Genomic DNA, 115,343 nt, shown 5'->3' on the forward strand with positions numbered 1-115,343 from the left:
TCAAAAGACCTATCAATTAATAAGCCCGCTAGACGCGGACAGCGCACGTCTAGAGTGCGTAGAAGAACAAAATAAACCTAAGGAATAACAAATGAATACCTACTCAAACCCACTTGCGGTCGAAAACAATTTAGACGTTGAAGGTTTATTTACTCAAGGGTTCGGTCAATTTGATAGCTGGATTGATGAAATGTGTCAGCAGTTCTTAAGCTCAACGGACAGCCGCGACCCGATGAAGGTCAGCGAGCTGAAATCTTTGTTTACAGACACGACAATTCCAGCCCAGCAACAGTCAATGGGAGCCTATTTAGAAGGGTTTCAAAATGATATTTTGCCGCATTGTTCGCACTTGGCATCTCCGACTTATGTCGGGCATATGACGTCGCCTCTGCCGAACTTTGTCAGCCAATTATCAAGGCTGGTGATGATTCTTAATCAAAACATGATGAAAATTGAGTCTTGTCGTGGACTTAATTTCTTGGAAAGGCAAGTACTGGCCATGCTTCACAAAGAAGTGTTCAATTTAAGTGAAGAGTCGTATTTAAAAAGTGTTCAAGATGCGAACGTGAACTTCGGTTGCTTTACCAGTGGTGGCACGGTCGCGAATATTACCGCCATGTGGGTGGCCAGAAATAAGCGTCAACAAGCCGATGGTACAAACACACAACGTGGCGTCATTATTGGCTCAGAGCTTATGCATTACTCATTTGACAAAGCAGCAGATTTGCTAGGGTTAGACTTAATTCGACTTCCTTTTGATGATGAATATCGTTTATCTCTTGCTCACCTTGAAGAGGCGTTGAACAAAGTAAAAGAAAAGAATCAGCCTGTAGTTTCTTTAGTGGCCATCGCAGGGACCACTGATTTTGGTAGCGTGGATCCAATAGCGGAGATGTCTGAACTGGCCAAAGACTGTGGAGCACACCTTCATGTGGATGGTGCTTGGGGAGGTGCGATGGTGCTATGTGAAGAAGGCAGGAAGATCCTCTCAGATATCCATCTTGCAGATTCCGTCACCATTGATGGGCACAAACAATTAATGACGCCAATCGGCTGTGGTCTTCTGTTAACACGTGAAGTGGAAACCTTAGGCCAAATTCGAAAAGAAGCGCCTTATGCGATCCGCAGTTCCTCTTTGGATCAAGGCCGCTTTACGTTAGAGGGCACTCGTCCTGCTATGGCGTTGTATTTGCACGCAGCTTTCCACCTTATCGGTAAATCTGGTTATGGTGAACTTCTGTCACAAAGTTTGTCCAGAGCCAAAGCGATGGCGCAGATACTCAATGACACTCAAGAGTTTGAACTGGTTCATCAGCCAACAATGAACCTGATGGTTTACCGTTATTTACCAGAGGGTTACCGTGATCGACACTTAAATGAACAAGAAAATGGATACGTTAATGCCTTTAATGTGGTGTTACAGAAACGCCAGAGAGCATTAGGCAATACGTTTGTTTCTCGCACCAAGCGCGTGACTAATTTGTACCCAGAACAATCTCTTGTGTTATTCCGAGCGGTGATGCTAAATCCACTGACAACCCGTAATCACCTGCAAACGGTCATTGCCGATCAGCTGGTGATTGCCGAGAACCTAGAAAAAGAAGTACGAGAGCAAGGTCTGGATCTAGAGGGAATCGCATGAGTGAAGAAGCGATTGCCATTGTTGGAATGGCGGGAGTGTTTCCAAAAGCGAAGAGCGTCGATGAACTTTGGCAGCGGTTGCTCCTAAAAGAAGAAACCATAGAGGACATCCCTCATGAGGCTTTGGTGGAAAAAGTGGATTCTTCATGGCTTGATGATCCTCACTATGTGTTGCGGGCTTCGTGCCTGCAAGACCCGAGTTTATTTGATGCCAGCTTTTTCAACATTACGCCCGCAGAAGCCGAGATGATGGACCCACAGCAGCGTTTGTTTTTACAAGTTTGTTGGCAATCTTTAGAAAACGCGGGCTACCCTGAGCCTGAAGCGGTGGGTTTAAAAACGGGCGTCTTTGGTGGTTGTTCTATTGGTACTTACTTTGCGAACAACATTCTTGGTAACCCTAAGTATGCTCACCGCGATCCCGTGAGCATCATGATGGCCAATGATAAGGATTTTCTCTGTACGCGTGTTGCTTATAAATTGAACCTGACAGGACCCGCAATGACAGTGCAAACTGCCTGTTCCACTTCGTTGGTGGCAGTGCATCAAGCTTGTCAGGCGTTATTGGCTGGCGAATGTGATCTTGCTTTGGCTGGTGGTGCTTCGGTGTCGGCTTATGGTCCAACTGGGTATCTCTATTCCCCACAAGGTATACGTTCGAAAGACGGTCGATGCCGCCCGTTTGATCACCAATCGTCTGGCACCTTGTTTGGCGATGGTGTCGGAGCGGTAACCTTAAAGCGTCTTGAAGATGCACACTCTGACAATGATTATATTTATGCGGTGATAAGAGGTTCTGCTGTGAATAACGACGGGGCGAGCAAGGCGGGGTTTACCGCCCCAAGCCTTGCAGGACAGACTGAAGTCATTCAAGAAGCTATGAATGTGGCGGGTATTGATCCTCAAGAGGTTCACTTTGTTGAAGCCCATGGCACGGCGACTGAGCTAGGCGATCCCATGGAGTTGTCTGCACTAAAAGGCGTTTATGGCGAATCTGGCTCGAAACATTGTGCCCTTGGCTCTATTAAATCAAATATTGGCCATTTAGATTGTGCGAGCGGTATTGCCGCTCTAATCAAAGCCGCAAAAACCATCGAACAGCGTGTGTTCCCGGCCACCTTACATTATGAAAAACCTAACCCTCACTTAGGGCTAGAGTCCAGTCCATTTTTTGTTAATTCAGATGCGCTTCCTTTATCGGCGTCAGACGACATTTTTGGGGCGGTCAGTTCATTTGGGTTTGGTGGCACCAATGCCCATGTTGTTTTATCTTCAGATCCCGAAGGGCTAGGGGAGGAGTTCTGTGTTTAGTCAACATCATCACGTTTTACAGTGGTCGACGCCAAGTTATCCTCAATCTTTAGAGACGGTACGTTTGTTTGAACAAGCGCAGCCATTTCAAACCCATGCATTAAGGGATATTGAATGGACTTTGCGACACACGCGAAAAGAATTTGCTCACCGTTGCGCGTGCGTGATTGAACCGAGGCAAGCAGTGTCGAACGCTCTTTCACAACCTATTTTTTCTCAAGCTACTGTTTCTAGAACCATAGTTTCGCAACGTCAATGCGATCAGCTTGTGTACGTCTTTACCGGTCAAGGCAGCCAGTTCTCAGGCATGGCTGCTGGTATTTATCACAGCTACCCCGTTGCACGGGCAGTGATTGATCAAGGTTGTGCGTACATTGAAAGACAATATGGCGTTCAGTTGCTGCCTTTGTTAACAGAGGCCAGTGACGATTTCGATGAAGCCTTGCAGAATACCGCACTGGCACAGCCTGCGTTGTTTATTCTCGCGATGAGCTATGTAGAACTCTTAAAAAGCACCAAGTTGTCACCCGACACCTTGGTAGGCCATAGTCTTGGTGAGTTTGTCGCCGCGTGTTATGCCGGCGTATGGAATTACGAAACGGCTTTAGATTTGGTTTTTCTTCGCGGACGCTTGATGGCGCGTGCTGAAAAAGGATCCATGATCGCTTGTCAGTTGTCCGAGCGTCAGCTGCACGAGGTGCTCGGAGAAGATTGGAATCAAAAAGTAGATTTGGCTGCAATCAACAGTGAAACGCAGTTGGTACTCAGTGTACAAAATGGTGAATTGGCTTGGTTGCTGAAAGTGTTGGCCGACCGTTCAGTGCGACATACTCAGTTAAATACGTCGCAGGCTTACCATAGCCGAGGGATGGAACCCATTTTACAAGAGTTTTTTGCTGTTGTTGAAAAGTCATGCCCTAATTTTCCTCGCCATACTTGGTACAGCAATGTCACCGGAAAGGAAGTGGACCTTCAGCAAGTCACCACCGCACAGTATTGGTGTGAACATTTGCGTAATACAGTGAAATTTGGGGAGGCGATTATCAATATTGATCGTGAATACCCAAATGCCCTTTATTTGGAAATTGGGGCCAAACCTCAACTCAGTCCGCTGATGAGTGAAGTAACGAATACGGTCACCAGTATTGCCAATAAACCTCACCATTCGGGCAAAGGACAGTGGCTGACTACACTCGCAACACTTTGGGTTCATGGTTTTGACATTGAATGGGGGGAGTGGTGCGCTGACGAGGGGCGTCGAGTTCCGCTACCGGGCATTGCTCTTGCGCCTCAACGTTATTGGGCGGAGGTTGAGAAAAAACCATTTTCCGGCCTAAAGGCGATCCAAAGTGAAGCAGTGCAAGAGAACGTTACTTCTAAACGAAGTGACACGGTGAGTATTAAGGCTATTTGGTCGAACATATTGGGCATTAACGCGTCAGAATTAGCCGATGATGACCACTTTTTTGCTTTAGGTGGCAGTTCGGTGGATCTGTTAGATTTGGTTCGACAAGTGTCGTTACAAGGTGGTCAGCTATCAGTTTCCGATGCGTATCAGTGCCTGCACTTAAAAGCGATGGAAGAGAAGGTGAATGGGGAAGGTAGACCGAACACCCAAGATCAGAGTCAACAGAGTGAGGCTATTGAGCCATTCGAATTAAGCACTCTTTCCCAAGAAGAGAAAACCGTCATTATTGAGCAGTGGAAAGCGCGAGGAGAAAATTGTGGATACTTGGAATAATGTTGTTTCGGATGCGTTTCCGTTGACTGCGATGCAATCCGCTATTCTCAATCAGTCATTGCGGTCAAATGATGGGCTCTATATTGAGCAACTGGCAGTTGAAATCACGGGCAGCTACGATGTTGAGCTTAATAAGCAGGCTTGGGAAGCCGTCACACGTGCTCACCCTGCTTTACGTACCCGTATCTATTTTTCAGGGTTGAAACAGCCACATCAAGTTGTGTTTAAGCCTTCTCACAGTGATGTCCCTTGGTCTTTTTCTGATCTGAATGACGATACCTTCAACATTCATGACTATGCGGAAAAAGAGAAGAACAAAGGCTTTGATTTAGAAAACGAAACCTTATTTCGTGTAAACATGCTGCGGGTGTCTGATAATAAGTGGTATATGTTATTGACGGTGCACCACGTGATCATTGATGGTTGGTCTTTTGGGGTTTTAGCCAAAGAACTTGGTGACGCTTATATTAGGCTATCGTCTAAAGAGTCGGGTGAGTTGCCACCAGCACCATCCCTTGCGCATCACATTAAACGAGTGTCATTGCTTGAACAACAAAACGCCGTCACCTTTTGGAAAGACAAGCTGCACGGCTATGATGTTGGTAAAGCGCCGGACCCACAAGTGGGGCACTCTGGAAAAGGTCAAGGCAGTGTTGACGTGCTGCGCTCCAAGGCGTGGCGTGATTCGATTCAAGCGGGTTGTCAGGCGTTATCCATTACCGAAAGCAGTTTATTTCAGAGTGCTTGTAGCTTAGTCATGGCTCGCTGGACCCATGAAGACAACACAGTGTTAGGCATGACGACGTTAATGAGGGAGCTGAGCCAGTATGATGAATCTAGGATTGTCGGTCCGCTACTGAACACGATCCCTCAAGCTTGGCGGTTTGATTGGTCACAATCATGCGGTGAGTATCTGACTCAGCGTCATCAAGAGCTGAGTGAAAGTTTTCGTCATAATCAGCTGCCTCTGAGTCACATCATGAAAGCAGCCGAGTGGGAAACGAGCTGTACGCCATTTCAGGTGTTGACGGTTTTTCAATACGAAGAACATACAGCGGAGTCGGATACGGGTTTGCCATTTAGTGTGACCCCCGTGCTTGCCAAAGAATCCGTTGGTTACCCAATGGCGATTTACGCATGGCCGGGGGAGCCGTTTAAGATCCAGGTACGATATGATGCGTCGCGTTGGAGCGAAGCGTTAATGAATGTGTTGGCGAATTCCATATGCGATGTGATGACATCGTTAGTGAATGAGTGTGAAAGGCCACTTAGTGGTTTGGCAACTTACTCGTTGATGGAACCTCAGGTGAATAACCCTATTGAAAACACACCGCCTCTTTTGTCGCAGCGATTACGTGAATTAGTTCAAGATCAACCAGAGTCCACATTCATTGAGGACAAAGTATTGAACGTTACGCTGAATTATTCGCAAGCATGGAAAAAGGTGGTCAACCTTATTACTTTACTGGAAGAGCAGGGAGTAGAAAAAGGTCAGGTTATTGCTTGTTTTAGTCGTAACGAGCATCAATCGATTCTCCATATGCTTGCGGTCATGGAAATGGGGGCTTGTTATTTAGGCATTGACGCACAATACCCAGAGCAGCGTATTACAGATATGTTGGCAGACAGCGGCTCAAAGCACCTTTTGTTTAATGAAAGCATGCCTGTTTGGCTAAATGAGCATTGTGAAGTCAACCACATTCAGCCTGTTGATGGTAACGCTGCACGTTCTGACCATAAAGAGCAGCACTCATACAGTACTACCCAAGGCGATGATGTGGCGTACCTGATTTATACTTCGGGGACAACGGGTACACCTAAAGCGTCTCTCAATACTCATGAAGGGCTAGCAAGTCGGATGGCTTTCTTGTCATCCACTATGGATCAGCCTCATCGTTTACTTCAGTGCTCAGGCATGAGTTTTGATGCCGTGGTACTGGAAGTGTTGATGTTGTTGTCGGGCGGAGGGACACTGGTCTTTGACGATATTGATCGGGTTCGCAATCCTCAAGAGATCACGACAATCATCCAATCACACCAGATTACAATGATTTTTCTTCCACCTGCGCTGCTGACTCATGTAGATGCAAACCACGTTGAGAAACTGTCGTGGGTTGGTGTCGGGGGAGATCGTTGTCCCCCCGCTTTGGCAAAACTATGGTCAGAAAGAGGGCAGTTATATAATTTATATGGCCCGTCAGAAGTAAGCATTTTCTGCGTGGCCAACCCCGTCCATGAAACGCGAAAATACGACAGTATTGGCATGGCGTTATCTGATGTTGATATTGAACTTGTCGACCAGTGTGGACATGCCTTGCCAAATGGGGTGTCTGGTGAACTTTATATCGGCGGCAAAGGCGTTGCAAAAGGGTATCACCAAAGAGACGAACTGACGTCTGAGCGTTTCGTTTCGTGCGGCCTGTCTTCAGTTTATCGAAGTGGCGATCAGTGCCAAAAAGATGATAATGGTTTTGTCTCTATTTTGGGCCGACTGGACACCCAAATTAAGATCCGTGGTGTACGGGTGGAGTTGTCAGAAATCGAGTACGCGTTATCCGAGTTTGCTTCTGTGAAAGAGGCAAGAGTCGTTCCCGCCTACAAGGATGGCCAAGTGGACGCCTTACACGCGTATTATTTAACGGAAGATGCTCGTCCACTCGCGGCCGAAGTGATTCGTCAGCATTTGGTGCGTCAACTTCCTAATTCTGTTATTCCGTCAACGTTCACGTTTTTACGGGCTTGGCCTCTAACGCCTAATAATAAAATTGATATGAAAGCGCTGACTCAGAAAAAAAATGGTCAGGGCAATCAGGGTGTCATTTATTCTGGGGTAGAACTTAAGCTCCTAAACTTACTCAACCAGTTACTCCAAGGCGAAGTGCTGTCTTTAGATCAAAGCTTCTTTGCAATGGGGGGAAGCTCTTTGCAGGTGGCGCAGTGTGTTAGCCAACTCAGAGATACGTTTGATGTTGATATTCCAATGAATGAATTCTATCAACTTCCCTCGATGCAGGTTCTGGCTGATTGGCTGAGTCTTACAAAAGATGGGCATAAAATGCCGCTGAGTCAAATTGTGACGCATTACGATCTTGGAGAAGAAGCGGTTCTCGATCCGGCTTTAGTACCAGAGGAATTGCCAAAAGCGGAGGATGGAGACTGGTTATTAACGGGAGTGACAGGGTTTGTCGGTGCTCATTTATGCGCAAGCATGTTAAGAAACACCAATAGACACGTCGTGTGTTTAGTTCGAGCTGATGATAAGAAAGAGGGATTTTCGCGGGTAAAAAGAAAGCTCACGGAATTGAAGATATGGTGCGATGATTATCAAGAACGAATTTCTATCGTGGTTGGGGATTTATCGCAACCTCAATTAGGTCTTGGTCAAGAACCTTGGCAACGCTTGGCGAAATCCGTCAGTCACATTGTACATTGCGGTGCTTTGGTGAACTTTGCTTATCCATATGGTTTGTTAAAGCAGGCCAACGTTGAGGCAACGCGCACTCTTCTAGAGTTGGCTTCCACATCAACACGTAAATCGTTCGACTTTGTGTCTACCATGAGTTTGATTTCAGCGGCTTCAGAGATTGACCGTATTTCTGAGTCGTCTGTAATGCCGAATTGGCAACACTTAATCGGAGGCTACAATCAAAGTAAATGGGTTGCCGAGCAGCTGTGTCTCCAAGCTCACTCACAAGGGTTGGATGTGGCCATTTATCGACTGGCCAGTATGGCGGGTGACAAACGGTCTGGTATCAACAATGAAAAAGACATCATTTGGCGATCAGTGCAGGCGTGTCATTTGTTAGATGCTTACCCTGAATCTGTGGCATTGGCTGATTTGACTATGACGGATGAAGTTGCCGATGTATTGGTTCGAGCCAAAGTTGATGAGGTTCGACGTCCTGTTTGGCACATGAATAACCCTGAGCCAATGCCTTGGTCAACCCTTTATAAAGAAGCACTGGTTAAAGGTAATACACTCAAACCGTTGTCGGCATCAAAGTGGCGTAAGGCCTTATTAGCTCGGTTGGAACAATACCCAGAGCTGAGTAACCTTGTGCCCTATACGGTTGAAGAAGATGATGTCACAACGCAGTTACCCATTGTGGCCGATAGCACACTCACTCAGACCTACATTGAGTCATTAGGCTTATCTTTGTCTGCGGTTAGCCCTGAGTTATTTGCGTTTTATACGGATGTACTGACGCCTCTTGCCCCTCAAACGTCAATGAAATAGGCATTGAAAACCCATTGAACAACAACGAGCGATACACCATCGCTCGTTTTTTTGCTCATAATGTAATTCAAAACCCTACCTTGAGTGACAAAACCCCTCCCGATTGTGAATGGTAATCATTATCGATTGGCGCGATAATCGCCGCAGAAAATTTATTATCAGCACAACACAATGATTCTCAATACAACAATTTTACTATCAGAAAAATAGGCGAGGGCGCACATCCATGAGTTCGCAATGGAAACTGGATGATCCATTGAATCAATCCAAACTTAATCTCCACTTCCAAAAGTGGGTTCGTTTTATTATCCGTTTTCGCTATTGGGTTATTTTGGCGACCGTGCTACTTGTTGTCGGTCTCTTTACCCGTTTGGAAACCTTAGAGTTTGACAACAGTAATGAGAGCTTCTTACCCGTCAACTCGTCACTTATTTCTGACATGGAGCGCTTTAAAGCGACCTTCGGAAATGAAGACACCTTAGTGTTTGCTATGCCTCTCTCTCAGGCAGATCCTGAGAAGACGATTTCGCAGCTCAACCAATTAACCCACGATTTAGAAACCTCAGTGCCTTATGTTCGGGCGGCGACAGGCATTAATAACCTTGAGAAAATGCGCTCAGTGGGTGAGGGGGCAATCGTTATCGACGCCTACCTGTCTGGTAAGGAGTCCAAAGCGCAGCTGTTAGAAAAAATTACTCAGCTGTCCAATGACGATCTCTATCAAGGTTTGTTTGTTTCAGGCGATGCCCAGTATTTAGGGGTGCTCGTAGAGCTATATGCTTACCCAGAAGGTGAAGTGGACCCACGTAAGCAGATAGCGCCCGCAGTGAATGCTTTGCTAGAAAAAGATACTTATAAAGATCTTGGTATTGTGGCTGTCGGAGACCCAATATTTGATGCCGAGATGGAACAGATCAGTAATGACGAAACCGGCACATTATGGTTAATCGCCTTGGTGCTTCAAATGTTGATCGTTGCCTATTTTACTCGTTCAGTAAGATTGACTTGGGTACCTATTTTAGTGATGGCCTTGGCGAATATTGCGGTCTTTGGTTTGATCAGCTTTATTGGCTGGAAACTGACCTTTTTTGTCACCATCGTACCAAGTCTTATTATGTGTATTGGTATGGCAGATTGTATCCATATCGGTTGTGCTTACCAAGATGAACTTGCGTCTGGCAAGTCGAAAAATGAAGCGCTGGTGTCTGGCAGTGCGAAGGTTGCCTTGCCTTGTTTCTTGACGACACTCACAACCGCCATTGGCTTTTTATCGTTCCAGGGCACTGAGATCATTCCTATTGGCCAGCTTGGGGTGTATTGCGCCATTGGTGTGTTCGTCGCGTTAATCTTTAGCTATTGCTTAGTGCCATCACTGCTTTCATTTGGAAACAAGCCTATTTCGGCCATGAATCGTCATAAAAAAGACTGGATTGATGTGAGCTTAGATAAACTGGCTGAAAGTGTGATTAAGTCTCCGAAAGCATGGGCTGTTGGCTTTTTAGCTTCCTCATTGGCAATGTCTGCTGGCATTTTCTTCGTGAGTTTAGATACCAGCCCGATAGAAAACTTGTCGACAAGAACAGAATTGCGCCAAAAAGCGGATTTCATTGATCAGAACATGGGCGGGGCGATGACACTGGATATCGTCTTAAGCAGCAATAACGATACGCCAATTTTGACCATTGATACGCTAAACCGAGTTGAACAGTTAGTCGCTGAACTGAAAAAGAACGAACATGTGGTGACCGCGCGTTCCATCGTCGACATCGTGAAAGAATCGAATCACGTCCTGATCCCGGAAAACGGAGCGGTTCTGCCTACAGAGCAGGGTACGTTGTCGGATTTTCTCTTTCTTTATGAAATGGGCGGAGGCGAGCTACTTGATCAGTTTGTCAGTTTCGATTCGAAACAAATTCGTATTGCGGTGCGCACACGAGCGGTGTCCACGGAACAAAGCTACGACATTATTAAACAGGTAGAGTTACAGGTTGCCAACACGTTCGATAGCCATATTGAGGCTTCAGTAACAGGCCCTATTGTTCACATTAAAGAAACGTCGGATTACCTTTCTAAGGGCCAGCTTCATAGTTTTGTTTGGGCATTCATTGCTATTTCACTTGTTTTGATAGTGGTGCTTAAATCGTGGTCATTAGGTGTGCTGTCTTTATTACCTAACGTCTTACCTATTTTGGTGTCTGTGGGGCTAATGGGGTGGTTAGATATGCCACTGAGCCAGTCATTAATTATTTTCTCGCCATTAATTCTTGGCGTAGCCGTTGATGACACGATTCATTTTCTGAGTCGATTTAAAGTGGCGTTCAATCAAGAGGGAAATTACGAAGACTCTATTCGTTACGCTGTCACCAAAGCGGGTCGACCTTTAGTCTTTACCACGACAATACTCAGCACCGGGTTCTCTGTTCTTACCTTATCGGTGCTTAATGAAAGCGTGATATTTGGTTATATGTCTGGCATGGCCTTCTCATGGGCGCTGCTGGCTGATCTGATTCTACTTCCGGCTTTACTGCTTATTTTTAAGCCGATGAAAGCAACACAAACGTTACACACTGCCCAAGCGAATAAATAAAGGAAAACACATGCACTTAAAATTGAATGCCTTGCTGCTCACCATGTTTGCACCTTTGGCCGTTGCTGCGCCAAGCGGGGAGGAGGTGATGACTTGGTTAGATACCGCAGAATCAAGCCGTGATGTCACGCAAGATATGGTCATGTTGATCAAACGAGATGAGCAAATGTTAAAACGCGTGCTCAAGAGTGAATCCATTCGAACTGATGAGGGGCGTAAATCCTTTATGGAGTTTACATTACCTGCTGAAGTTCAGGGCACGCGTTACCTAACTTGGTCTTACGATGATCCTAAAGTGGTCGATGACATGTGGCTATATCTGCCAAACGCCAATTTAACGCGAAGAATCTCAGGTTCTGCCAATAAAGGAACCTTCATGAGAAGTGATCTTATTAATGAAGATCTTCAAAGCCGTTCGGTGCAAGATGATAAGCATACTTTACTAAGGCAAGAAGCGTGTGGCGAAGTACAGTGTTATGTGGTGGAAAGCGTGCCATACGACGCGAACAGTTCGTCTTATCAAAAGCGCATTACTTGGGTAAGAGAAGACATTCACTTGGTTCACAAAATGGAGCGCTATTCCAAACAGGGTAACCTTCTGAAAACCACTTGGTATGGCGGGCACAAACAGTTTGGTGACTATTGGATGGCACAAAAAATGGTGACTAAGAGTGCCGTAAGTAACAGCGAAACCCTGATCCAATTCAACAATATTCAAGTCAATGTTGGATTGAATGAAGCTGAATTTTCTCAAAGCAGGTTATAGTGAAAAAGATTTTATTTTTATCTGTAATAAGTACGTTCGTGAACGCGGAAGACCCTTTCGCCAGCTTCGACGATGTGCCTGTTGAGACAAGTGCTTCAAGCATCGGTATGACTGGGTACGCCCAGTCATCCATGCAGTACTTATCACGATCCAGTGAATGGGGCAGCTTGAGGCAACGGTTGTGGTTTGAACCCTTTTACCGCCCAGAAAGTCAGATTTTTGCGATTGAAAGCGCGTTCTCTATCGACTGGGATCCAGCAGTGGGGGCCAGAGAGAGCGCAAAAGAGTGGGATGTCCAAATACGAGAGCTTTATGGTTCAATAACGCAACAAAGCAGGACTATCACAATTGGCAAGCAAATGATGATTTGGGGCTCGGGGAGTGCCTTGTCTCAGGGCAACTATTTCAACCCAACAGATAGTTCCGATCCTCTGGCTTCGGGGCTTGCCGTTAATTACCTTGCAACAACGGCAATACGCTGGAGAGAATTTTCAGGTGATGATGTGTTTGACTTCATTGTTACAGCAGAGCCCAGCATTAATCAGCTTGCTCAGCAAGGCTCAATGTGGGATCGCTCGCCACCAGCACTAAGAGAAGCACTTGACAATGAAAACCTCGATAATCCCATTGAATTAGGGGTTGGTTATCAAATCAACCGACCAGGGTTTGATCTATTTATGGGGGGAGCTTATGTTTACCAAGACGATCCTGCCATTGTTGCAAACGCTCAAGGGATAAACTTGCATCGAAACAGAACCTCCAGCGCCTTTTTACAATACAACGTGAATTATTGGGATGGGGTGGCGCAATTTCAGGCTCGTTACGATCATAACCTAGAGGTAGTGAATGATCGTAAAACAACGGAGGCGGGTGAACAATGGAGCCTTCTTGGGGGCTGGATTGGTTATCTTAAAGAAGTCAGTACAGAAATTGATTTTCTTTTGACCCAACAGACCAATGGAAAAGTGACTCCTCAGCTCAGTCAGAATTACCATTATGAATGGGGACAAGGCCTCTGGGCGGGGGACATTGGTGGCGTTTATAACTTCAACGACGATTCTAGTCTGCTAGAAATTAAACTCAGCTACAAACCATCTGACACCTTGGAATATTCGTTAGGTTACAATGGCTTTTATGGCGATGAGCAAAGTAACTATGGGATGTTTAAGGAAAACACCATGGTGTCGGCCCGTCTCAATGTCTATTTCTAGTCTTCACCTTGAATTTGTGAACAAAGTTACCAATGTAAATTAAATTAGACCAGAGCGCTGTAAATTAAGCGCTACTCGATGATGGATATTAATAAGAGGTATATGTGAATAATAAATGGCTGACGTGTTATAAGCCTAACCCACAGGCTAAAGTAAGATTGATCTGTTTTCCTTATGCGGGAGGAAGCGCATCGGTTTTTCATTCTTGGCTTCAGTGGTTACCTGAGTGGGTAGAACTTCATGCTGTTCAATTGCCGGGCCGAGCAGAAAGAATGGCCGAACCCAATATCAAAAATATGAAGGACTACATTCAAGGGATAAAGAGCGAATTGGTTGCTCTAACAGATAAGCCATACGCCCTGTTTGGCCATAGCATGGGGGCGTTAGCCGCTTTTGAAACGTCAGTCATGTTACATGAAGCGAAATTGCCTCAGCCAGAACACTGCCTATTTTCGGCTGCGCTGTCACCTCATCGTCAAAACCGAATGAAGCCTATTAGCGGTTTACTGCAGCAAGCGTTTGTTGAAGAGCTTAAAAAGCTAAATGGCACGCCAGAGCAAGTGTTTAATACTCCCGGTCTGCTTGATTTTTGCTTGCCTTACATTCGGGCTGATTTTTCGGTGGTGGAACAGTTCACCACCGAGTTTTCCGGGCAGCTGCCGTGTAAGTCGACGGTGATCTATGGCTCAGAAGACAAAATGAATGGTAAGGACATGCAAGAATGGCAGTCGTGCTTTACGCAAGAGATAGACATCAAGGTGTTCACGGGAGACCACTTCTTCATTCACCATAAAGACAACGTAATGAAAGTTATTGAGGAGCTATTGACAAGGTTGAAACATCTACCGAGTTGCTCAACGAAGGAGAATGCTGGTGTTACTTCCGATTGTTTCTTCCCGTAAATTGATGAGTCATCTCATCTTACAAAAAGAGAAACCATTTTCAGGCTTTATTGAATCTTTTCAAAAACATGAGTTTTCTGAGTATCACTCTGGGCTCTCCGTCTACATGTGTGAATACAACACAGAGATGTTCTCGAGTGATATTTATGACAAGCTGACGTTCCAAGAGCCTACCCACATTAGCAAAGCGGTGACAAAGCGCCGAGCCGAGTTTCTGGCGGGAAGAATCACGGCCATGGTGGCGTTAGAGTCTTTGAATGCAAGAGATGTCTCCGTTGCAGTCGGAATGCAAAGAAATCCCATTTGGCCGGAAGGGTACGTAGGATCCATCTCTCATACGAGCAAACGCGCGATCGCAGCTGTTTCTCCAAGTCATGCTGCGACCTTGGTTGGTATTGATTACGAAGAGATTATTCCCATCAACGTGGCAACAAAAATAGCGCCTCAGATACTCACAAGCGATGAATTGCATCTGTATTATCAGCTGAGCATGGGCTTTGCGCAATTCTTCACCATTGTTTTTTCGGCGAAAGAGAGCCTATTTAAAGCCATTTATCCAAAAGTGGAGATGTACATCAACTTTAGTGAGGCAAAGGTAACTGAAATTTGTACGGCAAAGAAAACATTTACCATTGAGCTTTGCTCGACTTTGTTGAGTGACGAGCTCGAAGTAGGGCAGGTGTTTAAAGGACATTTACTGTTGGATGAGACGTCAATAACCACGATGATTTGTACAAGCTAATCCACACATCATATTAACCCTCTCCTAAATGTCCGCGAATTCAACTTATCTATAGTAAACAAAAAATGGGGTAAAAGACCGAATATCCGATCAGAGTCATAACTTATTTATATAGACTGCCGTTTAAATTTTTCAAACGAAATATTTATGTTAGGATCATTTTATTGACTTTTATTGTAAATTAAATTCCTCGGCGTGTTATAAATATGGGCTCTTTTACTTGTTTGAAATTAGGCTTTTTTACCCCATTCATCTTACTCCTTCTTGATTTTATTTTTGGTTTTAATAACCCCTTATATGAGATTTCATTTGAATACCTTATTTCATTTTGGCCTCTCATTTTAGCTTTCGTGATCGTGTGTATTTTTGCGGATCAGAAGAGAAGCGTACTTGTAAAAATAGGATTTATTAAAAACTATGATACTGGCCGAAAAACTGCTGTTTATAAAGAAAAAATGAGAGATTGGGATGAAGTAAAAAGTGAACATGAAGAAAAGACAGCACACTCTTTAGGTATTTGGAATTTGAATACTTTCAATATGTTACTGGTTGGTTATACGTTATATTACTGGCATAGCGTAAACCCTGAAGCGGTCATTTCCTACTTACCTGATCAAATTACTCATTGGTATGTTGCTCTTGGGATAATAATGATATGTGCTTTTTGTGTGTTCAAATTAATTTGTCGCTATGTGTACTATAAAAAGCAGAACGGCACGAGTAATGTTGTTACCCATGGCTTATCAGCACTGATGTTGGCACCTTATTATGTTGCACTAACATGCTTTTTTGCTTCCCTAAGTTATGTATTGATCACACTGTTTCGAGTGGTAGTGGGCTAAATAAGGTTTATTTGTAGCGGCAATCATTGAGGGTTGTCAGAAATTATAAATAAAAAAGCCATCAATATAATAGATTACTTTTTAAGCCGAATTACTTTAATAACTCGGCTTTTTTATTGAAAAGCGCAGGTAATTATTATCTCATTCGGTAATGAACAGATGGCACTGCAAGTGATACAATTCTGCCGCAATAAACCTATCTATAATTAGTTGAGAGGCAACATGACTGAATTCGAAAAAATGCTTGCAGGTAAAGATTTTGATGGCGGCGCAGACTGTATTAACCATATCCGTCAAAATGCTTCGAACTTATTGCAGGCCATTAACCAAAATACAGATGACTCTCAACGCAGTGAGCTGTTTCAACAGTTAATGGGTAATATGCCTGCTTCCAGTATTATTCGATCTCCATTTTATTGCGAGTTCGGCAAGACCATCTCGATTGGTGAAAAGACCTTCATCAACATGAACGTCACCATGTTGGACGGCGCTAAAATTACCATTGGCAATAATGTGCTGATTGGCCCGAACACCCAGCTTTATTGTGCTAGCCACGATTTGAACTACCTAGAGCGCCGTAATTGGGAAACCATTTGTGCGCCGATTAATATTGAAGATGATGTGTGGATCGGCGGCAATGTGGTGATTAACCAAGGTGTGACGATTGGTGCGCGATCGGTGATTGCGGCTAATTCCGTCGTAAATACCGATGTGCCGCCAGATTCATTGTATGGCGGCACACCCGCTAAGTTGATCAGGAAGATTCATGAAAATGAACAGGGGCGTAAGAGCCAATAAGAAGGGAGGGTAGGCCCCTCAGAGTTTTATGCACTGCCCATAGTTACAAAGTAATGTCAGTGTGTCAGGAAAGCTGTTTCTGACACACAGTTGTACGAAGGCGAGTGATGGTAGCTAGCTCTAACAGTCAAAGCTTGGTTAGGTAACTATAACTGTCAGCTTTATTTACAACCAAAATCACCAGACTTTAGTAAATGACTGTTTATATGCGTGGTTTAAGCACGGAATGGTATTTGCTTGCTGAGTTTCAAACTCACAAATCCACGGTGAAAAGTGAATGTGCCGATTACTTGGTCTATTTGTTTTGCCCATCATGCTGTCATGGAGCGCCAGCGCGTCGTTCATTGTCTTTAATGGTTATACCCACGACACCAATACTGACATTGTCAAAGGTCAAGGCCTTGAGTGGCTTCAGTGGGATAGAACTGTGGGGGTATCAGCGAGTGACGCACAAAGCCTCAAAGACAGCATCGAGGGAGGTGGGTGGCGTATTGCCGACAATACTGACATTAGCAACCTGTTCAATGCATTCGGATTAGGGGGGCGCAATGATTGGGATAGTAACCCCCTTACGGGACAAACTGCCACGAACCTCTATAACTCGACCGAATTACTTACCGACCCTGAGTTTGTCTTTACATTGATGTTTGGTACTACCCGTTTTGGGATCTCCACTGATCCTGAGCCATCTCAAGTGTCTGGTGCCCGATTCAATCAGACGTTTAATTTATCTTCCGATACTTGGCTCCACAACATTGCAGACTCCGTTGATGATTACTCTCGAAACATTGGGATCAGTGTGATCGATTTTGACGGCTACTCAAGGATAAGCAGTCATTTTGAGGAGTTTACTGGCGTCGTTGAAAATACGGGCGTCGCGTATGTTCGAGCTATAATAGTCTCCGAGCCAAACTCTATGCTCATTTTCCTCGTCGGACTGGGACTGCTGTGGTCAGTAAGTTGTAGGCGTTTGATGATGCGTATCCCTATAGATGGATACGCCATAACTTCGCTCCTTAGCAAGCCTAAGAAGTATTAGAGTCCAGACGTTGGCAATGTATTGATGGCGAAACTCACTTTGGGTGAAACTGAGTTAATTAGACAACACAGCGATCTCTTTAATACCTGCTAGAGTACGATTTTCGGAGAGAGACCCTGATAACAGCGAGTCGACTTCACTGTTTACAAACTGATGACGACGTTCTTTGATTGCACCTAACAGGTCAGCCTTATCAAGTAAGTAAACTGCCAAACACGATGTTATTGCTACTAAGGCACCTGTCAAGATACCTGAGACGATACCAGAAATCGGTGTAAGAAATGGCAAGGTAGTTACAACCAACTTCTCGATAACTTCTTCAAGAATAATCCCCCCAGTAACAACCACACCTGAAGCTAAAATCTTTGATGCTTCATGCATGGCTTCTTGACGTGAAATATTGTCGGGTGGGAACATGGCGAACTTTAGTGCTTGTAGTAGAGAACGACCACCTTCACGAATGCAGGTAACAACACGCTTCGACGTAGTGAAGAACATGTTAAGTAAAATGGCGACCAATTCAGATAGAAACCCAGATATAGAGCCCACCATAAATGCTTCGGCAACCTTCTGCCAGTTCTGAGCTGATTTAGTCACCAAACGGTTAAGGCGAACTTTTAATTCGGCCATCATTGAATCGGTTTCTTTGCCTTTATGGTAACAATCTTGAATTTCATCGAATAAATCATTTAAGAATTTTGAAAGAAACTCAGCAAAGGCAGCACTAAGTCCCATCTTTAATGAAGCTTTACCCGCCGAAATGGCACTATTTTTAGCGAACTCTTTAGATTTGTAATAAGTGTCATCGACTTTTTTATTGATCGCATCACGGGCATCTTGGTCGAGATTTTTCATTTTCTCAACATCAACCTTTTCCGCTTGCTGGACATAGTTTTCAGCATTCTTTAATTCGTTTTGTTCTTGAATAGAAAGCGATGCTTTTGCTTTAAGTTCACTAATTCGGTCTTTCTTAGAAGAAATTCGACTCGGTAATACATCTAAGTACTCATCCATAGTCATGTCCGATTTCGATTTATTGACGGAGGAATTAATGAATTTTAAGTTCTCTTCAATGTTGGCTAAATCTGCAGTATTTAGGGCAGCTAAATTAGCACCACGATCATTATGTACTTTATGTGAAGAAACTACGTGGTCTAAATTTTTATCGGCTTTACCGCTACTGTTAACAGTGAATACCGAGCCATTAGATTCATCGACTAATGTACCTTTATTGACACGCTGTGAGCCTTCACGTTGCATGTCATTGTATGACGCATTGCCATGGTGATACTCTTTTGAAATGTACTCAGGACGTTCGTCATAACGAATTTTTGCTTCTGGGGTCGCATACACACCTTCACGTGCATTATGTGTGGTATCAACATTACCACCTAACTTATCTTGTTCTGCTAACTTCGAACCTAATCCAAGAGGAACAATAGAATTGATAGTTTGAGTGCGAGCGGTATTTAACAAATTCTGAAGGCTATTTTTGTGGAATTTTTCTTCTAACTCACTCAAAAGTAATTCAGCGTCTGCATAATTCGGAACTAGAATTTCGTGTTCGCTTAACAATGAGCCATCGGAATGGTTAACTTCAACGAACTCTACAGAAGGCATTAAATCAGTGGAACCTTGTAAACGAAGTTGACGACTTTTCTTACGATCTTTAAAACTCATAACCTACGCCTTTTCAATCCATTTTTTGCGAAATGCAACTTGATTTTTCGTTGGGTTACCATGGAATGTAATCATACAATCAATCATTTCCAAACATTCTTCTTCAGTGACATTGCCAGCACTTTTCACTAAAGAAATTGCTTGTTCTAGTGAAGGAGGATTAATAATGAATGACGCCATTTGCTTTTGAACTTCATTCGGGTATGACTCGGAACATAGCCCTCCAACGAACTCTAGGATTTCTCGGACTTGTTCTTTTTCGATACCGCCACCATTACACGTAGCAGCTGATGCCCCAAGAGCAACCAATGCGATGCCTTTGTTGAAGAAAAACTTGTATGAGTCATTCTCTTTCTTCATCTTTCTCATGTTTTCATTCGCAGCGTCCACATCAGCCTTATATTTGGCTTTAGATTCAGCCTCACCACGAGCCTGGCCATTCTTAAATGCTTGAGTATCTTCTTCGTCGTCAAACGCTCCACACATCCATGCTGTGACGCCAGAAATTGCAGAACCTGCGGCTAGGTAACCTAGAATTAGCAATGGTGCAGCCATGTTCCTCTCCAATGAATGATTGTTTAAGACGGAATTTATCAGAACGTCGTACTCTTGTCGATATATAGAAAGTTAAAACGCTTTTTACTTTAGATGAAATACGATACTCAAAGTTACCGCGTCTTAAAAATAAACAACACTATCAGTACATTACGTAAAGTTAACAATCCTATCATGAGACAGTTATGGTGAACTTACTAAAGTAGTTGGGTTCATGTTAACTAAGAGCCTTACTTTGGCGATACCGTATCTATGGCTATGGCAACAAAGAAAATCATAGGTAGTGTTTGAGGAAGCATTGGATTAAAGGTTCTACAATGCAATAGGCAGACAAACTTGTGGCTAGCTAGTCATGTTAATTAAATATTTAAAAAAGGAATTTTTTATGGCATTTCCAACGACAGTAAACGATCAAGTTACCGATTCGGTAACACAGGTTAACGAGAAAGTTCTGGGTGATGCGCCAGCAGTGGCAATGGGTAACCTGTTCCAAGTCACATCACAAGCGCTAGGTAACGCAGCGCATAATGCAACCATGGCGCAGCAACAAGCGGCCATTACCGCTCAAGCAGCGACGACCATGGGCGTGACAACCTTGTACTCCATTGATACCGCGCCCACGGCTATGGCAACGAAGAAATTCATGGGCAGTGCTTAACGAAGCATTGAACTAAAGGTTCTACAGTACAATAGCTGGATAAACTTGTGGCTAGCTAGTCATGTTAATTAAATATTTAAAAAAGGAATTTTTTATGGCATTTCCAACGGCAGTAAACAGTCAAATTACAGATTCAGTTTCACAAGTAAACACAAAAGTTCTGGGTGACGCGCCAGCAGTGGCAACAGGTAACTTTATGTTAGCGACAAGCCAGGCTCTATCGAATGCAGCGCATAATGCAACTACGGGCCAGCAGAACAATGGAATAACGGCACAAGCTGCATTGGTTCAAGGTGTAAACACCATGTTTGCTATGGATGTCGCATCAGCTGCTGTCGGCTCAGAGCGAATCTATCGCTAAGGCGGTTAGTTATGGTGATATTGGCTAATTCTGTTGTGAATACAGATGTGCTACCTGATTCGTAGTGTGGCGGAACTCGCTAAGTTAACTAAGATGATTCATGAGAATGAATAGGTAGGTAAAAGCCAATAAAGGGAGAGGGTAGGCTTCTTTTTCAGAATCTTACCCACTGCCCAAAACCACAAAAGAGGATGGATATGAGTGTGTCAGGAAAGATTTTTTTGACACACTGTTGGACATTGGTGAATGTCGGACTCTCAGATCAATTTTGCTAGGGCATAAATAAAGACCTGACCCCGAGCATTGTTAGCCTTTGTCTCAGTTAATTTTAAGGTCAAAATTTGCTATGATATTATATCAACTTTTGACCATTTGAAGACCATCTATATCTAACATACTGATCAAACTCAGGTTCATCTGCATGTTCTAAAACTATAATCTGTGGTTTAAATCCAATTTTTGGATCTCTTTCAAGTTCATTTAAGAACCGCTCAAAAACCTTGAATATATTTATTACTTGTTTAATATTCTCATCCACTTCATCGTCACCCAATAACTCTTGTTTATTATTAGAAGAAAATCTTCTAGTTACTTTTGGAAAGTATACCTGACTAGGTTGATCTAGAAATAATATTGCTGGTATTACAGAGTTAGAGCTTGAGGTTAGTTTTAAAATTGACAAGAAAACCGCTAGATGACAAGCTAACCAGTTCGCACCACTACCCATTTCTGATAGTAGTATTTCTTGTTTTTTAAAGTAATAAGCGAATGTGAAATCTTCTGTTTTGAATTTCATTTCACCATTTCGTAAATCATCTTCAAAATCTAAGTCTTTTTTAAGCTCATTCATTGTCTCATTGATAAGAGCATTAGCCTCGGAAAATTTATGTTCAATACCATAGCCTCGAATCAGTCCGATACAGGTTTCTAATTCCTCTTTCATAGTTGAAAGGCCGTGGTTAGATTTTTCTAACTTTTGCCCTTCAATAAAGAACTCTAAGGTGTTCTCTATTCTCCCTCGAATATTATTTAGTGAGTCCCTTATATCTAGATTATTTTTAACTCTAAATAATCTCCTTAATTGCCTTATTTCATTCTCTATATTAGCTACGACCTGTTTTTGCTTGTCTCGCTTTAAAAGTAATGAGTTAAGAGACTTAGAGCTGTCCTGTTTGTAATTACCAATTCGGGACAGTTCATCAAGAAGTAACGCTCTAGAGCGCTTAACCTCTTCCACTTTAGAAGCAACACTGGTTACTGGTGTGCTACATAACGGGCAACTAACACTGTTTTTAGATACAGGTTCATCTTGCGATACCTCTGCAAGGCGTGCCATCGAGTTGGAGTAATCTATTGACTCCTCCTCGTTTACCTCAATGAGACTTATCAATTGATTACATTCATATAAAGACGTTAGCTCTTTATCTTTTGCTTTCTCTAAGGCATTTAGCTGCTTATTGAAATCAACATTTTGCTCTGCATTCAATGGTACAGGAGGCAGGTTTCTCGCTAAATATTTCAGCTTTTCTAGTGATGCATCTTCATCCAAAAATTTAAGATTTAAAACTCTATAATACTGCCTAATTGGTATAAGTAATTTTTCTCTTTTTTCTTGAATACCTAGCAGAGCTTTCTTTTCTTCTGTCTCTATCTTCTTTATTTGCTTTTCTAAATCTTCAGATCTTTTCTTCAATCTGTAGTATCTGCTATCAACCCAGCCCATAAATATAGGGAACTGATCAATTACTGTTCTACTTTTAATGAAGTTATCAAACCTATAAAACAAACTATGTTTATTAGCTATTAAATTTTGATGCTGAAAGAATAGTGAAGTAGCATTCCGAATTGAAACTTTCCCTTTCTTAAGTTTATAATCGTTATCATCATTTAATGATGTATCTTCAACCGATAATCCTAAGTGCTCTTCGAAGTCCTTTTGAACCTCTGATCTAGTTCTAGTATTTTTGGACTTAAAATAGTTAGAGTTAATTTCATTATCAACATTGAAATCAGCCGAATATTCAACAGAAAAATAACACTTTGTTGGTTGATTATTTGAGCGTCCAATGATTATCTTTTTATTGTTGTGTTCAAATACACAACAGAATATATCTGTAAAATCAGTAACTTTTCCCACAGGGATTGTAGAGCGCTTTGAAAACAAACAAAAATCTACAATCTCGATTAAAGCACTTTTCCCTGTTTTAGAGTCACCTGTTATTATGTTTAACCCTCGATCAAATCCAAGACGTTTCAAATAACCATCATGACCAATGAGAATTATATTTCTTAAAAAAGCTTTCATATATTTGTGACCCTAGATTTAAGAAGAACATTAACATATCCTTCTTTTGCAAAAATAACACCTAAGTTATAAGATGCCTTTAGAAACTCTTTTTTATAGTCATTTGTTATTGATGTTTTTTCTAAATTATTTCCATTCAAAATGAAAGAATCAATTATAGTTTCACAAATTGAATTGAGGTAGATTACCCCATAATTTGTCACAGACTTTGAGTATTGAACTTTATCATTTATAAAAAACAACCGTTCTTTAATTTCATCATCTTTTAGGAATGCAGTTTGAAATGTACTACTAGCATTAGACCTACTCAGTTTCCTCCTTAAAACATCATCCATAACAAAAGGAATAACAAGATAAATCAACTCAAACTTTGCGCCTCGTTTATCAATTCGTCTAGCTCCTTCAATAAATGAGTATAGAATTTCAGCGACAAAAGAGGGAGAATACTTCAAATCTCTAATAACCTGAGGATTCATTAGTCAACATCCTCTTCATTATATTTCCAAGTATAAGAGGTGTTATTAATAGCCTCGTGTACTTTACCTCTCATGAAGTAAGGTTTCGAACCACTTACCTCAGGCACTTCTAACACCGAACTATTATGAAATTCAAAATATGCTTCACGAGCTGCCTTGTTAGATTTAGATGTACCTAAATCTTCATAACCTATTTCATAAGAATATTGTCTTTTATACCCTGTAGCTTTCTCTACTGCATCTACTAAATAGTTATCAATAATTTCGGGCATAATGTCTGGTTTAAGATCTACAAGGCTCTCTTCACTGTTTTTAGCTTTGAAGTAATCATTGAGAGCAACACCTCTATCCCTGCCTTTCAAACCAATATCTCTATACTCTAATAAAAACAAGTAATTGTCAGCATGCTGCTGCTCCGTGTCATACTCTGTGCGGTCTACAGGAAAAGGAATGCTATCTCCACTCCATCTGTTAACTTGAAACTGAAAAGCATCATCAAAATCATTGATATTAACCTTCCAATGTCGGTGGCCTACGATTGCATTTTTATTAACGTATGAGTATATCCAATGGAAAATGTTTTCTCTGTATGGCTCTAACACGCACTTCAATTTGCGAGCTTCCAATAAGCTCTTCCATTTCTCTTCTACATGTTCTCGAGATTGATCAATTGTAAATCTAGACAATATGCTCAATAGTTCGGCATCCGATGCATCTTCAAAAATTTTTTCATAGAGAGGCTTAATCGAAGATGATGGTACGTGAGACTTTACGATGTTGAATTTTTCATGGGCACTTCGTGTGTTCCAACCATGAAATATTGATCTCTCGGAAATGAAAGATGTCGTGTGTAACACAATTTGCTCAAACATAGAGGAGTCTTCAACCACCAAGTTCTTCAAAGTGTTCCAGAAATCTTTTGAGTTACTAGCTAAGTTATGTTCTTCTAGATGGTGTTTTACCTCTGTGAATGTCTTACCATCATAGATATCCCCAAAGCACTCTATCCAGATAGTCTCATTGGGTTTTGCATCAAAGCACTTCTCAATGGCGATTAAGACTTGGTAAACATAACCTAAATACTTTGGTGTAGCGTTGTTGGCAAAACCTTCTGTCATCCTGTCGATTACTCCTAGATTTACTTCGTGCACTGGGAAAAACTCGCAATCTCGTTATATTCTCGAAACCGATTTCACCACCATACCTGGTCGAAGCAAATAAAATCACGATAATTATCATACGTTTATAAAGGGTTAATTGTGTACAAATACACCATTAATGCAAGTAAAATCTGTTGAATATTGAGCTGTGTAGTTATGAGACTTTGTAAAAAAGTTACTCTTGTACGATTTTCACACAACTGAAGGAAAAGCTATTAAGACTCACGGGGTCAGATCTTGTCTTTTGTCTCTTATTACTTCTTGTATATCAAAGTTGACTGGGCATCAGCATCATTGTGTGATTTGGAGGTGTAACTCATTTTGGGTCAAAACCGAGTTAATTAGCCGACTATGCTTTAAAAACGAGTAGATTACGTGCGACCAATCCACACAAAGGAGGCCACTTATCGTACCTCCTTTATGCCTAACCGATTTATTGCTTAATGTTCACACCTTCGTCGGCTTCGTAATCGTTGAGTTTTGGGTTGTGTTGAATGTCTAACTCAACCAATGGGTTTTCAGTGGCCCACAACTTTCTTAGCTTTGGATTTTGGCTCACGTCCACTTTGGTTAGCTTGTTGTCGGTAATGTACAGCTGTTCAAGTTTTGCATTGTGAGTCACGTCTAGCTGTTCAACTTGGTTATACATCAAACCTAAGCTGTTTAGCTTTGGGTTTTTGGACACATTCACATGAGTAAGTTTATTGCTATTTAAACCAATGTTTCGTAATTCAGGGTTGTGGCTGAAATCTAAGGTGGTGAATGCATTTTCTTTAGCATATAGGTACTTGAGTTTTGGGTTATGGCTCAGATCCAAGGTTTCAAGTTGGTTTCTGGCCACTCCAAGGTTGTTTAGCTCCGTATTTTTCTTTAAATCCAGTGAGGTGAGTTTATTAAAGCTCACATTCAATTGGGTTAGCTTGGTGTTGTTTGATAAATCCAATGCGCTAATTTGGCTTTTAGTGACGGACAGATCTAACAAGTTGGTATTGTGGCTGGTGTCTAGTGATGTCAGTTCAGAGCCTTGTAACCAAAGTTCTTCCAGCGCTGGGAAGTAGCGAATTTCATCAGCATGGCTGACTTTTACTTGGCGACAAGTCAGCTCTTTAATGTCTACTGTTAGCTCAATGTTTTGTGCTAACACACATTGTTTGAAGTTCTCATCTTTAAAGTCAATGTCTGCGACTTTGGTGTATTCGGTTGCTGAACTTGCAGCACTGAACGTTAATGTAAGAAACCCAGCCAGCAGCGTTTTATTAAAATTCATATTTTTCTCAATCTGTTATAAGAAGGTTTGAAGGAAAGAACCATACAGTTGCGTATGCTACCTTGTTTATATTTTTACTGGCAATAGATCTAAGTGAATTATTGAAGCAGTCATCCTTTTCATTTGCTGAACTTATGACAAAGCTCAAAGTTCCATTTTGTGTATGGTTAGTGAAGGTTGATTAAAAACGTAGGTAGAGGGTTTTTAGGTAGCTTAGTTTACTGAAAAGTTCTAGTAGGGGATAACCACTGTCTGTTTGGTAAGCGAGAGTGATTATTTATTTGCTTAGAATAAAAACAGAAAGAAAGGCTCCTTTATTAAGAGACTTAAATGCCATCAAATTAATGTTGTGTAAAGAATGCAGGTTCGGACTTTAGATGTCATAAATGTAAAGTAATTCTTATTTTTTATATTTTGATTGCATTTTGGTTTTTAGACAGACGAAGACGTGTGATTTTACTTGCGCGGCGTAACAGCTTAAGAATACGGTGATAAACAGACTTATGCACCGTTTCTGTGGATAACTTTCTGCTAACTTGTCGATGTTTGTTCAGAACAGGTAGCCGAGCAAGTCAACTGGGCCATTGGGTAAGGTTTTTTGGGCGATGGGTTTGAGCATCATATCGGCTATTTTTTCAGTAGTGACACCGTAGCTTTTGTGTTTTAAAAAATAATTAAGACTATTGCGCAGCTATTTTATGGTCGCCTTAAAGGGGAGATTTAGTGTATTCGAGTCACTTCACTGTTTTGGTGAAATTCATGGTGAGTTATGCACTACGTTGTAGCAAAAAAATTCATCAGATCTTCATGTCAAAATTGAAGTTTATATTTTTACCTTAAAAAACAATTGGATACGTGAGCTTTTTTTGTTTCTTTCCATTGGCACTCTTTTTGTACTGTTACTTAGGTTCACAAAAGGAGTGATAAAATGAACAGCAAACGACTAAAACTTAACTTATTAGCACTTAGTACCGCCGCCGTTTTTTCTACCTCAGCCTTAGCAGAAGACACTATTAAGGTGGGGGTACTGCATTCATTATCGGGCACCATGGCCATCAGTGAAACCACGTTGAAAGACACGGTGTTGATGCTGGTGGATGAACAAAACAAACGGGGTGGTTTGTTAGGCAAAAAGCTTGAAGCGGTGGTGGTGGATCCTGCCTCCGATTGGCCACTTTTTGCTGAAAAAGCCCGTGAATTGATCGAAAAAGAGAAAGTGGATGTGGTGTTTGGGGGCTGGACATCGGTATCACGTAAATCCATGTTGCCCGTATTTGAAGAGTTAAATAGTTTGCTGTTTTACCCGGTTCAATACGAAGGGGAAGAGTCGTCTAAAAATGTCTTCTACACTGGTGCTGCGCCCAATCAACAAGCCATCCCAGCAGTGGATTACTTAATGAATGAAATGGACGTAGAGCGTTGGGTACTGGCCGGCACCGATTACGTTTATCCGCGTACCACCAACAAAATCCTTGAAGCCTATTTAAAAGGCAAGGGGGTTCAAGCCAACGATATCATGATCAGTTATACCCCTTTTGGCCATTCTGATTGGCAGTCCATTGTTTCGGATATCAAACGTTTTGGTGCGGAAGGGAAGAAAACCGCAGTGGTCTCCACCATTAACGGTGATGCCAATGTGCCTTTTTATAAAGAGTTAGGTGCTCAAGGGGTGTCGGCAGAAGACATTCCTGTGGTGGCTTTCTCGGTGGGTGAAGAAGAGCTTTCCGGCATGGATACCTCGCCACTCGTGGGCCACTTGGCGGCGTGGAACTATTTCATGAGCGTCGATACCGAAGCCAACGACGAGTTTGTGGAAAAATGGCAAAAATTCATTAAAAGTGAAAAACGGGTGACGAACGATCCAATGGAGGCCCATTACATTGGGTTTAATATGTGGGTGCAAGCGGTGGCTAACGCGGGAAGCACTGAGCCTGCCAAAGTTCAAGAAGCCATTATCGGTGTCACGGTGCCGAATCTATCCGGTGGCTACTCAACCATGCTGCCAAACCATCACATTACTAAACCAGTGCTGATTGGTGAAATTCAAGATGATGGCCAGTTCGATGTGGTGTGGGAAACCAATGGGTTGGTCATGGGGGATGCGTGGTCAGATTTTTTACCCGGCTCTAAAGATCTGTATTCCAGTTGGTTAAAACCCATGTCGTGCGGCAGCTTTAATGTCACAACCAATAAGTGCTCCGGCACCAACTAATTGTCACTAAGTCATGCTGGGTATTTCGGTGCCCAGCGTCTTACTTTCTGATTTGATGTTTTAGATGGATTTTCAACTATGCAATGTAAAAGGTTGGTGTTTTTTCTACTGCTCATGCTGTCACCAATACTGGGCTGGAGCAGCGCTGCGGTGTCATCTTACCAAGATGCCCAGCACATTTTGCTGCAAAAAAACCATAATGACAAACTGGCAGCGATGGAGTGGATTGCTCAGCAGCCGGATACAGATTTTAGTAAAACGCTTTTATCGGCGTGGCTAGAAGGGGCTTTGTATTATCAAAAAAGTGATCAGCGTTTGTTTGTGATTGATCAGTTGAAAGTGGGATCAATGGCAGTCTCCCTTGCCGAGAAACAAAGCGTGGTGATTGACAATAAGCGCGCGTTTAAAAAGGTACGCATTAATAATAAGCTGCGATCAGAGCTACGATCTCAGCTGGCCAAGATGGATCTGCGATCGAACGAGGTGGCCATTCGTGATCAAGCGGTAAAAAATTTAATCGGTAACACGGATCCGGCCTTAATCACGTTAATGAAACAGCTGGTGGCAAGTGAACCAGATCCAGCCATTCAGAAGAATTTAGCCCTAGCCATTGCTGTATTTGATGCGCTTGGCGATGATCCTGATCTTAAGTTAATTGCGATTCAACAATTAAGTGATTCTAAGCATCCTGTTGTTTTTAAAACGTTAACCAAGTTGAAACAGCAATCAAATGATCCTGACATTCAAAAAGCAGCCGAGAAAGGGTTACTTAAATATGAACAAAGTCAGAAAGTGTATTCTGGGATCAAAACGGCTTTTTTTGGGCTTAGTTTAGGCTCAGTACTGGTGGTGGCGGGGATCGGGCTTGCCATTACATTTGGTGTCATGGGGGTGATTAACATGGCACACGGTGAGCTGATCATGATTGGTGCCTACACAACCTATGTGATCCAGCAGTTGATGCCGAACTACATTGGTGCTTCGTTGATTGTTGCGATCCCTGCCGCGTTTATTATTTCAGGTTTGGTGGGTATTTTGATTGAACGAACGGTGATCCGTCACCTTTATGGGCGACCGCTTGAAACTTTACTTGCCACTTTTGGTTTGAGTTTAATTTTGCAACAGGCGGTGCGTTCGATTTTTTCCCCACTCAACCGTTCGGTGAGTACGCCGGAGTGGATGTCTGGCTCGTTGGAAATCAATCCGATGTTGTCACTGACCTATAGCCGTCTTTATATCATTCTGTTTTGTATCATGGTGTTCATTTCTCTTGTGATGATTTTAAAGAAAACTTCCTTGGGTTTGCAGGTGCGTGCGGTCTCTCAAAACCGTGAGATGGCCAGAGCCATGGGCATTCGCTCTCAACGGGTGGATGCACTGACGTTCGGGCTCGGCTCCGGTGTTGCGGGTGTGGCTGGCGTTGCGCTCTCTCAGCTGACAAATGTGGGGCCAAACATGGGGCAAAGTTACATCATCGATTCGTTCATGGTGGTGGTGTTTGGTGGTGTCGGTAACTTGTGGGGCACTTTGGTCGCGGGTCTGAGTTTGGGGATCTTTAATAAAGTGTTAGAGCCGTGGGCAGGGGCGGTATTGGCCAAAATTCTCGTGCTGGTCTTCATTATTTTGTTTATTCAAAAGCGCCCCCGTGGATTGTTTCCGCAACGGGGCCGTGCAGCAGAGGGGTAAGGTGGCACGATGTTGAAATTATTATTGAAAAATGACAAGGGTGGCCAATGGTTGCTGGGGGGGGGGTTATTGATCACTGTGCTGATCCCCAGCTTGAATCTACTGCTCCCTGAGAGTCACTTTCTGCATGTGGATACTTTTACTATTTCCTTGCTGGGTAAGTATTTAAGTTACGCTTTGCTGGCGTTAGCGGTGGATTTAGTGTGGGGCTACTTGGGTATTTTAAGCTTAGGGCATGGGGCATTTTTTGCGCTTGGTGGCTATGCCATGGGCATGTACTTAATGCGTCAAATTGGTGAGCGGGGTGTGTATGGCCATCCGGTATTACCTGATTTTATGGTGTTTTTAAATTGGCAAGAATTGCCTTGGTTTTGGTATGGCTTTGATCAATTTTGGTATGCCTGTTTGATGGTGGTGTTGGTGCCGGGTGTTCTTGCTTGGGTATTTGGTTATTTGGCGTTTCGCTCCCGTGTTTCAGGGGTGTACTTGTCCATTATGACTCAAGCACTGACGTTTGCGCTGATGCTGGCTTTTTTCCGCAATGAAATGGGCTTTGGTGGTAATAATGGCCTGACCGATTTTAAAGACATTGTCGGCTTTAGTTTGCAACACGACAACACCAAAATTGCGTTGTTTGTGTGTACCTCTTTGGCCCTAGTAGTGTCGTATTTGATCTGCAAAATGGTGCTCGTTAGCAGGCTGGGTAACGTAGCCATCGCCATTCGAGACACCGAATCTCGCACTCGGTTTATGGGTTACGACGTGGACAGCATCAAATTATGGATTTTTGTTTTGTCGGCGGTGATCGCAGGCGTTGCGGGGGCTTTATACGTGCCGCAAGTTGGGATCATCAACCCGGGAGAGTTTGCGCCATTAAACTCCATTGAAATTGTGGTGTGGGTGGCACTGGGGGGCCGAGCGACTTTATTTGGTGCCATTGTGGGGGCGTTACTCATTAACTACGCCAAAAGTTGGTTTACGGTGGAATTTCCTGAGGTGTGGCTGTTTGCACTTGGCGGATTATTTGTTTTATCCACCATGTATTTACCCAAAGGGATCGCAGGTTTTGTCAGTGATCGTCGATGGTTTGTGAAGCGAAAATCAGCTCACGTATCGGAGCAATCGTCTAATAAAGCAGTGGAAGGAGTATCATCATGACGGTCATGAAAGGGTTTCACTTAAAAGAGTTAACCAATCGCCACGAAGTGTTTGAGTTCATGAAACCGCATCATCACCCTCTATTGGACACGTCTCATAATATTTTGCTGTACCTTGAAGGGGTTTCGGTGTCGTTTGATGGTTTTAAAGCCATTGATGATCTGAATTTGTACATTAAAGAGGGGGAATTGCGCTGCATTATTGGTCCTAATGGGGCGGGTAAAACCACCATGATGGACATCATTACGGGCAAAACTCGCCCGGATAGCGGTGAAGTGTGGTTGGGCTCCAATATTAATTTACTGGAAATGAGTGAAGCCGACATTGCCAATGCTGGTGTTGGGCGTAAGTTTCAAAAGCCCACTGTGATTGGGTGTTTAACCGTGTGGCAAAACCTAGAGCTTGCTATGGCTGGGCCAAGAAGCGTGTGGGCAACGTTTCGGGCCAAACTCAATGGTGAGCAAAAAGACAAAATTGAATCGGTATTGGCGTTAACGCAATTGCACAATCATGCCGCTTTGCTTGCGGGGAGCTTGTCTCACGGTCAAAAGCAATGGCTGGAAATTGGCATGTTGTTGATGCAAAGCCCCAAATTGTTATTAGTCGATGAGCCAGTTGCTGGCATGACCCACCAAGAAATGGACAGAACCGCCGAGTTGTTAAATTCACTGGCAGGGCAGCATTCTGTTGTTGTGGTTGAGCACGACATGGATTTTGTGCGCTCTATTGCCAGTCAAGTTACGGTGTTACATCAAGGCCAAGTATTAGCTGAAGGCTCAATGGATGACATACAAGCGCATCCACAAGTTAAACAGGTATACCTAGGAGAATAAGGATGTTGCAGCTTAAACGGATAAATCAGTTCTATGGAGAAAGCCACACCTTGTGGGATTTGGATTTAACGGTTCCGAAAGGGAAATGCACGGTGTTAATGGGTCGAAATGGGGTGGGGAAAACCACCGCGTTGCAATGCATTATGGGGTTATTGAAAGTCAGCGACGGCGACATTTTGTTAAATGGGCAGAGTATTGTTAAAGAAAGTGCCGAGCAAAGGCCACGCCTTGGGGTGGGTTATGTGCCGCAAGGGCGACAGATTTTTTCCATGCTGACGGTATTAGAAAACCTTGAAGTGGGGCTGCCGATTCGGGCGAAAGGAGATCGGGTTATTCCGGCGTTTATTTTTGAGCTTTTTCCTGTACTCAAAGAAATGCTTCACCGGCGTGGCGGCGATCTGTCTGGTGGTCAGCAGCAGCAATTGGCCATTGGCCGCGCTTTGGTAGTCAATCCCAGTTTATTGATTTTGGATGAGCCCACCGAAGGCATACAACCCAATATTGTTCAAGAAATTGGCGACATCATTCAAACTTTAAATAAAGAGTATGGTTTAACCGTGTTACTGGTAGAGCAGAAACTGCCTTTTGCACGAAAAGTGGGCGATCAGTTTTGTATTTTGGATCGGGGCCGATCTGTGGCGACGGGCAATATGGAGCAGTTAAATGACAACTTAATTAAGGAGTATCTTACGGTATGACGGAACAATTATTGTCTCATTTAACTCAGGGCCAGTTTGCTACTCGGTTTAACAGTCAGCATGAGGGCTGGAAGGCGCAATTAACATTGGGGTTTTCCAACCGAGGTGACAAAACCGTTATCAAACAACGCAAGCAACGCGGGCCTCTTGCCATTCAACGACCTTTGTACCCAGAAGGTAAAGTTTGCCACACTTATATTCTGCATCCGCCGGGTGGTGTGGTGGGTGGTGACGAACTCACTATTGAAGCTTGTTGTTATCAAGGGGCACAGGCGTTAGTCACGACGCCGGGGGCCACGAAATTTTATCGCTCTGAGCAAAAAATCGCGAAACAAAAGCAGATCCTGCACGTACAAAGTGGCGCACGGTTGGAGTGGCTACCACAAGAAAATATCTTTTTTCCGGGGGCAGAAGCACGGGTCGATACGGACATTCACCTTGCTGATGATGCCCAGTTCATGGGCTGGGAGCTGCACTGTTTTGGGCGTCCTGCACTAAATGAGGGATTTGACCAAGGGAGAGTTACCGGGAAAACGCAAATCTTTCAATCTGGCGTGCGGTTGCTTACTGAACACATTAATTTGCGTGGTGACGATAAATTAATGTTAAACAAGGGCTTATTGAATTACCCCATGATGGGCTCGCTATTTATTACCAGCCATCAAGAATATGAGCTTAATTTGGTACAAGGCTTGCTCTCTCAACTACAGAGCCAGCATGGTGAGAAAGAGTTGGTGCTTGGTGTTACACACATTGAAGGTTTATTGATTGTTCGGGCACTGAGCTATTGGAGTGAGCGGATACTGAGCACGTTTATTGAAATCTGGCGCGCAATCAGGCAGGAGTGGACGGGTATTTCGCCCTGTAACCCGCGTATCTGGGCGACATAACCTGAACTCGGTGAAAATGAATGAATAAAAACGGGAGACATCAATGGAATTGACTCCACGCGAAAAAGACAAATTATTAATTTTTTGTGCCGGTTTGCTTGCTCAGCAGAGAAAAGACAAAGGGCTGAAGTTAAATTACCCAGAATCCATAGCCTTGATCAGCGCCGCGATTTTAGAAGGGGCTCGCGAAGGAAAAACTGTTTCCGAGCTGATGGATTATGGCCGTACGATCTTAACGGTGGAAGATGTGATGGAGGGGATCCCGTCTATGATCCCAGATGTTCAGGTCGAAGCCACGTTTCCGGACGGCACTAAGCTCGTCACGGTTCATGAGCCGATTGTGTGAGGGTATATGTCAAATTGTTCAACCACAAACCTAACAAGACTGGTTCCCGGACAACTTCAATCGGCACAAGGTGACATTGTGCTCAATGAAGGAAAAAAAACTCAGATCATTCAGGTCGAGAATGTTGGGGATAGGCCCATTCAAATTGGATCTCATTACCATTTTTATGAGGTGAATGAAGCGCTGACTTTTGAGCGAGATAATTGCAAAGGGTATCGGTTAAATATTCCAGCGGGTACGGCAACGCGTTTTGAACCGGGGCAATCGCGTACGGTTGAGCTGGTGGAGTACGCTGGAGATCGGATCATCTATGGCTTTCAAGGCAAGATCATGGGAGCAATAGATCCGGAAGAATCATCACAAGGATAAGCAGATGACGCGCATTTCAAGACAAGCGTATGCCGAGATGTTTGGTCCAACGGTCGGTGATCGTGTGCGACTGGCAGATACTGAGCTGTGGTTGGAAGTGGAAAAAGATCACACCGTCTATGGTGACGAAGTAAAGTTTGGCGGTGGGAAAGTGATCCGAGATGGCATGGGTCAAAGCCAGCGGCCATCGAGCCAAACACCGGATCTGGTGATCACCAATGCAGTGATTTTGGATTACTGGGGCATCGTGAAAGCGGATGTGGCTGTAAAAAATGGTCGGATCACAGGGATTGGCAAAGCGGGCAACCCAGACGTGCAATCAGGCGTGACCATCGTGATTGGCCCCGGAACCGAAATTATCGCTGGGGAAGGCTCAATCTTAACCGCTGGTGGTATTGATTCACACATTCACTTTATTTGCCCGCAGCAGATAGAAGAAGCGCTTGCTTCCGGGATCACCACCATGATTGGCGGAGGCACTGGCCCTGCTACAGGAACCAACGCCACCACCTGTACTCCGGGACCGTGGAATTTGCATCGAATGTTAGAGTCGCTTGATGAGTTTCCCATGAACTTTGGCTTACTTGGCAAAGGTAATGCGAGTTTGCCGCAAGGGTTGTATGAGCAAGTGGCGGCTGGGGCAGTAGGTTTAAAACTCCATGAAGACTGGGGTACTACACCAGCATCCATTGATAACTGTTTAACGGTGGCCGATGAAACCGACGTGCAAGTGGCGATTCATACCGATACCTTGAATGAATCTGGCTTTGTTGAATCAACCCTTGAGGCGATTGGCGATCGCGTTATTCATACTTACCATACTGAAGGGGCGGGTGGCGGTCATGCACCAGACATTATTCGAGCTTGTGGTGAAGCCAATGTGTTGCCTTCGTCCACCAATCCAACACGCCCTTATACGGTGAATACGGTGGATGAGCATTTGGATATGCTGATGGTATGCCATCATTTATCGCCGTCTATTGCCGAAGATGTGGCTTTTGCGGAATCTCGTATTCGCCGTGAAACCATCGCTGCGGAAGACATTCTGCATGATTTAGGGGCATTTTCGATGATCGCCTCTGACTCACAAGCCATGGGACGAGTTGGTGAAGTGATCACACGAACCTGGCAAACGGCCCACAAAATGAAAGTACAGCGTGGTAGCCTGCCGGAAGATTCCAGTTACAGCGATAATTTTCGTTTAAAGCGTTATATAGCGAAATACACCATTAACCCGGCCATTACCCACGGGATGGCACACGAGGTGGGCTCGATTGAAGTGGGGAAATTAGCAGACTTAGTGCTGTGGAAGCCAGCCTTTTTTGGCGTGAAACCAAGTTGCATCATTAAAGGGGGCATGATTGCCATGGCACCAATGGGGGATCCCAATGCCTCTATACCTACTCCTCAGCCTGTTCACTATCGCACGATGTTTGGCAGTTATGGCAAGGCATCACAAAAAACCTCCATATTGTTTGTTTCTCAACAGGCCAAACAGCTCGGTATTGATAGCCAATTAGAGTTAGGCAGTTTGATTGGCGTTGTGAGCAATTGCCGCAATATTCGAAAATCAGACATGAAGCTTAATAGCTGGCAGCCAAACATTGAAGTGGATTCTCAAACTTACCAAGTACGGGCGGATGGGGAGTTATTAATTTGCGAACCCGCGACTGAATTGCCCATGGCGCAGCGCTACTTTTTATTTTAAGAGACAACGTGTTTTGAGCATTGTTGATTAAAGAAGAGTTTTCCAAGATTGAAAAAGGATAATCATGATCGAGTTAGTTGAATTGTCGCACCCTGTCTCTAAGGCAGATGCGTATCTAAGTTTGCCCATAGATAGCCGAATAAAAAGCCGTTTAAAAGTGCGCTTAGATGATGGCCGTGATGCCGGGCTGTTTTTACCTCGTGGCCATATTTTACGAGGTGGCGAGCAGCTTATTAGTACATGCGGTTTGTGCGTCGAGATCAAAGCCGCTCCAGAACAAGTGTCCACAGTGTATTGTAATGATGCTTTATTGCTGACTCGTGTGAGTTATCACCTAGGTAATCGCCATGTGCCTTTACAAGTGGCAGCGGGTTGGGTTCGTTACCAGCATGATCACGTACTGGATGACATGGTAAAAGGCTTGGGGGCCGATGTGGTGGCGGAAGTCGCGCCGTTTGAGCCTGAAGGCGGCGCTTATGGTGGTTCGTCTGGTGGCCATCATCACCATCATTAATTTTTTAAGAATGAATGTTATCAACCATTTTCATTTTTAATGTCAAAAACTAAAAACGATAAGGAAATCTCTATGAACATAATGCGTTTTGTTCCAGCGTTGGCACTATTTGCAAGTACGTCGGCGTTTTCTCACCCAGGGCATGGCGAATACAACTCTGTAATACAGGGGGTATTACACCCCATTACCGGATTGGATCATTTAGTCATGTTGCTTGGGTTTGGCATTTTACTGAGCTTACTGCTAACACGTAGCCTACAAGTTACGGGCAACGTAAAGCAAACAAATACACAGAAAACATGGCTAATGGCCTTTTTAGCACTGGCGAGCTTAGGGGCTGGTTTTATTATTGGCAATTTAGCTGGCGCTCTCGGCGCGGTTGAGATTCTTATTTCTGCTTCTATTGCGTTGGTTGGTATGAGTATTTGGTGTGCTTTTTCAGCGCCCGAGAAGCTGTTATCACTATTGTCTGTGGTTGCTGGCGGTTTGCTGTTTTTCCACGGAATTGCTCATGGTGCCGAAGCGCAAGGAAGTGTCTACGGTTTTGGCAGTGGCATGTTGCTGTCAGCCGCAGCATTGATGGCGTGCGGATATCGTTTGGGCCAGTTCGTTACCAGTAAATGGGTAGGTGTTGGCATTGGTGCTTCTGGCTTTGTCCTCATGTTATCCGCTTAAGGTCTATATGATGGAGAAATCGTTAAGCACCAGTCATGAAGATCAGCTGGCAACATTCAGATTATTTCAGCTGATCAGCCCGTCGTTACCGATCGGAGGCTTTACTTATTCACAAGGGTTAGAGTGGGCGGTGGAATCTGGCTGGGTTGAGGATAAAGACTCAATGCTACAGTGGTTGACGGTTATGCTTAATCACAGTATCACCACGTTAGAGTTACCTGTTATGCAGCGTTATTATCAGGCTATTGAAACTAATGATGTCGATTCAATATCTTACTGGAGTGAATATCTGTATTCATGCCGAGAAACCAGCGAGCTAAGAGCAGAAGAGAAACAAAGAGGGCGAGCACTATTTACGCTGCTAAAACAGCTAGACTTTGATATTAACCCTCAATGGCTTCAAAGCTCACACCCAAATCAGTTACTGGGCTTTTGTTTAGCCGCGAAAGAGTGGCATATCCCTTTGTTTTCTTTACAACAAGGCTACGTATGGAGCTGGGCTGAAAACATCATCATGGCTGGCGTAAAACTAGTACCGCTTGGACAAACCGCAGGGCAAAGTGTCTTATTAGAATTGTCGGCTCTGTTTCCTAAAGCGATTGAAGAGGCGAATCAGATTGAAAACGAAGCGATTGGTAGCTTTACGCCTTCAATGGCCATCGCCAGTAGCCGACATGAAACTCAATACACTCGGTTATTCCGATCATAAATTGTGAGAGAGACAGTATGGAACAATACAAACAACCATTACGAATCGGCATTGGTGGCCCTGTAGGCTCAGGTAAAACCGCATTACTTGAAGTGTTGTGCAAAGCCATTCGAGACAAGTTGAACATTGCAGTGGTGACAAACGATATTTACACGCAAGAAGACGCGAAAATTTTAACGCGTGCTGAAGCGTTAGCCCCAGATCGGATCATAGGGGTGGAAACTGGTGGCTGTCCACATACGGCAATTCGGGAAGACGCGTCAATGAACTTAGCGGCGGTGGAAGAGTTAGCCATTCGCCATAAAAACCTCGATGTGGTGTTTGTTGAAAGTGGTGGGGATAATTTGAGTGCCACATTCAGCCCGGAGCTCGCGGATCTCACTATTTATGTGATTGATGTAGCGGAAGGGGAAAAAATTCCACGTAAAGGCGGGCCAGGGGTCACTCGCTCCGATCTGTTGGTGATCAACAAGATTGATTTAGCGCCATATGTGGGAGCTTCTTTAGAAATCATGGATCAAGATACTGCTCGCATGAGGCCTACAAAACCTTATGTGTTTACCAACTTAAAAGAGAGCCAAGGATTGGATACCATTATTGATTTTATCGTGACAGAAGGAATGTTGACCTTGAGTCCTCAGAATTAGCACCTGTTACAACAATCAATATTGCTGCACTAAAAGGCAAAGCTTCAAACGTATTTGAGCTTTGCTTTTTATCTATTAGATAGGTCATAAAAACCGTTTTAAGAAAAATCAACGATCCGGCGACTTAGGAAAGTATTTTAGTACTATCTCTTCGTAACGCCCCTTTGCTTTTAGTTTTTTTAAACCTCTATCCAGAATTCGAATCAGCTCTTCTGAACGCTTAGGATCAGAGGGAGATATACCCACATACATTGGTTGCGGCTTAGTACAGTAACCCAGTCGAACTTTGTTTTTGACATCGTGATTTAACTCAAAATAAAAATTTGCCAGATCCATTGGTAGTACAATACTGTCGGTACTTTTATTTAATAAAAATTGGAACAGAAGAGAAGGCAAAGATTGAAATTGATTGTCTACCAGTGTGATGGAAAGATTGTTCACAGGATCGTTCAGATGCGCTGTTAATTCTGTTCCTAAATGGCTGCCTTTTAAATAGGTGATTCTAAGATCTTTAAGATCAGTCAAGTTTTGTCGCACTATTTCAGAAGAGTAACGTTGGTAACTGCACCATGATTGGTGTGACAAAGGACTCTCGGGCTGATTGAGCGCTAAAGCTCTAGGATTGGTAGAAGTCAGTAAAATATCGTAATACCCTTTTTGGACAGTGGCCGTTGCTTTGGGCCAATCTTGATAGAAAAAGCGAAAATCGACATTCATTTCTCTTAAAGATTCAGTGATTAACTCTATGTTATAACCTGCTTTATTTGGTATTCCAGGACATTGTTGAGGGCACCAGTTATCCCCCGTAGCTCTGACTTCAAGAATGAAGCTATGTTCATCAGGAGCTGTGGCTGAAAATTGTAGAAGAGTGCTGACTAAACAAACAAGTAGAATACGGAACAAATTGTTATCAAACTAAGAAGTGGGTGTTAAAAGTATAGCTCTTTAGTTATTGTTAAGACGCTATTCAATTTAAAAATTTACCAGCTTAAAAGGGCTAACAAGAAGTGCTATCATTTCAACTCAAGTGAGGAGATATAGGCCTTACCTTATGATGAGTCCGGTGTAGTGGTATAGCACGAAAGCATACCTGCATTTGGAAATCGATGTTCATAGGAGCGGATAATGACAATTGAACAGATTTGGCAAGAATATCAGACGGCCTTAAAAGCGTTTTTACATTCTAAAATTTCCAATCCAGATGATGTTGACGATCTTCTTCAAGATGTTTTAATAAAAACGTTCAATAATCTAAGTACGATTAAAGATACGCAAAGTATTAAGGCTTGGCTGTTTCAAGTTGCAAATAATGGCATTATTGATTTTTACCGTGCTCAAGGTAAACTTCCCACTCAAGAATCAGACTTCAATACGGTTTTTGATGAAAGTGAATCTTCAGTTCAAATAAGTTTGGCTCAATGTATCGAACCATTTATTAATGCGTTGCCAGCTGAGAATGCTGAACTTTTACGAGCGATTGATATCAACGGAAAAGCACAAAAACAATATGCCTTGGATAATGGAATCAGCTACTCAACGTTAAAGTCACGAGTTCAGGTTAGTCGCGGTAAATTAAAAGGGCTATTTGAGGAATGTTGTCATTTTTCATTAGACAAACACGGTAACATTATCGATTTTGACTCCAAAAAAGGGCAATGTAATCACTGTTGATTATAAATAAGTGGATATTATCACTTGAAGATAAAATATAAGGCTGATATGTTAAAAGAATGAAAACTATTTATTCAACTTCATTTCTTACAATTTCTTGGTGGCGCTCTTTCTTATAGAGCGGCACTGAATCTTTTTATTCAAACGCCGCCGGATGGCAGCGATTGAATAACGTAATATGTCTCCGGTGGTCTATTTAGGAGATATATGATGAAAACTTTTCCATTTACTGCATCAGATAAAACCACTGTATCAAAAGAGAAAATCCTAACAGGGGATAGAGCCACAGGGCAGCTTCATCTTGGCCATTATATTGGCTCACTTCAGCAAAGAGTTCATTTACAAGAGAAGCATGATCAGACTATTTTAGTGGCAGACATGCAAGGCTTAACCGATAATGGAAATAATCCGCAGAAGGTCTCTTCTAACATTTTAAATGTGGTGGCCGACTATTTGGCTGTTGGCATCGATCCGATGAAAACGACAATTTGTTTACAATCGGCATTGCCCGCGTTGGCAGAACTTACCATGTTCTATTCTAATATAGTGTCTATTGCTCGGTTAGAAAGAAACCCGACCGTTAAAAATGAAATTCAAAATAAAGCGTTTGGTCGCTCTATTCCTGCGGGTTTTTTAACATACCCAATCAGTCAAGCTGCGGATATAACCGCTTTTAGAGCAACGTTAATCCCCGTTGGTGATGATCAGTTACCCATGTTGGAACAGAGCAATGAAATAGTAAGAAAAATGAATAATATAGCAAAAGAGAATATTTTAGTTGAATGTAAGCCACTATTGAGTCGAGTACCAAGATTACCAAGTACCGACGGTAAAAATAAAATGTCTAAATCCATGGGAAACACTATTCTACTTGATTCCACACCGAAAATAATATCTAAAGCGGTGAAGTCTATGTATACCGATCCTAATCACTTGAATATTGAAGATCCTGGCCAAGTTGAAGGTAACGTCGTGTTTACTTATCTTGATGCATTTCACTCTGATCAAAACTATGTTGAGCAATTAAAACAACAATACCGTGATGGAGGATTAGGAGATGGCACAACGAAGAAAATATTAGAAGAGTGCTTACAAGATTTGTTGGAGCCAATACGTTCAAGGCGCACAGATTATATGTCTGATAAAGCACAGTTAATTGAAATAATAAAGGAAGGCACACTGAAAGCACGAGAAGAAACTGAGCAAGTAGTATCAGATGTTAAAAGCGCATTTGGGCTAGCTATATTTTAAAAATTACTTTCTCATATATAAGTTAGGCATTAAATACGATGCCTTTATATCTCTAGTGCACTATAATTTTATTGCGCTATATTAAATAGACACTCAGTCCAAAAAGTAAATTAAATAATAAAAATAACATTTAAATATGCCAAGATTTATCTAGTAAAAGATCAATAAGGAGATACTTATACATTAAAAATTTCGCTTATTGATTTTGACTTTATTTTTATCAGTTAATAGGGGATGTTTATGAATGATTATTATGACAAGCTAACAAGATTATTACATTGGATTATGGCTGTGATTATTATTTATGCCACCCTTGCAGGCTATATAATGCATTTGGTTATTGAAAGTCACCCTCATCTATTTGATTTTCTGTCCGTATTGAATATGTCACTAGCAACGGTTGGTTTCTTCTTATTTTTTATCAGAATAATATGGAAATTTAATCGACCTGATATACACAAACCAACGCCTGAAAGTACCATTCAGAAAGTCGCTTCAAAAATAGTGCATGTATTCTTGTATGCTTTTATGGCTATCGTGTTCATTAGTGGATTTCTGATGCTTAAAAATGATTACATGCTTTTTTGGCTAATCTCGATACCTAATCCAATTTCCGACCCTGAGATCAATGACATGTTCTTCATAGTACATCGTGTGAGTTGTGCTGGATTAACTCTGCTGGTTTTACTGCATGCCTGTGCAGCTTTACATCATCACTATGTCAGAAAAAATAATGTGTTATACCGAATGATAGGACCTACGTTATATTCCTAACTATTTGAAACTAAGCTTCTTATTGGCATTGTTTCAATAACCACTGCTTAAAATATTCTATTGGATCGGAAGTGCGATGCTGAACTAAAAAATAACTCGCTTCAGAAGAAATAGGATCAAATGGCGATACTAATTTATTTTTTTCAAAATCATCCGCGACGAGAGCATACCTTGCCATGGCGACACCGACTCCAGCTTCCGCTGCTGCCATGGCCATATCAGTTCGATTAAAAAAATGGCCGCGTTGACTATCAGCTTGTATTCCCACTTTTTTAAACCAAAAATGCCATTCAAAATCCTTTTTAACTTCTTGAAAGGGCATTGCATCGTGTAACAGTGTCACGTTATCCCATATGTCATGTTGAGTTTTATTGATCGCAGACTCCCAATCATAAAGTGCTTGATAGGTTGGGCTCATAACTGGAATTAACTTCTCTTGCATTAGCTCATGCGCATTAGGTGTATTTGATGGGCACTTTCCATAATCAATCACGAGATCAAAGCTTGTATCTTGGTGATTAACTAATGCACCTTCAGCAAAAGTCTGGATTGAGATATCAGGGTAGAGCTGATAAAAACTCGGTAGGCGTGGAACTAACCACTTAAAAGCAAAAGAAGGAGTAAGCTTTAGCCTAACTTCACCTGAAACGGAGATATTTTGTTGTAGCTCTTCAATACATTGCTGAATATCTGAAAAACTACGATGAACCACATGAAACAGTTGCTCACCAGATCGGGTGAGTGTAATCCCTCTGGAGTGTCTTTCAAATAATGTTAAGTTTAGTTGTTGTTCTAATAAGCGTATCTGCTGACTCACCGCACCCGTTGTAATGTGCAATTTTTGTGCAGCTTGAGTAAAACTGCCTAAACTTGCTGCCATTTCAAATGCCGTCAAACCAGATACATTTTTACCGCCAATTCGCATTCATCATTCCAGGGTATAGAAAATCTATACGCTTACATTAATAAATATCGATTGTTAATAACATGTAATTAATCCAAGCTTGTGAATACGACAACAAAAATAAACGGAATGTGTAATGAATGTGATTGTTTTAGGCGGTGGAGTCATCGGTTTGACGTCAGCTTGGTATCTACGTCAGCAAGGGCACGATGTCACTGTGATTGATAGGCAAGCCCGGTGCGCAGATGAAACCAGTTATGCAAATGCCGGACAAATTTCTTACGGCTATTCGTCACCTTGGGCCGCTCCCGGTATTCCAAATAAAGCGGTTAAGTGGCTACTGCAGAAACACTCACCATTAAAAATTAAACCATCTGTTTCACCACAGCTATACATGTGGATGTCTCAAATGCTAATGAATTGTAATTTAGAGCGATATAGTATCAATAAAAGTCGCATGCTCCGTATTGCCAATTACAGCCGTGATTGCCTGGCAGAATTAAGAAGTAACTATCACTTATCTTATGAAGGACGCCAGAAAGGAACTTTACAAGTATTTCGCTCTGAACAACAAATTGAAGCGATACAAAAAGATCTCAAATTGTTGTCAGACAGTAATATCAACTTTCAACAAATTAATGCGAGCTCTTGTCTTGAGATCGAACCTGGCCTGAAAGAAGTAAAAGAAAAAATCATCGGTGGATTGCATTTGCCCGACGATGAAACAGGTGATTGCTATCAATTTTGCCAACAGTTGGCTACTTTGGCTGAAAGTGAAGGGGTAAAATTTACATTTAATACGAACATTACCAAACTAAATGTCGTTGATAATAAATTAGAGTCGGTTGAAACCTCTTCTGGGAAATTAAGAGCCGACGCATATGTTGTAGCACTAGGGAGCTTTTCATCTCAATTACTGCGTGAATTAGATCTAAAATCTCCTATCTACCCGGTAAAAGGGTATTCTTTGACTTTACCGATTATAAATTCAGACTTATCTCCGGTATCGACTGTCATGGACGAAACCTATAAAGTGGCAATCACCCGATTTGATGATCGTATTAGGGTTGCTGGTACTGCTGAGCTGGCTGGTTTTAATACTGAACTACCTCAAAAGCGTAAAGAAACCATCGCGATGGTAGTAAAAGATTTATTCCCAAAAGGGGGAGATCTAAATCGAGCAGAATTTTGGACTGGTCTAAGACCAATGACACCCGACGGCACACCTATTATTGGTAAAACCCCCATTACTAATCTTTATACCAACAGTGGTCATGGAACATTGGGTTGGACAATGGCCTGCGGATCAGCCAAGTTATTATCTGATATTGTTTCAAACAAACAAACCGATATAGATCCTGAGGGCCTAAACATCGGGAGATATTACGCAAGTTGAAAATAGCAGCTGCTGTCATATACTAACGATAATCACGGAACATTGCTTAAGTTTTCCTAATCGATGATATGGGGTAGATAAAAGTAGCAACCCAAAAGTACGTTGTTACTTTATCCCATTAGATTATTCATAATACCTGAACTAGGAATATGGCCTCGACCATAGCGGTATGCCGTTTCAGGTTTACTCCAGCGGCCCAAAACCATGATCATTTCCAGACTGACGTTACCCGTATTCCATAAATCCTGAGTAGCACCAACACGAGTAGAGTGAGTACTGAACTTAGGTGTATTTGGAGGAAACATGTTTCCCACCAAAGAAAAAGCTCTATTATAGATATCGGCTAATCGTGAAGAAGAAAGTTTTGTATTGCGACTGTTCAGCTTATTGTGTTTATTAATTGAAGTGAAAAAATAACGCTCTCCATCTTCAAAATAACTTAGGCCAGACATCTCGATATAGCGCTGAAATAGTTTTATTACACTGTCACTTATTTCGGCTATATCTGGATCACCACTGTGATTCGTTTTAGTAAACGGGATAGTCAGCAGATTCGCTTGAAAGTTGATATCATGCAGCTTGATATTTCTCAGTTCTGAGCCGCGTAATAAGCAACAATAGGCCACCGATAAAATACAAGCGTCTCTTATATCCACTAATCTATCGCTATTTGATAACAATTTGACCAATAAATTCAAGTGCTTAATATTAATTGGTGTTGCTTGTTTGATTTTTTCGCCACCAATTACTTTATCTTCAGTTAACCGCTTAAGCACATCATTAATGACGGGGTCATCACAAGGTTTTGGAAATCCTGCCTCAAAATGAATGGTGTTTATCGCCCATAAATCTGCTTTCAATGTATTTCTGTGACACTGTAACGCCCTGAATTTAAGATAACTCGTCACTACTTGGTAGTTTGTAGGCAAGGAGGGAAGGTTATTTTCTTGGCAAAATAGATCAAAAGATCGCCAGTGCGATTGAAGTTTGGTCCAAGAACTATCACGATAGCCACCTTTACGGGCCCAAAACTCATCCAAAAACTGGCGAGCAACAGAAATGATCTGTTCATTATTACTGTCTACGTTTGGATTATCTAAGATCTTTCTAAGATGTTGAGGTCGTAATTTACTTATATCGACGTTTTTTTGCTCTAAATAAGTAATACTTTTTGTCATTCGTTATATTTCCTTCACTTGAAGGGCTAATTTTACAGTAAAACCGCTTATTCTCAACTGTAATTAATGGAAATTCATTACAGTTGAGATCCTATTTAGATCTATACGCTACTCATTGAAGATCTCTGTGTGTTTTGGTGATTGTTTATCAGATCAATATTACCTGGAATGCTTTTTTAGTATCTCATCGTATATGCCGTTTTTCTTTATGGTTTCCAGTGCAGTTCGAAACTTATTGACTACATCATCTGAGGTTTTAGCACCAAAAGCCATATACATCACATCACTGGTTTCATTGATTTTATAAACCTTACGAATTCGATCGGAAGATAAATTGTTCTTATCCAAAAAGTAGTAACCAGAAAAATCAGAAATCGGCCATAAATCGATTCGGCCTTTGATCAGCATTTTCATCGCTTGTTCATGAGAGGGGACACGATGGAGGTTAGGGAAGTTATGACGTGAGAAAAAGTGTTCTTGTGCATCTCCAAGTGCAACGGCGATATGGTAATTTTTTGCGTCATTTAATTTATCAATGGTAATGTCTTTTCTTTCATCAAGAGCAAAAAGGTAAAAATCAATACTGGCAATCACGCCAACCCATTTGTAATGAATCTCTCGTTCGGGTATCCGGCTAATACTGTAAATTAGAACGTTTTGTTCACGTTTGGCTTTATCTAAAGCACGTGACCATGGAAGAATTGATATTTCCGCTTCTATATTCAATTCTGCTAGAACCGCTTGTATAACTTCAGTACTGACTCCAACGATTTTACCGTTTTCTTGATAGTTATAAGGTGGGTATTGCTCCGTGACAATACTTAGTTCCTGAGCAAAAGTAGGTAACAATAGAATATAGGTAAGAAAAAAAACTAATTTTTTGCCCAAATGACTTCCTTACCCTATCTATTTCATTGTATTTACAAAGTATAGCCCATTTTTTTATCAAGCATGAAAATACGAGACACTGTCACTTTTAATATTTTACAGATCGAGATAGTACTTTTGTTAGCTTTTTATTTGATATTTTTCATATTAAAACTGTAGAGCATTAAAAATGGATACGGCAGATTGATATTAACCCAAACTCAACCTTAAATATTTTAACGTTAACGGTCAGGATATCTGATGATGGAAAAGGGCACGAGATGATCGTATCGCTAGAAGCGAAGTACTTAAAAACATCTAACTATTTATATGGAGATTAGATTTCTTGATGTTGTGAGTGAGTTGATCACCACCATTTATGCAGGCACGCTTGTATGTGGGGAAGACTGTTAAGCAAATCGGATGTGAAAGATATTTTGAATAATAAGAGAAATTTTCAGAGATAAGCCCATTATCAGTCCTAAAAATATAGAATATACGTTGCCGTCTTAAATTTGAGACAATCTTTGTATTTTTATTCTTTTGAGAGTTTAGTGTATGGGAGATATATACATACTGTAAAATTTAAATTCTGATGATATAGATATAAAAAAAAATAAACCGTAATCATTGTTATTCAGATTGAACATTGAAAGTTTAAATATATTTATAACTTTCTATAGGCTTTATTTAATCAATTGAACAAGAAACATCAACAAAATAAATATGTTCGCCTTTAAGGTTATTAATATTTGGAAATAAATTAAAATTTTTACTCTTATTCATAATACAATTACGATTTATATGGACATTTGTGTGATCTAGATCTATATTTAGGGCTCTATAAAATCATAGGCAAGGATGCATATATTTAATGATAAGAAGTATTTATGACATTTTCTCTAAAAAATATATCCATCCGTAAACAGGTCTTATTACCTGTTGTTCTTTTGATCTTTGTATTGTTTGGCACGCTTTTCGTGACAAAAGTGAACCTAGATAAAGAACAAAAAGATATGGCACAAAATACGCATTCTTTGGTTTTTTATAAAGATACTCTTGCCAACATTGATGATAAAGTTTATCCGTTACGTATCAGTGCAGTATATGCTGTTTATGATGCCGAACGCCGAAAGCAATTTCAGTCTGAGTTAAACAGTGCATCAAAAGAGATAAAAGAATATTTACAAGATTTAGAAAGCGTTCCTGATTTTCAATCGTCAGTAAATGCTGTGGAATCTGCAATTAACTCGTATGTCGATTATTCTCGCCGTGCTGTGCCAATTTTAGATCAATACGATAGCGGAAAGCTTTCTGATAATGAATTTACTCGTTTTCTTGCAGACTATCGTGTAGTGGGTAATAACATGGTTCAAGCGATCAATTCATTATCACAACGTGTTAATCAATTTGCCACTACAGACCTTGAATACAGCATCGCTCATAATGAGCAAGTGAAAACAACAGCCACCTACATCATTTTAGCGGTATTTGTTGTCGCCATGATCACGGCGTGGTGGTTATCTGGCTTAATTGTGACACCAATTACGAAACTGCAAACAGTCATGCGCCAACTTGCTCAAGGTCACCTGAGCGTTCGTGCCGATCAAGATGGTGATAATGAAATCTCACAATTAAGTGGGGATGTGAATAAAACCGTCACTCAACTTCATGAAACGGTTGAAGCCCTAACGCGTATCAGTGAGGAAGTTGCATCGGCGTCCACTGAGCTTGCTTCTGTTATGACACAAGCGGAAGTTAATGCACATCAAGAACAAAATGAACTTGATCAGGTGGCTTCTGCGGTAACAGAACTTTCTTGTACGGCTGACAATGTTTCTGATAATGCCACTGCGGCAGATTCTACTGCGAAACAAGCGGATGAGCTTGCCAATGCCAGTTTAGATGTATTTTCAGAAGTGGATACTGCCAATGGCCAAATGTCGACTGCACTGAATGACGCCGCTCAAGTCGTGACACAATTGAAAGATCAATCAGAGCAAATTAACGCTGTTGTTGAAGTTATCCGTGGTGTTTCCGATCAAACTAATTTATTAGCTCTGAATGCTGCCATTGAAGCTGCGCGTGCAGGGGAGTCGGGAAGAGGGTTTGCTGTTGTCGCCGATGAAGTAAGAATGCTTGCAGCACGAACTCAAGATTCAACAGCAGAGATTCAAACCATTATTGAAGAGCTGCAACAAAAATCGGTATTAGCAAATCAAAGTATGCAAGAAAGTTTAACGATGTTAACGCGCACAGAAGAGCTAAGCCGACAAGCCAATGATTCTGTGATAGGCATTACTCAATCTGTTGCCAATATTAATGATATGAATACTCAAGTTGCGACGGCCGCAGAGCAACAGTCGCAGGTTACTCAAGACATTAACCGTAATATCAATACCATGTCTGAGCTAGTAAATCAGAATGTGACTGGGATTACACAAAGTGCCAGCGCAAGCAGTGAGCTATCTCAACTTGCTGAAAAACAAAAACAACAGCTCTCTTTCTTTAAACTGTAATCAGTTTTAAAATCGGCTGAACAATCCCTTATTTAGGTAACTGAATAAGGGATTTTTTATTGCTCTGATTAAAAATCACTATTCTTAAATAGTGTGAAAATACCCATCTAACCATATTCCGTTTTCTTTGGGAATGCGCTGCCTACAGTGACTTTCTCTGATCATGCCAAGTTTTTCCATTAATCAGTTGCCCTGTTAAGTCATTGTTTTAATGATTTCGTTCATTTTCTTTCTTATAAATCGATCAATAAATAAGATGGCATAGTGCTATCTCTTGTCTGACGGGGTAGAATCGCCATACTTTAACTGCTGCCCAGATGCTATGCTCTTTGCGGCACAATGTTCATCACTGTAGATAAAAATATGCACAGCCAAGAAACTTGTTTTACCTCTTTCCAAGCATCCATCGATGAGTATGCGTTACCAGAGCGATTCACTTTTCCATTTTATTATGAGCCACACCCGCTGTGTTTATTAGCGGCCAATGAGCTTCAATATTATTTAGAAACGCAAACGGAGTGGCAACACAACTTTGGCCTGACGGGTGATACCGATTCCGCAGTGGGTAAAATGTTTGGTGTGCTACTTGTGCAGAAGAAAACAGGCGAAGTGGGTTATTTAGCGGCTTATTCGGGTAAAGTCGCTGACAGCAACCATTTGGCGCATTTCGTGCCGCCAGTGTATGACATGTTATCGCAAGAGAGTTTTTTTCTTTCAGAGCAAGATGAAATTAATGTTATTAATCAAAATATTAAAAAGTTACAGGCAAACCCTAAGTTAGCAGTGTTAAAAAAAGCTGTGATTGTTGCCACAGATTCGGCAGCAGATCAGATTGAAGCCCATCGGCAAAAAATGATTGAAGGGAGAAAAAAACGAAAAGAACAACGTGCGCACATTGAGTCCACCATGACACCGGATGAGGCAAAACCTCACCTTATCCAGCTTAGCCGTGAAAGCGTTCAAGATAAAAATCAGTTACGAGATCTGAAAGTACACTGGGATGAACAAGTCAATGACGCCGAACAGCAGCTGCAGGTTCTGGCGAATGAAATTGAAAACTTAAAAAATACGAGAAAAACGTTGTCATCTCGATTACAAAAAAAGCTGTTTGATCAATATCGTTTTTTAAATACACATGGCGATGAAAAGAATTTAAACGACATCTTTAACAGTGCGACTCATCCCGTTCCACCAGCAGGATCTGGGGAATGTGCTGCGCCTAAATTGTTACAATACGCATTCAAATGGGGCATGAAACCCCTTGCTTTGGCGGAGTTCTGGTGGGGAGTAGCACCGAAATCTGAGATCAGGCAACACAAGAAATTTTATGCCGCGTGTCAAAGTAAGTGTGAGCCAATTTTAGGGCACATGCTGCAAGATCTTCCTATGGATGAAAATCCGCTGTTGATCAACCCTGCAGAAGGGAAAGACATTGATATTATCCATCAAGATGACGACATATTGATCATCAATAAACCGGCCGATTTTTTGTCGGTTCCAGGGAAAAACATCGAAGATTCGGTGTATTTACGAGTAAAACAGCGTTTCCCTGATGCCACCGGACCTCTTATTGTTCATCGATTGGATATGGCAACATCCGGTTTGATGGTGATCGCACTTACACCAAGAGCCAATAAAAGCTTACAAAAACAATTTATTACCCGCGCTATTCAAAAGCGTTACGTTGCAATGTTAAGTGGTACTCTGCAAGATGAAGAAGGTATGATTAACCTACCAATGCGAGGGGATCCTGACGATCGGCCGCGTCAGCTTGTGTGCCACGAACATGGCAAGCCAGCAGAAACAACTTGGCAAGTCATTGAGAAAAAAGACAATACAACCAAAGTCTATTTATACCCGAAAACAGGCCGAACCCATCAGCTGCGTGTTCATTGTGCCCATCATCAAGGGTTAAAAATGCCGATTGTCGGTGATGATCTTTACGGTTTAAAAAGCGATCGACTTCATCTTCATGCAGAGCAGCTATCGCTAAGCCACCCAATAACAAAAGAGCAAATGACATTCCAAGTTGATGCTGAATTTTAGCTCTAACAACGATAAAGGCGGGTTACTCTCCCGCCTTTTTCTATGAATTTGTTACCTATGCGTAGTTAACTGCACGCGAGATAAAAACATGGGCTTTAATAAAACAGCTTCCTCGTTAAGACTCATCAGGGTAAATGGGTTCAATATCAAGAAAGTAGCGTTTGTCTGCTAATGACGTTAGTAACATCCCTAATAACGCAGCAATGAATAAAGCAGGCCCCGGTAAACGAACCACAAACATTGAAGCAAATAAAGCGATGAAAGGAAGCAGATATAGCAACTTATATTTCAACGCGAGCTTGGTTGGCATATCCATTCGGCGTAACTTAGTAGCAAACATGTAGCAAGGCTGCTTGTTTTTAGATATCACAATCATACTGGCCGCTTCCATAACGTTCACGGAACGTATTGCCACCTCATACTCATTTCCGTTGACCAGAAAACTATCCTTCGAATTGGTATTGAAACTGTGAGTACTAATGCATTGTTCACCGTTAACCCAAATTTCTCGTTTTCCTAATGCATTGAGTTTTAATAAGACTTGATCACCATCACAGTCAAAACAGGCACTAAACCCATGCAGCAGGTGTTTAGGTTCAAATCCAGTAGGAGGTAGTGCATTAAGCTGCATTTCTTGTGATGGAATATCAACGGCATTATTCGTGTTTGCGTTGATGTTATCATTCGCATCGGATCCAGAACTGTCATCCCAAATCATCTCGATGGCATCTACCCCCACCAAACCAAGGAGTTGACTGTGTAACTTTTCTTTAATGGTCTCAGTCCACTGCTCGGGCTTTAGCACTAAATATGGTGAGACAGTGTAGATTTCAAGCGTCGTCGGCTCATTATAGGCACCAGCATAGTCAATGAAAACTTCACCTCCACTTCTTTTCTTTGGCGGTGGAGACTGTGGTTTAATGTCGCTTTCAAAAATGTTGATTAAAGGAGGCAGTAAAGGCTCTTCATAAATCCATTGTTTGATATTGGTTAAAAAGTCTTCACTGTTAATTGCCGATTCCGGTAAATTATGGACTCGTAGGTGGAAGCACGAAAACTTGCCTTCTCGTGCAGTGGAGTCATCATCCATATTGTCTAAATACGGTGCTCGTAAATTATGACTACAACCATAAAACTCACCGCTAAATGGTGTCACGATTTCATTGGCTTCATAAAAGCCCAGTCCACCTTTCTGACAATAATAAAGAACAGCAAACAAGCTACTGAGATTATCTTCATCCACTTGCTCGTTAAGTTTTTTCTGGACGTCTTCGGATTTAAGTAAGTTCAAAAAAGGCAGAATAGACTCTGGAGTAACATAATAACCAAGACAATAATTGGGAGATTCCGGAACAACATGATGTGGAAAGTCGCCTCGATGATGCTGGATACCACTTAGCAGCGGTGAAAAGCGGTCATCAATAATACTCAGGTCGAAAAGAGTAAAATTTCTAGAATAATAATAAGGATGTAAATAACTTAAGATCCCAGCGGCGGCAAACCCAAATTTGGCTGAAAAATCATCATCAGGGTCATAATCCACAATAGCAGGGTATAGCGTCTCCACCAAATAACGAGAATCTTCTGGTACTTGAGTTAGCGATTTTACTCGCTCTTTAACCAACGTTGATTCATCAAACACGCTAAACACAAATTGATCGATTTCTTCTGGTTTAACCGGATGGAAAGTGCAATCCACACCCATAAATAATCCTAATTACATAAACATCATTAATAGTTAATCATCATACCATTTATCGCACTCTTTTATAAATCCGCGGGTAACTTAGAGGTGGGAAATAAAATACGCACGCTGAATTGCGTACGTATTTTGATATCAATGAATTGGGCTTTGGCTTGTAAAAACGGTTAGTTAATGCCGACCCACACTAAATCTGATGGAGTAAATGCCAAATCAATCACACGATTAACCTTGTGCTGGGCCATATTCACTTCGACCAAGGTTTTATTTGCTGGGTTACTGATGTATAAAAGCTTCGTTTTTGGATCAAATGCCATTTCAATCTTTTGTGTCCCTGTTAAGGTCACTTTCTCATCCCAAATTTTAATGTCTGCCACTTTGTTAAAATCATGGTTCACATCAAAAGTCAGTAGCGTACCATCGGTATTTAAGAGCGCAAAAGTGTCTTCTGTCATGCTGATTGCTAATGCATTTTGTTCTGCGTTAGTGCGCCAATTCAGCTCGGTTAAAACATCTGTTTCCGGCGTGATACGAAATACCTGTTTGGATGCCGTTAAACCTAGCGCCGTTGTACTCTTAGCTGATGATAGGATTGTCTCAATACGTTCACCCGCCGTGATAGAAGCTGGGTTTGTGATTTTTTTACTGGCAAAATGATCACCGCCATCTTGGATAACAACCACACCATCCGCACACGCAAACATAACATCTTTTTGGCTATTTAACGCGCTATCAGCCAATTCAGGGCAGGTGACTTCAAACATTCCTTCATAATGAAAATGATCATTATGGCTAGATAATACCCCAATTCTATCAGGTACTTGGCTAGTTGAACCTTCTCCTTTCACCCCTGTAAATACATAATCTCCCCAAATTTGAGCTATGCCTTGTAAAGAATATGGAAACGCAAAATGCGCTAACTCTTGTCCTTTACCTAGGCTGTCGTCACTCAATACTTTAAATTGGGCGGAAACTCCGCTGGTTTCATCACCTTCATAAAATAGGGTAGCTTTGTTACCTTCAATCTTAAATTGTGACGGTGTCACTTCGTTAAATTCACCGCTTAACAACACTGGTGTTTTCGTGTAGTCATGACTGTGATCACCATGAGGTTCAGACCATACGCCACCGTCAATTACTTGCACTATACCTTGTTGTTTCTGCACCGCTAATGCGTAACGAAAACTTGGGCTAACATGTAGGTCACTGATTGGGTTCTGAACACTAATTTGCTCAACTAATGCCAGATCCTCTGTATTTAAAACATGAACCGATGCCGAATCAGCATCTGAAATCATCAAACGTCCTGGCAGACTTGCTTCATTATGACCATGCTCCGGTTCATGGCCAGTGGCGGCTGTATCATTCGTCCCTGTATTGCATCCCATCAAGATCAAACTGATTGTTAACGCTAGTAGTTTTTTATTTGTTGTACCAGAGTGAAAGTTTGTCATTTTCCTTTTTCCATCCATTTTTAAGTAATTACTCTATTGACCTTTTGATATGTTATAACATAACATTTAAATGAAACAAGCGTTCACATACAAATTTTTTATTTATATCTACAAGGTAACTCGTTGTGTTTAACTATAAAAAAACATCATTTCCACTGTCTGCTGTGTGTTTATCACTGGCGTTTTCTCTTTCTGCACATGCAGAGAATTCTCTGATTGATATTGGTGTTGTACTTGATGGGCATTATCAAAATAACGAGCGTTTTTTAAGCCACCGCGATGAAGGGTTTGGACTAGGCCACAGTGAATTAATGCTAAGTGGCAATATTGATACACATTTTAGAGGGGCACTGGTGGCCGTTCTACACAGTCATGGTGGCGAAACAGAATTTGAGTTAGAAGAAGCGTATATTGAATCTTTGTCTATGCCATGGGGCACAAAGGTAAAAGCGGGCCGTTTTTTATCCAACATTGGTTACATGAACAGTAAACACCTTCATGAAGATGCCTTCATTGAGCGACCAGCTATTTACCGTGCATTTTTTGGCTCCCATTATTTTGATGATGGGGCACAAATTAGCTGGGTAGCGCCAACCGATCTTTACTTACAATTCAGCACTGAAGCATTAAGTGGTGCCAAACTTGATTCGGGCTATGACAACCCGGCTAACGTCGGTGTATACACTGCCAATGTGCAAATAGGTGACGATATTGGTTTTGAACACAGTTGGAAGCTTGGCGTAAGCGCTGTTTTTAACGGCAATGGTAAAAAAGCCGTGTCTGCGAGCTCTGACTCTCATGTTCATACTCATCATGGTGAGCATGATCACAGCCATGATCATGCTCACCATCACGGGCCAAGCTACACCAGCGAAAAAATGTATGGCGCTGATGCCACTTGGAAATGGGCACCAAACGGAAATTACAAAGACAAACACATTCGTTTCACTTCCGAATATTGGTACATGGATGACATGATCGATGATTCACTTTACGGATTAGAGAATGCTAAAAACACAGCCGATGGATGGTATTCGGAGCTCGCTTATCAATTTTCGCCAACTTGGTCATTGAGTACACGCTATTCAGAGATGAAGGTAACCAGTGCCGAAGATCTGCATGCGCATGGCACTCTCGTTCATGGCCACTTTAAAGAAAACGAAGTCAAAGAAATCGATGTTGCCCTTGATTGGCACCCATCGCATTTTGGTCGTATTCGAGCGCAAATAACTCATGAAGAACAAATTAATCAAGACCAACACATCTTTTCACTGCAGTACGTAATGTCATTTGGAGCTCACGGTGCACATGCCTTTTAAATTGATCGCAGCCACCAGCGCTGTATTATTTAGCTATCAGGCTAATGCGTCTTTGTCGATCTTCACTTGTCAGCCAGATTGGGCCTCATTAGCGCAATATCATGCACCTGATGCCAAGATCTACTCAGCCACCACAGCCTTTCAAGATCCACATTACGTTCAGGCTAGGCCATCATTAATTGCCAAAATGCGCCGAGCTGATTTGGTGATCTGCTCAGGCTCAGAGCTAGAAATCGGTTGGCTACCAGAGCTGCAAAGACAAAGCCGTAATCCTAAGGTACAAAACGGTCAGCCGGGCTTATTCTTTACGACCGATCATGTAGAACTTCTGGATCAAACTGATCATGTTGATCGCTCTATGGGTGATGTGCACGGACAAGGCAATCCTCATGTTCAATTTGCCATTGATGCCATGCCAAATATTTCACGAGCTTTGACTGAAACTTTGATCAAGTTAGATCCCCAAAATGGCGATCAATACACTAGCTCTGGTCTGGGTTTTCGTGAAAAGTGGCAGCAGCATAGCGAAACTTGGCGCAAACAGGCCACTGATTTACAAAATATCAAAGTGGTTGGCTACCACAGTACGTATCGTTATTTATTCGAATGGTTAAATATAGATCAAGTGGCCGATTTAGAGCCAAATCCGGGTTTGCCACCAACAACCTCACATTTAGCGCAATTAGCCGCGCAGTCGTTTAATGGTGTTTCCGGTATTGTTTATTCGAGCCATCAATCTTCAGACGCGGCAGATTGGTTAAGCCAGCGCACCGATTTACCTATCGTTGTGCTTGCCCAAAGTGTAGGAGGACGAGAGGAAAGTGAAGATTTGTTTGCATTAATTGACGATTCAATACAACAATTGTTGGCATTGAAGGAGCCAAAATGATCGCAGCATACGATTGGCTGATCCCACCTATTTTGATTGGTATTTTGGCGGTGATCTGCAATATATTCCTTGGTAAACAAGTGTTAAAAAGGGGAGTCATCTTCATTGATCTTGCCATGGCTCAAGTTGCAGCTTTAGGGGTGATTGTGGTGGATTTTTATTTTCACTCCTATGCCCATCAGTCTTCTTGGGTAAGTTTGCTGGGGGCTTGGGCACTTGCTCTTATTGCAGCGGCCATCATTATGCTGTTAGAAGACAAGGTCAAATCCCATTTAGAGGCCATGATTGGTTTAATTTATGTGGTGTCGGCGTGTATTGCAACGTTAATTGTGAGTCATAACCCACATGGAATGGAAGTGGCGAAGACACTATTAAACGGACGTTTATTGTGGACGGATTGGCTGGATTTCTGGCCAATTTTATTCATCACTTTGATCGTTGTGACCATCGCCAGGTACAAGGATAACTGGTTATCTGGCAAAGGCTTTTATTTTGTGTTTGCGCTGGTGATCCCACCTTTGGTCTTAAATTTAGGCGTCTACCTTGAGTTTGCGGCTTTAATTATTCCAGTGTTGTTCACTAATGCCATACACAATAAAAAATGCCGTCTTTTTGCGGCGTTATCATTGGGAATTTGCGGGCTTTTATTTGGCTTTGCTCTCTCTGTGATGCACGATTTACCCATCGGGCCCAGTGTTGTGATTGGTATGAGTATACTCGCACTTATTACTAAAGTGATCTCTTTTGGTTTTAAGCATTGTTTTGTTCAAAAACGTGCTTAGTAAAACCTGCTCATCAATAAAAAGATAGGGAGTCAATTCCCTATCTTTTTCATATCGATTCAATCTGAATAATACCGACATGACCGCCATCTAACAGGCTAATTAAACGTCTGCTTTTCTATCTAATATGACAGGGCCAGATCCTACTGCAGCTAGCTTATCGTCTTCATTATAAATCGGGCAGCTCTTCATGGATAAACAACCACAGCCAATACAGCCCGTAAGTGAATCTCGCAGCCGCTCCATATAAGCAATACGAGCATTCAGATCTTCACGCCAGCGAGTTGAAAGCAGCTCCCAATCTTCAACTGAGGGGGTTCGATTATTCGGTAACGTCGCAAATGCCTGTTTAATCTCTTCTAAGCTCACGCCCATTTTTTGAGCGGCTTTGATCACGGCCACTCGTCTTAACACTTCAGGTTCATAACGTCTTTGGTTGCCTTCATTTCTCACACTTTGAATCAACCCTTTTTGCTCATAAAAATGCAGGGCACTGACTTTAATGCCACAGCGTTTAGCAACTTGGCCAACAGACCATCTGGCTTCTCTCATGTTTCCTCCTAAAAACTTTTTTCCAGATTAGTAAAAAAAACGCTTTACCTCAAGTTAGGTTGAGGTATTAACATGGAATCACTTCTTACGGAAAACCAATAAATATCAAAGGAAAACACCATGATTAAATTAGAGCACATTAACTTAGTAGTATCGGATATTTCTAAAATGTTGACCTTCTACCAAGCTGTCTTCCCACATTGGCGCATTCGCGATGAAGGGCAAGGGGAGTGGAATGGCAAACCTCGTAACTGGCTGCATTTTGGAGATGATTACCAATATATTGCCATGAGCGATCACGGTGAAGGTGAAAATAGAAATTTAGATGGACATCAAGTTGGTCTAGCGCATTTTGCTTATGTCACAAATAACATTGACGCTGTCATTGAGCGTTTAACTCAAGCAGGCTTTCCGATTTCGAAAGAAGGAGCCGTAGAGCCATTTCGCAAAAATGTTTACTTTGTCGACCCTGCCGGTTTTGAAATTGAGTTTGTCGAATATTTAAGTGACGACCCAAAAGAGCGTAATCTTTCAAGCTAACTGAACTAAGCCGATTATTAATAGAATACAAAAGGAAAAGATAATGAACATACTCGCGTTTGCAGCAAGCAATAACAAAAACTCCATCAACCGCACATTGGCAACGTATACCGCTCACTTATTTGATAACGCTAACGTTGAAACGTTAGATATTAATGATTATGAAATGCCAATATTCAGTGATGACAGGGAAAAAGAACTTGGCCAGCCCGCTCAAGCAAAACAGTTTATTCAAAAAATAGCGAATGCGGATGCCATTATTGTATCATACGCCGAGCATAACGGCACCTTTACCGCCGCTTACAAAAACCTGTTTGATTGGGCATCCCGTGTGAATAACAAGGTTTATCAGAATAAGCCAACGTTGTTTTTATCCACCTCACCCGGTGCGAATGGGGCTGCCAGTGTGCTGGCTGCTGCTTCTCAATCAGCTCCTTACGCCGCTGCGGATGTAAAAGCCAGCATTTCCATACCCAGTTTTCATGACAACTTCGATATAAAAACGAATCAAATGCTCAATGAAGAACTTAAACAAAAGCTCGTGACCGCCGTCTATTCACTTGCCAGCTAATTTTAGTTTATATCAGGGTATATAAAAACATGATCGTTGATGAGCTTGGCCGTAAAGTCAGATAAGACTCGCAAAGGCATTGTAATAAAAATGTCATTAAAAGATATACTGGATGGCAATTCACAAAAGTATCAAAAGCAAATAACCAATAAGAAAACGACTTGTTATAGTGGGTTCTCACATATAGTTAAGCTCTCACATACCTAAGCCTTTTCTTGCTAACGCGACTGTTAGACAGCGTCATACGTAGCCACTGTATGGCGCTTTTTTATTTCAACGCTCTTAAAACACACACGAAGAAATAATTTTGCTATCAATACCTTTGCTCCCATCCAATACACCCTCGGAATAATGCAATCATAATGACTACAGGTATATTATTGTCGCAATCATTTTGTACTTTTCAATGAAAACCAATCTCAAGGCTTAAAAACATAACACTCGACTAAAACACAAGAAACTCATACAAATAAACAGCATTTAATTGCCTAATTAAACAAAAACGATAACAATAACGTCATAAAAATAACCATAAGGCTTCATGCAGGCATACTGCAAAGCCAAACATTTTTTATTCGGCCTACTTAATACAAAAATGAGCGCCTGAGTATTTAGCTTGCAACCGGAAAATGCCCAATGAAAATCAAACGAAATTTATGTCATAACTTGAAGCGGGAGTATCATTTAAATCCTGTCACAAAACAAACATACCAAACCAACAGAATAATTAACGAGAATACACAAACATTGATAGCGAACATCAATAAGCACCAACGTGATAAACGGCCTGTACGTTCTCTTGAAGAGTATTAACCCATTGCATCATTATTAAGGGTTTCTAAATTGGCAATCAGCCCCGTTACACCTTGTGGCGGGGCTTTAATAAAAACACACCTTTCAGCAGATTAGTGTCATTTTCCTCTCAAACTTCATATCGAATAGCTAAACAAATTCGTAATCTACTTAATTTTTACATACACAAAAGTTCAATATTCACAAAGTAGGGGAAAGAAGTGATCCCCACAGTGCCAATACCTGAAACATTAATCAAAAATAATGGCGAATGTCTGTTATTCATTGCAGCTATGCTTGAAACTTTTAGTATATGAATTCAGTTCAGTTAACACTACTGGCACTGTATGTCTTTGTTAACTTTGTATTCATTGAACATTTGAACATAACCTGGAGCCAATCATTGAGAACATCGATAGTGATCCTTGCATTACTTTTATCAGGCTGCACAACCTTAGATCACGTGAAAGAGATTGGAAACTATGACGACATTGCTGCCAGTTGCCCTGCAATATTAAAAGAAATAAAACAACAGCCGAAACCTTCCTATCCATCTTTTCTGCGACAGATTCAGCAAGAAGGGTGGGTTGCACTTAGCATTGATGTAAAAAACGGCGTGATAACAAACACCAACGTTATCGACTCTAGCCCAGAAGACATGTTCGAAGAAGCAGTTTTACTCGCCACTTCAATTTGGCGTTTTTCACCTCAAATCACCGAGTCAAACTGCCTCATAACAGTAAGATTTAAAATGGAAGACAGATCAGGCAACTAGATTGAACATGTCACTGATTCACTAAGCACACAGATTTATATATCGAAGCATTTACTACCAAAGGACAATATGGATCATCTTCTTTTTGCCAACATCATCGTTTTTATTTATGTACTTATTCTCTTTCAAGGGGTAGAGAAATTAGGTCTGATGACGTGCTCTGGTAGCTACTTAAAAGCGTTTGAATCTTATCTACTCGCATTGATATTACTCGCAGTCAGTGCCGTATTCGTGCTAACAGGCTTACATTTTATGCTGCCAGATGTTTGCGTAAAGCTATGTTTTATAAGCTTTTTCTCTTAATTCCAATCGCCTTCATTTATTGGAGCTACTCAGCGTTAAAGTTTCGCATACAAGGTGTGTACAAGGTCAATTAGTCACTCGTAATGGACGCAGCATCTCAGTGCAATCGTCCTCATAGGAAATGAAATAGTGATAGACAAGAACGAAGAAACTTGGCAGCAATACTACCAAAAAGCAGTAAAACGCAAACATAAGCCAAGAACAGGGCGATTAATACCATTAAACCGCTCAGGCTATAAAACAGCAACAGATTGTGGTTGTGGTACAGGTAGCGACATTCACTACCTTAGTAAGCTTGGTTATCAAGTGTCAGGCTTCGACGTAAACGAAGATGCCTTAACCATTTGCCGTGAACGTTTTGCCAACAATCCATTAGTCCATGTATGCAAGGCCAGTTTTGAGCATTACGACTACTCACTTGCCGGAATCGTGCTAGCAAATTCTAGCCTTTACTTTGCCAACTTGAAGGACTTTACAAAAACATGGAAAAAACTGACCGCCAGCCTTGCTATTGGTGGTGTTTTTGCTGGTGATTTTATGGGGGTAAAAGACAGTTGGGCTACCGACTTTCGGATTCCAACAGCACCAATGACCAAACATCAGGTACGCGCACTTTTTGATGAGTATGACATCGTGGAATTTACGGAACGTGATGAAATGGGCCAAACCATGCTCGGTGAGTCTAAGCATTGGCATACCTTTTCTGTCATCGCCGTTAAAAATTTATAGACCACCCGTTTTTGTGGTGAGTTTTTTTGATTATTGGATCCATAGCTTTATCAAATTAGGTTATGCAATGTAATAAATAATAATTACCCCTAAAGTACTATTCCTTGTCACATTACTGCCATAAGCTTATGCACATAAAAAGTAGGGCTGTTATATTCTTTCTGTATCACAGAAAAATTATACTGATACAAGCACTAACAGCGCCTTGGCTTGCTTATAGAATGCGCCATACAGACACAGAGCTGTATGGCGCTTCTGTATGTCTGGCTCAAATTTTCGCTAACATGACGTTTTAAAACCAACCTAAGGCCGTGCCATTTTATGTGTCATTACAGACAGATCTCTAAGAACATACAGATAGAAGCCTCTAGTTATCTAGATTTGTCAGCATAATGTCAATGAAGTATTCATCATTAAAAAACGGATGTATTATCGTTTACATTTCATCTTAAGGTAGCCAATACATGTCCGAAATGTATACAAAGCATGCAAAAAAATACGATTCCGTTGCTAGAGATAATATTTACAATGCCTTGCTAGAGCGTCCATCAACCATGGCGCTTTTAGGCGAAATCAAGGGAAAAAATATTCTTGATATGGGCTGTGGCTCGGGCATTTACGCCGAATGGTTTCTGGAGCAATCTGCAAATACAATCAAGTGTTTAGATGCCTCTGTAGAAATGATCGAACTCGTTAAAACGAAGCTAGGGGATAACGTTGAAGCCTATGTCCAAGATGTAGCTCATGGCTTACCTAAAGAAGCGAATAACAGTGCAGATATTATCGTTAGTCCGCTCGTTGTGCATTACATTGAAAACCTAGTCCCTGTATTTAAAGACGCGTTTCGGGTTCTGAAACCTGGTGGCTGTATGGTATTTTCGACCCACCATCCTTTTGCAGACTTTGAATGCTCTCTATCCGGTAATTATTTTGAACGAGAACATATTCAAGAAGAGTGGAACACCGTAGGAACCCCTGTGTCGGTGAGCTTCTATCGGCGATCATTAACAGAGCTGTGTGATGCCGTCACTTCATCTGGATTTATTATTTCGAAAATCTCGGAAGGAAATGTTGATGCACGAGCAAAAGACATGTCTGAATCTACCTATAACCAACTAAAAAATAAACCAAACTTCATTTTTATCAGATGTGAAAAGCCCATCTAAAGGGTACTTAACCAGACAATTCATTATGAGGTACAAGCTGTGGTAATAAAATACAATCCTATTCTGTCGATTGAACAACAAACAGGCGATGATAAACCAATGTCTTACATGAATAATACGTCTGGGCCACTGTCAAATCTACAAGCCGAACTCCACTGGCATTTGCATGATTTATCGAGATTTCATCAAGTCATAACTGATGATCTCAATAAACGAAATACCGTATTTGGTGAACAATATAACGCTTTTAAAGTAAATATTGATAAGGCCAAAAAAGACATAACTGATGAAGAAGAGCTGGAGTATTTAAAGGTTAAAGCCACTATACAGGCATCGGGGTTCAATGACATTGGCCTTGAAATCGACCGCAGTAAGGCTTTCTCTGATGAATTTAGTGTCATTGGATTATGGGCGACCGCAGAAAAATACTTAAAGCAAGTATATATGGCGATTGAGCACCATGAAACTTCAACGCCGCTAAATAACATTAACCCACCTTATCAATGGGATCTTCTAAAAGCTAAGTTTGAAGAAAAGTCTATCTTCCTTGCTGATTTAGATGGACACGCAGATGCTAATGAGTGCAGAGTACTAAACAATACAATAAAACATGGTGGTGTTGTGAGCCCACGACTTGCACAGTTTGTAGCTTTTTCGGATCAAGAAGGTAAAGCTTTAAAAAAGTTGGATCTTGATGTTCAACGGTATTACAACGGTATCTCTAGCTTTTTAGGGAACTTAATCCAAAAAGGCAACAAAATCATTGACCCAAGCTTCCTGTTCTAAGTATTTGGTTTAAAGCCTACGTAGGGTAGGCTTGATACCGCTTAATCTAAAGCAATGTTTGATGGCCATAAAAAGTAAGGTCCAAAGCGCTGGCTGTATTTAAATTCACCACCAGATTTTTTTCCTAGTTCCGTTAAATAATGCTTTTCATCTTTCACTGTGAGGTACTTTTGAGTCATCAGTTTATCGAGCAGCTCATTAGTTTTAAGACCTAATTTTTTAGCCAATTTAGACGTTGTGAGTTTCTCGTAATTTTCACTTTTATCTTGAGGTGGAGCAGCTTCATCGCTTACTTTTTCAAGAGATATACGTATCTCATCACTGATCCTAATAATCCTTTGGGCTTCTTCAAAAGCATCTTTATAAACACTCGGATCATCAGAACGATTAACAACAATGCCCATCTCATTATTATTAACTTGACTGAATTCATATAAGTTTAAGCTACTGATAATGCAAGATTCTTCATTTATATAGCATTTAGCATGTAAATTTTTACAAAAGCTAGTTCTCACGAAGCTTAACTCTTTTAACCAATTTATCTCTTCTGGATGAAGCTCATTTTTACCATAAACAATTCGAACATCAATTTTAAGTCGGTTTTTGTCTTCTAATAACTCTTTAACTCTATCATTTAATTTTAAAAAAGGGCTAATTAGAATTAGACGTTCAGAAGCATTCTTTATCAACTCTTCAAGATAGTAATTTGTAGCACTTGTATTAAGAAATTTAGCCATACTGAGATTCCTTTATAAATATTATATAACTGATAATGATAACTAAATTCGACTATAGGAAACATTGAACATATAAATTTATAACAAGTATTTTTCTAGTATTGAGAATAAACTCAAAGTTTTCATCATTATCTGTTTCTCTAAGCAATGAGAGCTGCGTCAAACTACGACGATCACTGTATGACATTAGGCTTCCAAAGACCTTCCAGTGACAATGTCACATTAAGAAACTACATATTTCAGTGAAGGTATTACGCTCTTTAAGATAAGATATTAGGCGTCACATCTACGATCATATCTTCAATTACTTTCTCGCCTAACAATAGATATATTTGTACCTCATCCATCAGCTTCTCTTTGTTTTTAATATGTAAGAAGTCAATAAAAACAATTCACTTACCAACAACAAACCTTCAAATTAATATTAACTTAAAGAGGTTGAAATCAATTAAAAGCATGGACCACATTTTTAATTAGACCAATATTAAAAATCGGTAAGTTATTATTAAATTTAACAATAATAAAAATCGACTGGCGTTGATTTGATATGGATCGAGAATATTGTTGCAACTGTATTTATCATCGTAAATTACGATATTAATTATATACAGAAATCCTATTAATGATTTATATATTTACACCTCCTTGGATCAATGCCACCGTTATTAACAAAAATGTTTCTAATTGGTTTCATGGAGGCTATATTTAAAAAATTCACGGTGGCAACATAATTTTTAAGCTTGAGGCCCCCAGTGAAAGTTAATGATTGCGACGGTCTATTGACCTTAATGGAAAGAGAAATTTTTAATGTACAAGTTAACCACCTTGAAACTCCATGCTTTAATTTAGGATCTTTTGAAAAAATTCATGGGACGTTAGATACCGCCCACCTGAAAAACGTTATCAGACGGTTAATTTCACGGGAAGAAGTCTTTTACTTCGGTTACACCCAAAGAGATGGTGCTGGAGTGAGGTTTGAAGGAAAATATAGTCAATGCGATATTTTAGAGATCGACCACACGAGCTTACCCTCTGGATTACAACAACAAAGAACGTCTCAATTATTAAACGATCTTATCGCTCAACCGTTTGACTTGGAAAACCCTCCACTGTACCGCTTTATTATTGTAAAGCACTCTGAGTCAGAACACACACTCGCTCATATTTGGCATCACCTTATTATGGATGGAATGGGGTTTAATCTTTTTCATCAAAAGGTCATTGAAGAATACAATCAATCTTTATCTAAGCTAACGTTTAATGAACTATCCATACAATCCCTTGCCATAGAAGAACAAGAGTATTGGAGATCGGATAGAAAAAAGAAAGATGAGGCTTTTTGGAAACAATTTTCATCAAAAAAACGCTCCCTAATACAGCCAATTTTACCGCCTATGACAAGTAACTTTACTTGGCGTAACTCGTTCCATATTAGCCCTGATGTGTGGGCTCGGCTTGTTAATCAATCAAAAGTATTAAACTGCACGGTACAACACCTCATCCTTCTAACCATTCAACTTTGTTTCGCTGATAGTCGAGGGCAACGCAGTATAACTGTTGGGCGTCCCACTCACCGCCGGCATTCACGATCTCTACGAGAAAAAGTGGGGCATTTTGCTGGCCTTTCATTGGTACACATCGAATTGAACCCAAGCGACACGTTATCCAATGCCGTTGATCATTTAAAAACGCTATTAAAAAAAGATTTACGGCATCAAAAATTTCCGATCAGTCGTTTGAGTCGAGAGTTTCATGTTTCACAAAATAAACGCCAGCAAATATATGATGTCCTTTTTTCCTACGAGCCGATGAAATTCCGTTGCCATTATGGTGAAGCGGAAGGGGATTTATATGCACTGTGTCATGGGCACGAATTGTCACCGGTAGCGATTTATTTAAGAGATTATTACGAGGAAAAAGCCCCGGTTCTAGATGTTCAACTGAACCTTGAATATTTCAAGGAAGATGATTGCCAACCAACGGTTGATCGAATCATTGAAACATTGGCGCGTCTGTCCGAGTTAACCGCTGATGCTCGTGTGGGAGATGTGCCTCTTTTAACCAAAGAGGAAACGAACTTTTACCAATCATTACAAGGTGGTGATGCAACGGCAGACATCACGGGGCTGTGTGAAACATTAGAGAAAATGGCTAAGGATAGACCCGATGATATTGCTGTGATGGTCGAAGATGGGGCTAGCATCAGCTATTCAAAGCTGAGCACCGATGTTCTGGCTTATGCTAGAAAGCTTCATCAACATGGGGTTACTCATTGTAGCCATGCTGGCCTTTTATACTCCCGAAGCTATGACATGCTTGTGTACATGCTGGCCGTAAATCGATTAGGCGCAACCTATGTGCCAATATCAAAGGATCTACCAAAAGCAAGAATTCAATCCATTCTTAACCAGCTAAAGCCTGCGGTTGTTATTACAGACGCCGGCAACGAATCGGCATTAACCCAGTTAGAAAGTGCGTTATCAGCGGAACAAATAGCTGAAGAACAACACCAACCAGAGGTATTAACGCATTCATGGCTCAGCGCTCAAGAAGATCCGTTTATTGAATTACCTCCGCATCCTACAGAGCCGTTTAATGCGTATATCTTATTTACATCAGGCACTACTGGGGAACCTAAAGGAGTCATCATTTCATCTGATGCCAGAGATCAGTTCCTGTTCAGTATTAGCGAAAAGCTTTCTTTAAATCAGCACTGTTGTATCGCAGCGTTGACCTCGCCCAGTTTTGATATTTCGGTGCTTGAACTTTTCGCGCCAATGATTGCTGGTGGCACGGTATTCATCATCAATGAACAGACGCAAAAAAATCCTCGCCAATTAGCGAAAGTCTTACAAAGTGCCCAATTGACACACATTCAAGGAACACCAACGACATGGCAAATGCTCCAAGGGGTTGAAGGGTTGCCCATGACCAATGCCATCGCTCTGGTTGGTGGAGAGCCTATCAGTAATCAATTGGTTAAGGCATTAACCCAGCATGGCTTAGAGTGCTGGAACATGTATGGCCCAACAGAATCAACGGTATGGGTGATGGCTCAGCCAATTGAAACAGAGTCTTCCATTGCGCCAATTGGGGGCTTATTGAACGGCTGTCAGGCTCATGTTCGAGATGAGTTTCTTCGTATTCTTCCCCCTGGCGTGAATGGAGAGCTGGTGTTATCTGGTGCGACCCTTTCTGTCGGTTACCTTCACCAACAAGCTTTAACTGACAAGGTATTTGTCACTGTGTCCACTGGACAACGAGCGTATAAGACAGGGGATTTAGTGACCCTGACAAGAAGCGGAGAATTTGAATTTCATGGCCGAGCAGACTCACAATGCAAAATTAGGGGCCATCGGATTGAATTAGGTGAAATAGAAAACACGTTATCACAATCACCAGCGATAACACGCTGTACCATCGTGGCTCATGGCTCCGCTGCCGATGCGCAAATTCTTTGTTTTTTCCAAGGAGATTGGGCGCACCCAGAAATCTTAGCGTATTTGAGGCCGAAACTGCCCGATTATATGTTGCCAAGCCATAGCCTGCATATTTCTGATTGGCCTGTGAATGTGAATGGAAAAACAGACAGAAATACGTTGTTGTCTATGTGGCAAGAACACACAGCCGTGTTTAGGCACAAACCGCCGTTGGATCAAAATAAGCTGGTTGGTGACTATGAGCAGCAGAGTATTGAAAATCAAAATCTAGAAGAAATGATTCCTTCGCTTTGGCAACAAGTGTTGGCTCATCCCGTTCAGCTTAACGATAACTTCTTTGATGTCGGTGGAAATTCAGTAAAAGCAAGTCAACTGCGAGCGGTGTTAGAGCAACACACCCAACACACTTTGAGTGATACGTTTGTTTTTGAGCACCCATCGCCAAGATCCATGATTGCAGAGCTTAAAAAACAGCAGCTTCTTACTAATCAAATAGAGAACCCAGCACCTCAACGTGCGCCTAAGCAGCCAGATCCCACCCCAAGCAACACAAAACCCGTTGGTAGACAACGAATCGCATCCAGAAAACGCCAAAGAGCAGGAGAGGTAGCCTTAAAATGAGTCATTCTGTAAGTGAATTTGATATTGCGATCATTGCCTGTGCAGGCCGTTTTCCTGGTGCAGACAATACCGAACAATTATGGGAGCAATTGCTAAAAGGGGAGTCGGGGATAAGAGAACTTCGTCCAGATGAAAGAACTGGTGATACTTCCAGTACCGATCGTGTCTGGCAGGGAGGCGTTTTAGATAACCCTCACTATTTTGACCCCGGCTTTTTTGGTATCAGTGATCAAGACGCTGAATTAATGGATCCGCAGCTCAGAATTGCTATCGAACAAATATGGCAAACCTTAGAGCAAGCAGGGTATAGCGATGCCCCAGAAGGCGAACAAATTGGCCTGTATATGGGGGCTGGGCTAAATCAAGAGTGGATACAAACGGCCAAGCAGTTTACTCCTAATAATTTATCCGCCAACTACAAAACGAACACACTGACTTATCGAGATTTTTTTGCAACGAAAGTGGCGTATCTCCTTGGCCTAAAAGGGCCTGCCATCACCATAAATACCGCTTGTTCAACGTCACTGGTGTCGGTGCATTTAGCGTGTCAATCGCTGCTTGCCGATGAATGTCATGTGGCGGTAGCAGGGGGCGTTCACCTATTGCCTGTCCGCGAAGGATATCAATATCAGGAAGGAATGATTTTATCCAAGGACGGGACTTGCAAACCGTTTGATAAAGAAGCCGCGGGAACGGTCTGGGGAGAAGGTGCCGGTTTCATTGCACTTAAACGGGCAGAAAGTGCACTGGCTGATGGCGATCAAATTATTGCTTTGATCAAAAGTACTGCTGTCAATAATGACGGACAAGACAAAGCCGGATACACAGCGCCAAGCGTGGCAGGGCAAACACAAGTTGTTAAACTCGCGACAGAATTAGCAGAAATAACCCCAGCAGATCTCTGTTATGTTGAAACCCACGGCACCGGAACAAAATTGGGAGATCCATTAGAGATTAAGGCATTGCTGAACGTTTATGGAGAAAGAAAAACACCATTAACTCTTGGGGCAGTAAAAGCCAATGTGGGTCATCTTGATGTCGCGGCAGGGATCACAGGGCTCATTAAAACCGCACTTTGTATGAAGCATCGCTGTATTCCCCCGCATTCGAACTTCGAGCATTTTTCTCCGTCTATTTTAGCTCTTGAAAACCACCAAGTTCTCCAGATCAACAAAGAAACAGTGGCTTTACCACAAGAAGAGCCTTGTTATGCTGGTGTCAGTTCATTTGGGATTGGTGGCACAAACGCTCATGCTATTTTGGCAACGCCACCGCCAAGAAATGACGACTTAAAAGCCTCTTCACCTTATTGTGTTTTGACTCGCTCCTATCAAGATCCCAAGGCGAGCCAAAATGTATTTGCTGATCTTAAGCACGCTGCGCACAAAACAGACTCTCTTACTGATTTAGCCTTTAGTTTGCAACACTCTCATCATAATGCAGCTTACAGGGCTGCGTGTGTGGTCGATACCGTAACTCGTCACGCCGTTACACAGACAGAGGGGAGTTTAAGTCGCGCTTGTAAGAACAATACAGTAAGAACCGTATTTGTTTTTCCAGGGCAAGGCAGTCAATATCGAGGGATGGGACACGATCTTTACCAACATTTCCCTCTTTTCAAACACGCAATGGATGAGTGTTTTTCTTATCTTAAAGCACATGGTTTTCACGATCCCAAAGCCCAACTATTTACTCATTCAGAAAAGGGGCTCGAAGCCACCGATGAAACCCAACCCTTGTTGTTTTCTCTTCAATATTCCTTGGCAAAAGCATTGTATGCGATCGGCATAAAACCAGATGTCATGATAGGGCATAGCCTCGGTGAACTGGTTGCTGCAACATTAGCTGGTGTTATGTCTCTGCATGACGCAATCGCGCTGGTGATCAAACGTGGCCAGTTAATGTCAGCTTCTAAAAAGGGTGCCATGGTGTCCGTTGAAGATCTGCCATCAGACTTCGACCTTCCACAAGGCGTCACCATCGCTTTATACAATAGCCCAAAACATGTGGTTTTAGCGGGTTCAAATGAAGCCATCGAAACGCTGACACAAACATTAACGTTAAGCTCCATTAAACATAAAACTCTGCGAACGCGCCATGCCTTTCATACCCAATCCATGACAGCCGCCTCCGTTCGTTTTCAAGAAGAGTTTGACCAACGCAACATTGACACCGTTAAGCCTCAAATTCCTATCGTCAGTAACGTGACCGGGATCATGACCAAAGAGGCCATTTTTAATGGTGAGTATTGGGCTTCTCATATTTTAAACCCTGTACAGTTCAGTCAAGGTATCGCGCAACTTCTCGACTCTGCCGAACCAAGCGTATTCATTGAAGTTGGTCCTGCTGGTGGACTTTCTAACTACATACGACAGCATGAAAAATTCGCTGAATATCACTCATGTGTGGGGACACTAGGTAACGCTCGTGATCCACAGAATGACACCGCCAAATTGTTTTCCGCAATAGCCCAATATTGGTGTGATGGCGGGGAGGTAAATTGGTCTGCATTAGCACCTAATGAGGAGCCTCATCGAGTCGCGTTTCCTCCATATCGTTTCCATCATCGTCCTTTTACTCAGGTTAGCGATGCCATTGGCCGATCTAATAACTCAACAAAAAGTAAATTGTTGAAAAGTGCAAAAGATGAAATAACGACACACACTAAAGCCTATTCATCAACCAATGCCACTGAGCCGCTTTCAAGTGCCAAAACGTGTATCGAGCAAGCTTGGCAAAAAGTTTTTGGTACTAAGCCTCATGATTTATCTACCACTAACTTTTTCTCATCTGGTGGTGACTCACTTACCGCTGTCAGTTTTAGTGCAGAGATTAAAGAACAAACTGGCATTACGCTCCCCCTACAGTCGATCATGGAAAGTGACAATTTTCAAGCATTAGCCAACACTCTTGGTGAGCAAATTAAGAAAGAAAAAATCACTCATATGGCGGTGTCCGGCGGCGTTAACTACTCCAAGAAAATACCACTATCCGCTGCTCAAGAACGCATGTGGGTATTGGATCAGCTCTCTGGCATATCAGACTTTCATATTTGTGAAGCGTTTCGCTTAAAAGGTCACCTATCTATTTCTGCGCTTCAAAAATCGTGTCAGGTTTTGATTGAACGTCACCCCATTCTTCGAACCCATTATCAGCAAGACCATACCAGTCTCCATCAAGTTGTCAGTCATGATCCAGTCTCATTTGAAGTGAATGTTAAACACATACAAGCTCAAGAGTTAACGCAACAATTAGAAACAGATTGTCAACGTGCTTTTGATTTATGCCATGACTTAATGCTCCGCTGTCATGTGTATCAGATAACACAAACAGAGTCGGTACTACTGCTGGTCGTCAATCATATTGCAGCAGATGGCGCATCAATGAACACCATCGCCAACGAGCTGATGATGCTATATCGCAGTTTTAGCCAAGGTATCACACCTGAACTGCCCTTGATTTCAAACACTTATACAGATTATGTCAATGACCTATTGCACCGTAGCGATCAAAATGCATCGGCTCTGACGTATTGGCAACAACGTTTACAAGGCGCTCATCAACTAATACAGAACAAATTATCTCGCCAAGCACGCCAAGCTGGCAGTGTAGAAACCCTTAAAAACAGGTTGATTTTAGATGTAAAAACAACGTCGAGCATTGATGAGTTTTGTCAAAAGCATCGCACAACCTCGTTTGTGTTTTTGTCTACGATATTCGGGTTGTTACTGGCTAAAACCTCGGATCAAAGTGATATTTCCCTCGGTACAACCATTGCCGACAGACAAGATCCTCGCTGGAAAGAGGTCGTGGGTTTTTTCACCAACACGTTGATTATTCGTAATCATTTTGAAGATTCCGTTCACTTTGATGCTTTGCTCAGTGGAACACAGAGTTCACTACTAGAAGGGTGGCAACATTTACATGTGGATTTTTCACACTTAATCGAGAAGCTTGGTGTCGAACGCAGTGAAAGATGTCACCCACTATTTCAAAACATGATGGTGTCCATTGATCGCGCGCCATTAGAACTAGAAGGACTGAGTTCCACCGTTGAGGCGTTGCCGTCAATGCCAATGTTATTTGATCTCTATTTAACCACATGGAAAGAATGCGATGAGATCATCATAGAATGGAAAGCTCGAAAAGATTTGTATGATCACGTTGCGATTGAGTCTCTCCAATCCATATTTACACAATTCGTTCATCAGGCAATGAAAACGCCAACAGCCGAACTATCACAATTTATGTGTGACACACAGATCGGTGACGCTCTTGCCAATAATAGCCAACATAGTGATCATGATGCTGAAACGTTACTTTCCAACACGACTTCCGATTTAAGGCATGCAGAGTCTGTCTTAAGCCTGTATTACTCAAAGAGTCAGCCAGATGCCACTGCCATCATTGATGATGACGGACAAATTACCTACCGCGAGCTAGAATCCACCTCTAACCAATTGGCAAATCTTTTGGTTAAACGTGGCGTCCCCACAGGCGCACCCGTTGCCATTTCGCTGCCTCGTGGACGATGGCAGGCGATTGCTATTCTCGCGATTTTTAAAATCAGAGCCCATTATGTTCCCATTGACAGCGCTTACCCAGAATCACGAGTAAACGATATTTTGAGCGATGCGAAGGTGGCATTTGTGCTCGACTCAGAAGCAACAACACGGGACTGGGCGTGCCCATCGCTTTCGTTATCCAACAACGTCAACATCTTACAAACTCTTGCAAGTTATCCTGATACGCCAAATCATATGAATACCTCGGAAAGAGGCAGTTTAAGCCGAGACGACAAGGCGTATCTTATTTACACCTCAGGTTCAACAGGGCGACCAAAAGGCGTGCCGGTTACTCATACCAACCTTGTCCATTATTGTATTGCCGCCCAGACATTTTATGGTATTTCACGTCATGATAAGGTGGCACAAATCACCTCAATTGGCTTCGATGCGAGTGTAGAAGAGCACATGATGGCGTTATGTTTCGGGGCCACCTTAGTGTATCGCAACGAACAAACCCTCAGCAGCCTCCCTGCGTTTGCCGATTTCATCCAAAACAAAGCCATAACCGTAGCGTCACTGCCAACGGGGCTATGGCATGTCCTGTGTGATGAACTCGACGATGCCTTGTGCCAGCAACTTCAATCCTCCCTCCGCTTGTGTATTCTTGGTGGGGAAGCACTGCAACAGAATCGTCTTACGCATTGGCAAGCGCTCGATAAGGGAAAAATTCAACTTCTCAATACTTATGGGCCAACAGAAACCACAGTCATTGCAACGGTCATGGACGTGACTGATTTTGGCATCGAGTGTAATGAGAAAACAAACAACTCGTTGAAAGGCAACCATGTTTCACCTTCTGTTCCCATTGGCCGACCTATTCCTAACGTGACGGCTCGAGTGATGGATGACAATGGCTTACCAGTTCCACAAGGCATGCCGGGAGAGCTATGGATAAGTGGCCCAACGGTCACACAAGGTTACTTGAACCGAGAAGAACAAACTCAACACGCATTTGTGAATTACATTGATGCCAACGGAATAGCAACTCGCTGTTATCGTACAGGCGATAAAGTGCTCTGGCAGGATGAGCAGTTGATTTACCTCGGTCGTATCGATAATCAAATCAAATACCGAGGATTTCGAATTGAACCTGGCGAGGTGGAATCCACTTTAACGCAATTGCCGGATGTTCAAGATGCCATCGTCGATTTGCACCAGGATACGTTAAGTGCATGGGTCGCGTCCTCAAGCAGAGAAGGGGAGATTGAGGAATTACTTCACGAGTGCCACGAAAAAGTCACTCAGCAGCTACCGGAGCATCTACGACCACGGAAATGGGCATGGCTCCCACAATTTGCCTTGAATGCACATGGCAAAGTGGACCGACAGGCTCTGCCTGCACCTACGCCACTTAAACGCCGTACTGTGCATCATGAATCAACACCTCATAAAGCGACATCACGCAAACTGACCTCATTGGAAGCGCAAATCGCACCCATTTGGCAAAACCTATTGCAGTGTGATGCCGTCTGCGCCAATGATAATTTCTTCGAGCAAGGTGGCCATTCGCTTAAGTTGACTCGATTATTCAGTCAGATAAAACAGCAATGGGGAGTTGCCCCTGATTACGCGGCATTTTTTGCCCAACCAACACTGGCTAATCTTGCAACCTTAGTTGATAACCAAACGGCAACTGAAAAACCTGCCCCCATCAAAGGGCAGCGACAGAGCAATGATGCTAAAGCCCCACAAGTCATTAAGAAGTCGTTACTAATTGAAGCGCATAAAAAGACGAGTTCAATTATTATCGCAGATCCAGATAGCACAACATCTCCGACCTTATCATTGAACCAATCTCGATTATGGTTCTTAGACAAAACCCACGATGACCATGGTGCATGGATGCTCCATTTTGCTTGGACGATTTCTGGTGCTATGGATGTTGATGCGTTACAAAAAACGCTGGATATGTTGGTGATCAAGCATGTCAGTTTACGAACCAGCATACTAGAAGTGGACTTGACACCAGAATTAAAAGTCAATGCGCCACAAAGTGTCAAACTGCGCTCTTTTTCACTGCGTGGGATAAGTGAAGGTCCTGAAGGCGTTGATCACGCAGATAAAGTTACTCAAGAAAGAGATCGCATCCTTGCTGAATCGATCAAAAACACCATCCGTGTTACCGATCCCGTACTGATGCAATCGACATGGATTGAAGAAACAGATCATCACTCCACTTTGTTGCTTTCTTTGCATCATATGGCGTGTGATGGTTGGTCGATGGGAACCTTATTTAACGATTTCGATCGTTTCTACTCTGCCATTACTCTTAATCAGTCTTTCCCTTCTCTTCTTACGGGAGCGCAATACAGCGACTTTGCCGCTTGGCAGTGGCGCATGATGGACAGTCAGGAGTTTGATGATTCCAAACAGTTTTGGCTGTCTTACCTAAAAGACCTTCCTACTGTTCACCAGCTTCCTCTTGATTTTCCAAGGCCAACACGACTTCCTGATGAAGGAAGCTCCATAAATATTCCAGTGCCTGACGATATTGGGCGCTTAATTAATAAAACGTGCGGCGCATTGGGTGTCACACCATTTATGCTATTTCATACTGGACTCAGTGTCTTGTTTGGGTTGCTGAGCGACTCAAAAGACATTGTGCTCAGCACAGCCGTTGCAAATCGTACTCAACCAGAGTTCGAATCTGTTGTTGGCTTTTTTGTTCATACCATGCTGCTTCGCTGTCAGTGGCAAGAAGAGACTCGATTTAATGATCTACTGAGTCAACAAAGAGCTGATCTGGCGACATGCTACACACATCAAGATGTACCTGTGGATATGCTCATTGAAGCATTAAAGCCAGAACGTAGCACCAGCCATGCGCCGTTAACACAGCTAATGATGGTCTTTCAAAATAATGACCATGGTGACTTCAGCCATCCTGATATCAGTGTTGAGCCTTATGATGTGACCCATTTTAATACCAGTGCAAAATTTGATATTTACTTATCTATCCTTCCCAATAAAAAGGGGATCTATGAATGCACATGGGAATACAATACCGCTCTATTCAAAGAAGACACAATCAGACGATTTGCGCATCAGCTTAACCAACTGATACACAAGGTATGTCTTACTCCCCAAGTGCAAATACGTGAACTGTCTGATGATGGCGTTGCTAAGGTGGACCAACAGGACTTACCTGCATCTACGACGCTCAAACACCGTACTGAGATTCACGAATCGTCACGAGAATTAACCCCATTGGAAGAGCAAATCGCACCAATTTGGCAACGCATATTGCAGTGTGATGCCGTCTACGCCAGTGATAATTTCTTTGAGCAAGGCGGCCACTCGCTTAAGTTGACACGATTATTCAGTCAGATAAAGCGTCAATGGGGAGTGGTGCCTGATTACGCAACATTTTTTGCTCAACCGACGCTATCCCATCTTGCTACACAAATAGCAGAGGTCGTTGGGGGCGAGCATAACGAGCTATCGGAGCCAAATACAAACGTCAGCTATAGTGACGAATTCGCCGATTACTACCCAATGACAAGCAACCAACAACAATTATGGTTTATGGAAAAACTGCAAGGGCCATCAAATCAATACTGCATGAATTGGGCTTACCGTCTTGTGGGCACATTTGATGTCCCATTATTTGAGTATTGCGTTCAACAAATACAGCAAAGGCATGCGGCTCTTAGAACCACCTTCTTTGAAGACGACAGGCAAGACGTTTGGCAAAAAATACATCACACCGGTCAATTTGCACTGAATGTATTGGATTTAAGGCACGCTCAATATCGCAGTGACGATCCTAACGTTCACTCATTCGTGCAGGCAGAAATAGATAAATACTTCACCCTAGAAAATGATGAACTGCTGAGCATGACCGTACTACAGCTAACCGAGACTGAGCATGTTCTTGTTATCCGTTTGCATCATATTATCTCGGATGGTTGGTCGGTGGGGCTGCTTTTTGATGAAATTGGCACACTTTACAGTACTGGCAGCCAAGAAAAAGCAACTCAAAAGGCCAATGATCTCGCTGCAATGCCCATCCACCTTGGTGACATTGCGCTTACAGAGCAGGCAGAAAAACAAAACGGCGATCCAGCATTAGATTACTGGAAGCAAGCACTCGCTAATGCCCCTGAATGCCATTCATTACCTTTAGATCACCCAAGGCCAAATGTTTTGCCATTGCAAGGAAAGGTGCATTGGCATCAATACACGCAACCAACAGAAGCGATAGAGCGTTTTTGTAAAAGTAACGGTTATACACCTTTCATGGCGATGATGGCGGCTTTTTCACTCTATATCGGCGGAAAATCTAGACAAAATGATGTGGTCATTGGAACCCCAGTCGCCAATCGAGTCGATGCCGTTCAAGAAACCATGTTGGGCTATTTTGCTAATACGGTGCCGATCCGAAGTCACTGGAAAAATGAAGAAACATTTTCACAGTTTATGGAGAGAACGCGCGCAAACTTGATCGGCAGTTACGGTCATCAGGCTGTACCTTTTCAAGATATTGTTAATCACCTGCATCCGAAACGTTCTTTGTCTTACGCCCCTGTATTCCAAGTCATGATGGTGTTACAAAATAATGAGTTTACACCACTGGATTCTGACGGCTTGGAATTCACACCGCTGTACGATAACGCGTCCCTGACTCAAGCAAAATTTGATCTCATGGCAGCTGTGTATGAAGACGATGGCTTTTTTGATATTGCGTGGGAATACAATACAGCCCTGTTTGAGTCATCAACCATTGAGCAATGGGCAAAAGAGTTTAATGACTTCATGGTTAAGCTCTTCTTACACCCAGATCAGCCAATATCTGAGAGCACCACTGACATTGGCCAATCAAACGGTCATCACACTCATCATCAACATAACATCGTGTCGCCACACCTACGGCCTGACACTTCTCCAGTGGATAGCATGTTGATTCAACAATGTATTCAGTATTTTGAAGACGTACTTGGATTATCGAATATTCTGGCCGAAGACAACTTCTTCGATATTGGTGGACATTCCCTTTTATCTATCAAACTGATTGGGAAAATAGAAAAAGAATACGGGGTGAGACTAGAAATACAGGCGTTTTTCTTAGCACCTACACCAATGGGCTTAGCACACGCGATTGACCGACAACGTCAGGTCAAATCAAAGCCTCAAATGCCTGAAGGAGTAACGCCAATCTTAATTAAAGATGATCCATCTGCTCAGCCTATTGTATTGCTTCCTGGCATTGGAGGGCTGGGTAACTCGCTCCATGCTCTCTCTAAGCATATCGAAGGGGATAGGGTGATGGCATTTCATTTATTTGATCCCACATTACCCACTTTAGAAGCCGTTGCAGTACAAGTTGTCTCTGAGTTAGAACGCTGCCCAAATGTGGTAGCACCTGTATTTGCAGGCCATTCTTTAGGTGGATGCTTAGCAGCACTTTGTCAAACGATCTGGAAAGAACGAACGGGCTATTCTCCTCAAGTCGTACTGATAGACAGTTTTCCATTGCAGGGAAACAAAACTCAATTCAGTGAGATTTTCGGCAGCTTCATCGCCTTAATTTCCCACCTGCTATCTGACAGGGCACTCGATGAGAACACCTTCCCATCAAATGAAAATGAATTGCATGACTACTTTGTTCACCACCATGGTTTAGAGCAAGAGCAGCTATCATTTCTTTGTCAGCTATTTAAGGTATATAAGACCCATGCGACTTACGCCTATTTTCCAGCCCCAAATTCAATAGAAAACCTGACGCTCATCTCTGCGCAAGGCAGTGCAGACAGCTCTTCGATCTGGAATGAAGCCAACTCTGGAACGCTGAGTGTAGAGTCAGTACCGGGGGATCACTATTCTCTACTGACCCCTCCGTTGGTTGAACAAGTCGCAAGGATCATCAACCAATTGTTGGCGAATACCTCCCATCACCAAACACGCAAGACAGACACAGAGGTCGATCTATGAAATACCTGATCTATACCCTATTTTATTACCCTGAAACGAACGGTGTAACCCGCAATGTTGATCACCGTTGTCGTTATTTACGCGAATTAGGTCATGACGTGACATTGGTATTTCCAGACTACCCAGAATGGCAGTCGTGCCCTCAGGCTAAAGTGCTCCAAGAGGTTGGGGTAAAATTAGTCAATGTTCCAACCTCAGAGAGGACGAGCGAAGAAGAATCGTGGTTTGCCAACCATGAAGGGCAAGACATTATTGACAATATCTTACGCACAGAATGTTTTGATGTGTTCATTGTTGATGAACCTATGATGCTCTTTATGGTGTCAGGTTTTCGCCTAGCGCGACTCCATCATTTACCCAAAAAATGCAAAACAGTGGCAATATGTCATGGCATATTATCCGACCTTTACCGTCATTACGAGATGTCCATTTCTGCGCTACAAGTGGATGCCATAAAACAAGATATTTTTGACGACTATCAACTCACGGCGGTGCCAACTCGGTTCGTATTAGATAATTACAAGTTGTCAAACAAAGCCCAATGGATTCCTTTTCTTGGCGTGGATAAAGATTACTACTCACCCGCCACAGCTGACCAGACAAGCGATGCCCAACAGAACGTAACTCAAGACAAAAATGAAGCCTTAGTTAACGTATTATTTACTGGCAGGTTAGCCACTGAAAAGAATCTACCGTCTTTAGTCGAAGCCGCCCACCATTTACATGCATCTGGGCATCACTCCATTCATTGGCACTTTGTTGGTCATGGCCCTTTATATTCAGAGTTAAAACAACAAGAGTGCCACTACCTCCATGTTCACGGCGAATTACATGGCGATCAATTAAAAAAAGCCTACCAGACCGCAGACATTTTTGTGTCTGCCTGTGAATTTGAAGCATTTGGATTAACCGTTGCCGAAGCCATGGCCTGTGGGCTGCCTGTCGTAACCGCTCACACTGGCGGAAATGCAGAGCAGTACACCCACCAAGTTGAGGGTCTGAATGTTGATGTGTCAAAAGACCATGAACTCAGTAATGCGATCTTGAGGCTGGCACAAGATCAAGAATTACGACAAACGATGGGAAAAAGAGCTCGACAACGCAGCGCAGACAGCCAAGAAAGTTGCCACAAACTCATTGATGCAATCCATCGCCTTGGCGAAAAAAGCGCCTTGCAGGATGAGGCAGTATCATGAGCGAGCAAACCATAGATCAAGCGACAAGAATGTTTTTTAGCTTAGCGTGGATCTCCAATTACTTTGATAATGCCATCACTCCAGACTCCTTACAGTATCAGCACCCTTCAGAGTCGTTTTCTTGTGATAGAGTGCAAGACATTGCAAGTGCACTGGGGTTAGAAAGCCAGATTGTAAAAATTAACTTTAGCTCGCTTTCAACCATAATGTGTCCAGCCATGATTCAGGATACGGAAGACAATTGGTACGTCATGCTCAGTGCTGACAGTAGTGGCATTGAAATTTTGGACGCAGAAGGTAAACAATCGAAGATTTCCGCTAGTGTTCTTAAAGGCGTTTCAACGGGAACGATCGTCTCTTTCAATCAACAACCAGAGAAAGACAAAAGAGCCAATAGCTTTAGTGGGATGTGGTTCATTCGCTCGTTTTATCGATATAAACACTCAATCAGTCAAATCTTGTTAACTGCGTTTGTCTTGCAAATTTGCATTCTGATTTTGCCGCTATTTTTACAAACCATTATTGATAAAGTCGTGGTACACCGCAGCGAAACAACCTTAATCATGCTTACTATTGGTGTTTGTACCATTATGTGCATGGAAACCATTCTTGAATTGGTGAAACGGTATTTGCTAGCACATACCACGGCTAAAATCGACGCCGAACTGGGCACCACGCTCTTTGATAAGCTGATGGTGTTGCCATATCGTTTTTATTCGGAACGTTCCGTGGGGCAAATTATTGCTCGTATGAATGAGGTGGAGCAGGTTCGGATTTTTCTAAATGGAGCAACCTTAACCGCCTTGATCGATTTAATGCTGTCTCTCTCCCTATTATTGGTCATGATGTTTTACAGCCCGCCACTGGCAGCCATTGTGATCGGCTCAGTGCCTTTGTACATCCTTGTTTGTGTCTTTATTCTGCCAAGGCTGTACAAATATTACGGCAAACAGTTTGAAACCAATGCGGAAAGTAATGGCTTCTTAGTGGAAACCATCGCTGGCATAGAAACCGTCCGATCCATGGCCGTTGAGCCACAAATGCGCTACCGCTGGCAATCTATCTTATCGCGTTATGTCTTGTCTCGATTCAATGTGACATGGTGGATTAACGTTGGTGTGGAAGGCGTCAACTTAATCTCAAAACTGGTCACGGTACTGGTTTTATTTGTTGGCGCAACGTTTGTGATGCAAGCGGAGCTTTCCGTAGGCCAACTCGTTGCCTTTAGCATGTTAGCAACTGCCTTTAATACGCCCGTCATCCGCTTGTCTCAGTTATGGCAAGAGCTGCAACAAGTTCGCATTTCCATCAGCCGACTCGGTGACATCCTGAATCATGAAGATGAGGGGGCAAAATCAGACCGCCATTGGCTAAAAACGGTGACAGGAAACATTGAGATCAGCAAATTAAGTTTTAAATACCAACCCAGCCGACCTTATTCTTTAAACGATGTCGACTTATGCATTAAACCGGGGGAAGTGATTGGATTAGTAGGGCGCTCCGGCTCTGGCAAAAGCACACTGACCAAACTCATTCAGGGCTTATACGAGCCAGAGTCAGGCAGCATTAAAGTAGACGGACACGATTTAAAAACCATCGATATGTCATCATTGAGATCCCACATCGGCGTGGTGCTTCAAGAAAACGTGCTCTTTAGTGACACCATTTTTAATAACATCAGTTTTGCCGCTCCAAATCTGACGTTAGAGCAAGTGCAAAAAGCCGCAATGTTAGCCGGCGCGCATGAGTTTATTTGCTCGCTGCCCGATGGATACCAAACGGTATTGGAAGAGCGAGGGGCCGATTTATCCGGTGGACAAAGACAGCGGATTGCCATCGCCAGAGCACTCGCCATTGATCCTAAAATCTTAATTTTTGACGAAGCCACCAGCGCGTTAGATTACGAATCGGAAAGACAACTTCAAAATAACTTGGCCCACATTTGCTCCGACCGAACCGTGATCATCGTGGCACACCGACTGTCGACAATAAGGCACGCCGACAAGATCATTGTATTAGACAAGGGATCAATCATTGAACAAGGGAATCACGAGCAGCTCGCCAGACAAGGTGGCATGTACGCCAATTTATGCGCCCAGCAAGCACTTTAAGGGACAATGATGACGAATAATACGAATTCCTCAGATGATCATGTAAGCATGTTCCACCCCAATTTAAAGCGGTTTTATCATTCGCCACCATCTCCACTGGGGCGTGCTGTGGGATACTTCATTTCCATTTTTTTTCTAATGCTACTGGGATGGGCTTGCTTTGCACAAATTGATAGGGTGGCCTCATCAAGAGGGCAACTGATTTCACAAATTAGGCCTCAGGCCATTCAGTCGATCCGAGACGGCACCGTGAAACATGTCTACGTACGGGAAGGAGAAATCGTAAAACAAGATCAGTTACTGCTGACATTGGACGATGAAACAGAGCAAATTCAAAAATTAAAATCCATGCAGGTGTTAAAGGATTTAAATTTTGAGCTGTGGTGGCTGCAACAAATGGAAGACCTTGCGTTAAACCCAACAGGCACTCCATTGCAACCCGCGCCCGAGGGCATAGACCCGAAACTTGTCCAACTGGCCAATCATCGAATCAAAAACAGTATAAAAAACTTAAACATTGAGCTGGATGTTCAAAAAAACAGAATAAAGATGACCGAAGCTGAAATAGCCAAGTCAAAAAAAGTGCTCATTAACCTAGAGAAACTGCTCAATTCTGCCATCGAAATTGAACGAATGAATGAAAGTTTGGTTCATTCGAATGCGATCAGTCGAATGGACTACCTAAAAACCATTGACCGTCGGCTACAGTCTGAAAAGAACCTAGGGCAAGAAAGCGCGAATCTAAGCTTTTTAGAAGAAAAGAGGAACGCCGAATTAAACGCAAAGCAAAAAACGATTGATAAGTTTATTCTGTCAATATCAGAAAAAAAAGTCGATTTGCATAAAGCGGTAATAGAAAACCAACTGGAACTAAAAGACATTCTAAGACGAATCGAATTAAGTAAAATCCGATCTCCCATTGCAGGTACGGTATTAACAGGGAAAGTGCCACAAATTGGCGATGTGGTTATTGATTCAAACCTACTAATGAAAGTTGTACCAAGCGATAGCAAATTAGAAGTCTTAGCCACCATTAAAAACCAGGATAGGGGACATGTGAATGTAGGAATGCCCGTCACGTTGAAGCTGGATGGTTACAGCTTTATCCGCTACGGAACACTCAATGGAACAGTAGATAAAGTGGCCACAACGGCACAATCAACGTCCAACGGCGATCTCGTTTACCCGGTGATTATTACCTTACATAACAACAGTCTTACCTATAACGGTAATGAACTTCCTCTTATATCAGGAATGTCATTAACAGCGGAAATAAAAGTAGGCCAAAGAAAATTAATTGATTTCTTTATTGAGCCGATTGCTGAATCGTTTAATAACAGCTTCAAAGAGTACTAAGGCGACATGATGGAAAAATACATAAGAAAAATGAAAAAAGAAGATCTCCACGATATATCACAGCTTTACCGATATCAGTATGAGTATCATCGAAAAAATGTGCCAGACAACACCCCTGTACACTACAAAGACATTACAGAGGAGGACTTTAACAATGCGGAACAAGATCAAAACACATTAGTATTAGTGCTTTGCATTCTAGAGCACGGGAAAGAAGCCATCGCGGGCAGCGCATTGATAAATATTATTCATCAAGAAGACAATAATATCACTGCTTCTTTTCCTTATATATACATAGACCAATTTGTCATCGGTGAACAATACCAAAATAATCAGCTGGGTTCTTATTTCCTAGAATACATAAAAGAAATGAGTTCAGAACACGGTTACAAAGAAATACTTTTAGATTGTTGGGTGGAAAATAAGAAAGGGATTGAATTTTACAGTAAAAATGATTTCACCCCGATCCGACAACTCTTCAGCCATAAATTATAACAACAGGCAGATTAACTCTTAAGGATGGTTTCATGCGTCGTCAAATTCCGTTATTAACCCCAATCCGAGGCTTTTCCGCACTCATTGTGGCCTACTTTCACGCTCGATTAGTGATCTTTCCTCAGTGGCTAGGGGAGATCAAAGAATTCACCAGCTTTCTAGAAAACGCCTATATTGGGGTGGACATATTCTTCATTCTCAGTGGTTACGTTATGATGCACGTGTATCGTAACTCAATGAACTCGACACTGAATTGGGGTCAGTTCATGTGGCTAAGATTTTCTCGAATTTATCCTCTATTTCTGGCCACTTTTGGGACGCTGTTTGTTTGGGAATGTTTTAAATACTCTAACAATATTGGCTTTTACGGTGGCAGTTTACTCGAAAGCTGGGGATTAAATGGGATACCAGCTTTTCAGGGGCCATTCAATACCACCGAGAGTATTCTTTCAAATCTGATGTTACTGCAAGGGATCACTCCGAACTCAATGACTTGGAATTTTCCTGGGTGGTCTTTAAGCATTGAGTGGCTGTGCTATATGCTGTTTCCTTTACTGTTATTGGTACTGGTTCACAGCAGCATGAAGACCCTTTGGTTACCAGCTCTGGGGTTCTTGAGCATTTACTCACTGATCCAATCAAAAGGGACACTGGATGTGACATCCGGTGTTGAAGCATTTATGAGAGGAATGTCGGGCTTTAGTTTAGGCGCATGGCTCAACACCGTTCGTTTAAATGAGACAACAAAACGTTTCGTGAATAATGATGTTTTTCTCATCGTTATTTTTAGTATGGTCATCTATACAATTCATTTACCATCAACCACCTACACACTCATGACCAGCTACTTTTTGTTCGCCGTGATTGTATTATGCAATGCTAACCAAGCTGATCGTCGCTCCTTAATTCTGAAGCTTCTAGACAATAAAGCCACCCAGTACTTAGGTGATATCTCATATTCTGTTTATTTATGGCATTCTGTTCTCATCCTCGTGGGCATAGAAATACTAAATCAAATTAACCCTGAATTTGTCACTTGGTGGTATCAACAAACATCAGTAGGCTATTTAATGTTGTCTTGTCTCGCATTTGCAGCGGTCATCTTGCCAGTGTCTGCACTCAGTTATCATTGGATAGAGCGACCAGCATTACGCCTACTGCGCAAAAAAAGAACAGCAACCATGTTGAAAAAATCACAAGCCTAAAAATAGCCTCAGTTCTTACATGAATTAAAGAATCACCTAAAGAGCTGAGGCGATGAATAAACACTCGTGATGTGTATCGTAAATAACCATTATTTGGTGTAGGTGGAATATAAAAAGCCATATTATTGGTCACTGTTGTATTAATTACTGCTGACTGCATTCCTACATACTTAACCTGAGAATATATTGATGAAATACTTGGCAACTTGCGCGATTATTTTAGCGTTATGTTTTATGACATCTTGTAAATCACATAAACCTAAACAAGAGTTTTATATCAGCCAAAATGCAATGAGCAAGCCTGCTTACTTAGAAACCAGTGACAGTATTTGGTTAAATATCCCTAACTTGAATTGGGACAAATATACTGCGGGTGTAGACAGGGTCGGGTGGTGCGGAGAGGCATCAATACAAATGATTGCTCTCTATTATGGATTCTACCACTCTCAAAAATTCATCAATCAAACAGGCAACCCCAAGCACCTCGATTTATACTCCGATGAAATTGATGGCGTGATGAGAAAACTAGGGTTTAAGTATTCTAGGTATCTTAACCAACCAACGGATAACCTCGAAAACTACCTTCAATGGATGAAAGAGCATTTAAAACAGCAAAACCCTATTTTTTCAGGGGTAAAAAGGAACCCAACAGGTAATCCTGGTTGGTCATTAGATCATTTCGTGGTGGTCGTCGGGTTTGGAAACGATTATATAAACTATAACAGCAACAATCATCTGTATGGGCAAGTAAAAGTAAATGAGTCATTATTTAAGTCTTCATCGAAGCCTTATACCTTAAAAAACCCATTCAATTCTTACTTTGGTTTCTCGGTTAATTCAGTGGCACTTCCTAATGTCCACAAGTCAGACATCAAGCCCACTCGACTGTTTGTTCTGGGTGAAACAGAAGAAAAAGTAGACATCGGCATTCAAGCACAAGAGCTGATTGTTGGGAGTGAATACGCCATTATAAGAAAGACACTAAATATTGATTCGAATCAACATGTTGAAGAAGTGTTCAAAACCTTTGTTGCAACAGAAAACACGATGAGCTTTTCAGATCTGAACTTACCGAAACATGAAAGCTATTATTATGGATTACGGCTAAACGTTTCCTGATTAAACTGACACTTTGTATTTTAGATCGCATCGAATTCATTGTTAACTAAGCTCATATAATATCAATAAAACTTCCCACCAAATGAGTCCGCAGTGGCGTATTTACTTGGTGGGAAAACTAACATCTTACACCTTAAAAGACCTTCGCGGCTTCAGCCTCTATTTCCACTTTCCATCGCTCGTCAAATAGCCCATTCACAAATAATAAGGTGGTCGGCAAGCTACCCACATCAAAAGATAAACGCTTTTTTGCCGCCTGATATTCTGGCATATCGTCACGGCTAACCAAATACAACCGGACACTGATGAGATCTTCAATATCCATATCATTGGCTTGAAGCACACCCCTCACATTTTGCCAAGCTAACACAATTTGATCCTCCGTGCTTTCTGCTATTTTACCATCGGCATCCATACCCAGCTGTCCGGCAATATGCAAACGAGTCGAGCCTTTTGGGATCAAAGCGCATTGATGATAATTGGCCGCAGGCGGAGAAACCGAACTAGGGCTCCAGATCTTATTCATCACGCCTCCTCAGACAGCATAGTTATCGCAGGTGTATCCGTTAGCATGGAGCCCAAGCGATCGAAATCACCAATCTCTTTACGCCAGCTAATGTATCTGTCAAAGCAAGCTGGGGTTTCCCATACTTCTAATAAAACCAAAGCATTGTCAGCCTGATCATTTTTATACAACTGCGCTGAAACGTTACCATCAAAAGTTCGAGTATCTGGCAAAATCTCTTTAAAAAACTCGGTAATTTTATTTGTATTTTCTGCAGTATGCTTAAAGGTAAATTTCACTAAATAGTCATTTTTCTCTGCGTCTCTTTGTGATTAGTTAAGGAACGAAGAAAAGTTTACTTATTTATAAAAATTGATAAATAGATTAAAATTACACATATAGTTCGATTTATTAAGACAATAAAACATAATGAAAAGCGAATTGCACCGCATGCAAGTTTTTGCTCAAATCGTAGAGTCAGGGTCCATCACCAAAGCCGCAGAAAAACTTGATCTCTCAAAATCCGTCGTCAGCCACCACTTACAAAGCCTTGAACAGCACCTCAATGTAAAGTTACTGACTCGCACCACACGCCGCCAGTCCTTAACAGATGCAGGCCAACGTTTTTACCAGCGTTGTTTAGAAGTACGAAAATTACTGTCTCTGGCAGAAGAAGAAGCGCGGGAGTCTTGCACTGATTTTTCCGGCTCTATTACCATCACCTCACCACATACACTCATGACACATTTGATTGGCCCAGCCATGTGCGAATTTATGCAAATTCATCCTCGTATCGAGCCTCAATTATTGGCTAACGATCTGCGCCTAAATCTAATCGAAAAGTACATAGATTTATCCGTTACTGTTGGTGAACTGCCAGACTCAACATCGCGCGCCATCAAACTCGGTGACCTTGAACAAGTGTTGTGCTGCCATCCTGACTATTTACTGGGTAAAAAGATTCAATTACCGACCAGTGATACCGACTTTACCGATTACGACTACATTGCCAATCAATGGGAGGGCATGAACATCGAAAGGAGCTTTAACATTGGTAATGGCCGCACCCAGACCTACCAATTTAGGGCCAATAGAGTAGGAGACAGTGTTCCAACTATTCGGATGATGACGTTAGCGGGATTAGGGTTAGCGTGTTTGCCAAAACGTGCCATTGATGAAGATCTAAAGAACGGCAAGTTGATAAGCCTATTGCCAGAGAATAGGGCGCTCAAGGCACCTTTTTATGTGGTTCATAATTATGGATTACAAATGCCAATCAGAATTCGAGCCTTCATCGATTTTCTTAAAGAACAAGCAGACTCGAAAGTATTCTAATGGAATAAATGAACAAACATTACGAAGCAAAAGACTGTTGCTCAAAAGAAAGCCTCAAGACAATAATTATCTGAGGCTGCATCTAAATATCAAATAAGGATAACGGTGCGAGGGTACATATTCACACCTACCACTTTAGTATAGTTCAGACTTGCAAGTGCACAAGAAAGAGCATCCAGAAGAGTAAAGGCTTTCTCTAACACATTGTAAAATTCAAAACACAAACCTAAATGTAGGCCGCCCCTAAGCAGCTTTAATGGATTTTGTATTTTTACATTGTGGGTAAGCACTGCATGCCAAGAATGGTTTACCTTTGTTTACCCCTCGTTTAGCGATCCGTGAAACCATTTGAGAACCACAGGCCCGACATGAAGCCAGCTCTTTGTTGTTAAATGGGCCTAACAAATTTCGAACCTCTTCGATTGTATAGCCTCTTTGTACAGGCATTTCAATCAAACCAAGTCCTGCACTTTTACATGCAGCCCTAACAAATTTATCTCTCGCAATACGATCTGCTCGCCGATGTGATCGATCGTTCAGCTCTATAACACAAATTATCGACAGAGTTTGTGCTTGGCACAATACGAAATCGAAGTGCTTAGATGAAATTTTATTAAAAGATTTCTGCCAGTGCTTGCGATCTTTTGTCGCTAAAGGCTCGATGACATCTGCGATACGTACTTTTGAAAATACGATGGTCTTATCATCCACCGCGTTCTTTAGCACACCATAAAATGAACGCTCTGCTGGAGACATCAGAGAACCAATGGCTTGATAGTGATATGGTTTCGCATCATTACTATCATAAGGAACATTGGTTGTACTTTTTAATTGTTCCGGCTGAGAAATAGAATTTTCAACAATTCTTCCTAACTCTTTATCTTGTCGATCGTTGCTTCTACCAGAAGGCGTTTTCTTATTAAAAATCAGGAAAAGAATAAATAAAGAGATCAAAAATATAAGTAATGATAACGACATAAGTAATGCGACCTTATCTATAAACAAAGGCCACATAATCTACACGTTGCTTATCAAATAATCTCATAAAATGCAGGGAATTATGAGTAGGATCAATATTTTAATAATTGATCAAACTATGCGAGGTGTACCTTAACAACCTGAGAGAAGGATAACCAAAGTATGGCAACAGCTTTATCTATCTTGCGGATAATAAAAAGGTTCAGATAAATACCTGAACCCTTTGACTCGTATAGCTTATTTACATATCTACCAAAACCACTTTTTCGTAGTCTTGTGAAGAGTAGTTCTTATTCTGCTTTAATATTTGTTCAAGCATCAGTTTAACTTTATTACTTTGAAGAGCCTCGTGTAGAGCTTCATGAGTAAATCGCACTCGATCTAAAGTTTCGAAACAATCGGCTCCCAAGATATCGCCCATGCTTTGCAACAAATTACTTAATTGAGCAGCACTTGGTTCATCTTCACAATAGTCCGATAATATAATAAATTCATCAGGATCCATGTCACCAGAATGTTCAAACGCTTCACCATCTTTTTCCCAGATGTTCCAAAACATATCCCCATCCCAATACTCAACCGACAATAACATTTCAGCAAACATATCTTGCTTAACATAGTGAGTAATTTGCTCAGAGTTGCGTGCAGTCAATGCCAATAGCGCCGCTTCAAAGCTAGATACGAGCTGTTGCTTTTCTATCATGTTCTTATTCCAGTACAGCAAAATGCTTGCTAATAATATTTAATATAAACAATACCATAGTCATAAAAAATTGTTGTTATTCGAGCCTTCATCTATGGTTGGGGATCACAATATCAACTAAGTCATGTTTTTCTCCTCATTCAGAGGTAGATACGAGTCAATTTCACTTGTAAGCATGAGAAGGTACCTTGAGGGCTTATCGAAATATTTATCTTAGTTTTCGACAGCTCATGTTGTTTTAATTCCATGGCTTTTAAACTCGAATTTAGGTCGTGACTCCGAACTCGATAATCACTTGGCACACATCAGAACACTGAATGTGTCTTGGATAGACAAGGGAACGCGTCTTTGACAGCGACGACGAGTTCGAATAGTTCACTAGTCCGGTTTGCGGGGTTCAAGCGGCATCATTAGCCGTTTTGCACCCAGTCATAAAAACATCAAGGTATGCTTTGTGTATACGGTAAAAACATAAGCCAACAATGCATCAACAAGTAATCGATCTACTATCCTTTATAAGGCCCAGACCGCTAAGGAGGACAATCAGATGTCTGATTCGTTATATGAAAGGTTAGGTGGTACAGAAAATATTACGAAAATTGCCAGTGATTTGGTTGATATCCATTTAAGTAACCCAAGCATTTCACCAAGGTATGCCAATAGTGATGTATCCATACTGAAAAATGGGGCTGCGACATTCTTTATCGCAGGTACAGGTGGCCCAAATATTTATGCCGGAAAAGACATGATATCCACTCACAAAGGCATGAACATAAGTGGCGATGAATTTTTAGCCGTTCTAGATGATGCCTTAGAAGCCCTAGAAAAGAACGGCGTAGGTCAAAGGGAAAAAGAAGAGGTTTTATATGTTTTGTATAGTATGAAGCCCGAGATCGTACATTTATAACAAACACACAAATGTTAAAGGAAAGAAAATTTATCATATTTTATGTAATAACCAGCCCGCATCACGCGGGCTTTTCTATATCAGTATGATTTCCGCCTTATGTAATAGCAAAAATCTCATTCCGTTTCCTAATGGAACAAATCATCATTGCCTCGTGGCGTTCTAACAACAACCCGTTGAATATTCGTGAAAGTGAAGGCGACACCACCCAATGGCAAGGGGAACGCGTTTTTGACAGCGACGACGAATTCGAAGAATTCACCAACCCAGTTTACGGGTTCCGAGCGGGCGCGCGTATTTTGCGTAGCTACAACCGCCAAGGCATCAACACACTGAGCGGCATCATTGCCCGTTTTGCACCAAGCCATGAAAACGACACCGACCACTACGTAAAAACGGCTTCCAAATGGACAGGAATTCCGGCCACACTGCCTATTAATACCAGTGACAATGTCACGTTAGCCAAGGTGTTACACGCCATGTCACGCATGGAAGTGGGCAACTATTACACGCTGAAAACGGCACGAGCGGGGGTTGATATTGCATGACCAAGAAACAAATTGTTTTAAAACTCAGTATTAGCGTCGCGGGTATGGTCATCGGCGCGTACACCATAAAACACTTAAAAAAAGCAGGTTTATTATGAAATTAAATGAAAGCAGCACAAAGACAGGTTTAGTCCTTATGGGCACTGCCGCAACGGCATTAATGGCTGGACATACCCAACTTATTGACATCGATGTGACGAACTCAGGAATGGAGTTAGGCGGACTAATTCCTACGATTATCATGGGGTTAGTCGGCTTTTGGGATGTGGTACGAAAGGAAAAAAAAGGATAGGGTATTCATATGGAAATATATCAAACATTCATGGTTGCTATCGCGTCCGGTTTTGCGTCAGCAGTTGGTACAACGGCCACCATTAAAACGGATATACGCTGGATTAAGCAATTAATCGATAAATTAGAAGAGCGGGTACTAAAACTAGAAAAAGACCAGCTCTAATTTAAGCAGATATATACGGCGTAGATCCTTATATATCTGCTGTTAGCTATCACAATTTACGTGTTGCTCCAAAATTACTTTACTTTTGAACTAAGGACAGATTTATGAGTGAAGAAGATAAAAACCGATTAGAGATTATCGAAGTTGAACAAAAAGCCATCAAAGACAAGTTTTCCCTTGTCGTTAATGTTCTACTTGTAATAATGGCTCTTCAGGTCGCAGCTTCCATATACAATGGTTACTCTCAACAAAGTTTAGTAAGTGAGTTCCTGACTCTTAAGGAGAAACAATTTAATCAAGTAATAGCATCGGAAAAAACTGATCCGATAGCAAAACTTGAAGAAGTTCAAGAGCTACAAGCACGACAAGCTAAGGCCCCGAAATCAGGTAGAATTTCTCTAGTATTTTCAGTTGGAGTTCATAACGAAGGAAATACTCCCGCTTCCGACCTTAAGGTAAAGGTCTTATTTCCGGGTGATATCCAAACGGAGTTTCAATCATTTGATGAGCAAGAATATCCTTATGAGATGTTAGGACACTCTAATAACATAGGAATGTATATTCCTCCTAAATCAACATTTCGACATATGGTAGTTGTTCCTCTGACTTCCCACTCGGTTGCAAAGAAATTATTGGATAAGAAATATAAAGTGAAGTTGAAACTATATTCAAAATATGGACTAGAGGATACGAGAACCCAAATGATATCAATAACAAAATAGCTAACAAAGCGTTTAAGACGGATTCCCAACGCTCGGCATTTTCAGTTTGAATCAGCTTTAGTGTTTACGGCACAATGGTTTAGGTAAGGTGGTAGCGTTGCTCACCACTTAACGCGGCGTTAACTTTCAAGGAGTGTTCAGTGACTTATTACATACTTGCTATAATTATTTATGAAATATTTGCTGCATTTCAGACTGAGTTTTTTAGACTGGGGATATCTACTCCCGCCTATCAACAGTCAGCTTTTGAGCGAAAAATATTCTCCACTGGGTCAAATTTGGACCTTGTTTTTTCTACTTTTGGTACAGTTGCAAGAATAAATGGTATAGCTTTTCTTATTTATCTTGGCTATAAAACTATTTGGTGGCACCCGATAGTTATTTGGGTATTTTGTTTGTTTGCAATTGCGGTACTTTCAAGAATTTTTAAAGGTAAAACAGGTTTTGCAATACCAGCTTTATTGGCATTCTTAGTGCTTCCAATTTCAGCCGCATATCTATGGAGTGTGGTTTAAAGCTAACAAGAATTTAAGCGAAAAATAGCCCGCATCACGCGGGCTATTTTATGTCTGTGTTATTTCCGCCTTAACTTCTTCATTTTCTGTTTAGTGGGTATCCACGGGGCAGCCGCCATACGCCGACCACCACGAAATGGCAGCACGTTCGGCTTGGCTGGATAATGGGGGATATCTTCGGGGCTAGGGTGACCATGTAACTTTAACAACAGCTGATATTCGTCCCGTTGATACGCAAAACTGTCCAATTCCTTCGGGCTGAATTCTCGGCCTTCGGGGGTGATCAAAATCCCGCGCTCCTCATTAATCCGAAAACCTTGCCAACGAATATCATTGGGCAAAAATCCAATCGATTTGATGATGAGCAGCTTTTCAGCCATCGGGTTGATGTCTATTTTTCCGGTCAGCCAGCGTTTGACGGTGATGGGTTCGACGTGAAAATATTCCGCTCCTTGGGCATACGAATCAAATTCTCTCCAATACAACTGGCGGAAGGCGTCTAATAACATGTGATAAACCTCACGAATCGTTTTTTATTTTGATGGTTTTTATCGATGGGTAAATCAGGGTTTAATCGACAAAAGCGATTAAGTGGCGTGATGATGCGTAATGGCACAAAGCCGCCCAATTTACTGGGCACATAGATACAGATAATAGAAAACGGTGAAAAGAATAATAAATGTGTATAAGTTACTGATATAAAATGGAAATATGAAATCGTTTTTACAAAACGCCGAGCTTTATTTGAGATGTTACAATAACTTACGCAAGTGCGTATTATATATCTTATGTTAAATTAAGTTAAGAGATATTGAGATACAACTCTATACCTTAAAAAGCTCACTATCTTTCCACTCACCTGCTGTTCTCTTGGTTTTTTTCAGTAAATACTGTTCATTTAACCATAATTAGTATTTACCATAAAATAGCTAATAAACACTGTATTTAAGAATCTTTCAACTGAGTTGATCGAATCTTAAATACTTTGTTATTACCAAAAAAATCATTAATTTACGATAGACTTATTCCAAAGAAAATTATAATTCCTATGTTGAGATTTACTCCCATTGAAAAACCCCATCATACACAGTGCAGTTGCTCAGCGAGCTTGAGCCATCTTGGATATAAACTTGTTGTTTATCAGAGGCGCCGTAAGTTAAATAGTCAGAGCATTTGGCACTTTGGCCTGTGCCAACAACCACTTTTGTTCCTGGGCTGAGTGTGCAACTCACCAATTTATCTAAGGGCGACCATTGATAGCAAATCTCATAGTCTGAGCGGTAAGTCGCCACTTTTCCACTGGGTTGTTTAAACGCCCACCATTCACCAAGCTGGCTATTAGGATTCGTGCTGTTCCATGCTCGAAATACTTTAATCTGGGCATCTTTTTTACTTAGATATACTTTGCCTTGGCATAATTTCCCTTTCCCCGGCTCTCCTAAGGTTTGATTTAATAAGTCAGGATCTTCTGTGGGCTCAAATTTTGAAACAAGGCTCAATGGTAATGAAGTATCGCCTTCACACAAAGACGCAATATCCCTTTCATTTTCTGCTTGTTCGGCTGGCATATTGACACAGCCGGATAAAGCAATGGTTAACGCACCTAACAAAATCCTTTTCATTATTTACTTTCTCCAATTAACAGTTAAACGCACTGAAATCAGTACTAATTTTTCTCACACCGATTAAAAGATAGTTCGCAAATAAATAACGTAAGTGAAAAATGCCTCTAAGCCACAAAATACGCAGTAAATATCACAAGAGTTCTCGATATTAAGGCACACTCTCAAAGAGACGAAACATAGAAAGTAATATTGTATACCTTAGTGTTCTAGGCTCTACTCTAAATAGGATAGATTAATGGCTAGTAAATGGTTTATTTTTAAGGATCAAAACATGGTAGAACAGATAGAGTTTCCTTCCAACACGCGAATAAATGGTAAAGAAGTCGGCAGTTTTTATCGAGACTCTTTTTCATGTAAAGCCACTAAAAAAGACCTCAATGCTGCTTATGTGTATCACGCGATTTTCGCTTATTTGCCTAAACCTGTGCAGATCGCATTAAAGATCAGAAACACCATCGTAAAGTGGTTTGGTTTCTCAGTAGCAGACGTAAAAATGGCTTTACCATTAGAGAATATTGAGGTGGGTAAACAAGCTGGGTTCCTGACCTTTGAAACGGTCTCCGATTCCGAAGTGATCACCGTAGCGTCTGAAAAAAACATGGATATATGGCTGTCTGTAATGAAGCTATCTGAACACGAATATGCTGTTTCTACATTGGTGAATCTAAAAACGGGATCAGGGCGCTTTTATATGGCGTTAATTAAGCCGTTTCATAAGCTGATTGCTAAATATTGTATAACCCAAGCTATTAACGAAAAGCGCATTTAGTGAAAATGACTATACACAAGAATTGAAGTGCCCTACTTTTCACACTTACCGCTCCAAGTAATTTAGGGCACGATCTAAAGCACCAAACAAATAAGTAAACTCAAGAAACCAGACAAAAATAGTTTACTACTTAAACTCATATCGACACTCAATGTTTGCTTATCTTCTTTGCTGTCTTCGGCCATAGCCGCCGCCATTCTTGTGGCTTTCAATGGGCTATGCTTTAAATAATTAAGCTTCCCAGGGGACGAAACCATAAAAAATAAGCCCAAGATCCATTGAGTTAACAAAGAATAGAAAAAATAATCACTCAAAAAATTAAGCTCTGGGACACCCGTTAATAATTCAAGTACATGTAGCAAAAAGATAATACAGCCATGCACAGCCAACACAAATACCGTTAAATGTAACATTCAGCCTCCTACTATTGTACAAAGTTAAAGATCTATAATACGGATTTATTTACCGAATTCACATTTTATAAAAAACAAAAAGCAAGTGATCTCTCACCCGCTTTTCAATTTAGATAGAACTAACAATATTATTGTTGATCATACAGGTCTTGCATTAACTGGTAAGAATCAACGATACCGCCAGTCAAAGATAACTCAGAGAATGGTACGTGCACTTCTGGTGTGGAAGGTTTCTTCACTAGATGGCCTTCGTAAAGTCGAACTGAATCCATGATCGCTTTTTTCAGTTCTTTACCTTCTAAATCAGGGAACTGTGACAGCGCTAAAGCAGCGACACCTGAAACAACTGGAGCCGCCATGCTGGTTCCACTGTATGCTTCATATTCATTGCCCGGCGTTGTCGACATGATCTTATACCCCGGTGCAAACAGGTCGACACTTTCTTGACCAAAGTTACTGAAGCTAGCCACCATAGATTCATCTTTGTAGTTTGCAGAAGCACCAATGTCTAACCAAGTGCTAATACGGCTTCCCGGGTAGTAAACTGGGTAACGGTTCGGGAAACTTGGTTTAATGTCATTATCTGTTTTGCTGTTACCTGCTGAGTGAACCAGTAGTACACCCTTGCGCGCAGCATAACGGAATGCTTCATCAACAATGCCTTTATATGGTGAGTAAGACTTACCAAAACTCATATTGATGATTTTTGCGCCGTTATCTACAGCATAACGAACTGAGTTTGCGATGTCTTTATCACGCTCATCTCCGTTTGGAACTGCACGTAACGCCATGATTTTCACGTTATTAGCAACACCTCTTACACCCAACCCGTTATTACGATCGGCGGCAATAATGCCAGATACGTGAGTACCGTGAGAAGAGTCAGGACCAATTACGTCATTGTTACCGTAATCGCTTTCCCATGGGCTGTATGGCTGATCTTTTACAATATCAACACGTGGGTCAAAGTCTAAATTGTAGTAGTAGTTTACTGGTGTTGAATAATAATCAACAACATAGGCTAAGTAATCGAACGAACGCCAGCGTGTGAACGTTTGAACCAAGAAGTCTGCCGCTGCTTGAACTTCAGCGTCATCACTCTTAATGGCTTCAAGCGCTGCTACCGAAAAGTCTGTCTGACCTAATTTGTTCTCAAGAACAGCTTTGCTTGCTAGCGCTTGATCATTGAGATCTTTAAACTCGTTGTACTTTTGGGTCGCTTCCGTCGATTTTTCTAGATAATCTTTTTTCACGCCACGGAAGTATTCTTTCTCTTTCTTACTTAACCATTTCCAAATGCCGATCTCTTTATAAAAAAGGAAGCGTTTGTATTCACGAGTCACTTCTAAGGTGTCTTGGTCTACGTGAGAACCATCACGACCACCAATGAAGTTCCAGCCATAAATGTCATCTACATAACCATTTTGATCATCGTCAATGCCATTATTTGGGATCTCATTCGGGTTAACCCAAATTTTGCCTTGTAAATCTTCGTGATGAACATCAACCCCAGAGTCAATTACCGCTACAATCACAGGCTCAGTGCGATACAGTGAGAAAGTATCATACACACGATCAACACTTGAACCTTCAATACCGTCAAGCAATGGATCTTGGTTAAACCAATCTCCACTTAACGGAGCTGTAGCTGATAATAAGCTCTCTAAACTACGTTTTACACGGCTATTCATTTCCAGTGGACCCGCAACTTGAGTCGCGTCTGCATGCTGGATAATGGTTCCCTTAGCCGTAACAATATCTTCCACCGGTGCAGGCTCTACTTTATCAATCGCGGCAAATGCAGATGGCACTACCGCTGTCATGATCGCTCCGGAAATAGCAGAAAGATAAAAACGTTTCCCTTTCATTGTAATGTTCTCCATGTAACTGACGTTATATTTTTATTATTTACCTAAACCATAAAGTCCATATATTGATACCAAGAAAGGCTAATTTTTAAGACCAACCAAGAGTCTCAATATAGGAAAATATAATTTAAAAAGTAAAGATTAAAAGCAGATTTAATTTATAAAACTCACTTTTAATTAGAGGCTATCACTTAAAACTGAGTGATAAAACACTTATTAACAAAAAGTCAACATTGAGCCAATTAAATTAATTGATAAAAAAAGCCACTTAATAAGTGGCTTATCATGTTCAATACTATTTGTAAAATACAAATAGAGCTTAATTCACCCTCTATTTTACCTACTGCCTTACGCCATTATTATATATTGAACTCCATGCGCATTTATATCCATTGTTACTTAAGTTACTAAAATAAAATCGACTGCAATTACCATCGTAATTATAACGACCAATGTTCACCTGATACTCTCCAAAATTAACACCCTGCAAAGACACATAACGGCCATTTTTTAATAATGAAAAATGAAGGTGAGGCCCTGTAGAACTTCCGCCTTCACAAAGTGCAGTACTTTTATTACTGGCATAAGTTCCTAGCTTAGTATCGGCATTAACCCATTGCCCTTGCTGAACTTGAATGCCATCCATGTGATAATAATTCGTTGCCCATCCATTTGGGTTTGTTACCCTTACTTGGCAACGAGAAAGCACATTAACAGTACCGTTGTGTGCTGCGACAACACTGTATGTATTTCCTCCCCATCGAGGCCAATCGTACGACACATCAATGGAAGAAAATGGGTAACCTGAACCCGTATGAGAATGAGCTCCGTTGGATTTCCAAGAGTAGCCAATACGCCAAGGAAACTGCATCATACTTGTTGGTGGAACCATTAACATCTCACTACTATTCAAATGGTTAACATTTATTCCAGAAGAAAAAGTATCCTCATGTTTATCGGTAAATAATGCAATGAATGTGTCGGTAAAAGCGGTATAGAACTGGCTCGTATTTTGTCTTTCCAATGAAGGTTGTCCGCTCGCCTGCAGAGCAGATAAAGCGACAGTTGCAGCTTCTTTGACACCTGATGACTTAATTCTTTGCTGTTCGGCAATCTCTGGATTATTTCTAAGTTGTTTCTTTTCATACTGATAAAAAAACCAAGACAGACGAAATAGCACGTCCTGTAATTGTTCGGACACCGTTACCTTATTTGATAAATCACCAAATAATGAGGTTAATTTATTGGTATCTGGGTTTGAGATAATTCCTGACTTTATCTCCATTAAAGCAAGCGCTATTTTGGGGTTGATGCTGTAATAACCACTCCAATGTGCAATGGTTTCATGATAATTCAGCAACACTGGTGAATTATTCTCCAAATATCCAACTAAATCGAATTCTTCCGCATTATCACCATAAAGGAAAAGGTCATTATTAAAATGAAGAACAACATCGGGTATATGTTGATTATTGATTATTTTGTAATTTGGTAACCCTATCGAAATACTGGTCGCAAAAGATAATGGTGAGATAATTAATGACAACATTCCCGATACCATAAAAATCTGACGTCGATTTTTTTTTAATTTTACTAATTTATCGCTAATTGGTTCAATTTTCTTATTAATGTTAATTTTCATTGGTATTAAATTACTCATATCGTGTCCTTATTTTAAAGATAACAACTAAATATACTTTCTATTTAATGACGAATATAAACATCATGACAATTAATAAAATTAAATCGGTCATCAGTTTGGAATAGCCGTGAAGCCATATATAACAAGCTTTCCTTTCGAAAATTTATAGCCACTCTTTTATTGACAACTTATTCAACACAACTTATGAATTACCAAAATAATTCTCTTTTGCTAAATTTTTCCCCTCTCACTTCCTTTTCTATAGTAACTCCTTAATAGTTATGCTTTTCTGGATAAAATTCAGAAATAATTCGTTTTTAAACCTATAAAAAAAGCTCGGTCATACCAACAAAATGGCAAAGATTATCTTGCTGTTATTTACGAATTTACTCAGTAGTTAATACTAAAAAGCTATCAAACGGATAGAGCATACATCGACACATCACAAGAAAGTTGGTGTTTTTTATGGCATTAGTTCCAATAGTTTCAAATAACGTAACACGTCAATTACTGTGTTTGTCGATCTTGCTATCAAAACGATCAATGTTTTTTGCCACTTTATAAAAAGATTTCTATACGTTGCTCTTACAGGGTTGAGCTGTCTCTGAAAGTAATCTCCATTTATCTATCTAAAATCACAAGGAAACTGGTATGTTTAGATCCGCCAAATGCGCACTTTCAATTGCAGCACTCGCAGGGATGCCATTTATCGCACACGGTAATGAAACCATAGATCCTCCTCGCCCACCTGTTATTTCAGACACGGTTCCGTATAGCCTATCGCTGACTGTACCAACCATGAGTTTGATGTCTGAATCGGGCCAAGAAGTAGTGAAGCAAAGTCAAGTGCATCAAGCAGGGGCAGAATTTATTAAGGTACACTTTAAACGATTCCAGATACCTGAAGGGGCTTTTGTTGAAGTCAGTAACCCTGAAAACAGTGAAACCTACCGCTATGAAGGTAACAATCACTCGCAGGCAACGTTTGATCCTGTGGCTGGTGAAGACGGCATAACCCGATTTTCGGCCATGTCGATTACGGGAGATACAGCAATTATTCGCTTAGTCATTCCTGCTGGTGTCACTTGGACTGCGGATCACGGTGTTGAGATTGATCGATATTACGCAGGCCACCCTGAAGCAGTTCAAACAAATAATATTAGTGAAAACACTATGTTTAGCACTGCTATCCCGGAATCTACCTGTGGTGTCAACGAACGCCGTGATGTGGCTTGCTGGGAAAGTTCACACCCTGTTGAATTTGAACGTACTCGCCCTGTGGCAAGATTATTGATGGATGGTAGCGGTCTATGTACAGGTTGGCGTGTGGGATCAGATAACCACATGTTCACCAATAACCACTGTTTGGATAATGAAAGCCGCCTGCAAAACACCGAAGTTTGGTTTAACTACCAAAAAACAGACTGTAATGGCAGCACATATGCGGGTACAGTGAAAGTAACGGGCGCTCAAATGCTTAAAACTGACTATACCCTTGATTACACTCTGTTTACGGTGAATAATTTTGAACAAATCGCACAGTTTGGCTATTTTGGTTTAGATGTTCGTACTCCAACAAAGAACGAATACATTTATATTCCGCAGCATGGTGCGGGTAATCCAAAAGAGCTTTCCATCGAGAGCGATCAAAACAGTGGTGGCTTGTGCCAAATTGATGTTGCGGTAGCTAATGGCCGAGGAACAGGCACTGACACCGGGTATTTTTGTGACACGATTGGTGGATCTTCCGGCTCGCCAGTATTAGCCGCTAGTTCCAACAACGTTATCGCACTTCACCACTTTGGAGGGTGTGAAAACCAAGGTGTTCGGATTGATAAAATATGGCCACAGGTATCCAGTTTCTTTAACAACACCCCTCCTGTTGGTGACAACAACATACCGGGTAACAAGCCGCCAGTGGCTCAAATTGCCGCTAATTGTGATGGCCTAAGTTGTACCTTTAATGGTTCTGGCTCTACCGATGTTGATGGCAGCATCGTTGATTATGTGTGGGCATTTGGTGATGGCAACCAAGCTAATGGCGCATCGGTGACACATAGCTTCGCAAGCAATGGAAGCTATCAAGTTACACTGACGGTTACAGATGATGGCGGATTAAGCAGCACAAAAACTCAAGATGTTATTGCGAATGACGGTAGTGGCAATCAATTAACGTCTGGGGTCCCTGTTGCGGGTTTATCTGGTGTTAAAGGCTCTGAACAAGTCTTTGTCATTGATGTACCAAAAGATCAAAGCTTACTGACAGTAACAACGTCGGGCGGTACTGGAGATGTGGATCTGTACGTAAAAGCGGGGGCAGTACCAACCACTAACAGCTACGACTGCCGACCTTATAAATCAGGTAATGCAGAAAGCTGTACGGGTACTTACCAAGGAAAAGTGTATGTAAAACTAGTTGGTTACAGCGCTTTTTCTGATGTCACATTAGTAGCGACAACAAAAGGAAACACCAATAATACTGGTTTTCCTGTCACGGACATCACGGCAACACAAGGTAATTGGCAGCACTATTCTTATACCGTTCCTGCTGGTGTAACGTCGGTTAATGTCGCGATGTCTGGTGGTACTGGAGATGCTGATCTGTATGTTCGTAAAGGTCAAGCACCAACAAAAACCAGCTATGACTGCCGCCCTTATAAGTCGGGTAATACCGAATCATGTGCTATCACTGCGGTAGAAGGTGAGCAAATTCACATTGGCATTCTCGCTTTTAGAAATTTCTCTGGCGTAATGTTAGATGTGAAATAAACGATAAGTATTAAACTTTTGTTACTAGCAGCTGCCCATAATCACTGGGCAGCTTTTTTATGCCAAATGTTAACTAATAACACACATTGAAATAATGACAAGACGGCCTAAACTGTAACAAATTTCTCCCCTTTGAATGTTCTATTCGGGTTACCACGCTCTACGTCCCAATGTTGCTGCCAACGTGCTTTTTCCTGCTGTGTCATTTTCTCTAGCTTCAAATCTTCAAGTTTTTGAAACAATAAAGCCCGGGCAAGACGTTTATTGGCATGCTGGCTACGTTCCGTTTCAACACGAACCGAAATTCCCGTACTGATGTGAGTTGCGCGTACCGCCGAATCTGTCGTATTCACATGTTGCCCACCCGAGCCTGATGCTCTACATGACTGAAACGTAATACCTTTATCGAAACTCTTCTCGCTAAATTCGTACACTTGCCCACTAAAAAACCAGTTCTTTCGTTTGTGTTTCGGCCTGAATGGGCTTTGACATACCCATAGCATGCCACCTTGCCACAACGACGATAACTGTTTTGCTTTTTCTTGATCATCCGTTTCAAACTGTAATAACACGGATTTAAAACAATGGCGTTGCTTAGATTTAACTGCCTCAACAATATCCAGTTTTACTGATTTTTCCCTACATTGCTTTTCGATAGTTTGAAGCGCCAAACCTACCGCTTTGCAACACTCTTCCGGGCCTTGCCCCGCTGATAATTGTAATAAAATCATGATGAACAAGTTCCATTGGTCTTAAACGTTAAAACTGGTCGAAGCTTAGCAACCACATCGATCAACTCAGCATCCACCATATCGCTGATCACGGTTTCACACTTCTTGTACGCTTGGGGCGCTTCATCATAAAGCAGCTCTTTATTGCCACAAATCACTCGACTCCCAAGCTCTGTTCGGTACAGATCTTCCCGCTTATATTTATGGCCTAAACGACCGTGGCATTCTCCCCGCTTCCATTTTCTGCCAGCGCCATGAGCTAGAGAAAATAAACTCATGATAGCCTTATCATCGTTGTTTATTCTGGGCGTTACAAGGTAACTATAATCTCCCCGAGAGCCAGGGATCACAACGTAGCCTTGATCGCTTGGGGTTGCCCCTTTGCGATGCAGCCACCCTTCTATCCCATCAATTTTTTTGGAAGTGACTAAATTATGATTAATGTCTAAAGCGCAATAACCCTTAGCTCTAATGGCATCAAGAAAGCGCAGAGCTATCAGTTCACGGTTCAATTCAGCCCAGCGAACCGCTTCATCGTGCTTAGCCATATAAGAAAAAAATTCATCGCTATTGGTTTCTAATCCATCGTGATTACAGCGAGTAATGTGATCCACCAAAATTGATTGGCCTAGCCCTCGTGATCCTGAGTGAACCAATAACTGAAGGTGTTTTTTATTCAAGCCAAGCTCTTCTAAAGCACTTTCATTATAAACTTCATCAATCGCTTGGAATTCAGCAAAGTGGTTGCCGCCGCCAATGGTACCTAACGCTTGATCAAAAAGATCCGACTGGATGCCTTTTTCGCATTTTCGATTGGCTATGGTGTCAAACCAGTTAGCATCGAGGGGCTGCTCAATCTGTTCAAACTTTTTCGCCATTTTAGAGACATTCACTTTAGACACTTTGCTTGAAGTTTGCCAAAGTGACATGCCACAACCAATATCATTACCCACGAGTGCGGGATAAATTTTATTTTGAGTGAAAAATGCAGCCCCTATTGGGTAACCTCTTCCTGGATGCAAATCAGGCATGCCAGCAACACGGCACATACCGGTAAGCTCAGAGGTTTTTGTTAGTTGTTGTATCGCCAGTCCTTCAATCCACGTCTCTTTAGACGCAATAAGGCTAACATTTTCAGTAATGTTTTGGACGGAGTTGCCCATAGTACCAATTCCTTTAATAGGATTTAAAACGTAAACGTATTGGCAGGTCTGGTTTTTCTAGTAAGACGTTTCAGTCAGCACTTGAAATGCTGGTGGAAAGCTTGTTGTTACGAAAGATTAAGACCTGCAAAGGATAATAATGTCATTGTCATAATTTTTACTCCTTTACAGTTAGTTGATGGGAAATGATTGCTGCGTATACTAATCACTTATTTTTAATAAAGCAAATAGAGTTTTCACCATATTTATAAAAAATTATAGGATAAGAGTCCATAAAATAGCAAAGGTGAACAATTTCTCGATCATACAATACTTAACTTAGTGAAGTTAAGTATCTTGATATTTATATCAGCGTTAATCCTAACTATATTCAAAATCAACAACTAAAAAGACTCAACCCGTTGTTATTTATAGTTAACTTTATCATTACCACTATAAGGTTAAGTTTTTAGTGATCTTTTGTTAATAAAAAATGATACAAAATGAAATTGACAAAATTGATACATGAAACAACACCAATTCAAGTAACAAATATGATGATCGTGAGATATTTTTCATTACTTTATAAAACCGAAAGGAATTGAAATACCACTCCAATAATAGTCATTATAAGGACACAACCTTGAAGAAGCATTATTCACTAAATAAAACCCTACTTGCCCTTATATGTAGCTCAAGCTTTTATGCTCAAGCGACTGAATTACCATTAGCAGGTGACGTAGAAACGGCTATCGCCCCTTTTAATCTCTCAACCCCATTATCGACATCTGGCGAAAAGCACTCCCTAAATGAAAACGAGTTTTTCTCTATTGAAGAGCAAGATCAACAAGCTCCTTTAGCTGTACCCTCAGCTACATCGCCAACACGATCTTTTCAAGCGCATACTTCTCTGATGGCGGCAGAGCCAACTACGATCACTCCAATGTGTCCGACGCTGAATACGGGTAATTTATACACAATTAATAATGCAACAGCAGGAAGTGCTGTCTGCTACCACTTTGAAATTACCGAACGTTCAAAAACCACGGCATTACTGGTTGGGCAAAACGCACAAACCAATGTAGATCTAACCGTCTTCCGCCATAATAATGATGACAGCCTAGATGTTGTGGGTACTTCAAAAAATGCGGCCAATGCAAATGAGTCTGTACTTGCGCTGACGGAACCTGGCCATTATTACTGGTACATGGAAGTGGTTGCCGCCGATGGCTCACCATTTAATTTCGGGGCAGCAGTGACAACGGGAATTGATCAGTATGAGCTTAATGATGCCGTGTCACTTTCAACGGCCCTGCCCGATAAACACAACCGTATTACAGCCAATTTAGACAGTGCAACAGACGTAGACTATTACCACTTCACGTCAGTAAGAGGCCAAGATACCGTCGTTGCATTACAAGATGCTTATGGCCAGAACGAATGGATTCTGGAGCTGTACAATGGTGGTTGGCAACCTTTAGAAAGCACTAAGTTTTACACCCTGAATAACCTACAGCCAAACCAAACCATTAATGTGCGTGTAAAACCAAACCCAGCAGTCACAGTCGATCCGACTCATCAGTATAAGCTTGTTTTAGGTACTGCAGTTACTCGCCTGAGCTCCTCAAATGTGGACGGTGAAGCCAACGTTACTAGAATGACCTTTAACTCAACACCAACCTACATGACAACGCAAGCCTATAAGCGTCTTTACTGGGGAGCTAAAGTTCTGGATTCTACCGGTCAGCCAGTTGAAGGGGCTGAGATTATACTAAATCTTGATAAACGAGTGGATATCGATACAAATGAGATTAACATTAACTACACACCATACCCACTCATCAGTGACAGCCATGGTCAAGTCAGTGGGTTGGTTGATTTAGGTACATGTTCTGGCGATCTTACTTCTAAACCTCACTATGAACATAAATTTGGCACTAAGAATTGGTGGCAGACCTCATATAACTTCGGCGTGTGGAATATTGACGTGTCACAAGCTAAAGACGTTGGTGTTGGTGGCCCAACAGTACAATATGTCACGCTTGGCCACTTATGCCGTCAGAAGTTTTTATACAGTGAATAAGCGATGTAACCTAAACTCGGCGCTAAACTTTCTCTTTATCGCCTAAGCATTTAATACGTAAAATAAAAAGAGGAGCCATAGCCTACTATGGCTCCCCTTTCTTCCTTCTTTCGGGCGAATCATATTTTCCCTTAATCAGGTTATGTGTCTATGTAAGATATTTTATTTGATCCCGCACAGATAAATTATAGTGCATTAGAATCATGTAAGACCAATAAATAGAGGCGCAGCTTAATACTGAATACAAACAGCGCCCTTTTATTATCCACCCATAAAAAGAGTGTTCAAAAACGAGAAGATGGATAAAGGTAATTAAAAACTGTAACGGTAACCAACTTGATAGTGGCTTTCATCCAGCTCTTTCCAATAACGGTAACCCGCGTTAAGTTCTAAACCTGAATGCTGTGTGAATTGTAATGTATTACTTACTCGAAATTCGTATTGCTCTTGCTGGCCAAAATCAGCATAACGATAAGAAGGTTCTATTTGCAACCAAGATAATGGCTTGAGGCGTAAGCCTAGCTCACTAGAAAATCCACCACCATCATTTGAAATCGTTACATTCTTACACTTAGTGCTGCAATTGGTGTTAATGTCTCTTGTTGCATCATAGCTCGCATAACCCATTGAAGCATAAACACTGGCTTGATCCGCCAAAGGAATGTAATACCCCGCCGCGAGATAATCTTGCTCTAACGTTGACGAAACACGCGTGGTTAACCCTGTGCGGTATTCTGCGAAAAAGTTCCCGTAAAAGTTCCAGCTTCCTCTCAGATAAAACCCGTGAAGATATTTACTGGCTTCCTCATTATTGTAACGATTATCAAAATACTGCCCCATTCCCCCTTCATTTACACGCGTAAATTGGTATCCACCAGAAAGGAAAGAGTAAGAGGCGTTAGCCGTAAAGCTGCTAGTCACTAATAGTGCAATAAGTACCCGTTTCATTGTTTTTTCTTTATGTTCAGTAAGCGAAAGCTGAATGATATTCTCAAATAAAACAGTATTCAATAATATTTTGAGCAATGTTTTATTGTGGCCAACACTACTTTTAGTAGAACGCTTAGATTATAGCCCTTGATTAGGTATTGATGCTCTCTTAGCGAGAACCTTGAAGTGAGTCATTAGGTGGACGTATGAGACTGTTTCTTAGCAATTTTTCTTCTTACAACGAGATATGCCTTATCGACTAAACCGATAAGGCATATAACGCTTTAACCAACCGACGCTGTTGTGCTTGTCTGCATTAACCTGTTAGTTTGACTTACTAGTATTGCTGCTTTCCTCAAACTTCTTGGTCGCTAAGCCAACTTGCTGATCAACAAAGTTGAAAAAGTTTGTGTCGCTAATAAACGGGTTTAGGCCGCCATCTTTACCCACTTTATCCCTATTAGAGAACAGGTTATTTTTATGAGGGTGATTAGACAAATTAACCGTGACTAATGGGCTGTCCATCGCTATTTTTTTAATTCGTTTCATGCTTGCAAAAAATTTCTTTGCCAATTCAGGCTTCTGGAAATTGACTCCATGTCCACCAATCACGAAAGCTCTATACGGTTTGCCGTTATCCTCAACGAAAAAATCGACAGATAAATCCCCTTCCGTGTGGCCTGGCGTTAAATAAAACTTAAAATTCGTGCCACCTATCAGAATGTTTGAATCATCTTCAGCGAATGTATCAACCTCTGGAGGTAGGAATTTATTTTTCCCTTTACTCTTTTCAGATTGCTCGATGGATAACTCAAGCCCTTTTTTGGTCATGATCACTTTGGAATTGTACATAGACTGAAGATATTGCGCTCCACCCACATGATCTGAATGACCATGTGTTGCAATAATATGAGTCACGGCTTTATCCTCTAACCCCAGCTTCTGTAAATTAATAGGAATCCATTTGCTGTATGGGAAATCGAGGGTGTCAATAATAACCAAACCTGATGATGTTTCTACAGCATAGGAAGAAACCCACTTATCCCCTACGTAATAAACGTTATCGAACATTTTAAAAGGTTCAACATAGCCATTCTTCGTATTCATTTCCGGTATTTCCGTTTCGGAAAACGTGGGTACTGATAATAATATAAAAATCAAATATAGAATGAAGCGCATTAATTTCTCCAAAATGCTAGCAAGTGTTTTACCCAGAAAGCTCAAACACGATCGGGTATAAAAATAAAAAGGGTCATGCCCTGCAGGTTATGATCGACTTAAATAGCCTTGATCTGTGTTGCTCTTTATTGGTGACTGGTGATTATGATGTCCACCAGCGATATTGTTTAGTAAGACACACCATCAACCCATTTATTGCATTGGATGCAGCATCCACACATTGGGGTCGAGGTACGTCGCGATGCCTTTCTCTGTATTTACTGTGACGGGACTTAGCGCCCCTTTTACCACGTACTCGCCCGAGGTAGGGAAAACCATGTCAGTCCATTGCGCCCAGTCTTCAAGCGAGCTGGTGACTTCTAATGTATTTTCCACAACGTTAATGATTTCCGCTCCCAACTTTTCATGCACTCTCAACCAAGGGTCGTACAAATAGCCATCTGAATTTTTCCACGTTGCGTATTCATGTATGGATTGCAAAGGGTATTGTGCTTTTTTCGTCGGTCTGACAGGCACAACTAATGAAGACAAACCCATGGCCAAAGCCAGCTTCTTCATTTCAATCAGTATCTTTGTACTTAGCCCTTTACCTTGTGATGCCGGATCCACAAGCGCACCAATGGGGATCAACGTATTTGCTTCTAGGTTATTACGTTTAACCTCTAACCCATTATTTAAAACATTTTCAATTGAACTTGGTAGATTTTCTGGTTTTCCATCCCATACAACAGGCACAGTAAAACCAACCGCGATCACCTGATCATGCTGAGTGAGCACTAATACGTACTCACTTAACTCATCATAGAAATGTGACCAACTTTTCGCATCGCCATTTTGCAAAAAAAGTGGCCACGAACGATCGTCTAGCGATGCCACCTGAGTAGTAAGATCTTTTCGATCGTTAAGGCAACTTACCTTATATTCCATGCTAATTACCTTTATTCCTTTCAAGAAATAATCATTTAAGTTTGCCTTTCAAACCAATTAAATTACCAAAAGGATCTTCAACTTGGCATATAGATAAACCATTTTCTATTTTTAGCGGGCCTCGATATAACTTTGCACCTAAACCGACAAAGTGTTCTAGTGATTCATTGATACTTTCCACAGACCAATATAGAACCGTGCCCTTTTTCCCTGCCCCGACTTTTTCATCAGCTTGGACAATTTCGAGAGCAAACCCATTAATATCAAGCACCGTAAATTCAAATTCATCTAAATACGTTGATTTAGCCATAGGAAACGCTTTTTGATACCACTTTAATCCCAAGGATACATCTGGAACATGAACCAATACCGCTGCTGGCCTCAAAAGATCTCTCCTTCCTACAAACTAGAATGTGTATTTCTACTCTTTTCCCCATACCGTTCGAAGACCAGAACGGGAGATTCCCTCAATGCTAATGGGGGTTGGTTCCCTTTTCACAAACTCTCTGAGTTATTGACGTTGTCAGATCAGCCGGGAAATACCCTTGGATCTCTTCTTTGGGCAGTCGAGTTTCTCCCCAAAGCATACCGAACTCGCCTATGGATACACTTCGTGGCTCACAAGTTACTTTTATCGCAACTTCAAGCTCCCCAGATTTACCACCTCGGATTAACGTAAGATCAGTTAACCCATCCAGATTGCCATGAACATACCATTCATCTACGTAGGGTCCTCCGACCGTATCGGTATACACGTGAATACTGCTTAGAACATCGGTATTGTCTTTTGCGGCCAAGCTGTCACTGAAGCCAAAAGACAACAAGGTAGAAAACAGAAGGTAGTACTTTTTATGCATTTTTATCTCAACCCATCACGACATAACTTTATGATACATGGGTTCTTTTTCACTGTGTCATAATAAGTAAATACACATCTAAGAAACAAGATCTTAGGCACAATACCGACACTTTCTAGAAAGAGTTTTCCCTAACTAATTAGATGACTTGTTTAATTGCAATAAATCCCACTTATTGCCGTACAGATCTTGAAACACCACAACGGTGCCGTATTCTTCTACACGCGGATCTTCATTAAAAACCACCCCATTGTCTTTCATTAACTCATAATCACGCCAAAAGTCATTGGTTTGCAGGAATAAGAAAACTCGACCACCTGTTTGATTGCCTACTGCGTGCTTTTGTTCATCGTTACTGGCTTGAGCCAACAATAAATTGGTCCCGTTTGAATTAGGAGGAGACACTTGCACCCATCGTTTGCCGCCACCTAAGTCCGTGTCTTCAACCAAAGTAAACTGTAGCTTATTTGTATAGAACTCAATTGCATCATCGTAATTATCCACCACTAACGCAATGTTTCCTATTTGCTGCTGCACAAGGTTAGGCATGACTATTCTCCTAAATGCTAAAACGGATTCCGCTTTTATATTATTGATTAATTAAAAATGCCAAACTCGTTAAGCTTGGCATCTTTTGAAAAACGGGCTCAATATAATTTAAATATAAGCGCTTATAAATACCACCAGCGAGAACTAAAAAGAGCCATCCACTTTTTTGATCTCAAAGCCAGCTCGAACACTGACTTTCATCTTTGATAGTTCTAAAAATAACAAACTTGCCAAAAAACATAAAAACCCAATAAAAACCCAATAAAAACAAAAAGTAAAATAAGAACCAATCCAAAATAATAAATTTAACAGCTCACAAAAAAAGATGACCGAAATATAATTTTATAAAATAAAAGCCTCACCAATCACAACTCAATTTAATAACCATTTACACACAAAGAAAACTACCTCTACTCTGAAAAAGCAATTTAGCACCAATATCAGGAGCAAAATATGCTTAAAAACGTTATAGAACCACCTGTAAGCCCAGAAGAGTTCAATTCAGATGTGTTAATGACCGTTTTAGATACACAAGACGGCATTTATTACGCCATCAAAAATACGAACTCTGTCTTTCTTTGGGTAAACCAGAACTTTTCTGATCTCATTGGCGTGCCTAAGAGTGACTTAATTGGGCAGAAAGACCAGTTTGCCGCCCACGTTGCCCACGACCAATTGGTGATTACATCTGGCAAACCTATCCTTAATCTGCATGAAACCATCCCCGTTCCAGATGGATCTGGAGGTCATAAAGATGAACCCATAGTCACGCAGAAAGGACTTTGGCGAGATACCCAAAACCCTGAACTCATCAAAGGCATCACGGTATGCTTTTCACTGGTTAACCCACCTGAGGGGGCAAAATGAAAGGGGCAGAATATTGGCTCGATCACTTAAAACTAGAAGCCATTGAACTTGGGGGCTATTTTGGTGAGGGTGAAGCTTCCAGCGAAACCATTCCCAAACAAGCTCTACCAGAGCGGTTTCATTCAGATCGACGATTTTATTCAAACAACTATTACCTGCTTGCACGTGATTTAATCTCTCCTTTTCCTAGCTCTCGCTTGGCTTTACATCAATTAAATCAAGATGAGCAGTGGTTCTTTTTACAAGGGACAGCGCTTAAGCTCTATCTGTTTTTACCTCATGGTGAATTCAAAGTAATCACAGTGGGAGACAAACTGGAGCAAGATCAGGTATTACTTTGCTCTGCCCCTCATAACACGTGGTTCGGTGCGGAACTTCAGGAAGATTCCAACTTTGCTTTATGTGCATGCAGCTTGGCTCCGGGGTGGGATCCTGCCGATTCAATCACTCCAACTCAATCCGATATTCAGCAGCTCATTACAGACTATCCTGCGCAAGCAGACATCATCAACCGCTTGGCATTTAGCGCCAAGTAATACGTCACACCTAGTTTATACAAGGAAAGAATAATGGGAACAGCGGCATCAAGTAACAAACTTCAATATGGCTATCCTACTCCGGGGCCTCAAAGCCCAACGGGTCAGAAAGTCATGGATCATGTGTTTTTCCTATCAAATGGTGAATGGAAAAAAGCACGAGAAGAAAATGATTACGATTACGTTGTAGTAGGTACTGGCTTTTGTGCCTTAGCGTTTGCGGAGCGCATATTAGAAAAAGAAAACTCTAACGCCCGTATTTTGTTAATTGAGCGAGGCACCTTCTTTTTACCTGAGCATTTCCAGAATTTACCATTGCCATTTAAAGATACATTAGGTGGGTTATCTGAAACTTTCCCGTGGACAATGTCGATTAAAAATCAGCAGCCCGACTCTCCCATTAAGTGGCAACACGGAATGGTACCTTTCTTTGGTGGTAGATCCACCCTCTGGAGCGCATGGTGCCCAATACCAAATAACGATGAGTTTGCTGGTTGGCCAACACACACCATTGAAGCCGCAAGAAAGAATTTTGACTCAGCTAAAAACCTACTTAGAGTACAAAATGCAGACGAGATCGATAACTTCCCTCATCAAGAAATTTTTGACTTTGTGTCTGGTACTCGACCTGTTTACGGCGCACTGCAACGACGAGTACAAAGTCTATTGCAAGAGTTAGGGAGAGACGTAAACGGGATTTACCGTACCGATCCGGCGCCACTGGCTTCTGCCTCTATGCAAGAAAATGGCATTGATTTCCAAAAGTTCTCCACCCCAGGGGAGTTACTCGCCTTAGCAGAGAAATTCAATAAAGTAGACGCCGCTGGAAAACGTGTTGGTCCTCAGCTTGATATTGTCAGTGCTTGTACCGTAGAAGAAATCCACCAGCAAGAGTTAAACGGTGAGAAAAAAGCCACGGCACTGCAAACGTCACGCGGCGTATTACCATTAGGCAATGCTGAACTGGTGTTGGCCATGGGGACATTGCCACCGACCACCTTAGTTCGTAACTCCTTCCCTAGTATACCGAATTTGGGTTCTCGTTTTTCCGCCCACTTCATTAGTTCGATTGTCGCGCGAGTACCTAAGTCTGAGTTAGATCCTGATGGTAAGTTTGGTCAACTCGAATTAGGCGCAAACTACGTGGCTGGTGTGGCCAATGATAGTTTTGATCAACAGTTCCACATCCAGCTTTCTTCGTTATGGGATTCTAACCCAGAGAAAAACGCCGAGCTTGCACTGAGGTACATGCCAGATGTGGTGGCAACCGCTTCTATGGAGCAACTGCAATCTTCTCCTGATCACGTGGTGTTTGTGTGTGCGGTACTGGGGGAGCTCGACTACAAAAACGACAATAACTGGTTTAAGAAAAATAGTGCGGACGATGATGTAACAACCAACTCGTTACTGCAAATTACCACAAACGAACTTGATTTAGATACCTGGGAAACCATGGACCAATCCACTTTCGACATATTAGAAACAGTACTCTCGCCTAGTGGTTCTGGCGCAGTGGAATATTGGCACCCACGTATGGAAAATGGACAAGATCACGGAGAATGGTTCCGCTCTCGCCCTGACGCCAAAGATATCCGTGTCGATGCACCCGTGCATGAAAGCTCCACGCTCCATATTGGTGAAGAAGATTCAGCGCCTGTTGACTTGGATTATAAGTTGAAAGGGACAAATAACGTTTACATCACAGGTGGTGCCCTATGGCCGCAAGGTGGCTCTTGGAACCCGACGTTAACGATGGTAGCGTTAGCACAAGATCTCGCCGACAAACTGCACAGTAAAAAATAGTCTTTAATTAAACAAAATCAGCGACGACCATGGTTAATGGCCGTCGCTGATGTATTCAAATTTGTTAGATATTCGTCTGCTAGATAACGTTAAAAACTACAACACACGTAAGCATTTCTCTGGCGGCAGACTCAGCAGAGTGTTCGCGAAATTAATTTTTTCATCACGCCATCTTAGGGCGGCTTCTAGACTGTCTTGCGCACTTCTATCGGCTTCAAAGTAACTGTGTTGAGGCATACCATCAGCAGGCGTCATCACCATCGATTGTTCATTCACACGCATAGTAAATAGGAACTGCCCTCTTTGACCGGATTGCGCACCAGGGTGATGTAAGGTGGTATCACAACAATAACGTTTATCTCGAAGCGCACGGCATGTGTATTCAAACGCGTCTTGAGTACCTCTGCCAGGGAATGACGTATAAATGCTGATGCCATCACGCTGTAAAGGTCCATTTCCCGCCGTCAATTGAACCGCGTATTGCACTAATCGAAATCCTAACACGACCCCGCCGACACTGTTAATGCCGCTAAATTGGATGGCTGACGCTAAATCAAGGCGTAACTTGTCTTCATTTTCGTACAAAAAAAGCTCTGGGGATGCCCAGTCACTTTGAGGGATCAGAAGTTTAGTGATATCAGATTGTTCCATTTTCGTCTCCGCAGTGAGCTCGTTTGTTATGAGTTAACACACTTTATACGAATAAAAATCATTATCAACAACAATCTGGTAAAAATCTGATCAACTTAAATAACAAAAGGGGGCCAAACCGTTTAAATTTGGCACCCTTATCAAAGAGGACTTCAATATACGTTAGCTCTCAGTACTCAGGGTAACATTAGCTTTTTGCAGGCAAATCAAAATCAACGACCAATCCCTCTTTATACACAAAGCGGGTTTTTCGCCCTTCCTCTGTCCATAATAGCTCTTCGCCATCTAACTTATTTCCTTTAAAATGACTGACAGATTGAGGCTGACCATTGTCATACCAGGTTTCCTGCTTGCCTTGTTTTACGCCATCTTGGTAGTGAGCTCGGTGCATTTTAGTTCCGTCTTCATACCAGAATTGCTCTTTCCCTTGCTTTAGCCCAGCGTTATATACGGTGTGAGTTTTCAGTTGACCGTTGTCATACCAATATTTTTCATCGCCATGAAGCTGGCCATCAACATAAAAGGCTTCAATCGCAAGCTGGCCATTTTCATACCACACTTGATACTCACCATCATACTGCCCATCGGTAAACTCCGCCCGCTGCTGCTTCTGACCCTGATTATAAAACCACAAGTGCTCACCTTGTTGTTTATTGGCCGTGAAAGCCCCTTTAAAAATAAGCTTGCCCTGATTATTCCAGCCTTGCGCCAAACCATCGCGCAGGCCTTGCTTCATATTAATAACCCACTGCTTTTGTCCAGACACATTCCAATAAGTGGATTGCCCTTCTTCTTTGCCGTTCACATAAAAGCGTTCCCATGCCATGCCACTAGCGACACCTGCATTAAAAGACACAGAGCGG

98 protein-coding genes (2 of these 98 cut by a window edge) are annotated in these 115,343 nt (G+C 41.7%); 65 read left to right on the forward strand and 33 right to left on the reverse strand.

Features of this window, described 5'->3' with window-relative positions:
• The 13 genes from MHO82_RS10895 to MHO82_RS10955 form a co-directional block, all read left to right on the forward strand.
• Positions 1-75 carry the final stretch of a condensation domain-containing protein gene (locus MHO82_RS10895; protein ID WP_239183974.1) on the forward strand. 3,159 nt of this gene lie to the left of the window's left edge, so only the last 75 of its 3,234 coding nucleotides appear in the window; its start codon lies off the left edge, out of view; its stop codon occupies positions 73-75.
• Between the two features lie 16 nt (positions 76-91).
• Positions 92-1,642, forward strand: a complete 1,551-nt coding sequence (locus MHO82_RS10900; RefSeq protein WP_239183975.1) for an aminotransferase class V-fold PLP-dependent enzyme — start codon at positions 92-94, stop codon at positions 1,640-1,642.
• Positions 1,639-2,952, forward strand: a complete 1,314-nt coding sequence (locus MHO82_RS10905; protein ID WP_239183976.1) for a polyketide synthase — start codon at positions 1,639-1,641, stop codon at positions 2,950-2,952. Before MHO82_RS10900 ends, MHO82_RS10905 begins: the two co-directional genes overlap by 4 nt.
• The gene (locus tag MHO82_RS10910) at positions 2,945-4,693 is read left to right on the forward strand and encodes an acyltransferase domain-containing protein (RefSeq protein ID WP_239183977.1); all 1,749 of its coding nucleotides are present in this window, start codon (positions 2,945-2,947) and stop codon (positions 4,691-4,693) included. Before MHO82_RS10905 ends, MHO82_RS10910 begins: the two co-directional genes overlap by 8 nt.
• Positions 4,677-8,930 (forward strand): thioester reductase domain-containing protein, encoded by a 4,254-nt coding sequence (locus MHO82_RS10915; RefSeq protein ID WP_239183978.1) that lies wholly within the window; start codon positions 4,677-4,679, stop codon positions 8,928-8,930. Before MHO82_RS10910 ends, MHO82_RS10915 begins: the two co-directional genes overlap by 17 nt.
• Positions 8,931-9,156: 226 nt before the next feature.
• Entirely contained in the window at positions 9,157-11,517 is a 2,361-nt protein-coding gene (locus MHO82_RS10920; protein ID WP_239183979.1) for an MMPL family transporter, read from the forward strand.
• Positions 11,518-11,527: 10 nt separating this feature from the next.
• Entirely contained in the window at positions 11,528-12,283 is a 756-nt protein-coding gene (locus MHO82_RS10925; RefSeq protein WP_239183980.1) for an outer membrane lipoprotein-sorting protein, read from the forward strand.
• Positions 12,283-13,494 carry a hypothetical protein gene (locus tag MHO82_RS10930; RefSeq protein ID WP_239183981.1) on the forward strand — a complete coding sequence of 404 codons (1,212 nt, stop codon included), beginning with the start codon at positions 12,283-12,285 and terminating at the stop codon, positions 13,492-13,494. The genes MHO82_RS10925 and MHO82_RS10930 overlap by 1 nt, the downstream gene beginning before the upstream one ends.
• 104 nt (positions 13,495-13,598) lie before the next feature.
• A complete protein-coding gene (locus tag MHO82_RS10935; RefSeq protein ID WP_239183982.1) occupies positions 13,599-14,396 on the forward strand; it encodes a thioesterase domain-containing protein in 798 nt (265 codons plus the stop codon).
• Entirely contained in the window at positions 14,368-15,138 is a 771-nt protein-coding gene (locus tag MHO82_RS10940; RefSeq protein WP_239183983.1) for a 4'-phosphopantetheinyl transferase superfamily protein, read from the forward strand. The genes MHO82_RS10935 and MHO82_RS10940 overlap by 29 nt, the downstream gene beginning before the upstream one ends.
• 455 nt (positions 15,139-15,593) lie before the next feature.
• Positions 15,594-15,980 carry a hypothetical protein gene (locus tag MHO82_RS10945; RefSeq protein ID WP_239183984.1) on the forward strand — a complete coding sequence of 129 codons (387 nt, stop codon included), beginning with the start codon at positions 15,594-15,596 and terminating at the stop codon, positions 15,978-15,980.
• Between the two features lie 222 nt (positions 15,981-16,202).
• On the forward strand, positions 16,203-16,778 hold the full coding sequence (locus tag MHO82_RS10950) for a sugar O-acetyltransferase (protein ID WP_239183985.1): 576 nt from the start codon (positions 16,203-16,205) through the stop codon (positions 16,776-16,778).
• A 277-nt stretch (positions 16,779-17,055) separates the two neighbouring features.
• Entirely contained in the window at positions 17,056-17,817 is a 762-nt protein-coding gene (locus MHO82_RS10955) for a hypothetical protein (protein ID WP_239183986.1), read from the forward strand.
• Positions 17,818-17,871: 54 nt separating this feature from the next.
• On the opposite strand, the gene MHO82_RS10960 is transcribed toward MHO82_RS10955, so the two are convergent.
• Together MHO82_RS10960 and MHO82_RS10965 are read right to left on the reverse strand one after the other, a co-directional pair.
• Positions 17,872-19,497, reverse strand: a complete 1,626-nt coding sequence (locus MHO82_RS10960) for a hypothetical protein (protein ID WP_239183987.1) — start codon at positions 19,495-19,497, stop codon at positions 17,872-17,874.
• Positions 19,498-19,500: 3 nt separating this feature from the next.
• A complete protein-coding gene (locus tag MHO82_RS10965) occupies positions 19,501-20,052 on the reverse strand; it encodes a hypothetical protein (RefSeq protein ID WP_239183988.1) in 552 nt (183 codons plus the stop codon).
• Between the two features lie 385 nt (positions 20,053-20,437).
• On the opposite strand from MHO82_RS10965, the gene MHO82_RS10970 reads away from it, so the two are divergent.
• Together MHO82_RS10970 and MHO82_RS10975 are read left to right on the forward strand one after the other, a co-directional pair.
• On the forward strand, positions 20,438-20,710 hold the full coding sequence (locus MHO82_RS10970; protein WP_239183989.1) for a RebB family R body protein: 273 nt from the start codon (positions 20,438-20,440) through the stop codon (positions 20,708-20,710).
• A gap of 94 nt (positions 20,711-20,804) precedes the next feature.
• On the forward strand, positions 20,805-21,071 hold the full coding sequence (locus tag MHO82_RS10975; RefSeq protein WP_239183990.1) for a RebB family R body protein: 267 nt from the start codon (positions 20,805-20,807) through the stop codon (positions 21,069-21,071).
• Positions 21,072-21,423: 352 nt separating this feature from the next.
• On the opposite strand, the gene MHO82_RS10980 is transcribed toward MHO82_RS10975, so the two are convergent.
• The 4 genes from MHO82_RS10980 to MHO82_RS10995 all read right to left on the reverse strand — a co-directional run bounded on the left by MHO82_RS10980 (position 21,424) and on the right by MHO82_RS10995 (position 26,279).
• Complete coding sequence (locus MHO82_RS10980; protein WP_239183991.1) at positions 21,424-23,376, reverse strand: DUF3732 domain-containing protein; 1,953 nt, start codon at positions 23,374-23,376, stop codon at positions 21,424-21,426.
• On the reverse strand, positions 23,373-23,852 hold the full coding sequence (locus tag MHO82_RS10985; protein ID WP_239183992.1) for a three component ABC system middle component: 480 nt from the start codon (positions 23,850-23,852) through the stop codon (positions 23,373-23,375). The genes MHO82_RS10980 and MHO82_RS10985 overlap by 4 nt, the downstream gene beginning before the upstream one ends.
• Positions 23,852-24,970: a hypothetical protein gene (locus MHO82_RS10990; protein WP_239183993.1), complete on the reverse strand. Its 1,119-nt coding sequence runs from the start codon at positions 24,968-24,970 to the stop codon at positions 23,852-23,854. The genes MHO82_RS10985 and MHO82_RS10990 overlap by 1 nt, the downstream gene beginning before the upstream one ends.
• A gap of 475 nt (positions 24,971-25,445) precedes the next feature.
• Positions 25,446-26,279: a hypothetical protein gene (locus tag MHO82_RS10995; protein ID WP_239183994.1), complete on the reverse strand. Its 834-nt coding sequence runs from the start codon at positions 26,277-26,279 to the stop codon at positions 25,446-25,448.
• A 928-nt stretch (positions 26,280-27,207) separates the two neighbouring features.
• On the opposite strand from MHO82_RS10995, the gene urtA reads away from it, so the two are divergent.
• The 13 genes from urtA (at position 27,208) to ureG (ending at position 38,724) form a co-directional block, all read left to right on the forward strand.
• Positions 27,208-28,491 (forward strand): urea ABC transporter substrate-binding protein, encoded by a 1,284-nt coding sequence (gene urtA, locus MHO82_RS11000; RefSeq protein WP_239183995.1) that lies wholly within the window; start codon positions 27,208-27,210, stop codon positions 28,489-28,491.
• Positions 28,492-28,569: 78 nt separating this feature from the next.
• Entirely contained in the window at positions 28,570-30,177 is a 1,608-nt protein-coding gene (gene urtB, locus MHO82_RS11005; protein WP_239183996.1) for an urea ABC transporter permease subunit UrtB, read from the forward strand.
• Between the two features lie 9 nt (positions 30,178-30,186).
• Positions 30,187-31,335 carry an urea ABC transporter permease subunit UrtC gene (gene urtC, locus MHO82_RS11010; RefSeq protein WP_239183997.1) on the forward strand — a complete coding sequence of 383 codons (1,149 nt, stop codon included), beginning with the start codon at positions 30,187-30,189 and terminating at the stop codon, positions 31,333-31,335.
• Positions 31,332-32,168, forward strand: a complete 837-nt coding sequence (gene urtD, locus MHO82_RS11015; RefSeq protein WP_239183998.1) for an urea ABC transporter ATP-binding protein UrtD — start codon at positions 31,332-31,334, stop codon at positions 32,166-32,168. The genes urtC and urtD overlap by 4 nt, the downstream gene beginning before the upstream one ends.
• 2 nt (positions 32,169-32,170) lie before the next feature.
• The gene (gene urtE / locus MHO82_RS11020; protein ID WP_239183999.1) at positions 32,171-32,866 is read left to right on the forward strand and encodes an urea ABC transporter ATP-binding subunit UrtE; all 696 of its coding nucleotides are present in this window, start codon (positions 32,171-32,173) and stop codon (positions 32,864-32,866) included.
• The gene (locus MHO82_RS11025) at positions 32,863-33,756 is read left to right on the forward strand and encodes an urease accessory protein UreD (RefSeq protein ID WP_239184000.1); all 894 of its coding nucleotides are present in this window, start codon (positions 32,863-32,865) and stop codon (positions 33,754-33,756) included. Before urtE ends, MHO82_RS11025 begins: the two co-directional genes overlap by 4 nt.
• Before the next feature lie 43 nt (positions 33,757-33,799).
• The gene (ureA, locus tag MHO82_RS11030) at positions 33,800-34,102 is read left to right on the forward strand and encodes an urease subunit gamma (protein ID WP_239184001.1); all 303 of its coding nucleotides are present in this window, start codon (positions 33,800-33,802) and stop codon (positions 34,100-34,102) included.
• A 6-nt stretch (positions 34,103-34,108) separates the two neighbouring features.
• The gene (locus MHO82_RS11035; RefSeq protein WP_239184002.1) at positions 34,109-34,471 is read left to right on the forward strand and encodes an urease subunit beta; all 363 of its coding nucleotides are present in this window, start codon (positions 34,109-34,111) and stop codon (positions 34,469-34,471) included.
• 4 nt (positions 34,472-34,475) lie between these two features.
• Positions 34,476-36,179 (forward strand): urease subunit alpha, encoded by a 1,704-nt coding sequence (ureC, locus tag MHO82_RS11040; protein ID WP_239184003.1) that lies wholly within the window; start codon positions 34,476-34,478, stop codon positions 36,177-36,179.
• A gap of 64 nt (positions 36,180-36,243) precedes the next feature.
• A complete protein-coding gene (gene ureE / locus MHO82_RS11045) occupies positions 36,244-36,693 on the forward strand; it encodes an urease accessory protein UreE (RefSeq protein WP_239184004.1) in 450 nt (149 codons plus the stop codon).
• 72 nt (positions 36,694-36,765) lie between these two features.
• Complete coding sequence (locus MHO82_RS11050; protein ID WP_239184005.1) at positions 36,766-37,368, forward strand: HupE/UreJ family protein; 603 nt, start codon at positions 36,766-36,768, stop codon at positions 37,366-37,368.
• Positions 37,369-37,378: 10 nt separating this feature from the next.
• Entirely contained in the window at positions 37,379-38,077 is a 699-nt protein-coding gene (locus tag MHO82_RS11055; RefSeq protein WP_239184107.1) for an urease accessory protein UreF, read from the forward strand.
• 17 nt (positions 38,078-38,094) lie between these two features.
• Positions 38,095-38,724 (forward strand): urease accessory protein UreG, encoded by a 630-nt coding sequence (ureG, locus tag MHO82_RS11060; protein WP_239184006.1) that lies wholly within the window; start codon positions 38,095-38,097, stop codon positions 38,722-38,724.
• Between the two features lie 108 nt (positions 38,725-38,832).
• Here the strand turns inward: ureG and MHO82_RS11065 are convergent, their stop codons facing one another.
• Positions 38,833-39,627, reverse strand: coding sequence for a transporter substrate-binding domain-containing protein (locus MHO82_RS11065; protein ID WP_239184007.1), 795 nt, complete (start codon positions 39,625-39,627; stop codon positions 38,833-38,835).
• Positions 39,628-39,849: 222 nt separating this feature from the next.
• On the opposite strand from MHO82_RS11065, the gene sigZ reads away from it, so the two are divergent.
• From sigZ to MHO82_RS11080, 3 genes are all read left to right on the forward strand, one after another.
• The gene (gene sigZ, locus MHO82_RS11070) at positions 39,850-40,395 is read left to right on the forward strand and encodes an RNA polymerase sigma factor SigZ (RefSeq protein WP_239184008.1); all 546 of its coding nucleotides are present in this window, start codon (positions 39,850-39,852) and stop codon (positions 40,393-40,395) included.
• Between the two features lie 207 nt (positions 40,396-40,602).
• Positions 40,603-41,646 carry a tryptophan--tRNA ligase gene (gene trpS, locus MHO82_RS11075; protein WP_239184009.1) on the forward strand — a complete coding sequence of 348 codons (1,044 nt, stop codon included), beginning with the start codon at positions 40,603-40,605 and terminating at the stop codon, positions 41,644-41,646.
• A 240-nt stretch (positions 41,647-41,886) separates the two neighbouring features.
• On the forward strand, positions 41,887-42,420 hold the full coding sequence (locus tag MHO82_RS11080; protein ID WP_239184010.1) for a cytochrome b/b6 domain-containing protein: 534 nt from the start codon (positions 41,887-41,889) through the stop codon (positions 42,418-42,420).
• Between the two features lie 19 nt (positions 42,421-42,439).
• On the opposite strand, the gene MHO82_RS11085 is transcribed toward MHO82_RS11080, so the two are convergent.
• Positions 42,440-43,345, reverse strand: a complete 906-nt coding sequence (locus MHO82_RS11085; RefSeq protein ID WP_239184011.1) for a LysR substrate-binding domain-containing protein — start codon at positions 43,343-43,345, stop codon at positions 42,440-42,442.
• A 115-nt stretch (positions 43,346-43,460) separates the two neighbouring features.
• Between MHO82_RS11085 and MHO82_RS11090 the strand changes: the two genes are divergently transcribed.
• Positions 43,461-44,720, forward strand: coding sequence for a D-amino acid dehydrogenase (locus MHO82_RS11090; RefSeq protein WP_239184012.1), 1,260 nt, complete (start codon positions 43,461-43,463; stop codon positions 44,718-44,720).
• A gap of 110 nt (positions 44,721-44,830) precedes the next feature.
• Here the strand turns inward: MHO82_RS11090 and MHO82_RS11095 are convergent, their stop codons facing one another.
• Both MHO82_RS11095 and MHO82_RS11100 read right to left on the reverse strand, forming a co-directional pair.
• Positions 44,831-45,898, reverse strand: a complete 1,068-nt coding sequence (locus tag MHO82_RS11095) for a tyrosine-type recombinase/integrase (protein ID WP_239184013.1) — start codon at positions 45,896-45,898, stop codon at positions 44,831-44,833.
• 159 nt (positions 45,899-46,057) lie between these two features.
• A complete protein-coding gene (locus MHO82_RS11100) occupies positions 46,058-46,786 on the reverse strand; it encodes a transporter substrate-binding domain-containing protein (RefSeq protein WP_239184014.1) in 729 nt (242 codons plus the stop codon).
• An 869-nt stretch (positions 46,787-47,655) separates the two neighbouring features.
• Here MHO82_RS11100 and MHO82_RS11105 point away from each other — a divergent pair.
• Together MHO82_RS11105 and MHO82_RS11110 are read left to right on the forward strand one after the other, a co-directional pair.
• Entirely contained in the window at positions 47,656-49,284 is a 1,629-nt protein-coding gene (locus tag MHO82_RS11105) for a methyl-accepting chemotaxis protein (protein ID WP_239184015.1), read from the forward strand.
• A 363-nt stretch (positions 49,285-49,647) separates the two neighbouring features.
• Positions 49,648-51,330, forward strand: coding sequence for an RluA family pseudouridine synthase (locus MHO82_RS11110; RefSeq protein WP_239184016.1), 1,683 nt, complete (start codon positions 49,648-49,650; stop codon positions 51,328-51,330).
• Positions 51,331-51,445: 115 nt separating this feature from the next.
• Here the strand turns inward: MHO82_RS11110 and MHO82_RS11115 are convergent, their stop codons facing one another.
• Positions 51,446-53,035 (reverse strand): hypothetical protein, encoded by a 1,590-nt coding sequence (locus MHO82_RS11115; RefSeq protein ID WP_239184017.1) that lies wholly within the window; start codon positions 53,033-53,035, stop codon positions 51,446-51,448.
• Between the two features lie 164 nt (positions 53,036-53,199).
• Entirely contained in the window at positions 53,200-54,486 is a 1,287-nt protein-coding gene (locus MHO82_RS11120) for a hypothetical protein (RefSeq protein ID WP_239184018.1), read from the reverse strand.
• A 125-nt stretch (positions 54,487-54,611) separates the two neighbouring features.
• Between MHO82_RS11120 and MHO82_RS11125 the strand changes: the two genes are divergently transcribed.
• Genes MHO82_RS11125 through MHO82_RS11135 form a run of 3 tightly spaced genes read left to right on the forward strand, consistent with a single transcriptional unit; the run spans position 54,612 to position 57,476 of the window.
• Complete coding sequence (locus tag MHO82_RS11125) at positions 54,612-55,805, forward strand: TonB-dependent receptor (protein ID WP_239184019.1); 1,194 nt, start codon at positions 54,612-54,614, stop codon at positions 55,803-55,805.
• Positions 55,795-56,694, forward strand: a complete 900-nt coding sequence (locus MHO82_RS11130) for a zinc ABC transporter substrate-binding protein (RefSeq protein ID WP_239184020.1) — start codon at positions 55,795-55,797, stop codon at positions 56,692-56,694. Before MHO82_RS11125 ends, MHO82_RS11130 begins: the two co-directional genes overlap by 11 nt.
• Positions 56,691-57,476 (forward strand): metal ABC transporter permease, encoded by a 786-nt coding sequence (locus MHO82_RS11135; RefSeq protein ID WP_239184021.1) that lies wholly within the window; start codon positions 56,691-56,693, stop codon positions 57,474-57,476. The genes MHO82_RS11130 and MHO82_RS11135 overlap by 4 nt, the downstream gene beginning before the upstream one ends.
• A gap of 102 nt (positions 57,477-57,578) precedes the next feature.
• On the opposite strand, the gene soxR is transcribed toward MHO82_RS11135, so the two are convergent.
• A complete protein-coding gene (gene soxR / locus MHO82_RS11140; protein ID WP_239184022.1) occupies positions 57,579-58,028 on the reverse strand; it encodes a redox-sensitive transcriptional activator SoxR in 450 nt (149 codons plus the stop codon).
• Between the two features lie 120 nt (positions 58,029-58,148).
• On the opposite strand from soxR, the gene MHO82_RS11145 reads away from it, so the two are divergent.
• The 7 genes from MHO82_RS11145 (at position 58,149) to MHO82_RS11175 (ending at position 63,690) form a co-directional block, all read left to right on the forward strand.
• The gene (locus tag MHO82_RS11145) at positions 58,149-58,568 is read left to right on the forward strand and encodes a VOC family protein (protein WP_239184023.1); all 420 of its coding nucleotides are present in this window, start codon (positions 58,149-58,151) and stop codon (positions 58,566-58,568) included.
• 43 nt (positions 58,569-58,611) lie between these two features.
• Positions 58,612-59,139 (forward strand): NAD(P)H-dependent oxidoreductase, encoded by a 528-nt coding sequence (locus MHO82_RS11150; RefSeq protein WP_239184024.1) that lies wholly within the window; start codon positions 58,612-58,614, stop codon positions 59,137-59,139.
• Positions 59,140-60,334: 1,195 nt separating this feature from the next.
• Positions 60,335-60,706 (forward strand): energy transducer TonB, encoded by a 372-nt coding sequence (locus MHO82_RS11155; protein WP_239184025.1) that lies wholly within the window; start codon positions 60,335-60,337, stop codon positions 60,704-60,706.
• A 69-nt stretch (positions 60,707-60,775) separates the two neighbouring features.
• On the forward strand, positions 60,776-61,009 hold the full coding sequence (locus MHO82_RS11160) for a hypothetical protein (RefSeq protein ID WP_239184026.1): 234 nt from the start codon (positions 60,776-60,778) through the stop codon (positions 61,007-61,009).
• Positions 61,010-61,141: 132 nt separating this feature from the next.
• Complete coding sequence (locus tag MHO82_RS11165) at positions 61,142-61,738, forward strand: class I SAM-dependent methyltransferase (protein ID WP_239184108.1); 597 nt, start codon at positions 61,142-61,144, stop codon at positions 61,736-61,738.
• A gap of 464 nt (positions 61,739-62,202) precedes the next feature.
• On the forward strand, positions 62,203-62,904 hold the full coding sequence (locus MHO82_RS11170) for a class I SAM-dependent methyltransferase (protein WP_239184027.1): 702 nt from the start codon (positions 62,203-62,205) through the stop codon (positions 62,902-62,904).
• Between the two features lie 39 nt (positions 62,905-62,943).
• Entirely contained in the window at positions 62,944-63,690 is a 747-nt protein-coding gene (locus MHO82_RS11175) for a hypothetical protein (protein ID WP_239184028.1), read from the forward strand.
• A gap of 41 nt (positions 63,691-63,731) precedes the next feature.
• On the opposite strand, the gene MHO82_RS11180 is transcribed toward MHO82_RS11175, so the two are convergent.
• Positions 63,732-64,427, reverse strand: coding sequence for a phospholipase D family protein (locus MHO82_RS11180; protein ID WP_239184029.1), 696 nt, complete (start codon positions 64,425-64,427; stop codon positions 63,732-63,734).
• A 752-nt stretch (positions 64,428-65,179) separates the two neighbouring features.
• On the opposite strand from MHO82_RS11180, the gene MHO82_RS11185 reads away from it, so the two are divergent.
• From MHO82_RS11185 to MHO82_RS11220, 8 genes are all read left to right on the forward strand, one after another.
• A complete protein-coding gene (locus MHO82_RS11185) occupies positions 65,180-68,488 on the forward strand; it encodes an amino acid adenylation domain-containing protein (protein WP_239184030.1) in 3,309 nt (1,102 codons plus the stop codon).
• On the forward strand, positions 68,485-78,987 hold the full coding sequence (locus tag MHO82_RS11190; RefSeq protein ID WP_239184031.1) for a non-ribosomal peptide synthetase/type I polyketide synthase: 10,503 nt from the start codon (positions 68,485-68,487) through the stop codon (positions 78,985-78,987). The genes MHO82_RS11185 and MHO82_RS11190 overlap by 4 nt, the downstream gene beginning before the upstream one ends.
• Positions 78,984-80,183: a glycosyltransferase gene (locus tag MHO82_RS11195; RefSeq protein WP_239184032.1), complete on the forward strand. Its 1,200-nt coding sequence runs from the start codon at positions 78,984-78,986 to the stop codon at positions 80,181-80,183. Before MHO82_RS11190 ends, MHO82_RS11195 begins: the two co-directional genes overlap by 4 nt.
• Positions 80,180-82,294: a type I secretion system permease/ATPase gene (locus MHO82_RS11200; RefSeq protein WP_239184033.1), complete on the forward strand. Its 2,115-nt coding sequence runs from the start codon at positions 80,180-80,182 to the stop codon at positions 82,292-82,294. Before MHO82_RS11195 ends, MHO82_RS11200 begins: the two co-directional genes overlap by 4 nt.
• 9 nt (positions 82,295-82,303) lie before the next feature.
• Positions 82,304-83,650 carry an HlyD family type I secretion periplasmic adaptor subunit gene (locus MHO82_RS11205; RefSeq protein WP_239184034.1) on the forward strand — a complete coding sequence of 449 codons (1,347 nt, stop codon included), beginning with the start codon at positions 82,304-82,306 and terminating at the stop codon, positions 83,648-83,650.
• A gap of 9 nt (positions 83,651-83,659) precedes the next feature.
• On the forward strand, positions 83,660-84,145 hold the full coding sequence (locus MHO82_RS11210; RefSeq protein WP_239184035.1) for a GNAT family N-acetyltransferase: 486 nt from the start codon (positions 83,660-83,662) through the stop codon (positions 84,143-84,145).
• A 32-nt stretch (positions 84,146-84,177) separates the two neighbouring features.
• Positions 84,178-85,350 (forward strand): acyltransferase, encoded by a 1,173-nt coding sequence (locus tag MHO82_RS11215; protein ID WP_239184036.1) that lies wholly within the window; start codon positions 84,178-84,180, stop codon positions 85,348-85,350.
• Between the two features lie 189 nt (positions 85,351-85,539).
• Positions 85,540-86,469: a C39 family peptidase gene (locus MHO82_RS11220; RefSeq protein ID WP_239184037.1), complete on the forward strand. Its 930-nt coding sequence runs from the start codon at positions 85,540-85,542 to the stop codon at positions 86,467-86,469.
• 133 nt (positions 86,470-86,602) lie between these two features.
• On the opposite strand, the gene MHO82_RS11225 is transcribed toward MHO82_RS11220, so the two are convergent.
• Both MHO82_RS11225 and MHO82_RS11230 read right to left on the reverse strand, forming a co-directional pair.
• Positions 86,603-86,998, reverse strand: coding sequence for a RidA family protein (locus MHO82_RS11225; protein WP_239184038.1), 396 nt, complete (start codon positions 86,996-86,998; stop codon positions 86,603-86,605).
• Complete coding sequence (locus tag MHO82_RS11230; protein ID WP_239184039.1) at positions 86,995-87,273, reverse strand: antibiotic biosynthesis monooxygenase family protein; 279 nt, start codon at positions 87,271-87,273, stop codon at positions 86,995-86,997. The genes MHO82_RS11225 and MHO82_RS11230 overlap by 4 nt, the downstream gene beginning before the upstream one ends.
• Before the next feature lie 130 nt (positions 87,274-87,403).
• Between MHO82_RS11230 and MHO82_RS11235 the strand changes: the two genes are divergently transcribed.
• Positions 87,404-88,309, forward strand: a complete 906-nt coding sequence (locus MHO82_RS11235) for a LysR family transcriptional regulator (protein WP_239184040.1) — start codon at positions 87,404-87,406, stop codon at positions 88,307-88,309.
• Positions 88,310-88,552: 243 nt separating this feature from the next.
• Here the strand turns inward: MHO82_RS11235 and MHO82_RS11240 are convergent, their stop codons facing one another.
• Positions 88,553-89,287: a DUF2726 domain-containing protein gene (locus MHO82_RS11240; protein ID WP_239184041.1), complete on the reverse strand. Its 735-nt coding sequence runs from the start codon at positions 89,285-89,287 to the stop codon at positions 88,553-88,555.
• A 241-nt stretch (positions 89,288-89,528) separates the two neighbouring features.
• The gene (locus tag MHO82_RS11245; protein ID WP_239184042.1) at positions 89,529-89,990 is read right to left on the reverse strand and encodes a hypothetical protein; all 462 of its coding nucleotides are present in this window, start codon (positions 89,988-89,990) and stop codon (positions 89,529-89,531) included.
• A 547-nt stretch (positions 89,991-90,537) separates the two neighbouring features.
• On the opposite strand from MHO82_RS11245, the gene MHO82_RS11250 reads away from it, so the two are divergent.
• The 6 genes from MHO82_RS11250 (at position 90,538) to MHO82_RS11275 (ending at position 93,139) form a co-directional block, all read left to right on the forward strand.
• Entirely contained in the window at positions 90,538-90,897 is a 360-nt protein-coding gene (locus MHO82_RS11250; protein ID WP_239184043.1) for a group 1 truncated hemoglobin, read from the forward strand.
• 131 nt (positions 90,898-91,028) lie between these two features.
• The gene (locus tag MHO82_RS11255) at positions 91,029-91,445 is read left to right on the forward strand and encodes a virion protein (RefSeq protein ID WP_239184044.1); all 417 of its coding nucleotides are present in this window, start codon (positions 91,029-91,031) and stop codon (positions 91,443-91,445) included.
• A gap of 136 nt (positions 91,446-91,581) precedes the next feature.
• Positions 91,582-91,737, forward strand: coding sequence for a hypothetical protein (locus tag MHO82_RS11260; RefSeq protein WP_239184045.1), 156 nt, complete (start codon positions 91,582-91,584; stop codon positions 91,735-91,737).
• Positions 91,738-91,746: 9 nt separating this feature from the next.
• The gene (locus MHO82_RS11265) at positions 91,747-91,902 is read left to right on the forward strand and encodes a hypothetical protein (RefSeq protein WP_239184046.1); all 156 of its coding nucleotides are present in this window, start codon (positions 91,747-91,749) and stop codon (positions 91,900-91,902) included.
• Positions 91,903-92,006: 104 nt separating this feature from the next.
• Entirely contained in the window at positions 92,007-92,624 is a 618-nt protein-coding gene (locus tag MHO82_RS11270) for a hypothetical protein (RefSeq protein ID WP_239184047.1), read from the forward strand.
• A gap of 140 nt (positions 92,625-92,764) precedes the next feature.
• A complete protein-coding gene (locus MHO82_RS11275; protein ID WP_239184048.1) occupies positions 92,765-93,139 on the forward strand; it encodes a hypothetical protein in 375 nt (124 codons plus the stop codon).
• Positions 93,140-93,198: 59 nt separating this feature from the next.
• Here MHO82_RS11275 and MHO82_RS11280 read toward each other — a convergent pair whose 3' ends face one another.
• Positions 93,199-93,648, reverse strand: a complete 450-nt coding sequence (locus MHO82_RS11280; protein WP_239184049.1) for a phage protein — start codon at positions 93,646-93,648, stop codon at positions 93,199-93,201.
• Between the two features lie 549 nt (positions 93,649-94,197).
• Complete coding sequence (locus MHO82_RS11285; RefSeq protein ID WP_239184050.1) at positions 94,198-94,761, reverse strand: hypothetical protein; 564 nt, start codon at positions 94,759-94,761, stop codon at positions 94,198-94,200.
• Positions 94,762-94,999: 238 nt separating this feature from the next.
• Here MHO82_RS11285 and MHO82_RS11290 point away from each other — a divergent pair, with 238 nt between their 5' ends.
• Positions 95,000-95,533, forward strand: coding sequence for a DUF2867 domain-containing protein (locus tag MHO82_RS11290; protein ID WP_239184051.1), 534 nt, complete (start codon positions 95,000-95,002; stop codon positions 95,531-95,533).
• A 74-nt stretch (positions 95,534-95,607) separates the two neighbouring features.
• Here MHO82_RS11290 and MHO82_RS11295 read toward each other — a convergent pair whose 3' ends face one another.
• The 3 genes from MHO82_RS11295 to MHO82_RS11305 all read right to left on the reverse strand — a co-directional run bounded on the left by MHO82_RS11295 (position 95,608) and on the right by MHO82_RS11305 (position 99,474).
• On the reverse strand, positions 95,608-95,946 hold the full coding sequence (locus MHO82_RS11295) for a hypothetical protein (protein ID WP_239184052.1): 339 nt from the start codon (positions 95,944-95,946) through the stop codon (positions 95,608-95,610).
• Between the two features lie 128 nt (positions 95,947-96,074).
• On the reverse strand, positions 96,075-97,814 hold the full coding sequence (locus tag MHO82_RS11300; RefSeq protein WP_239184053.1) for a S8 family peptidase: 1,740 nt from the start codon (positions 97,812-97,814) through the stop codon (positions 96,075-96,077).
• Positions 97,815-98,154: 340 nt separating this feature from the next.
• Entirely contained in the window at positions 98,155-99,474 is a 1,320-nt protein-coding gene (locus tag MHO82_RS11305) for a M23 family metallopeptidase (RefSeq protein WP_239184054.1), read from the reverse strand.
• 633 nt (positions 99,475-100,107) lie between these two features.
• Here MHO82_RS11305 and MHO82_RS11310 point away from each other — a divergent pair.
• The gene (locus MHO82_RS11310; RefSeq protein ID WP_239184055.1) at positions 100,108-102,225 is read left to right on the forward strand and encodes a pre-peptidase C-terminal domain-containing protein; all 2,118 of its coding nucleotides are present in this window, start codon (positions 100,108-100,110) and stop codon (positions 102,223-102,225) included.
• A 107-nt stretch (positions 102,226-102,332) separates the two neighbouring features.
• On the opposite strand, the gene prfH is transcribed toward MHO82_RS11310, so the two are convergent.
• Both prfH and MHO82_RS11320 read right to left on the reverse strand, forming a co-directional pair.
• Entirely contained in the window at positions 102,333-102,956 is a 624-nt protein-coding gene (gene prfH, locus MHO82_RS11315; protein ID WP_239184056.1) for a peptide chain release factor H, read from the reverse strand.
• Positions 102,953-104,119 carry an RNA ligase RtcB family protein gene (locus tag MHO82_RS11320; protein ID WP_239184057.1) on the reverse strand — a complete coding sequence of 389 codons (1,167 nt, stop codon included), beginning with the start codon at positions 104,117-104,119 and terminating at the stop codon, positions 102,953-102,955. Before MHO82_RS11320 ends, prfH begins: the two co-directional genes overlap by 4 nt.
• A 622-nt stretch (positions 104,120-104,741) precedes the next feature.
• Between MHO82_RS11320 and MHO82_RS11325 the strand changes: the two genes are divergently transcribed.
• Positions 104,742-106,181: a hypothetical protein gene (locus MHO82_RS11325; protein WP_239184058.1), complete on the forward strand. Its 1,440-nt coding sequence runs from the start codon at positions 104,742-104,744 to the stop codon at positions 106,179-106,181.
• A gap of 312 nt (positions 106,182-106,493) precedes the next feature.
• Here MHO82_RS11325 and MHO82_RS11330 read toward each other — a convergent pair whose 3' ends face one another.
• The 6 genes from MHO82_RS11330 to MHO82_RS11355 form a co-directional block, all read right to left on the reverse strand.
• Entirely contained in the window at positions 106,494-107,129 is a 636-nt protein-coding gene (locus tag MHO82_RS11330) for a porin family protein (protein WP_239184059.1), read from the reverse strand.
• A gap of 306 nt (positions 107,130-107,435) precedes the next feature.
• On the reverse strand, positions 107,436-108,290 hold the full coding sequence (locus MHO82_RS11335; RefSeq protein WP_239184060.1) for an MBL fold metallo-hydrolase: 855 nt from the start codon (positions 108,288-108,290) through the stop codon (positions 107,436-107,438).
• A gap of 192 nt (positions 108,291-108,482) precedes the next feature.
• A complete protein-coding gene (locus MHO82_RS11340) occupies positions 108,483-109,217 on the reverse strand; it encodes a hypothetical protein (RefSeq protein WP_239184061.1) in 735 nt (244 codons plus the stop codon).
• 31 nt (positions 109,218-109,248) lie between these two features.
• Positions 109,249-109,602: a VOC family protein gene (locus MHO82_RS11345; protein ID WP_239184062.1), complete on the reverse strand. Its 354-nt coding sequence runs from the start codon at positions 109,600-109,602 to the stop codon at positions 109,249-109,251.
• A gap of 88 nt (positions 109,603-109,690) precedes the next feature.
• A complete protein-coding gene (locus MHO82_RS11350; RefSeq protein ID WP_239184063.1) occupies positions 109,691-110,074 on the reverse strand; it encodes a hypothetical protein in 384 nt (127 codons plus the stop codon).
• A gap of 135 nt (positions 110,075-110,209) precedes the next feature.
• On the reverse strand, positions 110,210-110,623 hold the full coding sequence (locus MHO82_RS11355; protein ID WP_239184064.1) for a VOC family protein: 414 nt from the start codon (positions 110,621-110,623) through the stop codon (positions 110,210-110,212).
• 453 nt (positions 110,624-111,076) lie between these two features.
• Between MHO82_RS11355 and MHO82_RS11360 the strand changes: the two genes are divergently transcribed.
• Genes MHO82_RS11360 through MHO82_RS11370 form a run of 3 tightly spaced genes read left to right on the forward strand, consistent with a single transcriptional unit; the run spans position 111,077 to position 113,829 of the window.
• A complete protein-coding gene (locus MHO82_RS11360) occupies positions 111,077-111,490 on the forward strand; it encodes a hypothetical protein (protein WP_239184065.1) in 414 nt (137 codons plus the stop codon).
• The gene (locus MHO82_RS11365) at positions 111,487-112,026 is read left to right on the forward strand and encodes a cupin domain-containing protein (RefSeq protein ID WP_239184066.1); all 540 of its coding nucleotides are present in this window, start codon (positions 111,487-111,489) and stop codon (positions 112,024-112,026) included. The genes MHO82_RS11360 and MHO82_RS11365 overlap by 4 nt, the downstream gene beginning before the upstream one ends.
• A 33-nt stretch (positions 112,027-112,059) precedes the next feature.
• Complete coding sequence (locus MHO82_RS11370; RefSeq protein ID WP_239184067.1) at positions 112,060-113,829, forward strand: GMC oxidoreductase; 1,770 nt, start codon at positions 112,060-112,062, stop codon at positions 113,827-113,829.
• Positions 113,830-113,925: 96 nt separating this feature from the next.
• Here MHO82_RS11370 and MHO82_RS11375 read toward each other — a convergent pair whose 3' ends face one another.
• Both MHO82_RS11375 and MHO82_RS11380 read right to left on the reverse strand, forming a co-directional pair.
• A complete protein-coding gene (locus tag MHO82_RS11375; protein ID WP_239184068.1) occupies positions 113,926-114,480 on the reverse strand; it encodes a hypothetical protein in 555 nt (184 codons plus the stop codon).
• Positions 114,481-114,667: 187 nt separating this feature from the next.
• A protein-coding gene (locus MHO82_RS11380; RefSeq protein ID WP_239184069.1) for a toxin-antitoxin system YwqK family antitoxin crosses the window boundary here: on the reverse strand, positions 114,668-115,343 show its 3' portion. The gene runs 335 nt beyond the window's last position; 676 of the gene's 1,011 nt are visible here — the last part of the coding sequence; the start codon falls outside the window, past its right edge; it ends in the stop codon at positions 114,668-114,670.

It is taken from the genome of Vibrio sp. Of7-15 (genome assembly GCF_022347565.1).
Taxonomy (GTDB): Bacteria; Pseudomonadota; Gammaproteobacteria; order Enterobacterales; family Vibrionaceae; genus NORP241.

Excerpts from the sequence above, each read along its gene's own strand:
- MHO82_RS10900 (WP_239183975.1), top strand. The coding sequence starts at position 92 with ATGAATACCTACTCAAACCCACTTGCGGTCGAAAACAATTTAGACGTT.
- MHO82_RS10905 (WP_239183976.1), top strand. The coding sequence starts at position 1,639 with ATGAGTGAAGAAGCGATTGCCATTGTTGGAATGGCGGGAGTGTTTCCA.
- MHO82_RS10920 (WP_239183979.1), top strand. The coding sequence starts at position 9,157 with ATGAGTTCGCAATGGAAACTGGATGATCCATTGAATCAATCCAAACTT.
- MHO82_RS10925 (WP_239183980.1), top strand. The coding sequence starts at position 11,528 with ATGCACTTAAAATTGAATGCCTTGCTGCTCACCATGTTTGCACCTTTG.
- MHO82_RS10945 (WP_239183984.1), top strand. The coding sequence starts at position 15,594 with ATGAGAGATTGGGATGAAGTAAAAAGTGAACATGAAGAAAAGACAGCA.
- MHO82_RS10950 (WP_239183985.1), top strand. The coding sequence starts at position 16,203 with ATGACTGAATTCGAAAAAATGCTTGCAGGTAAAGATTTTGATGGCGGC.
- MHO82_RS10955 (WP_239183986.1), top strand. The coding sequence starts at position 17,056 with ATGTGCCGATTACTTGGTCTATTTGTTTTGCCCATCATGCTGTCATGG.
- MHO82_RS10960 (WP_239183987.1), bottom strand. The coding sequence starts at position 19,497 with ATGAGTTTTAAAGATCGTAAGAAAAGTCGTCAACTTCGTTTACAAGGT.
- MHO82_RS10965 (WP_239183988.1), bottom strand. The coding sequence starts at position 20,052 with ATGGCTGCACCATTGCTAATTCTAGGTTACCTAGCCGCAGGTTCTGCA.
- MHO82_RS10970 (WP_239183989.1), top strand. The coding sequence starts at position 20,438 with ATGGCATTTCCAACGACAGTAAACGATCAAGTTACCGATTCGGTAACA.
- MHO82_RS10975 (WP_239183990.1), top strand. The coding sequence starts at position 20,805 with ATGGCATTTCCAACGGCAGTAAACAGTCAAATTACAGATTCAGTTTCA.
- MHO82_RS10980 (WP_239183991.1), bottom strand. The coding sequence starts at position 23,376 with ATGAAAGCTTTTTTAAGAAATATAATTCTCATTGGTCATGATGGTTAT.
- MHO82_RS10985 (WP_239183992.1), bottom strand. The coding sequence starts at position 23,852 with ATGAATCCTCAGGTTATTAGAGATTTGAAGTATTCTCCCTCTTTTGTC.
- MHO82_RS10990 (WP_239183993.1), bottom strand. The coding sequence starts at position 24,970 with ATGACAGAAGGTTTTGCCAACAACGCTACACCAAAGTATTTAGGTTAT.
- MHO82_RS10995 (WP_239183994.1), bottom strand. The coding sequence starts at position 26,279 with ATGAATTTTAATAAAACGCTGCTGGCTGGGTTTCTTACATTAACGTTC.
- urtA (WP_239183995.1), top strand. The coding sequence starts at position 27,208 with ATGAACAGCAAACGACTAAAACTTAACTTATTAGCACTTAGTACCGCC.
- urtB (WP_239183996.1), top strand. The coding sequence starts at position 28,570 with ATGCAATGTAAAAGGTTGGTGTTTTTTCTACTGCTCATGCTGTCACCA.
- urtC (WP_239183997.1), top strand. The coding sequence starts at position 30,187 with ATGTTGAAATTATTATTGAAAAATGACAAGGGTGGCCAATGGTTGCTG.
- urtD (WP_239183998.1), top strand. The coding sequence starts at position 31,332 with ATGACGGTCATGAAAGGGTTTCACTTAAAAGAGTTAACCAATCGCCAC.
- urtE (WP_239183999.1), top strand. The coding sequence starts at position 32,171 with ATGTTGCAGCTTAAACGGATAAATCAGTTCTATGGAGAAAGCCACACC.
- MHO82_RS11025 (WP_239184000.1), top strand. The coding sequence starts at position 32,863 with ATGACGGAACAATTATTGTCTCATTTAACTCAGGGCCAGTTTGCTACT.
- ureA (WP_239184001.1), top strand. The coding sequence starts at position 33,800 with ATGGAATTGACTCCACGCGAAAAAGACAAATTATTAATTTTTTGTGCC.
- MHO82_RS11035 (WP_239184002.1), top strand. The coding sequence starts at position 34,109 with ATGTCAAATTGTTCAACCACAAACCTAACAAGACTGGTTCCCGGACAA.
- ureC (WP_239184003.1), top strand. The coding sequence starts at position 34,476 with ATGACGCGCATTTCAAGACAAGCGTATGCCGAGATGTTTGGTCCAACG.
- ureE (WP_239184004.1), top strand. The coding sequence starts at position 36,244 with ATGATCGAGTTAGTTGAATTGTCGCACCCTGTCTCTAAGGCAGATGCG.
- MHO82_RS11050 (WP_239184005.1), top strand. The coding sequence starts at position 36,766 with ATGAACATAATGCGTTTTGTTCCAGCGTTGGCACTATTTGCAAGTACG.
- MHO82_RS11055 (WP_239184107.1), top strand. The coding sequence starts at position 37,379 with ATGGAGAAATCGTTAAGCACCAGTCATGAAGATCAGCTGGCAACATTC.
- ureG (WP_239184006.1), top strand. The coding sequence starts at position 38,095 with ATGGAACAATACAAACAACCATTACGAATCGGCATTGGTGGCCCTGTA.
- sigZ (WP_239184008.1), top strand. The coding sequence starts at position 39,850 with ATGACAATTGAACAGATTTGGCAAGAATATCAGACGGCCTTAAAAGCG.
- trpS (WP_239184009.1), top strand. The coding sequence starts at position 40,603 with ATGATGAAAACTTTTCCATTTACTGCATCAGATAAAACCACTGTATCA.
- MHO82_RS11080 (WP_239184010.1), top strand. The coding sequence starts at position 41,887 with ATGAATGATTATTATGACAAGCTAACAAGATTATTACATTGGATTATG.
- MHO82_RS11085 (WP_239184011.1), bottom strand. The coding sequence starts at position 43,345 with ATGCGAATTGGCGGTAAAAATGTATCTGGTTTGACGGCATTTGAAATG.
- MHO82_RS11090 (WP_239184012.1), top strand. The coding sequence starts at position 43,461 with ATGAATGTGATTGTTTTAGGCGGTGGAGTCATCGGTTTGACGTCAGCT.
- MHO82_RS11095 (WP_239184013.1), bottom strand. The coding sequence starts at position 45,898 with ATGACAAAAAGTATTACTTATTTAGAGCAAAAAAACGTCGATATAAGT.
- MHO82_RS11105 (WP_239184015.1), top strand. The coding sequence starts at position 47,656 with ATGACATTTTCTCTAAAAAATATATCCATCCGTAAACAGGTCTTATTA.
- MHO82_RS11110 (WP_239184016.1), top strand. The coding sequence starts at position 49,648 with ATGCACAGCCAAGAAACTTGTTTTACCTCTTTCCAAGCATCCATCGAT.
- MHO82_RS11115 (WP_239184017.1), bottom strand. The coding sequence starts at position 53,035 with ATGGGTGTGGATTGCACTTTCCATCCGGTTAAACCAGAAGAAATCGAT.
- MHO82_RS11120 (WP_239184018.1), bottom strand. The coding sequence starts at position 54,486 with ATGACAAACTTTCACTCTGGTACAACAAATAAAAAACTACTAGCGTTA.
- MHO82_RS11130 (WP_239184020.1), top strand. The coding sequence starts at position 55,795 with ATGCCTTTTAAATTGATCGCAGCCACCAGCGCTGTATTATTTAGCTAT.
- MHO82_RS11135 (WP_239184021.1), top strand. The coding sequence starts at position 56,691 with ATGATCGCAGCATACGATTGGCTGATCCCACCTATTTTGATTGGTATT.
- soxR (WP_239184022.1), bottom strand. The coding sequence starts at position 58,028 with ATGAGAGAAGCCAGATGGTCTGTTGGCCAAGTTGCTAAACGCTGTGGC.
- MHO82_RS11145 (WP_239184023.1), top strand. The coding sequence starts at position 58,149 with ATGATTAAATTAGAGCACATTAACTTAGTAGTATCGGATATTTCTAAA.
- MHO82_RS11150 (WP_239184024.1), top strand. The coding sequence starts at position 58,612 with ATGAACATACTCGCGTTTGCAGCAAGCAATAACAAAAACTCCATCAAC.
- MHO82_RS11160 (WP_239184026.1), top strand. The coding sequence starts at position 60,776 with ATGGATCATCTTCTTTTTGCCAACATCATCGTTTTTATTTATGTACTT.
- MHO82_RS11170 (WP_239184027.1), top strand. The coding sequence starts at position 62,203 with ATGTCCGAAATGTATACAAAGCATGCAAAAAAATACGATTCCGTTGCT.
- MHO82_RS11180 (WP_239184029.1), bottom strand. The coding sequence starts at position 64,427 with ATGGCTAAATTTCTTAATACAAGTGCTACAAATTACTATCTTGAAGAG.
- MHO82_RS11190 (WP_239184031.1), top strand. The coding sequence starts at position 68,485 with ATGAGTCATTCTGTAAGTGAATTTGATATTGCGATCATTGCCTGTGCA.
- MHO82_RS11195 (WP_239184032.1), top strand. The coding sequence starts at position 78,984 with ATGAAATACCTGATCTATACCCTATTTTATTACCCTGAAACGAACGGT.
- MHO82_RS11200 (WP_239184033.1), top strand. The coding sequence starts at position 80,180 with ATGAGCGAGCAAACCATAGATCAAGCGACAAGAATGTTTTTTAGCTTA.
- MHO82_RS11205 (WP_239184034.1), top strand. The coding sequence starts at position 82,304 with ATGACGAATAATACGAATTCCTCAGATGATCATGTAAGCATGTTCCAC.
- MHO82_RS11210 (WP_239184035.1), top strand. The coding sequence starts at position 83,660 with ATGGAAAAATACATAAGAAAAATGAAAAAAGAAGATCTCCACGATATA.
- MHO82_RS11215 (WP_239184036.1), top strand. The coding sequence starts at position 84,178 with ATGCGTCGTCAAATTCCGTTATTAACCCCAATCCGAGGCTTTTCCGCA.
- MHO82_RS11220 (WP_239184037.1), top strand. The coding sequence starts at position 85,540 with ATGAAATACTTGGCAACTTGCGCGATTATTTTAGCGTTATGTTTTATG.
- MHO82_RS11235 (WP_239184040.1), top strand. The coding sequence starts at position 87,404 with ATGAAAAGCGAATTGCACCGCATGCAAGTTTTTGCTCAAATCGTAGAG.
- MHO82_RS11240 (WP_239184041.1), bottom strand. The coding sequence starts at position 89,287 with ATGTCGTTATCATTACTTATATTTTTGATCTCTTTATTTATTCTTTTC.
- MHO82_RS11245 (WP_239184042.1), bottom strand. The coding sequence starts at position 89,990 with ATGATAGAAAAGCAACAGCTCGTATCTAGCTTTGAAGCGGCGCTATTG.
- MHO82_RS11250 (WP_239184043.1), top strand. The coding sequence starts at position 90,538 with ATGTCTGATTCGTTATATGAAAGGTTAGGTGGTACAGAAAATATTACG.
- MHO82_RS11255 (WP_239184044.1), top strand. The coding sequence starts at position 91,029 with ATGGAACAAATCATCATTGCCTCGTGGCGTTCTAACAACAACCCGTTG.
- MHO82_RS11260 (WP_239184045.1), top strand. The coding sequence starts at position 91,582 with ATGGGCACTGCCGCAACGGCATTAATGGCTGGACATACCCAACTTATT.
- MHO82_RS11265 (WP_239184046.1), top strand. The coding sequence starts at position 91,747 with ATGGAAATATATCAAACATTCATGGTTGCTATCGCGTCCGGTTTTGCG.
- MHO82_RS11270 (WP_239184047.1), top strand. The coding sequence starts at position 92,007 with ATGAGTGAAGAAGATAAAAACCGATTAGAGATTATCGAAGTTGAACAA.
- MHO82_RS11280 (WP_239184049.1), bottom strand. The coding sequence starts at position 93,648 with ATGTTATTAGACGCCTTCCGCCAGTTGTATTGGAGAGAATTTGATTCG.
- MHO82_RS11285 (WP_239184050.1), bottom strand. The coding sequence starts at position 94,761 with ATGAAAAGGATTTTGTTAGGTGCGTTAACCATTGCTTTATCCGGCTGT.
- MHO82_RS11290 (WP_239184051.1), top strand. The coding sequence starts at position 95,000 with ATGGCTAGTAAATGGTTTATTTTTAAGGATCAAAACATGGTAGAACAG.
- MHO82_RS11295 (WP_239184052.1), bottom strand. The coding sequence starts at position 95,946 with ATGTTACATTTAACGGTATTTGTGTTGGCTGTGCATGGCTGTATTATC.
- MHO82_RS11300 (WP_239184053.1), bottom strand. The coding sequence starts at position 97,814 with ATGAAAGGGAAACGTTTTTATCTTTCTGCTATTTCCGGAGCGATCATG.
- MHO82_RS11305 (WP_239184054.1), bottom strand. The coding sequence starts at position 99,474 with ATGAGTAATTTAATACCAATGAAAATTAACATTAATAAGAAAATTGAA.
- MHO82_RS11310 (WP_239184055.1), top strand. The coding sequence starts at position 100,108 with ATGTTTAGATCCGCCAAATGCGCACTTTCAATTGCAGCACTCGCAGGG.
- prfH (WP_239184056.1), bottom strand. The coding sequence starts at position 102,956 with ATGATTTTATTACAATTATCAGCGGGGCAAGGCCCGGAAGAGTGTTGC.
- MHO82_RS11320 (WP_239184057.1), bottom strand. The coding sequence starts at position 104,119 with ATGGGCAACTCCGTCCAAAACATTACTGAAAATGTTAGCCTTATTGCG.
- MHO82_RS11330 (WP_239184059.1), bottom strand. The coding sequence starts at position 107,129 with ATGAAACGGGTACTTATTGCACTATTAGTGACTAGCAGCTTTACGGCT.
- MHO82_RS11335 (WP_239184060.1), bottom strand. The coding sequence starts at position 108,290 with ATGCGCTTCATTCTATATTTGATTTTTATATTATTATCAGTACCCACG.
- MHO82_RS11340 (WP_239184061.1), bottom strand. The coding sequence starts at position 109,217 with ATGGAATATAAGGTAAGTTGCCTTAACGATCGAAAAGATCTTACTACT.
- MHO82_RS11350 (WP_239184063.1), bottom strand. The coding sequence starts at position 110,074 with ATGCATAAAAAGTACTACCTTCTGTTTTCTACCTTGTTGTCTTTTGGC.
- MHO82_RS11355 (WP_239184064.1), bottom strand. The coding sequence starts at position 110,623 with ATGCCTAACCTTGTGCAGCAGCAAATAGGAAACATTGCGTTAGTGGTG.
- MHO82_RS11360 (WP_239184065.1), top strand. The coding sequence starts at position 111,077 with ATGCTTAAAAACGTTATAGAACCACCTGTAAGCCCAGAAGAGTTCAAT.
- MHO82_RS11365 (WP_239184066.1), top strand. The coding sequence starts at position 111,487 with ATGAAAGGGGCAGAATATTGGCTCGATCACTTAAAACTAGAAGCCATT.
- MHO82_RS11370 (WP_239184067.1), top strand. The coding sequence starts at position 112,060 with ATGGGAACAGCGGCATCAAGTAACAAACTTCAATATGGCTATCCTACT.
- MHO82_RS11375 (WP_239184068.1), bottom strand. The coding sequence starts at position 114,480 with ATGGAACAATCTGATATCACTAAACTTCTGATCCCTCAAAGTGACTGG.